The sequence below is a fragment of the Nocardia grenadensis NBRC 108939 genome (assembly GCF_001613445.1).
Lineage (GTDB): Bacteria > Actinomycetota > Actinomycetes > Mycobacteriales > Mycobacteriaceae > Nocardia > Nocardia grenadensis.
The window spans coordinates 55712-169483 of record NZ_BDCJ01000006.1; the positions used below are offsets into that span (position 1 = coordinate 55712).

General features: G+C 67.7%; 108 protein-coding genes, 5 tRNA genes and 2 pseudogenes. 68 read left to right on the forward strand and 47 right to left on the reverse strand.

The window, feature by feature from the left end:
• Positions 1–152 precede the first annotated feature (152 nt).
• Positions 153–1313, forward strand: coding sequence for an acyl-CoA dehydrogenase family protein (locus NGR01S_RS30825; RefSeq protein WP_063035669.1), 1161 nt, complete (start codon positions 153–155; stop codon positions 1311–1313).
• On the forward strand, positions 1310–2107 hold the full coding sequence (locus NGR01S_RS07175; protein ID WP_063035406.1) for an SDR family oxidoreductase: 798 nt from the start codon (positions 1310–1312) through the stop codon (positions 2105–2107). Before NGR01S_RS30825 ends, NGR01S_RS07175 begins: the two co-directional genes overlap by 4 nt.
• A gap of 238 nt (positions 2108–2345) precedes the next feature.
• On the opposite strand, the gene NGR01S_RS07180 is transcribed toward NGR01S_RS07175, so the two are convergent.
• Positions 2346–2852: a nitroreductase/quinone reductase family protein gene (locus NGR01S_RS07180; RefSeq protein ID WP_063035407.1), complete on the reverse strand. Its 507-nt coding sequence runs from the start codon at positions 2850–2852 to the stop codon at positions 2346–2348.
• Positions 2853–3202: 350 nt separating this feature from the next.
• On the opposite strand from NGR01S_RS07180, the gene NGR01S_RS07185 reads away from it, so the two are divergent.
• The 5 genes from NGR01S_RS07185 to NGR01S_RS07205 all read left to right on the forward strand — a co-directional run bounded on the left by NGR01S_RS07185 (position 3203) and on the right by NGR01S_RS07205 (position 7702).
• Positions 3203–3763 carry a TetR/AcrR family transcriptional regulator gene (locus tag NGR01S_RS07185; RefSeq protein ID WP_084480525.1) on the forward strand — a complete coding sequence of 187 codons (561 nt, stop codon included), beginning with the start codon at positions 3203–3205 and terminating at the stop codon, positions 3761–3763.
• A 43-nt stretch (positions 3764–3806) separates the two neighbouring features.
• Positions 3807–4961, forward strand: a complete 1155-nt coding sequence (locus NGR01S_RS07190; protein ID WP_063035670.1) for an acetyl-CoA C-acetyltransferase — start codon at positions 3807–3809, stop codon at positions 4959–4961.
• Between the two features lie 193 nt (positions 4962–5154).
• Positions 5155–5625: a MarR family winged helix-turn-helix transcriptional regulator gene (locus NGR01S_RS07195; RefSeq protein WP_063035409.1), complete on the forward strand. Its 471-nt coding sequence runs from the start codon at positions 5155–5157 to the stop codon at positions 5623–5625.
• Positions 5622–6863, forward strand: coding sequence for an MFS transporter (locus NGR01S_RS07200; RefSeq protein WP_063035410.1), 1242 nt, complete (start codon positions 5622–5624; stop codon positions 6861–6863). The genes NGR01S_RS07195 and NGR01S_RS07200 overlap by 4 nt, the downstream gene beginning before the upstream one ends.
• A 95-nt stretch (positions 6864–6958) precedes the next feature.
• Positions 6959–7702 (forward strand): DUF427 domain-containing protein, encoded by a 744-nt coding sequence (locus NGR01S_RS07205; RefSeq protein ID WP_063035411.1) that lies wholly within the window; start codon positions 6959–6961, stop codon positions 7700–7702.
• Between the two features lie 138 nt (positions 7703–7840).
• On the opposite strand, the gene NGR01S_RS07210 is transcribed toward NGR01S_RS07205, so the two are convergent.
• The 4 genes from NGR01S_RS07210 to NGR01S_RS07225 are packed head-to-tail and all read right to left on the reverse strand — an operon-like array spanning position 7841 to position 11334.
• Positions 7841–8923, reverse strand: a complete 1083-nt coding sequence (locus NGR01S_RS07210; RefSeq protein WP_063035412.1) for an NAD(P)H-dependent flavin oxidoreductase — start codon at positions 8921–8923, stop codon at positions 7841–7843.
• Positions 8920–9678, reverse strand: a complete 759-nt coding sequence (locus tag NGR01S_RS07215; protein WP_063035413.1) for a CoA-transferase subunit beta — start codon at positions 9676–9678, stop codon at positions 8920–8922. Before NGR01S_RS07215 ends, NGR01S_RS07210 begins: the two co-directional genes overlap by 4 nt.
• Positions 9675–10553 (reverse strand): CoA transferase subunit A, encoded by an 879-nt coding sequence (locus tag NGR01S_RS07220; RefSeq protein WP_063035671.1) that lies wholly within the window; start codon positions 10551–10553, stop codon positions 9675–9677. Before NGR01S_RS07220 ends, NGR01S_RS07215 begins: the two co-directional genes overlap by 4 nt.
• 16 nt (positions 10554–10569) lie before the next feature.
• The gene (locus tag NGR01S_RS07225) at positions 10570–11334 is read right to left on the reverse strand and encodes an enoyl-CoA hydratase family protein (protein WP_063035672.1); all 765 of its coding nucleotides are present in this window, start codon (positions 11332–11334) and stop codon (positions 10570–10572) included.
• Positions 11335–11399: 65 nt separating this feature from the next.
• On the opposite strand from NGR01S_RS07225, the gene NGR01S_RS07230 reads away from it, so the two are divergent.
• The 5 genes from NGR01S_RS07230 to NGR01S_RS07250 all read left to right on the forward strand — a co-directional run bounded on the left by NGR01S_RS07230 (position 11400) and on the right by NGR01S_RS07250 (position 16341).
• Positions 11400–12197 (forward strand): SDR family oxidoreductase, encoded by a 798-nt coding sequence (locus tag NGR01S_RS07230; protein WP_063035414.1) that lies wholly within the window; start codon positions 11400–11402, stop codon positions 12195–12197.
• A 44-nt stretch (positions 12198–12241) separates the two neighbouring features.
• Positions 12242–13153, forward strand: a complete 912-nt coding sequence (locus NGR01S_RS07235; protein WP_063035415.1) for an SDR family oxidoreductase — start codon at positions 12242–12244, stop codon at positions 13151–13153.
• A 541-nt stretch (positions 13154–13694) separates the two neighbouring features.
• Positions 13695–14804, forward strand: coding sequence for a hypothetical protein (locus NGR01S_RS07240; RefSeq protein WP_157107159.1), 1110 nt, complete (start codon positions 13695–13697; stop codon positions 14802–14804).
• Between the two features lie 5 nt (positions 14805–14809).
• Positions 14810–15322, forward strand: coding sequence for an ImmA/IrrE family metallo-endopeptidase (locus NGR01S_RS07245; RefSeq protein ID WP_063035673.1), 513 nt, complete (start codon positions 14810–14812; stop codon positions 15320–15322).
• Complete coding sequence (locus tag NGR01S_RS07250) at positions 15319–16341, forward strand: hypothetical protein (protein ID WP_063035417.1); 1023 nt, start codon at positions 15319–15321, stop codon at positions 16339–16341. Before NGR01S_RS07245 ends, NGR01S_RS07250 begins: the two co-directional genes overlap by 4 nt.
• 232 nt (positions 16342–16573) lie before the next feature.
• Here NGR01S_RS07250 and NGR01S_RS07255 read toward each other — a convergent pair whose 3' ends face one another.
• Positions 16574–16990 (reverse strand): helix-turn-helix domain-containing protein, encoded by a 417-nt coding sequence (locus tag NGR01S_RS07255; RefSeq protein WP_011207048.1) that lies wholly within the window; start codon positions 16988–16990, stop codon positions 16574–16576.
• 434 nt (positions 16991–17424) lie between these two features.
• Positions 17425–18588 carry a steroid 3-ketoacyl-CoA thiolase gene (locus NGR01S_RS07260; RefSeq protein WP_063035418.1) on the reverse strand — a complete coding sequence of 388 codons (1164 nt, stop codon included), beginning with the start codon at positions 18586–18588 and terminating at the stop codon, positions 17425–17427.
• 158 nt (positions 18589–18746) lie between these two features.
• Here NGR01S_RS07260 and NGR01S_RS07265 point away from each other — a divergent pair, with 158 nt between their 5' ends.
• Positions 18747–20003: a cytochrome P450 gene (locus NGR01S_RS07265; RefSeq protein ID WP_063035419.1), complete on the forward strand. Its 1257-nt coding sequence runs from the start codon at positions 18747–18749 to the stop codon at positions 20001–20003.
• 344 nt (positions 20004–20347) lie between these two features.
• Here the strand turns inward: NGR01S_RS07265 and NGR01S_RS07270 are convergent, their stop codons facing one another.
• The 5 genes from NGR01S_RS07270 to NGR01S_RS07290 all read right to left on the reverse strand — a co-directional run bounded on the left by NGR01S_RS07270 (position 20348) and on the right by NGR01S_RS07290 (position 25026).
• On the reverse strand, positions 20348–20764 hold the full coding sequence (locus NGR01S_RS07270; protein ID WP_063035420.1) for a nuclear transport factor 2 family protein: 417 nt from the start codon (positions 20762–20764) through the stop codon (positions 20348–20350).
• A gap of 55 nt (positions 20765–20819) precedes the next feature.
• A complete protein-coding gene (locus NGR01S_RS07275) occupies positions 20820–21695 on the reverse strand; it encodes a TIGR03619 family F420-dependent LLM class oxidoreductase (RefSeq protein ID WP_063035674.1) in 876 nt (291 codons plus the stop codon).
• A gap of 2 nt (positions 21696–21697) precedes the next feature.
• Positions 21698–22864, reverse strand: coding sequence for a thiolase family protein (locus NGR01S_RS07280; RefSeq protein WP_063035421.1), 1167 nt, complete (start codon positions 22862–22864; stop codon positions 21698–21700).
• A gap of 70 nt (positions 22865–22934) precedes the next feature.
• On the reverse strand, positions 22935–23999 hold the full coding sequence (locus NGR01S_RS07285; RefSeq protein ID WP_245664473.1) for a thiolase family protein: 1065 nt from the start codon (positions 23997–23999) through the stop codon (positions 22935–22937).
• A gap of 13 nt (positions 24000–24012) precedes the next feature.
• Entirely contained in the window at positions 24013–25026 is a 1014-nt protein-coding gene (locus NGR01S_RS07290; protein ID WP_373861399.1) for a Zn-ribbon domain-containing OB-fold protein, read from the reverse strand.
• Between the two features lie 60 nt (positions 25027–25086).
• Between NGR01S_RS07290 and NGR01S_RS07295 the strand changes: the two genes are divergently transcribed.
• On the forward strand, positions 25087–26127 hold the full coding sequence (locus NGR01S_RS07295; protein ID WP_063035423.1) for an LLM class F420-dependent oxidoreductase: 1041 nt from the start codon (positions 25087–25089) through the stop codon (positions 26125–26127).
• Positions 26128–26633: 506 nt separating this feature from the next.
• Here NGR01S_RS07295 and NGR01S_RS07300 read toward each other — a convergent pair.
• The 3 genes from NGR01S_RS07300 to NGR01S_RS07310 form a co-directional block, all read right to left on the reverse strand.
• Entirely contained in the window at positions 26634–27056 is a 423-nt protein-coding gene (locus NGR01S_RS07300; protein WP_063035424.1) for a type II toxin-antitoxin system VapC family toxin, read from the reverse strand.
• Entirely contained in the window at positions 27053–27274 is a 222-nt protein-coding gene (locus NGR01S_RS32325; RefSeq protein ID WP_063035676.1) for a FitA-like ribbon-helix-helix domain-containing protein, read from the reverse strand. Before NGR01S_RS32325 ends, NGR01S_RS07300 begins: the two co-directional genes overlap by 4 nt.
• 237 nt (positions 27275–27511) lie before the next feature.
• The gene (locus NGR01S_RS07310; RefSeq protein WP_063035677.1) at positions 27512–28504 is read right to left on the reverse strand and encodes a sigma-70 family RNA polymerase sigma factor; all 993 of its coding nucleotides are present in this window, start codon (positions 28502–28504) and stop codon (positions 27512–27514) included.
• Between the two features lie 302 nt (positions 28505–28806).
• Here NGR01S_RS07310 and NGR01S_RS07315 point away from each other — a divergent pair, with 302 nt between their 5' ends.
• Complete coding sequence (locus tag NGR01S_RS07315; RefSeq protein ID WP_084480453.1) at positions 28807–29223, forward strand: VOC family protein; 417 nt, start codon at positions 28807–28809, stop codon at positions 29221–29223.
• A 143-nt stretch (positions 29224–29366) separates the two neighbouring features.
• Here the strand turns inward: NGR01S_RS07315 and NGR01S_RS07320 are convergent, their stop codons facing one another.
• Positions 29367–30149, reverse strand: a complete 783-nt coding sequence (locus tag NGR01S_RS07320) for a crotonase/enoyl-CoA hydratase family protein (RefSeq protein WP_063035425.1) — start codon at positions 30147–30149, stop codon at positions 29367–29369.
• Between the two features lie 62 nt (positions 30150–30211).
• On the opposite strand from NGR01S_RS07320, the gene NGR01S_RS07325 reads away from it, so the two are divergent.
• Positions 30212–31858, forward strand: a complete 1647-nt coding sequence (locus NGR01S_RS07325) for an acyl-CoA synthetase (protein WP_063035426.1) — start codon at positions 30212–30214, stop codon at positions 31856–31858.
• A 77-nt stretch (positions 31859–31935) separates the two neighbouring features.
• Here NGR01S_RS07325 and NGR01S_RS07330 read toward each other — a convergent pair whose 3' ends face one another.
• From NGR01S_RS07330 to NGR01S_RS07350, 5 genes are all read right to left on the reverse strand, one after another.
• The gene (locus NGR01S_RS07330; protein WP_063035427.1) at positions 31936–32346 is read right to left on the reverse strand and encodes a type II toxin-antitoxin system death-on-curing family toxin; all 411 of its coding nucleotides are present in this window, start codon (positions 32344–32346) and stop codon (positions 31936–31938) included.
• A complete protein-coding gene (locus NGR01S_RS07335) occupies positions 32343–32579 on the reverse strand; it encodes a type II toxin-antitoxin system prevent-host-death family antitoxin (protein ID WP_169811878.1) in 237 nt (78 codons plus the stop codon). Before NGR01S_RS07335 ends, NGR01S_RS07330 begins: the two co-directional genes overlap by 4 nt.
• A 175-nt stretch (positions 32580–32754) precedes the next feature.
• Positions 32755–32955 carry an AbrB/MazE/SpoVT family DNA-binding domain-containing protein gene (locus NGR01S_RS07340; protein ID WP_063035429.1) on the reverse strand — a complete coding sequence of 67 codons (201 nt, stop codon included), beginning with the start codon at positions 32953–32955 and terminating at the stop codon, positions 32755–32757.
• A gap of 82 nt (positions 32956–33037) precedes the next feature.
• Positions 33038–34144 carry an acyl-CoA dehydrogenase family protein gene (locus NGR01S_RS07345; protein ID WP_063035430.1) on the reverse strand — a complete coding sequence of 369 codons (1107 nt, stop codon included), beginning with the start codon at positions 34142–34144 and terminating at the stop codon, positions 33038–33040.
• A 21-nt stretch (positions 34145–34165) separates the two neighbouring features.
• On the reverse strand, positions 34166–35359 hold the full coding sequence (locus NGR01S_RS07350; protein WP_063035431.1) for an acyl-CoA dehydrogenase family protein: 1194 nt from the start codon (positions 35357–35359) through the stop codon (positions 34166–34168).
• A gap of 224 nt (positions 35360–35583) precedes the next feature.
• Between NGR01S_RS07350 and NGR01S_RS07355 the strand changes: the two genes are divergently transcribed.
• From NGR01S_RS07355 to NGR01S_RS07410, 12 genes are all read left to right on the forward strand, one after another.
• On the forward strand, positions 35584–35772 hold the full coding sequence (locus NGR01S_RS07355; RefSeq protein WP_030522901.1) for a ferredoxin: 189 nt from the start codon (positions 35584–35586) through the stop codon (positions 35770–35772).
• 44 nt (positions 35773–35816) lie between these two features.
• A complete protein-coding gene (locus NGR01S_RS07360) occupies positions 35817–36722 on the forward strand; it encodes a 3-oxoacyl-ACP reductase (protein WP_084480457.1) in 906 nt (301 codons plus the stop codon).
• Between the two features lie 297 nt (positions 36723–37019).
• Complete coding sequence (locus NGR01S_RS07365; RefSeq protein ID WP_030522899.1) at positions 37020–37784, forward strand: MlaE family ABC transporter permease; 765 nt, start codon at positions 37020–37022, stop codon at positions 37782–37784.
• 1 nt (position 37785) lies between these two features.
• Positions 37786–38643, forward strand: a complete 858-nt coding sequence (locus NGR01S_RS07370) for an MlaE family ABC transporter permease (RefSeq protein WP_063035433.1) — start codon at positions 37786–37788, stop codon at positions 38641–38643.
• A 164-nt stretch (positions 38644–38807) separates the two neighbouring features.
• Positions 38808–39941, forward strand: coding sequence for an MCE family protein (locus NGR01S_RS07375; RefSeq protein WP_063035679.1), 1134 nt, complete (start codon positions 38808–38810; stop codon positions 39939–39941).
• Complete coding sequence (locus NGR01S_RS07380; protein WP_063035434.1) at positions 39938–40963, forward strand: MCE family protein; 1026 nt, start codon at positions 39938–39940, stop codon at positions 40961–40963. Before NGR01S_RS07375 ends, NGR01S_RS07380 begins: the two co-directional genes overlap by 4 nt.
• Entirely contained in the window at positions 40960–42021 is a 1062-nt protein-coding gene (locus tag NGR01S_RS07385; RefSeq protein ID WP_063035435.1) for an MCE family protein, read from the forward strand. Before NGR01S_RS07380 ends, NGR01S_RS07385 begins: the two co-directional genes overlap by 4 nt.
• A gap of 132 nt (positions 42022–42153) precedes the next feature.
• Entirely contained in the window at positions 42154–43473 is a 1320-nt protein-coding gene (locus NGR01S_RS07390; RefSeq protein WP_373861400.1) for an MCE family protein, read from the forward strand.
• Positions 43470–44744 (forward strand): MCE family protein, encoded by a 1275-nt coding sequence (locus tag NGR01S_RS07395; protein ID WP_063035437.1) that lies wholly within the window; start codon positions 43470–43472, stop codon positions 44742–44744. The genes NGR01S_RS07390 and NGR01S_RS07395 overlap by 4 nt, the downstream gene beginning before the upstream one ends.
• Positions 44741–46207 (forward strand): MCE family protein, encoded by a 1467-nt coding sequence (locus NGR01S_RS07400; RefSeq protein ID WP_063035438.1) that lies wholly within the window; start codon positions 44741–44743, stop codon positions 46205–46207. Before NGR01S_RS07395 ends, NGR01S_RS07400 begins: the two co-directional genes overlap by 4 nt.
• Entirely contained in the window at positions 46204–47184 is a 981-nt protein-coding gene (locus tag NGR01S_RS07405) for an Rv1363c family protein (protein ID WP_063035439.1), read from the forward strand. Before NGR01S_RS07400 ends, NGR01S_RS07405 begins: the two co-directional genes overlap by 4 nt.
• A gap of 37 nt (positions 47185–47221) precedes the next feature.
• Entirely contained in the window at positions 47222–47707 is a 486-nt protein-coding gene (locus NGR01S_RS07410) for an Rv1363c family protein (protein ID WP_063035440.1), read from the forward strand.
• A gap of 32 nt (positions 47708–47739) precedes the next feature.
• Here NGR01S_RS07410 and NGR01S_RS32330 read toward each other — a convergent pair.
• The 4 genes and pseudogenes from NGR01S_RS32330 to NGR01S_RS07425 form a co-directional block, all read right to left on the reverse strand.
• Positions 47740–48142 (reverse strand): annotated as a pseudogene (locus NGR01S_RS32330) (HNH endonuclease family protein); the annotation flags it as partial.
• Positions 48143–48194: 52 nt separating this feature from the next.
• Positions 48195–48267, reverse strand: a tRNA-Thr gene (locus NGR01S_RS07415).
• Positions 48268–48441: 174 nt separating this feature from the next.
• Positions 48442–48672, reverse strand: coding sequence for an MbtH family protein (locus NGR01S_RS07420; RefSeq protein ID WP_063035441.1), 231 nt, complete (start codon positions 48670–48672; stop codon positions 48442–48444).
• A 147-nt stretch (positions 48673–48819) separates the two neighbouring features.
• Positions 48820–49653, reverse strand: coding sequence for an alpha/beta fold hydrolase (locus tag NGR01S_RS07425; protein WP_063035442.1), 834 nt, complete (start codon positions 49651–49653; stop codon positions 48820–48822).
• Between the two features lie 144 nt (positions 49654–49797).
• Here NGR01S_RS07425 and NGR01S_RS31480 point away from each other — a divergent pair, with 144 nt between their 5' ends.
• The 3 genes and pseudogenes from NGR01S_RS31480 to NGR01S_RS30045 all read left to right on the forward strand — a co-directional run.
• Positions 49798–49968, forward strand: a complete 171-nt coding sequence (locus tag NGR01S_RS31480) for a hypothetical protein (protein ID WP_169811879.1) — start codon at positions 49798–49800, stop codon at positions 49966–49968.
• Between the two features lie 91 nt (positions 49969–50059).
• Positions 50060–51697, forward strand: coding sequence for an alpha,alpha-trehalose-phosphate synthase (UDP-forming) (locus NGR01S_RS07430; protein WP_245664495.1), 1638 nt, complete (start codon positions 50060–50062; stop codon positions 51695–51697).
• Between the two features lie 1437 nt (positions 51698–53134).
• Positions 53135–53474 (forward strand): annotated as a pseudogene (locus NGR01S_RS30045) (histidine kinase dimerization/phospho-acceptor domain-containing protein); the annotation flags it as partial.
• A 5-nt stretch (positions 53475–53479) separates the two neighbouring features.
• Here the strand turns inward: NGR01S_RS30045 and NGR01S_RS07445 are convergent.
• Both NGR01S_RS07445 and NGR01S_RS07450 read right to left on the reverse strand, forming a co-directional pair.
• Positions 53480–53905, reverse strand: coding sequence for an HIT family protein (locus NGR01S_RS07445; RefSeq protein WP_063035445.1), 426 nt, complete (start codon positions 53903–53905; stop codon positions 53480–53482).
• A 34-nt stretch (positions 53906–53939) separates the two neighbouring features.
• Positions 53940–54317: a PH domain-containing protein gene (locus NGR01S_RS07450; protein WP_030522883.1), complete on the reverse strand. Its 378-nt coding sequence runs from the start codon at positions 54315–54317 to the stop codon at positions 53940–53942.
• 186 nt (positions 54318–54503) lie between these two features.
• Here NGR01S_RS07450 and purD point away from each other — a divergent pair, with 186 nt between their 5' ends.
• Positions 54504–55775, forward strand: a complete 1272-nt coding sequence (gene purD, locus NGR01S_RS07455; protein ID WP_063035446.1) for a phosphoribosylamine--glycine ligase — start codon at positions 54504–54506, stop codon at positions 55773–55775.
• A gap of 69 nt (positions 55776–55844) precedes the next feature.
• Here purD and NGR01S_RS30050 read toward each other — a convergent pair whose 3' ends face one another.
• Both NGR01S_RS30050 and NGR01S_RS07465 read right to left on the reverse strand, forming a co-directional pair.
• A complete protein-coding gene (locus tag NGR01S_RS30050) occupies positions 55845–56384 on the reverse strand; it encodes a transglycosylase SLT domain-containing protein (RefSeq protein WP_084480459.1) in 540 nt (179 codons plus the stop codon).
• Between the two features lie 391 nt (positions 56385–56775).
• The gene (locus NGR01S_RS07465) at positions 56776–58275 is read right to left on the reverse strand and encodes a peptidoglycan DD-metalloendopeptidase family protein (RefSeq protein ID WP_084480461.1); all 1500 of its coding nucleotides are present in this window, start codon (positions 58273–58275) and stop codon (positions 56776–56778) included.
• A gap of 54 nt (positions 58276–58329) precedes the next feature.
• Here NGR01S_RS07465 and NGR01S_RS07470 point away from each other — a divergent pair, with 54 nt between their 5' ends.
• The 8 genes from NGR01S_RS07470 to NGR01S_RS07505 all read left to right on the forward strand — a co-directional run bounded on the left by NGR01S_RS07470 (position 58330) and on the right by NGR01S_RS07505 (position 67032).
• Positions 58330–59514 (forward strand): pyridoxal phosphate-dependent aminotransferase, encoded by a 1185-nt coding sequence (locus NGR01S_RS07470; RefSeq protein WP_157107161.1) that lies wholly within the window; start codon positions 58330–58332, stop codon positions 59512–59514.
• Between the two features lie 112 nt (positions 59515–59626).
• Positions 59627–60235: a TetR/AcrR family transcriptional regulator gene (locus NGR01S_RS07475; protein WP_063035448.1), complete on the forward strand. Its 609-nt coding sequence runs from the start codon at positions 59627–59629 to the stop codon at positions 60233–60235.
• A 36-nt stretch (positions 60236–60271) separates the two neighbouring features.
• Complete coding sequence (gene purB, locus NGR01S_RS07480) at positions 60272–61699, forward strand: adenylosuccinate lyase (protein ID WP_174551677.1); 1428 nt, start codon at positions 60272–60274, stop codon at positions 61697–61699.
• Positions 61700–61770: 71 nt separating this feature from the next.
• Positions 61771–62199: an HIT family protein gene (locus tag NGR01S_RS07485; RefSeq protein ID WP_063035449.1), complete on the forward strand. Its 429-nt coding sequence runs from the start codon at positions 61771–61773 to the stop codon at positions 62197–62199.
• A gap of 199 nt (positions 62200–62398) precedes the next feature.
• Positions 62399–63331, forward strand: a complete 933-nt coding sequence (locus tag NGR01S_RS07490) for an alpha/beta hydrolase (protein ID WP_063035450.1) — start codon at positions 62399–62401, stop codon at positions 63329–63331.
• Positions 63332–63400: 69 nt separating this feature from the next.
• Positions 63401–65575: a S9 family peptidase gene (locus tag NGR01S_RS07495; RefSeq protein WP_063035451.1), complete on the forward strand. Its 2175-nt coding sequence runs from the start codon at positions 63401–63403 to the stop codon at positions 65573–65575.
• A gap of 138 nt (positions 65576–65713) precedes the next feature.
• The gene (locus NGR01S_RS07500) at positions 65714–66415 is read left to right on the forward strand and encodes a DUF2334 domain-containing protein (protein ID WP_063035452.1); all 702 of its coding nucleotides are present in this window, start codon (positions 65714–65716) and stop codon (positions 66413–66415) included.
• Positions 66416–66513: 98 nt separating this feature from the next.
• Positions 66514–67032, forward strand: a complete 519-nt coding sequence (locus NGR01S_RS07505) for a MarR family transcriptional regulator (RefSeq protein ID WP_063035453.1) — start codon at positions 66514–66516, stop codon at positions 67030–67032.
• Between the two features lie 142 nt (positions 67033–67174).
• Here the strand turns inward: NGR01S_RS07505 and NGR01S_RS07510 are convergent, their stop codons facing one another.
• Positions 67175–67819: an MBL fold metallo-hydrolase gene (locus NGR01S_RS07510; protein ID WP_063035454.1), complete on the reverse strand. Its 645-nt coding sequence runs from the start codon at positions 67817–67819 to the stop codon at positions 67175–67177.
• Between the two features lie 141 nt (positions 67820–67960).
• Here NGR01S_RS07510 and purS point away from each other — a divergent pair, with 141 nt between their 5' ends.
• Both purS and purQ read left to right on the forward strand, forming a co-directional pair.
• The gene (gene purS / locus NGR01S_RS07515; RefSeq protein ID WP_030522869.1) at positions 67961–68197 is read left to right on the forward strand and encodes a phosphoribosylformylglycinamidine synthase subunit PurS; all 237 of its coding nucleotides are present in this window, start codon (positions 67961–67963) and stop codon (positions 68195–68197) included.
• Positions 68194–68871, forward strand: coding sequence for a phosphoribosylformylglycinamidine synthase subunit PurQ (gene purQ / locus NGR01S_RS07520; RefSeq protein ID WP_063035455.1), 678 nt, complete (start codon positions 68194–68196; stop codon positions 68869–68871). Before purS ends, purQ begins: the two co-directional genes overlap by 4 nt.
• 159 nt (positions 68872–69030) lie before the next feature.
• On the opposite strand, the gene NGR01S_RS07525 is transcribed toward purQ, so the two are convergent.
• Complete coding sequence (locus tag NGR01S_RS07525; RefSeq protein ID WP_063035456.1) at positions 69031–70002, reverse strand: helix-turn-helix transcriptional regulator; 972 nt, start codon at positions 70000–70002, stop codon at positions 69031–69033.
• A gap of 61 nt (positions 70003–70063) precedes the next feature.
• Between NGR01S_RS07525 and NGR01S_RS07530 the strand changes: the two genes are divergently transcribed.
• The 8 genes from NGR01S_RS07530 to purM all read left to right on the forward strand — a co-directional run bounded on the left by NGR01S_RS07530 (position 70064) and on the right by purM (position 81588).
• The gene (locus NGR01S_RS07530; protein WP_063035457.1) at positions 70064–71251 is read left to right on the forward strand and encodes an epoxide hydrolase family protein; all 1188 of its coding nucleotides are present in this window, start codon (positions 70064–70066) and stop codon (positions 71249–71251) included.
• Positions 71252–71577: 326 nt separating this feature from the next.
• A complete protein-coding gene (locus NGR01S_RS07535; protein ID WP_063035458.1) occupies positions 71578–72852 on the forward strand; it encodes a M18 family aminopeptidase in 1275 nt (424 codons plus the stop codon).
• A 238-nt stretch (positions 72853–73090) separates the two neighbouring features.
• Entirely contained in the window at positions 73091–75382 is a 2292-nt protein-coding gene (gene purL, locus NGR01S_RS07540) for a phosphoribosylformylglycinamidine synthase subunit PurL (RefSeq protein WP_063035459.1), read from the forward strand.
• Positions 75383–75458: 76 nt separating this feature from the next.
• On the forward strand, positions 75459–77198 hold the full coding sequence (locus NGR01S_RS07545; RefSeq protein WP_063035460.1) for an alpha/beta hydrolase: 1740 nt from the start codon (positions 75459–75461) through the stop codon (positions 77196–77198).
• Positions 77195–77821 (forward strand): CPBP family intramembrane glutamic endopeptidase, encoded by a 627-nt coding sequence (locus NGR01S_RS07550; protein WP_063035461.1) that lies wholly within the window; start codon positions 77195–77197, stop codon positions 77819–77821. The genes NGR01S_RS07545 and NGR01S_RS07550 overlap by 4 nt, the downstream gene beginning before the upstream one ends.
• Positions 77822–77854: 33 nt before the next feature.
• Positions 77855–78349 carry a WapI family immunity protein gene (locus tag NGR01S_RS07555; protein WP_063035462.1) on the forward strand — a complete coding sequence of 165 codons (495 nt, stop codon included), beginning with the start codon at positions 77855–77857 and terminating at the stop codon, positions 78347–78349.
• Positions 78350–78685: 336 nt separating this feature from the next.
• Positions 78686–80275, forward strand: a complete 1590-nt coding sequence (gene purF, locus NGR01S_RS07560; RefSeq protein WP_063035463.1) for an amidophosphoribosyltransferase — start codon at positions 78686–78688, stop codon at positions 80273–80275.
• A 233-nt stretch (positions 80276–80508) separates the two neighbouring features.
• Entirely contained in the window at positions 80509–81588 is a 1080-nt protein-coding gene (purM, locus tag NGR01S_RS07565) for a phosphoribosylformylglycinamidine cyclo-ligase (RefSeq protein ID WP_063035464.1), read from the forward strand.
• A 388-nt stretch (positions 81589–81976) separates the two neighbouring features.
• On the opposite strand, the gene NGR01S_RS07570 is transcribed toward purM, so the two are convergent.
• From NGR01S_RS07570 to NGR01S_RS07590, 5 genes are all read right to left on the reverse strand, one after another.
• Positions 81977–82186 (reverse strand): DUF3073 domain-containing protein, encoded by a 210-nt coding sequence (locus NGR01S_RS07570; RefSeq protein ID WP_039821949.1) that lies wholly within the window; start codon positions 82184–82186, stop codon positions 81977–81979.
• A 162-nt stretch (positions 82187–82348) separates the two neighbouring features.
• Positions 82349–83314 (reverse strand): asparaginase, encoded by a 966-nt coding sequence (locus NGR01S_RS07575; protein WP_063035465.1) that lies wholly within the window; start codon positions 83312–83314, stop codon positions 82349–82351.
• Positions 83311–83988, reverse strand: a complete 678-nt coding sequence (locus NGR01S_RS07580; RefSeq protein WP_063035466.1) for an MOSC domain-containing protein — start codon at positions 83986–83988, stop codon at positions 83311–83313. Before NGR01S_RS07580 ends, NGR01S_RS07575 begins: the two co-directional genes overlap by 4 nt.
• A 34-nt stretch (positions 83989–84022) precedes the next feature.
• Entirely contained in the window at positions 84023–85138 is a 1116-nt protein-coding gene (gene ygfZ, locus NGR01S_RS07585; protein ID WP_084480529.1) for a CAF17-like 4Fe-4S cluster assembly/insertion protein YgfZ, read from the reverse strand.
• A gap of 69 nt (positions 85139–85207) precedes the next feature.
• Positions 85208–85606, reverse strand: coding sequence for a sterol carrier family protein (locus NGR01S_RS07590; RefSeq protein WP_063035468.1), 399 nt, complete (start codon positions 85604–85606; stop codon positions 85208–85210).
• Positions 85607–85756: 150 nt separating this feature from the next.
• Here NGR01S_RS07590 and NGR01S_RS07595 point away from each other — a divergent pair, with 150 nt between their 5' ends.
• The 5 genes from NGR01S_RS07595 to cydC all read left to right on the forward strand — a co-directional run bounded on the left by NGR01S_RS07595 (position 85757) and on the right by cydC (position 93403).
• Entirely contained in the window at positions 85757–86677 is a 921-nt protein-coding gene (locus NGR01S_RS07595; RefSeq protein ID WP_063035469.1) for an aminodeoxychorismate lyase, read from the forward strand.
• Between the two features lie 162 nt (positions 86678–86839).
• Positions 86840–88303, forward strand: coding sequence for a cytochrome ubiquinol oxidase subunit I (locus NGR01S_RS07600; protein WP_063035470.1), 1464 nt, complete (start codon positions 86840–86842; stop codon positions 88301–88303).
• Between the two features lie 9 nt (positions 88304–88312).
• A complete protein-coding gene (gene cydB / locus NGR01S_RS07605) occupies positions 88313–89422 on the forward strand; it encodes a cytochrome d ubiquinol oxidase subunit II (protein ID WP_063035471.1) in 1110 nt (369 codons plus the stop codon).
• Between the two features lie 4 nt (positions 89423–89426).
• A complete protein-coding gene (locus NGR01S_RS07610) occupies positions 89427–91487 on the forward strand; it encodes an ABC transporter ATP-binding protein/permease (protein ID WP_063035472.1) in 2061 nt (686 codons plus the stop codon).
• Positions 91488–91582: 95 nt separating this feature from the next.
• Positions 91583–93403 (forward strand): thiol reductant ABC exporter subunit CydC, encoded by a 1821-nt coding sequence (gene cydC, locus NGR01S_RS07615; protein ID WP_063035473.1) that lies wholly within the window; start codon positions 91583–91585, stop codon positions 93401–93403.
• Between the two features lie 258 nt (positions 93404–93661).
• Here the strand turns inward: cydC and NGR01S_RS07620 are convergent, their stop codons facing one another.
• The 6 genes from NGR01S_RS07620 to NGR01S_RS07645 all read right to left on the reverse strand — a co-directional run bounded on the left by NGR01S_RS07620 (position 93662) and on the right by NGR01S_RS07645 (position 98143).
• Entirely contained in the window at positions 93662–94405 is a 744-nt protein-coding gene (locus NGR01S_RS07620) for a heme-binding beta-barrel domain-containing protein (protein ID WP_063035474.1), read from the reverse strand.
• A 407-nt stretch (positions 94406–94812) separates the two neighbouring features.
• Complete coding sequence (locus NGR01S_RS07625; protein ID WP_063035475.1) at positions 94813–95118, reverse strand: DUF1416 domain-containing protein; 306 nt, start codon at positions 95116–95118, stop codon at positions 94813–94815.
• Positions 95119–95123: 5 nt separating this feature from the next.
• Complete coding sequence (locus NGR01S_RS07630; RefSeq protein ID WP_063035476.1) at positions 95124–95957, reverse strand: sulfurtransferase; 834 nt, start codon at positions 95955–95957, stop codon at positions 95124–95126.
• A 34-nt stretch (positions 95958–95991) separates the two neighbouring features.
• The gene (locus NGR01S_RS07635; RefSeq protein WP_063035477.1) at positions 95992–96471 is read right to left on the reverse strand and encodes a DUF4395 domain-containing protein; all 480 of its coding nucleotides are present in this window, start codon (positions 96469–96471) and stop codon (positions 95992–95994) included.
• Positions 96472–96881: 410 nt separating this feature from the next.
• Positions 96882–97337, reverse strand: a complete 456-nt coding sequence (locus tag NGR01S_RS07640; RefSeq protein WP_063035478.1) for a thioredoxin family protein — start codon at positions 97335–97337, stop codon at positions 96882–96884.
• Complete coding sequence (locus NGR01S_RS07645) at positions 97334–98143, reverse strand: LmeA family phospholipid-binding protein (RefSeq protein ID WP_063035479.1); 810 nt, start codon at positions 98141–98143, stop codon at positions 97334–97336. The genes NGR01S_RS07640 and NGR01S_RS07645 overlap by 4 nt, the downstream gene beginning before the upstream one ends.
• A 206-nt stretch (positions 98144–98349) precedes the next feature.
• On the opposite strand from NGR01S_RS07645, the gene NGR01S_RS07650 reads away from it, so the two are divergent.
• The 6 genes from NGR01S_RS07650 (at position 98350) to pstB (ending at position 104217) form a co-directional block, all read left to right on the forward strand.
• Positions 98350–99117, forward strand: coding sequence for a winged helix-turn-helix transcriptional regulator (locus NGR01S_RS07650; protein WP_063035480.1), 768 nt, complete (start codon positions 98350–98352; stop codon positions 99115–99117).
• An 11-nt stretch (positions 99118–99128) separates the two neighbouring features.
• Positions 99129–100037 (forward strand): mycothiol synthase, encoded by a 909-nt coding sequence (gene mshD / locus NGR01S_RS07655; RefSeq protein WP_084480531.1) that lies wholly within the window; start codon positions 99129–99131, stop codon positions 100035–100037.
• Positions 100038–100337: 300 nt separating this feature from the next.
• A complete protein-coding gene (pstS, locus tag NGR01S_RS07660) occupies positions 100338–101447 on the forward strand; it encodes a phosphate ABC transporter substrate-binding protein PstS (RefSeq protein WP_063035481.1) in 1110 nt (369 codons plus the stop codon).
• 88 nt (positions 101448–101535) lie between these two features.
• Complete coding sequence (gene pstC, locus NGR01S_RS07665) at positions 101536–102507, forward strand: phosphate ABC transporter permease subunit PstC (protein ID WP_063035482.1); 972 nt, start codon at positions 101536–101538, stop codon at positions 102505–102507.
• Positions 102507–103421: a phosphate ABC transporter permease PstA gene (pstA, locus tag NGR01S_RS07670; RefSeq protein ID WP_063035483.1), complete on the forward strand. Its 915-nt coding sequence runs from the start codon at positions 102507–102509 to the stop codon at positions 103419–103421. The genes pstC and pstA overlap by 1 nt, the downstream gene beginning before the upstream one ends.
• Before the next feature lie 19 nt (positions 103422–103440).
• Complete coding sequence (gene pstB / locus NGR01S_RS07675) at positions 103441–104217, forward strand: phosphate ABC transporter ATP-binding protein PstB (RefSeq protein ID WP_063035484.1); 777 nt, start codon at positions 103441–103443, stop codon at positions 104215–104217.
• 53 nt (positions 104218–104270) lie between these two features.
• On the opposite strand, the gene phoU is transcribed toward pstB, so the two are convergent.
• Together phoU and NGR01S_RS32335 are read right to left on the reverse strand one after the other, a co-directional pair.
• Positions 104271–104933, reverse strand: a complete 663-nt coding sequence (gene phoU / locus NGR01S_RS07680; protein WP_063035485.1) for a phosphate signaling complex protein PhoU — start codon at positions 104931–104933, stop codon at positions 104271–104273.
• Between the two features lie 235 nt (positions 104934–105168).
• Positions 105169–106464: an LCP family protein gene (locus NGR01S_RS32335; protein ID WP_490885162.1), complete on the reverse strand. Its 1296-nt coding sequence runs from the start codon at positions 106462–106464 to the stop codon at positions 105169–105171.
• On the opposite strand from NGR01S_RS32335, the gene NGR01S_RS32340 reads away from it, so the two are divergent.
• Positions 106360–106641 carry a hypothetical protein gene (locus tag NGR01S_RS32340; protein WP_245664476.1) on the forward strand — a complete coding sequence of 94 codons (282 nt, stop codon included), beginning with the start codon at positions 106360–106362 and terminating at the stop codon, positions 106639–106641. The genes NGR01S_RS32335 and NGR01S_RS32340 overlap by 105 nt on opposite strands.
• Positions 106642–107870: 1229 nt before the next feature.
• On the opposite strand, the gene dusB is transcribed toward NGR01S_RS32340, so the two are convergent.
• On the reverse strand, positions 107871–109019 hold the full coding sequence (dusB, locus tag NGR01S_RS07690; RefSeq protein ID WP_084480468.1) for a tRNA dihydrouridine synthase DusB: 1149 nt from the start codon (positions 109017–109019) through the stop codon (positions 107871–107873).
• A gap of 248 nt (positions 109020–109267) precedes the next feature.
• Here dusB and NGR01S_RS07695 point away from each other — a divergent pair, with 248 nt between their 5' ends.
• On the forward strand, positions 109268–109897 hold the full coding sequence (locus tag NGR01S_RS07695; protein ID WP_063035487.1) for a hypothetical protein: 630 nt from the start codon (positions 109268–109270) through the stop codon (positions 109895–109897).
• A 163-nt stretch (positions 109898–110060) separates the two neighbouring features.
• On the opposite strand, the gene NGR01S_RS07700 is transcribed toward NGR01S_RS07695, so the two are convergent.
• Both NGR01S_RS07700 and NGR01S_RS07705 read right to left on the reverse strand, forming a co-directional pair.
• A complete protein-coding gene (locus tag NGR01S_RS07700) occupies positions 110061–111029 on the reverse strand; it encodes an acyl-ACP desaturase (protein WP_063035488.1) in 969 nt (322 codons plus the stop codon).
• 455 nt (positions 111030–111484) lie between these two features.
• A tRNA-Lys gene (locus tag NGR01S_RS07705) sits at positions 111485–111557 on the reverse strand.
• A gap of 878 nt (positions 111558–112435) precedes the next feature.
• Between NGR01S_RS07705 and NGR01S_RS07710 the strand changes: the two genes are divergently transcribed.
• The 5 genes from NGR01S_RS07710 to NGR01S_RS07730 all read left to right on the forward strand — a co-directional run bounded on the left by NGR01S_RS07710 (position 112436) and on the right by NGR01S_RS07730 (position 113758).
• On the forward strand, positions 112436–113098 hold the full coding sequence (locus NGR01S_RS07710) for a TetR family transcriptional regulator (protein ID WP_063035489.1): 663 nt from the start codon (positions 112436–112438) through the stop codon (positions 113096–113098).
• 94 nt (positions 113099–113192) lie between these two features.
• Positions 113193–113268, forward strand: a tRNA-Glu gene (locus NGR01S_RS07715).
• Positions 113269–113295: 27 nt separating this feature from the next.
• Positions 113296–113372: transfer RNA gene (locus tag NGR01S_RS07720), tRNA-Asp, on the forward strand.
• A gap of 55 nt (positions 113373–113427) precedes the next feature.
• A tRNA-Phe gene (locus tag NGR01S_RS07725) sits at positions 113428–113501 on the forward strand.
• Positions 113502–113575: 74 nt separating this feature from the next.
• The gene (locus NGR01S_RS07730) at positions 113576–113758 is read left to right on the forward strand and encodes a hypothetical protein (RefSeq protein ID WP_063035685.1); all 183 of its coding nucleotides are present in this window, start codon (positions 113576–113578) and stop codon (positions 113756–113758) included.
• Positions 113759–113772 lie beyond the last annotated feature (14 nt).

Consider the following 113772-nt stretch of genomic DNA (forward strand, 5'->3'; position numbering starts at 1 on the left):
CTGCGAGTTGCGGTCTACAAAGCAAGTGCTTGGTAGGTTATCCTACCGGCGTGGGTGCATTCCAGACCTCAGAATCCGGTACCGGTCGCGATGGCGGACGGCAATCGGCCGAACACGCCGCCGGGACGCGGCCGACGGCCGAACGGACCAGCGTGGCTGCCCTGAGCGACGGCGAATTCGCCGCGCAGGTGCGGAACTGGCTCGACGAGCAGCTCAGCGGTGAATTCCGGGAACTGCGCGGGCTCGGCGGACCCGGCCGCGAACACGAGGCATTCGACGAACGCCTGGACTGGGACCGCGCGCTGGCGGCCGCGGGCTGGACCTGCCTGGGTTGGCCGGTGGAGTACGGCGGTCGCGACGCGAGTGTCGCGCAGCAGATCATCTTCCACGAGGAGTACGCGAAGGCGAACGCGCCCGCGCGGGTCTCCCATGTGGGTGAGGAACTGCTCGGCCCGACCCTGCTGGCCTTCGGGACCGGCGCTCAGCGTGATCGTTTCCTGCCGGGGATCCGCACCGTCACCGAACTGTGGTGCCAGGGCTACTCGGAACCGGGCGCCGGCTCCGATCTCGCCGCCGTCTCCACCTCCGCCCGCCTGGATGGTGACCAGTGGTCGATCAACGGGCAGAAGATCTGGACCTCGCTGGCACATGTGGCCGACTGGTGCTTCGCGGTCTGCCGCACCGAACCGGGCTCGAAACGCCACAAAGGACTTTCGTACCTGCTGGTGCCGATGGATCAGCCCGGTATCGAGGTCCGGCCGATCGTGCAGCTCACCGGCACCTCCGAGTTCAACGAGGTGTTCTTCGACAACGCCCGCACCGATGCCGAGCTGGTGGTGGGCGAACCGGGCGACGGCTGGCGGGTCGCGATGGGCACGCTGAACGTCGAACGCGGTATCTCCACGCTCGGGCAGCAGATCCGTTTCGCCCGGGAACTCGCGGCGATCGAGAACCTCGCCCGCGAATCCGGCGCCCTCGACGATCCGCTGCTCGCGGACAAGATAGATCGTGCCTGGGTGGGGCTGCGGGTGCTGCGCGCCCACGCGCTGCGCACCATGGCCGAGACCGCCGACGACGGCGGCCAGGCCTCGGTGGGCAAACTGCTCTGGGCCAATTGGCATCGCGGGCTCGGCGAACTCGCCATGGCGGTGCGCGGCGCCGCCGGACTCGTCGCCGCGGACGGTGATCTCGACGAATGGCAGCGGCTGTATCTGTTCACCCGCGCCGACACGATCTACGGAGGTTCGAACGAAGTGCAGCGCAACATCATCTCCGAGCGGGTGCTCGGTCTGCCCCGCGAGGCCCGACAGTGAGCGGGCCGCTGTCGGTCGCGCCCCCGCAGACTGCGGCGCACAACCTGCTCACCGGTCGCCGGGCCGTGGTCACCGCGGCCGCCGGGACCGGGATCGGGTCCGCGACGGCGCGCCGGCTGCTCGCCGAAGGCGCCGACGTGGTGGTCTCGGACTGGCACGAACGGCGACTGGAGGCCACGCGCGCCGAGCTGTCCGCGGAATTCACCGATCGCAAGGTCGCCGCGATCGCCTGTGATGTCACCAGCACCGAACAGGTCGACGAACTGGTCCGCGGCGCGGCCGCGGCGCTGGGCGGCGTCGATATCTTCGTCAACAACGCCGGCCTCGGCGGCGAGACGCCGGTGGTCGATATGACCGACGAACAGTGGGATCGCGTCCTCGACATCACCCTCAACGGCACCTTCCGTTGCACCCGGGCCGCGCTGAACTATTTCCGCGACGCGAAACACGGCGGGGTGATCGTCAACAACGCGAGCGTGCTCGGTTGGCGGGCCCAGTACGGTCAGGCGCACTACGCCGCCGCGAAGGCCGGTGTGATGGCACTGACCAGGTGCAGCGCGGTCGAGGCGGCCGAGCTGGGGGTCCGGATCAACGCGGTGTCGCCGAGTATCGCCCGGCACGCCTTCCTGGACAAGACCAGCTCCAGTGAACTGCTCGACCGGCTCTCCGAGCGTGAGGCCTTCGGCCGGGCGGCCGAACCGTGGGAGGTCGCGGCCACCATCGCGATGCTCGCCAGCGACTACACCACCTACCTCACCGGCGAGGTCGTCTCGATCAGCAGCCAGCGCGCCTAAGCGCCCGCCCCAGCCGGTTGCCTCGGCCGGAGCCGATCCGCGGCGGCGCGGGTGGGCACCCGGCCGCCAGCGCGTTCATCGGCCGCGCGGTCATATCGGCGGACCAGGGTCGTGCCGCGACACGCACCGGTTCCTATGGGGTCGAGTCGGTTCGGCGAGTTCCGCGCGTCCGGTGCTGCCGGATGCGGTGCGCGCCGGTACGCGGACGCCGACGGCTCCGGGGTCCCGCGAGAGCGGTTCAGACGCGGGACAGCGCGAAGATGCGCAGATCGCGGTCGGTGCGCTTGCGGTAGGCGGCATAGGCGCCGGTGATTTCGACGAATCGCTCGAAGATCGATTCCGCGGCCGCGCCCTCTACCCGGGTGGCGATGACCGGTATGCGTTCACCGGCGATGGAAACGGTCGCTCTGGGCTCGGCGAGGAGGTTTGCCGTCCAGGCCGGGTGGCGGGCACCGCCGAAGTTGCTGCCGATGATGTAGAGAGTCGCGCCGTCGTGTACGCACAGCAGCGGCTGGGTGCGCGGCTGTCCCGACCGGCGACCCGTTGTGGTCAGCAGGATCACCGGTGCGCCGATCGGCCCGAGCACGGTGTAGCGGGCATCGGTGCGTTCGAGTACCCGGCGGTCCAGCGGGGTGAGGGCCCGGACCACCCGGGAGCCGAACCTCGTGCCGGCGAACCTGTCTGCCGCACGGGCCAGGGGACTCTCCGGGGAACCCCACTGTCGCTGTGGGAACGGCGTCGTCATCCGGCGAATATACCGACGGGACGGGCGTGCCCTCCGGTTTACGCCGGGCCGGCAGCCGCTCGGCTCGTCCCGAAGCGGTCGGCGGCCCGCCGATCCGATTCCGGGAATTCGGTCCGGGGCGGAACCGGTCCGGGATATCGGCCGTCCAAATTATCGGAAGCAGTGCGGAGTTCGTACCACTTCCGCGACGCGGGCCCGAGGGGTCCGGCTCCGACAGGGAGGGGGGAGCCGGAAACCTCGGGCCCGCCGGTTACGCACCATCCATAGACCAAGCAAATGCTTGGTTGTATCATGGCGGGGTGACCGCACCCGACCCCTCGAAATCGGCCCGGCGAACCGAACTACTCGATATGGCGGCAGAGCTGTTCGCCGAACGGGGCGTGCGCGCCACCACGGTGCGTGATATCGCCGACGCCGCGGGCATCCTCTCCGGCAGCCTGTACCACCACTTCTCCTCGAAAGAGGGGATGGTGGACGAGATCCTGCGCGGATTCCTCGACGAACTGTTCGGACGCTACCGCGAGATCGTCGACGCCGGGCTGGATTCGCGTGCCACACTGGAAGCCTTGGTACTCGCCTCCTACGAGGCCTTCGATCGCTCCCACGCGGCGGTCGCGATCTACCAGTCCGAGGCCAAACGCCTGCGGGCCGCCGAACGTTTCGCCTACATCGACGACTACAACCGCGAATTCCGGGAGCTCTGGCACCGCGTCCTCACCAGCGGAGTCGCCGACGGTAGCTTCCGTGCCGAACTCGATATCGACCTGGCCTATCGCTTCCTGCGCGACACGGTCTGGGTCGCGGTCCGCTGGTACCAGCCCGGCGGCGGGTCGATCACCGTCGACACGCTCGCCAAGCAGTACCTCACCATCGTGCTCGACGGGCTCACCGTGCCGGGCCACACCGATTAGGAGAAATTCCATGGCAACAGCTGCCCGCCGCCCCTACGCACCGTTGCGTGAGGCGTATGTGATCGATGCGGTGCGCACCCCGGTCGGGAAGCGCGGTGGTGCGCTGGCGGAGGTCCATCCGGCCGATCTCGGCGCGGCCGCATTGCAGGGCCTGCTCGGCCGCAATTCGATCGACCCTGCCCGGGTGGACGATGTGATCGTCGGCTGCGTGGACAATGTGGGCCCACAGGCCGGCAATATCGGTCGGACGATGTGGCTGACCGCCGGATATCCGGAAGAGGTCCCCGGCGTCACCGTGGACCGGCAGTGCGGGTCCAGTCAGCAGGCCATCAATTTCGGCGCCCAGGCGATCATGAGCGGTACCGCCGAGGTCATCGTGGCCGGCGGTGTGCAGAACATGAGCGCCATCCCGATCTCCGCGGCCATGATCGCCGGCAAGGAGTACGGCTTCGATTCGCCGTTCGTCGGCGCCAAGGGCTGGGATCACCGCTACGGCACCGGCGAGGTGTCGCAGTTCCGCGGCGCTCAGTTGATCGCCGAGAAATGGGGGATCACCCGCGAAGACATGGAGCAGTGGGCGCTGCGCAGTCACGAGCGCGCCCGTGCCGCGATCAAAGCGGGCCGGTTCGACAAAGAGATCGTGCCGGTGGGCGATTTCTGGATCGACCAGGGCCCGCGCGAGACCAGTCTGGAGAAGATGGCCTCGCTGCCCGCGCTGGAAGAGGGCAGTCCGCTGACCGCCGCGGTCGCCTCCCAGATCTCCGACGGGGCCAGCGCCACTCTGCTCGCCTCGGAGTGGGCGGTCGAGGAATACGGCCTCACCCCACGCGCCCGCATCATCCACGTCAGCGCCCGCGGCGCCGATCCGCTGTACATGCTCACCGCGCCCATCCCAGCCACCCGGTGGGCGCTGGAGAAGACCGGCCTGACCATCGACGATATCGACGTGGTCGAGATCAACGAGGCCTTCGCCCCGGTGGTGCTGGCCTGGTTGAAGGAGACCGGCGCCGACCCGGAGAAGGTGAATGTGAACGGCGGCGCCATCGCACTGGGCCACCCGCTGGGCGCGACCGGCGCGAAACTCTTCGCCACCCTGCTGAACGAACTGGAGCGGATCAACGGCCGCTACGGCCTGCTCACCATCTGTGAGGGCGGCGGCACCGCCAACGCCACCATCATCGAAAGGCTCGATCGCTGATCGAGTGGTGGCGGCAATGCCGCCACCACATCGGTTCCATCGGTGGACCCGGGCGGGCATATCGGCCCTACCCGGCGACATCGGTCACCGTCGCCCGGCGCAGACCTGCCCGGTCGACGGGTGTACTCGGCATGTGGTGGGTATCCCGCGGGCAGTCTAGAAATAGATAGTTAGCCTATGTAATAATATCTGGGTGCAGGCGACCCCGGTGACCGATGTGGACGACACCGTCGTCGATCTACTGGTCACCGCGGGCCGGCTCACGCGCGCGGCGGGAACGCTCAGCGTCGACGAACTGCCGCGCGCCACCGTGCGCGCACTGGCAGTGCTCGAGGAACACGGTTCGCTGCGGGTCAGCGAATTCGCTCATATCGATCGCACATCGCAACCCACGGCCACTGCGCTCATCGCCCGCCTGGTGGGGGAGGGATACGCCTCCCGGCACCGCGATCCGGACGATTCGCGCGCGGTCGTCGTCCAACTCACACCGGCCGGGCGCGCCCGGCTCGCCGCCACCCGCGCCTCCATGCGTGCGGCGCTGTCCGGCCCGCTACCCGGCTTCGACGCCGAACGCCTGACCGGACTCGCAGCCGACCTACGGGACCTGCTGGCGGCGATCCGGGAATCGGCCGGGCACCACACGCAATCGAGGAAAGACCGATGAGCACCACGACCGGAACGGCCACCGAGCCGACCAGCACATCGACCGGGCAGCCGAAGGCGGTGTGGGCCGTCGCCTTCGCCAGCGTTATCGCGTTCATGGGTATCGGCCTGGTCGATCCGATTCTCAAACCCATCGGTGAACAGCTCAACGCGTCGCCGTCGCAGGTATCGCTGCTGTTCACCAGCTATATGCTCGTCACCGGCGTCGCCATGCTGGTCACCGGCGTGATCTCCAGCCGGTTCGGCGCGAAGAAGACTCTGCTCGTCGGGCTCGCGCTGATCATCGTCTTCGCGGCCCTGGCCGGTATGTCGGGGACGGTCGGCCAGATCGTCGGCTTCCGCGCGGGCTGGGGGCTGGGTAATGCCCTATTCATCGCGACCGCACTGGCCACCATCGTGGGTGCCGCCAGCGGCGGGGTCGCGCGCGCGATCATCCTCTACGAGGCGGCGCTGGGTATCGGTATCGCCACCGGGCCGCTACTGGGCGGCCTGCTCGGCGGGATCAGCTGGCGCGGGCCGTTCTTCGGAGTCTCCGTGCTCATGGCCGTCGCCTTCATCGCGATCGTCGTGCTGCTCCCCGAGGGGCCGAAAGCCGCGAAGCCGACCTCGCTGGCCGCGCCGTTCAAAGCGCTACGCCACCGCGGCCTGCTCGTCGTGAGCATCACGGCCCTGCTGTACAACTTCGGTTTTTTCACCCTGCTCGCCTACACCCCCTTTCCGCTGGACATGGGCACCTACGCGATCGGCTTCATCTTCTGCGGCTGGGGCATCCTGCTGGCCGTGGCTTCGGTGTTCTTCGCACCGAAACTGCAGCACCGTTTCGGCACGCTGCCGATGATCGCCGTCGCGGTCGGGCTGTTCGCCGCGGATCTGGCGGTGATGGCGTTGTTCGCCGAGCACAAGCCGGTGCTGATCGCCGGTGTCGTTCTCGCGGGCCTGTTCCTCGGTGTGAACAACACACTGATCACCGAGGCCGTCATGATCTCCGCTCCGGTGGAACGCTCGACCGCGTCGGCGGCCTACAGCTTCGTCCGCTTCGTGGGCGGCGCCGCCGCACCGTGGCTGGCGGGCAAACTCGGTGAGACCAGTGTTTCGCTGCCGTTCTGGGTGGGCGCGGTCTGCACCGCCGCCGGTGTGGTGGTGCTGCTGGCCGGCCGCTCGGCGCTGGCCCATATCGACGACCACGACCCCGCTCCCCACAGTGTGGAGGAAGCGCAGGCGGTCACGGTCGGTGACTGACCTCCACAAGAAGTCTTCCGCGGGTCCCGCCGATAGGCGGGGCCCGCTCTTTTCGTGACCATCCGGACAACCTGCCCGGCGTAGGGTCGGGGAGTATGACCGAAGCACAGCGAGACGAGGTCCGGGTCGAGACGATCCAGAAGCGGGTGCGGGTCTACCTCGGCGGCCATCTGGTCGCCGATACCGTGCGGCCCGCGCTGGTCTGGGAGAACCCCTATTACCCGGCCTACTACATCCCGGCCGCCGATCTGCGCGCGAAACTCGAGTTCGACGGCAGCACGCGCACCTCGCCGCTCCTCGGGGAGGGGAGCGAATACACCGTCGTGGTGGACGGCACCACGGCTGCCGGCGCCGCCCTGCGCTACGCGGATGAGCCGTTGCACGACCTGGTGCGGCTGGAGTGGGACGCGATGGACGAATGGTTCGAGGAGGACGAGCCCATCTACGTCCACCCCCGCAACCCGTACTCGCGGGTGGATATCCTGGCGAGCTCCCGGCATGTACGAGTGGAACTCGACGGTGTGACCGTGGCCGATTCGCGGTCCCCACGGATCCTGTTCGAGACCGGGCTCCCGGCCCGTTTCTACCTGCCGCTCACCGATATCAGGATGGATCTGCTGCGGCCGTCGGACACTCACACCAGCTGCCCGTACAAGGGCAACGCCGACTACTGGCACATCCGCATCGGCGCGGACGAGTATCCGGATCTGGTGTGGATCTACCGGACCCCGACCCCGGAGAGCCAGAAGATCGCCGGGCTGGCCTGCTTCTACAACGAGAAGGTCGATCTTTATATCGACGGCGAGTTGCGGGATCGGCCGCGAAGTCCGTTCAGCTGAGCGCGGCCGCGGGCAGTCGTCGCCGCGGCGCGCTGCGCGAAATGCCCGCCGCGGCCGCGGTTGCCCGACCGGAGGACAGCGACTCCGCTACGACAAGGGCCCGCCCACCACAGTGGACGGGCCCGGGTGCCGCATACCTCAGCTCTTCGATTCGGTGCTCTGGGGCAGTGCGGCGAGGGCGCCGATCCGGGCGACCGCGTCCGTGACGATCCGATCGATCAACTCCTGGCAGGTGGGAAGATCCTCCAGGATGCCGCTCACCTGGCCCGCCGCCAGCACCCCGGCTTCGGTATTGCCCTCGACCAGCCCGGCGCGCAGCAGCATCGGGGTGTTGGCCGCCATGATCACCTGGGACCAGGTGAGGTCCTTGGCCTTGCGCATGGCCAGACCGTCGCGGACCAGCGTGGACCATTTCATCCCGGTCATGCTCTTGAACCGGGCCGCATTGCCGACTGCGGCCGCGAGGCCGCGGGCCCGCCCCGAGTTCTCCAGCTTCTGCACGAGTTCGGTGTTGAGCACCCGATGCGGCATACCGTCGACCTTGGTGGACACCACTGTTTCGCCCAGTTGGCGGCGCAGGTATTCCTGTTTCACCGTATCCGGGACGCTGCTCTCCTGCGTGAGCAGGAAACGGGTGCCCATCGCGACCCCGGCGGCACCGTAGGCGAGGGCGGCGGCGAGGCCGCGTCCGTCGAAGAAGCCGCCGGCCGCGACCACCGGGATATCGACCGCGTCCAGGACCGACGGCAGCAGCAGCGTCGTGGCCACCGGGCCGGTGTGCCCGCCGCCCTCGCCGCCCTGGACGACCACGGCGTCCGCGCCCCAGGAGGCGACCTTCACCGCGTGCTTGGCCGCGCCGATCGACGGAACCACCACCACACCCGCGTCTTTCAGCTTGGCGATGAGGTCCTTCTTCGGTGCCAGGGCGAAGGAGGCGACCTTGACGTTCTCGCGGATGAGCAGATCGATCCGCTCGGGTGCGTCCGAGGCGTCGGCGCGGATGTTCACGCCGAACGGTTTATCGGTCTGCGCCTTGGTTTTGGCGATGGCCGTTGCCAGCTCGTCGTAGGTCATGGTGGCCGAGGCCAGAATGCCCAGCCCACCGGCATTGGAGGTGGCCGAGACCAGGCTCGGGCCCGCCACCCAGCCCATACCGGTCTGCACGACGGGATGCTCGATCCCGACGAGTTCGGTCAGCGGGGTCCGCAGCCGGGCAGTCACTGCGGGACCTCCCGATCGCGGATCATCTTCGGATCCAGGACCTCGCGGATGATCCGCAGCTCCTCGTCACTGGGCAGCCGGGACTCCTCGGCCGTGCCCAGGTCGGCGATCTCGAAGGCGGTGTTCTCCGCGACCTCACCGGCGGTGACCCCTGGGTGCAGGCTCAGCGCGCGCATCGTGTGGTCCGGGCCGTTGAAATCGAAAACGCCCAGATTGCTGACCACCCGGTGGATGTGGTGGAAGCGGAAGGCCGGGTTGTCCGGGTCGACCTTGTCGTAACCGACGCCCGCGACGATATCCACCTTCTCGCCGAACACTCGCTTGGTGTGCCGTCCGACCCAGTAGCTGGTGGGGTGGTTGATGGTGTTGCCAGGTGCGCCGCGGACGCCGAACATCTGCCGGGTCGGTTGCTGGAGCGGGCCGAAGGCCGAGAGGTTCTGATTACCGTAGCGATCGATCTGGTTGGCGCCCATGACCACATGGCGGCGGCCCGAGGCCAGCACATCGAACACCTTGCGGAACGGGATCCAACCCTCCACCGGCGCCTTACCGCCGAGCGGTGGGGTCTCGGCGAGGAAGAACGCTTCGCCGTCGGAGATCAGCAGGTCGGGTTCGAAGGTGAGTTTGGCCAGCCGCGCGCCCAGCTGCGCCATCGGCGACATGGGACTGGCGAAGATCTCTCCGGCGCCGCGAAAGATCTCGGCGCAGGCGACCGCGCACACTTCGGCGCGGGTGATGGTTTCGGTGCTGGTCACCGCTCCTCCTCGAATCGCGCGACGGCGGCCTGGTAGTCGGCTTCGGAGCCGCTGAGATAGGTGTCGACGAAGGTCTGCCAGGTCTCCGGCGACCCGGCGGCTTCGACGTAGTGCCGCTGGAATTTCTCGTCCCGGCCGTAGCTCTCACCACCGAGGGTGAAATGCGCGCCGTTCGGGGCCTCGGCCACCGCGTCCACCATCATGCGGTTGAGCAGCAGCGCTTGCTGGGGAACGGTTTTCACCAGTTCCTCGGTCTCCACGAGACGTTCCACCGAGAGGTAGCGTTTCTCGGCGGCCAGGCAGAACAGATCGTCCATGTAGGGGTCCACGCCCTGGTAGGCGGCATTACCGTGCGCGTCACCGATGTTCAGATGCACCAGCGCGGCGTCGAGGTTCAAGGCCGGCATGGCGATCAGGGTCTCCGAACGGCCGTCCGGGCCCGGGTACGGCGAGGTCACGGTCCGCAGTTCGCCGTCCCAGAAGTTGGGCACATCCGACCCCAGGCCGGCACGGATCGGCAGGAACGGCAGGCGCGCCGCGGCCGCCTCGAGCCCGCATTTGAGCATGCCCTCATCCATTTCCCGGGCGACGAGCTGCCCGGAAATGCGGGCCTTCGCGAACCAGGGGTCGTAGAACGGCGCCGAGTCGAGGGAGACGAACCCGTAGTAGGCCTTGCGGACCTTCCCGGCCGAGAGCAGCAACCCCAGGTCCGGGCCCCCGTAGGTGACCACCGTCAGATCAGTGACATCGGACCGCAGCAGGGCCCGCACCAGGGCCATCGGCTTCCGCCGGGAACCCCAGCCGCCGATGCCGATGGTCATCCCGCTGCGCAGTTCGCCGACGATCTCGTCCAGCGTTTTCCGCTTGTCTCGCATGGTCTTCCGTTCCACGTCAGTTCTTTTCCTTCTGCGCCGCCAGGTCTTGGTCGAAGCGTTCGCGGATCTCGTCGGAGGCTCCGGAGAGGTTCAGTTCGAAGGTGAATCCCTGCTCGAAGCGGTAGCTGCGGTGCACGTCCTGCAGGTCGATGCCGTTGAGGGCGCGTTTGGCGGCCCGGATGACCCGGCCGTCCTTGGCCGCGATGTCCTTGGCGACCTCGAGCGCGGCGGCATCGAGTTCCTCCCGGGGGACCACCTTCAGTACGGAGCCGTAATGATGCAACTGCTGGGCGGTGGCGGTGCTCGCGGTGAAGAAGAGCGCGCGCATGAGGTGCTGGGGGACCAGCCGGGCCAGGTGGGTGGCGGCGCCGAGCGCACCGCGGTCGACCTCGGGCAGGCCGAAGGTCGCGTCCTCGGAGGCGATGATGATATCGGAGTTGCCGACCAGACCGATCCCGCCGCCGAGGCAGAAGCCTTGGACCGCGGTGACGACCGGGACCGGGCAGTCGTAGACCGCGCCGAATGCCTCGAAGCATCCGTGGTTGGCGTCGATGAGCGCCTGATGGCCGGGTTTGCGCTGGATTTCCTTGATATCGACGCCCGCGTTGAAGCCCCGGTTCTCGGCGCGCAGCACCACCACGCGGGTCTGCGGGTCGCGCCCGGCGGCACGGATCTCGTCGGCGAGGGCGAACCAGCCGTCCGAGGGTATGGCGTTGACCGGCGGATAGTCGACCGTGACCACGGCGATTCCGGCGGATTCCGAATGGCGCTTGATCCCCATCGCGTATCCCATCTGGCATCTCGAGCATCTTGGCTAAGCAAGCAATTGCTTGGTAGGTTAACACGGTGGCACTCGAAATCGACCTGTCCGATCGCGTCGTTCTGGTAACCGGCGGCGTCCGCGGCGTCGGCGCGGGGATCAGCCGCGTCCTGCTGGCCGCCGGGGCGACCGTGGTGGCATGCGCCCGCCGTCCCGGCGATACTCCCGTCGAGGTGGACGGGCGGCAGACCGACTTCCTGCCGTGCGATGTCCGCGACCCGGCGGCCGTGGCGGAGCTGATCGCCGAGATCGTCCGGCGGCACGGGCGGCTGGATCACGCGGTGAACAATGCCGGTGGCGCCCCCTATGCCCTGGCACGGGATGCCAGCCCCAAATTCCACACCAAGATCATCGAGCTGAACCTGCTCTCGGCCCTGCACGTCGCCCAGGCGGCACACGCGGTGATCAGCGAGCAGGAAGACGGCGGTTCGATCGTCAATATCTCCAGCCTCAGCGGTCACCGGCCCTCACCGGGCACCGCCGCCTACGGTGCGGCCAAGGCGGGAGTGGACGCCCTCACCGTGTCCCTCGCCGCGGAATGGGCGCCCAAGGTCCGGATCAACTCCCTGGTGGTCGGTGCGGTGGAAACCGAACTGAGCGCCCTGCACTACGGCGACGCCGACGGAGTGGCCGCCGTCGGGCAGACCATCCCGATGGGCCGGCTGGCCCGGCCCGAGGATATCGGCAACGGGGTGGCCTTCCTGCTCTCCCCGCTGGCCGGGTACATCTCCGGGGCGACCCTGCAGATCCACGGCGGCGGCGAACCCCCGGCCTTCTTGGCGGTCGCGACCGCCACCCATTCCGGTGACGCGGCGAAGGCCTGACCTCCAGCTCGAACAGATATCGACCATCGACGATAGGAACGGACATGGCAACCGAGGGCATCTGCGCCGGACGGATCGTGATCATCACCGGCGCCGGGCGGGGTATCGGCCGGGCACACGCCCTGGCCTTCGCCGCCGAGGGCGCGAAGGTCGTGGTGAACGATCTCGGCTCGACGCTCAGCGGTGAGTCGACTGCGGAAACTCCCGCCCAGCAGGTGGTCTCGGAGATCCGGGCGGCCGGTGGGGAAGCAGTGGCCAACGGTGACGACGTGGCGAGCTGGGAGGGCGCGCAGCGGCTCGTCCAACAGGCGGTGGACACCTTCGGCGGCTTGGACGTCCTGGTCAACAATGCCGGATTCGTCCGCGACCGGATGCTGGTCAACCTCGCCGAAGACGAATGGGATTCGGTGGTCCGCGTACACCTCAAGGGGCATTTCGCCACCATGCGCCATGCGGCCGCGTACTGGCGTGCGGAATCCAAGGCGGGTCGTGCCGTGGATGCCCGGATCATCAACACCAGTTCCGGCGCCGGCCTGCAGGGCAGCGTCGGCCAGGGGAACTACGGGGCCGCCAAGGCGGGTATCGCCGGCCTCACCCTGACGGCCGCGGCCGAATTCGGGCGGTACGGAGTCACGGTGAACGCGATCGCCCCTTCCGCCCGCACACGAATGACCGAAACCGTTTTCGCCGACATGATGGCCGCACCCGAGGACGGGTTCGACGCCATGGCGCCGGAGAACATCTCACCGATCGTGGTGTGGCTGGGCAGTACGGAATCGACCGGTGTCACCGGCCGGATGTTCGAGGTCGAGGGCGGTCGCCTCGCCCTGGCCGAGGGCTGGCGCCACGGGGTGCCGGTCGACCGCGGCGCGCGGTGGAATCCCGCCGAACTCGGCACCGTGGTGTCGGAGCTGATCGCTAAGGGCGCGACGCCGGAACCCGTATACGGCGCCTGAGGATTCGCAGTTCGAACGGGTCCGTCCCGCCGCCGGCCGGCGGCGGGACGGACCCGTTTCGGTATAGACCCGTTGCCGTCCAGCTACCGGACCTCGCACCGGGTGATTGTGATCTATCCCACCCCCTCCGCGGCATTGTTCGTGGTGCGCTGGCACTCGAGCAGCGTTTGGTCGGAGGCGGCCGCCGGATATCGTCACTTCCTCATGCAGCGGTGAGTTTGCTGGTTTACCATGGGCAACCATCTGTTCGTTCTACCCGGAAGACGTCATCGCCGGGCGAATCCGCAATATCGATCGAGGGGTTGACTGGCGCATGGCCGTGGGTCGCATCAAGCGATTGCTTGCAGTAGCCGGAGCGGCCGGATGCCTGGGGTTGGTCGGCGGACCGACACTCGCGCAAGCGAATCCGGGCCGGGCGCCGGCGACCGAACAGGGCCCCTCCGGTAGCGGAGGTGGCGGTGCCGCCCCACCACCACCGGGCGCGCACCCGTCCGAGGGCGGCCCACTCGCCATACCGGGTGGTGAACCGGAGTCGGGCGACGTGAGCGGAGAACGAGCTCCGGCCGAATCGGACGCACCCACCGGTCTCGGAACGGGTAGTAGTGCACCGGCGCCGGACTCCGATACCGGTAGCAGCGGTGTGGATTCCGGTGATATCGCGCAGTGGCAGCCCCTGGGCATTCCCGGCCGGATCCAGGAGCCGGAACCGGCCGATACGGCCGGGCCCGCACCGGTCGCGGCGCCGCTACCGGACCCGGCGCCGGTCGCCGAACCCGTCGCCCCGGTGGGGTTGGGTACCGCTCTCGGCACCATCCTGGCCACCGGCTCGGCGGCCGTCGGCTCGGCCGCCGCGGCGCCTCTCGGTGCCACCGGCTCCGCCGCGCTGGGTACCGGATCAGCAGTCCTCGGAACAGGTTCCGCCGCAGTGGGTTCGGCCGGTCTCGGGGTGGGTGCGACCGGTTCCGCCGGACTGGGCACCGGTTCGGCTGCTCTCGGAACAGGTTCCGCCGCAGTGGGTTCGGCTGGAGTGGGTGTACTGGGCACGGGATCGGCCGCGCTGGGGTCGGCCGGAGTCGGGGTGCTCGGCACCGGTTCGGCCGCGACCGGTTCGGCCGGCGCCGGGATACTCGGCACCGGTTCCGCCGGTGTGGGTTCGGCTGCCGTGGGCTCGGCGGCCACCGGATCTGCTGCCGCCGGTTCGGCGGCGACAGGTTCCGCCGCGCTGGGTTCGGCCGGGGTGGGTTCCGCGGCTCCCCTTCTGCTCCTGCTGCTGCCGGTGCCACCGGTTCCGGCGGCCCCGGTCGGGCCGCCATTGGCATTACCGTCGCCAGGCGGGGCAGGGGGCGGTGCCGGTGCCCCGGCGATCGGGGTGGCCGTGCCGTTGCCCGTGGTCGCGCCGCCCGCCGTCCCCGCCGCGCCCGCTCCCGGCGGGTCCGCGCCGTCGGTCGTCGCCGCGCCGCCGAATCATGCGGTGCGCCCGACCAATGCCGAGGGCCTGCTGCCCGAACCCAAGGTCCTGTCGGTGATCGGCGGGCTGGTCGCCCTGGCCATCGCCGGCGGCGGTTCGGCCGTGATGAGTTATCACAGCGCCGCCCAGGCGCAGGCGCGCCTCGATGCCGCGCGTGCCGAATTCTTCGGAACGGGCGCGTGACCGCGATGACGCAGAGCCGAACACAGAGCGCCCGGGCCTATCGGCGGGTCGCCGCCGCGGTCGACGCGGTGTGCGCGATCGCCGCCGATGCCGACGCCACCACCCTCGAGGAGGTGGTCGACGCGGTGGCCGCCGAACGGGGCCGCCCGATCGAAATCGCCGATGCCGACCTCGGTCCCGGCGTCTGTGGCCAGCGTCGCTACTACCCGACCAAGGACATCATCGTGCTCGCCAGTGCGCTGCCGAGCCGGGACCATACGCTGGCCCACGAGCTGGGGCATATCGTCTTCGATCACGAGGGCGCCCCGGCCCCCGAGGTGACATTGGAGGTGAGCGACGAGCTCATCGCCTACATGCTCAGTCAGCGCGCCCATCAGGACGCGATCGAGGACGGCGAGGACGACCAGGCCGAATGGGAGGCCGAAACTTTCGCCGCGATGCTGATGACGCGGCTGCGCGTGTTCAACAGCCGGGGCGCGGGCGTCTCGGTCCTTCGATTCGATGAGGCTCTGGGATGACGTTCTGGTTGACCGCCCTGATCGTCTGGGTCGCCGCGGGCGCGCGGGTGGGGCGGGTACTCGTCAAACCCGCGACCACCGCGCGGGTGGCGATAGTGGTGGCCGTCTCGGCGGTCGCGCTGGCCTGTACCGCCGCGGTGCCCGATGTGGCACTTGCCGTCGACAATCTACTGCCCGGTGGATTGCCGCCGGGCCCGCTGTCGGAGGGGCTGGTGGTCTCCGCGTGGCTGCTCTTCGCCGCCGCGACCTCGGTGGTGGCCTCGGCCGCCTGGCCGGTGGTCTCACGTCGTAACCTGCGCCAGATCGCCGGAGGTATTTACGGAACCGGTCTCTTCGCCGTCGCCGGCGCCCTCAGCGCATCGTTCACCACGGGCTGGGTGGTCACCGCGGCGGCCGGTGTCTTCATCGTGGTGACCGGGCTGCGCAACCTGAGCTGGACCGCGCTGGGCCGGGGTATCGCCGTCTACGTCGCGGGGACCGCGCTGGTGGTCGCGCTGGCCGTCGGGCAGGTGCAGCGGGGGATTACCGGAGCTACTCGATCCGGGCCGGGCGAGCCGGCCTGGGCCTGGCCGTGCTGGCAGCTGGCCGCCTTGCTCATCGCCTTCGGCGCGGTGTGGATCGTGGTCGAGATGTGGGTGCGGGCGCGGTTGCTGCTGCGCCGCATACAGACATTGCACCGAGTCCTGGTGGAACGCTTCCCGGAGGTCGTCCAGGAGGAGACCGGGACATCGACCCAGCTCAAAGCCTCGGATCGGGTCGCGCAGATCATGGACGCGCTGTATCTCCAGTCGGGCGGCGGTGTCGAGATCGCCACTGCCGGAGAACCTCCCGCCGCGGTGTCCGCCCGGGCGGAACGGGTGGCGCAGTGGGCCCGCAATCCGCTGGGCCGGGTCGTGGTGGACTCGCGCTGGATCGCACCGCCGAAGGGCATCAGCCCGCGCGGATGGGTGCAGGCGATCGCGGCTGCCTTCGAAGCGCAGCCGGAACCGACCGAACCCTCAGCAGTCATGGTTACGTAGTTGCCCGAGGTATGCGGTACACCCGTTACGTCACTGTGATTATCCTCGGCGAAGTTCGGTAATCGTGCCGAGCGGTCGGTCTGCATTCTTCCGTACGGCAGAACTTCGGACACATCGCGAGCTTTGCCGAAGGAATATTTCCCATTCACGGGAACATCGTGGGGGATTTCCAGGACGCAGGTGTCGGCGCGGTGCCACCCCGACTGGGATCGCACCGCGCCGACGGTCTCTGCTATTCGGTGCCGTCCGGCGGAATTTCGGGCAAGCCTTCGCTCGCGCGCAGTTTTTCCGCCATGGAGGTGAGCAGGTTCTGCGACTCCTCCGACAGGTCGAAGGCCCGGCTGGACAGCCGGCGCAGACCGTAACCCTGTAGCTGCGATAGGAGTTCCAGGTCGTGATCGATCTTCGCGGCGTAGATGTCGTTGAAGAAGTAGTCGGGCTTCACCTTGAAGAACTTCGCCAGCGCCGCAACCGTCTCATCGGAAGGATTCGTACGCTGGCCCGACCGTAACTGCGACAGATACGGTTTGGAGATCGGATGACCGGATGCCGTCAGGGCGGCCGCTACCTCTGCATTGGTATGCGGCTTTCGCCCCGGGGGATGCACGGTTTCGAACAGCTTGTTCAGCCGCGCCGCGAAATCAGCCATTGTGAGCCGCCCAATTCCCTTCACTGTACTAACAGACGTTATCTCGGATACCTATCATTGATATTAGCGGCTCAGTAACTGAAAACCTACGCCTGAATCAGGATTTCCTTGAAGCTTCCAGGCGCATATCAGTGGAAGTGGACCGTGGTGCCGCGTTTGCGGGTTGCCCGCACCGGACTTGTCGACCTCTGATACGACCAGGTAGCCGCCCGTCGCGGGGGTCTTCCCGGGCGGGCGGCCAGTAGCCTCTGGATAGCTGGTATCCCTTCCGTAGCTGTGCTGCGGCCATTGTGTGGCGTACGACACGTCTACCGAAAGCTGAGATGAACGTTCAACCTACCGGCTGAATTTCGTGAAGGACACTGGACCCGTACGAGGGCGACTGTGGTGCGCACGGGCCGATGTCCTGTCGCAATAGGGAATTCGAGGCGCCGCTACAGGCGTTCGATGATCGTTCCTGTCGCGAGTGCGCCACCGGCGCACATGAGAACCATTGCGACGTTCCGATCGGAACGTTCGAGTTCGTGCAGGGCCGTGGTGATCAAACGGGACCCCGTGGAGCCGACCGGATGACCGAGAGCGATCGCGCCGCCGTTCACATTCACCCGGTCGAAATCGGGCTTATGTACCTGGGCCCAGGACAATGCTACGGAAGCGAACGCCTCGTTGATCTCGAACAGGTCGATATCATCGATGCTCATCCCGGACCGCTCCAGCAACCGGCCGCACGCCTGAACCGGGCCGTCGAGGTGGAACTCCGGTTCGGAGCCGACCAGGCACTGGGTCACCACCCGGGCCCGCGGCCGCAGGCCTTCACGCTCGGCGGCCTTCTCGTCCATCAACAGGACGGCTGCCGCGCCGTCGGAGATCTGTGAAGACGTTCCGGCGGTGTGGATTCCGCCCTCCAGCACCGGCTTCAACTTGGCGAGGCTCTCCGCCGAGGTCTCCCGCAAGCCTTGGTCCCGGCTCACCTCCTGCTTCTCCCCGGTCGGATTGCCCTCCTTGTCGACCACCGGCGCGGTGACCGTGAGGACCTCGCGGTCGAAGCGGCCCTCCGCCCAGGCCTGTGCGGCCAGGCGCTGGGACCGCACGCCGAGCGCGTCCACGTCCGCGCGAGTGATGCCGCGCCGCTTGGCGATTCGTTCGGCGGCCTCGAACTGGTTGGGCATATCGATATCCCAGGAGGCCGGGCGGCGCGGGCCGGCCTGGTCGCCGACATTGGCGCCCAGGGGCACCTGGCTCATCGCCTCCACGCCGCAGGCGACCCCGATGTCGATGGCATCGGCGGCGATCAGTCCGGCGATGAGATGGTTGGCCTGCTGGGCCGAACCGCACTGCGCGTCGATGGTCGTGGCGCCCACCTGCCACGGCAGGCCGGCGGCGAGCCAGGCCGTGCGGGTGATGTTGTTCGACTGGGCGCCGGCCTGGGTGACGCAGCCGCCGATGATCTGTTCGACCTTGGCGGGGTCGAGGTGGGCGCGATCGAGCAGCCCGCGCTGGGCGAGACCGAGGATCTCGGCGGCGTGCAGCCCGGACAGCCGGCCGTTGCGCTTGCCGATGGGGGTACGAGCTGCCTCGACGATAACGGGTGTGCCCATCATGAACCTTTCGTTTCGGACATAAAACTGTAACGTGTTCCGCGCACGGCACGAGGCTTGATCAGTCCGCTTTCTTTCCTCGTTCTCTCGCCTGTGCTTCAATGATTGTAGAACGTGTTTCAGTTTGTCGAAGGAGACATCTGGTGGTGGATACGCGCATGACCCGGCCGAACCTGCCGGACGGGTTCGACGTCACGGACCCCGACATGTACGTGCAGCGGATTCCGGTCGAGGAGTTCGCCGAACTCCGGCGTACCGCCCCGATCTGGTGGCAGGAGAAATCCCCGGAGGTCGGCGGATTCCACGACGACGGATTCTGGGTCGTCACCAAGCACGCCGATATCAAGGAGGTGTCGCGGCGTAGCGATGTGTTCTCGACCTACGAGAACACGGCGCTGCCGCGCTTCAACGACGATATCGAGCGCGAGCAGATCGAACTGCAGCGTTTCATCCTGCTGAATATGGACCCGCCCGAGCACACCCGGATGCGCAAGATCATCTCGCGCGGCTTCACCCCCCGCGCGATCAACTCGCTGCGCGAAGAGCTGTCCAAGCGCACCGAGGCCATCGTCAAGGCCGCCGCCGAGGCCGGGTCCGGTGATTTCGTCACCCAGATCGCCTGCGAACTGCCCCTGCAGGCGATCGCCGAACTGATCGGCGTCCCGCAGGAGGACCGGATGAAGGTCTTCACCTGGTCCAACGAGATGACCGGCTACGACGATCCGGAGATCGATGTGGATCCGGTGCAGGCATCCACCGAACTGCTCGGATACGCCTACGCGATGGCCGAGGCCCGTAAGGCCTGTCCGGCCGACGATATCGTCACCACCCTGGTCGAGGCCGATATCGACGGTGAATCGCTCAAGTCCGAGGAATTCGGCTTCTTCGTGATGCTGCTGGCCGTCGCGGGTAACGAGACCACCCGCAACGCCATCACCCACGGCATGATCGCCTTCCTGGAGAACCCGGACCAGTGGGAGCTCTATAAGAAAGAGCGCCCCAAGACCGCAGCCGACGAGATCATCCGCTGGGCCAGTCCCATCACCACCTTCCAGCGCACCGCGCTCGAGGACACCGAACTGAGCGGCGTCCAGATCAAGAAGGGCCAGCGGATCCTGATGGTCTACCGGTCGGCGAACTTCGACGAGGATGTCTTCGAGAACCCGATGAAGTTCGACATCATGCGCGAGGACAACCAGCATGTGGCCTTCGGCGGTACCGGCGCGCACTACTGCATCGGCGCCAACCTGGCCAAACTGGAGATCGATCTGATCTTCAACGCGATCGCCGACCATATGCCCGACATCACCAAGCTGGGCGACCCGAAACGGCTGCGGTCGGGGTGGCTGAACGGCGTCAAGGAATTCCAGGTCGACTACAAGACCTGCCCGGTGACCGGTCGGACGGCGGGCTGACCACCTGCGTTTCCCGGCCCCGAACACCTGGTGTTCGGGGCCGGAAATATTTGTGGGGGTCGGTGTTCTGCGTGTCGGTCGTCGCGGCTCCGGCATCGGACGGGTTCCCGCCCGGCTCGAATCGCGGGGCGAGGCGCCGGGGTACCGTCGTGAATATTCCGACGACGCCGGCCGGTCCGTACCGACCGGCACGCGGGACCCCTAGCACACCTCGGGTATCCGGCCGTGTCCGCGGATCGGCCTCCGGACGAACCGAGCCCCGCACACCGGTGTGATGTGCGGGGCTCGGTTCATACCCCGGTGGTGAGGCGGCCGGGCCGGGAGGGAAACCGGCCGGCCGCGACTCAATCGACCGGTGTGGCTGTGGCCATGGCCCGGTCCACTTCCCAGAACGCGCGCAGGGCGGCGATCTTGCCCGCCTCGTCCACCTTGTAGGTGAAGACACCCTCGGCATCGATGCGGTGACCACCGAGGGTGGTGCGGATCGTCCCGGTGAAGGCGACCTCCGCGCCGCAGGCGAAGGAATCACCGAACAGGAACTCGATCGAATCCGTCCCCGCGATGGCCTTGTCCCAGAATGCCCCGATTGCCTCCGGCCCCCGATGTCCCTTGCCCTCCGGGTCGAAACCGGAGGGGCCGACGGGATCTTCCACGATGCTGTCCGCCGCGAACAATGCGAGCCAGGCGTCCTTGTCCCGGGCACGTACGGCGGCCTGGGAGGCCAGCCCGGCCGCGCGGGCGGGATGTTCCTCGCTGCTCATGGGTTCCTCTCGACAAGCCGGTGTGCCGCCACTTCCGCGGCGACACACGCGGAAGTCAGTTGATCGGGTTCTGGATGTACTCTTCGGCGAACTCGCGCAGCGCGTCCTGCTTCGCGGCCAGTTCGCCGTCGAATCCGATACCGGCGGCCAGCCAGGGGATCACGATCGCATCGGTGACACCGGCGTCGTACTGCTCCTGGTAGCCGTCGCGGCCGAATTTGTCGATACAGACCGCCTGGATCTCGAACGGCACCTCGGCTCGTCCGTTTTCGGCGCGGAGTTCACCGAGCCGGGCGATGGTGGTCTGCAGATCGTCGAACTTCATCATGGCCGAGGTCCAGCCGTCGCCGACCTTCGCGGCGCGGCGCAGTGCCACATCGGTATGACCGCCGATGTAGAACGGGACCGGCTCGCTCGGCGCCGGACTCATCTGCAGTTCGTCGAAATCGAAGAACTCGCCGTGGAATTCGACCATGCCGCCCGCGAGGACCTTCTTGATGACCTCGATCATCTCGTCGACCCGGGCCCCGCGGCGCGCGTAGGGCACGCCGCACCATTCGAATTCCTCCGGCGCCCAGCCGATACCCACACCGAATCCGAACCGGTTACCGGACAGATTCGCCACCGACCCGACCTGGCGGGCCAGCAGCAGCGGATTACGGGAACCGAGTTTGAGCACATTGGTGTAGAAGCGCAGCCGGGTGGTCACCGCGGCCATGGCGGTCGCGGCGATGAGCGGATCCACCCACGGTGTGTCCGGGCCCCAGAAGCGGCTGCCGTCGGGGGTGTAGGGGTACTTCGCCGCCTGGGATTTCATGTAGAACAGCGAATCCGGCAGGGCGATCGAGGTGAACCCGACCTCCTCGGCGGTCCGGGCGAGAGCGGGCAGCTGGTCCAGCGGGCTCAGCGCGACCCCGAGGCTGAACTTCAGAGTCATCGGCGATCCGATCCCACGACCCACATGGAGAAGTACTGCGAGCCGCCGCCGTAGGCGTGACCCAGCGCCTTGCGGGCATTGTCGACCTGGTAATCACCGGCCCGGCCCATGACCTGTTTGGCGGCCTCGGCGAACCGGATCATGCCGGAGGCGCCGATCGGGTTCGAGGAGAGGACTCCGCCCGACGGGTTCACCGGCAGTGCGCCACCGATCTCGGTTTCGCCTTTGTCGGTGAGTTTCCAGCCGTCACCGGGGGCGGCGAAACCGAGGTTCTCCAGCCACATCGGTTCGAACCAGGAGAACGGGACATAGATTTCGGCGGCGTCGATCTCGGCCAGCGGATCGGTGATCCCGGCCTGCGCCCACAGGGCCTTCGCGGCAACCTGCCCGGCCTGTGGGTTCACTTGGTCGCGACCGGCGTAGGCCAGCGGTTCGGTACGCATGGCGGTAGCGTGGATCCAGCCGACCTTCTTCCCGGACGCCTCCACCGCGGCCGCCGACTGCTCACCGCCGATGACCACGGCACAGGCGCCGTCGGAGGAGGGGCAGGTCTCGTCGAATCGGATGGGATCCCAGAGCATCTGCGAGGCCAGCACCTCTTCGGCGGTCTTGTCGCCCTGCTTGAGATGGGCATACGGGTTCTTGGCTCCGTTGCGCCGGTCCTTGGCCGCCACTGTCGCACCGATGTGCAGAGGCGCGTTCGAGCGGCGGATATAGGACCGCACATGCGGGGCGAAGTAGCCGCCGGCGCCCGCACCGACCGGCATGGTGAACGGAACCGGAATCGACAACGCCCACATGGCATTCGATTCCGACTGCTTCTCCCAGGCGAGGGCGAGCACCTTCTCGTGCACACCGCCCTGCACCATGCTGGCGGCCACACAGGCGGTGGAACCGCCCACCGAGCCCGCGGTGTGCACGCGCAACAGCGGTTTCCCGGGGGCGCCCAGCGCGTCGGCCAGGTACAGCTCGGGCATCATCATGCCCTCGAACATGTCCGGCGCCTTACCGATGACGATGGCGTCGATATCGGCCATGGTCAGGTCGGCGTCGGCCAGCGCCCGGTCGATCGCCTCGCGGCACATCCCGGCCATCGAGACATCGCTGCGCTTGGCAACGTGATGGGTCTGTCCGGTGCCCAGCACCGCGGCGGGGAAACTCATCGGCCGGCCTCCTGTGTCATGCGGGACACCCGCACCGGGTCGGCACAGCGAAGGGCTGCGCGATGGTGATTCACTGTGCCTCCGAGTTCAAAACGGTCACAAGGTTCTGCTGCAGGGCCGGGCCGCTGGTGGCATGTGCCAGGGTGCGGCCCGCGGTGCCCGCCATGATGGGCAGCGCGGCGTAGCCGATGCGCTCCAGCCCGGTGGCGAACATGGGATTACCGGCCAGCGCGCCGCCGGACGGGTTGACCTTCGTCTCCGGTTTCAGGCCGAGCGCGTCGGTCAGGATGAGCTGCTGATGGCTGAACGGCGCGTGCAGTTCGGCGACGTCGATTCCGCTGGTGTCGCCGGTGGTCACCGCCTGTCCGGCGGCGGCGGCCGACGGGGAGGTGGTGAGGTCACGGGCGCCCAGCACACTGGAATCGATCCGGTGCGCCATCCCGGTGATCCACGCGGGACGCTCGGTCAGCTCGCGGGCCCGGTCGCCGACCGCGAGCACGATGGCCGCGGCGCCGTCGGTGACGGGTGCGCAGTCGTGTTCACGGAGCGGGTCGGCGACATACGGGTTGGCGAGCAGTTCATCGACCGATTTCCTGTCGACGGTATGCGCGGCCGAGACCGCCGCCATATCGCGCTCGGTCCAGCGGCCGGCGTCCAGTCCCGCCCGGGCCTGCAGCCCGGCGATGGCCAGGGAATCCGGCCACAGGGGCGTGACCAGGTAGGGGTCGAGCTGGGTGGACAGCACCTGGCGCAGCGTGCTCGCGGAGGATTTCCCGAAGCCGTAGACCAGGGCGGTCTGTACCTGGCCGGTGCGCAGTTTCACCCACGCTTCGTACAGCGCCCAGGCGGCGTCCATTTCCACATGGGATTCGTTGATCGGTGGTACGGCACCGATCGAATCGATGGCGGAGATGAACGAGAAGGACCGCCCGGCCAGGTAATCCGACGATCCGGAGCACCAGAAGTCGATATCGGACTTGGTGATGCCGAGCTGGTCGTAGAGCTGCTGGAAGCAGGGCACCAGCATCTCCACCCCGTTGGTGGTGCCGTAGGTCTCCGGCACATGCGGTGCGTGCGCGAAGCCGACGACGGCGATCTCGGTGGCGTTGTCGATGGAACGCTCGGTGATGGTCACGCGGGGAGCCCTCTCACAGGTGATGCTTGTAGGTGTCGTAGTCGGCATCCGGCTCGCCGGTCGGCTCGAAGTGGCTGATATTGGCCATGGTGAAGTCCCACTCCTCGCGCGGCTTCCAGACCACCTTGACCCGCATACCCATCCGCACCTCGCTCGCGTCGCAGCCGAGCACGAGGTGCAGGAAAGGAATATCCGCGCCGTCGAGCAGGACATACGCCGCCACATACGGTGGTTTGATCCGCTGCCCGAGGAAGGGCACGTTCACGATGCAGAAAGTGGTGACCGTAGCGGTCTCGGCCAATTCGACCGTTTCCGCGGTGGACCGGCCGTCCATGGGGTCCACGCCGCGCGGCGGGAAGTACACCTTGCTGTGCGCATCGGCCCGCGCGCCGATGAGTTTTCCCTCTTTCAGACCGCGCAGGAACGTGCTCTCTTCGGGGGAGGCGGTGTGCTTGTAGTCCATCCCGATCGGAGTGGTGATGATGGTGACCGGGTCGGCATCCGAGACCGGGGCCGGCTCCGCCGTCGGGGTCTCACCGGGCTCGAAGCAGACTATGTCGTGGATGGTGCCGGTGAGTTCGGCCGCCCAGCGGGCGGTCACCCGCAGGCCGGTGCCGATCTGTTCCGGGCTCTCGACATCGACCGCGTGCAGCAGTGCGGTGTCGGCGCCGTCGAGCTGGATCAGCGCGTAGGCGAACGGCCGGTCGAAGGGCTGGCCCGGCAGCGGGTCGCGGACCCAGGTCCAGGACTTCACCGTGCCGGTGGTGGCGACCTCGACGAACTCCGACAGCGGTTCCGCGGTCACCGGGTCGAATTCGGCCGGTGGCACGAGCACCCGGCCGTCCGAACCCCGGATACCGAAGACGCGTCGTTCGCGCAGGCCGGTAAGGAACTTGCCGATGATGGGTCCCACGGAGCGCGTGTAGTCGAACTCCATCCGCAGGGGCGCACTGAGCACATCGCTCGGTTTCAGTCCCGGCGGGCGTTCCTGCGTAATTACCGTGGGTGCAGTATTCCCCTGATTCACGATATCGAGTAGAACAGGTTCTTATTCTGCTGGCAAGCAGTAGGCCGGAAGGGGTCGGATATGAAGTTCGGATTGCAACTCGGGTACTGGAGCGCGGGGCCGCCGGAACATGCCGCCGAGGTTGTCGTGGCGGCCGAGGAGGCCGGGTTCGATGCGGTGTTCGCCGCCGAGTCCTGGGGGTCGGACGCCTTCACGCCGCTGGCCTGGTGGGGTTCGGCGACCGAGCGGGTACGACTGGGCACCTCGGTGGTGCAGTTGTCCGCCCGGACCCCCACCGCCACGGCTATGCACGCGCTGACCCTCGACCATCTCAGCGGTGGGCGGGCGATTCTCGGCCTCGGCGTCTCCGGCCCGCAGGTGGTGGAGGGCTGGTACGGGCAGCCGTTCGCCAAACCGTTGCAGCGGACCCGCGAATACGTCGATATCGTGCGCAAGGTGCTGGCCCGGCAGGGCCCGGTGACCAATGAGGGGCCGAACTATCCGCTGCCCTACAACGGCGCGGGCGCGACCGGTCTGGGGAAACCCCTCAAGCCGATAACCCATCCGCTACGTGCGGATCTGCCGATCTGGCTGGGTGCGGAAGGGCCCAAGAATGTGGCGCTGACCGCGGAAATCGCCGACGGCTGGCTGGCCATCTATTACACGCCCCGCATGGCGGATGTGTACAACGAATGGCTGGACGAGGGCTTCGCCCGGCCGGGTGCCCGGCGTTCGCGGGAGGACTTCGAGATCGCCGCGACCGCGCAGGTCATCATTACCGACGATCCGGCGGCCGAGATCGAGCGGATGCGCTGGATCACCTCGCTCTACATCGGCGGGATGGGCGCACCGGAACTGAATTTCCATGCGCAGGTGTATCGCCGAATGGGCTACGAGAAGGAAGTCGACGAGATCGGTACGCTGTTCCAGGCCGGCCGCAAAGCCGAGGCCGCGGCCGCCGTACCGGACGAGCTGGTGCTGGAGACCGCGATCATCGGCAACGAGACCCAGGTGCGTGAGCAGATCGCGGTGTGGGAGGCCGCCGGGGTCACCATGCTGTTGGTTTCGGTGCCGGATGTGGCGCAGCTGAAACGTTTGGCGCCACTGATTTCCGCCGGGTGAACCTGTTGCAGAATTGGTCGGTCGGCGGGCAACGCAGTAGGCGCGGCGGTGCTCCGGCAGCCGGAGAAGCCCCGACACGGGCAGCGGCATTCGGCCGTGGTGACCGGTCGAGTCGGCCGGCACCGGGTCGGAATTCGTCCGTGTCGGGCGCGGTGTCGGTGGCTGGAGTCACACCTCCGAGATCGCTCTTCCGGCCTTTTCTCATTGCATCCCTTATGATTTCGTGAAGCTGTGCATTTCGGCACGTCGTTGTGAGGGGAAGCAGTGTCCGAGGAGACCGAGGGTTCGTTGGTGGGGCGGGTGTCGTTGTCGGCAGAGGATCGCGACGGCCCGGCTTTGTCTTTCACCCCGGCGGCCTGGGCATCCTTCACCTGGCGTATCCGCGCGGGTCGGTTCGACCGGCCGTAGCCCACTCGGAGATTCGCACCTGGCCGGCTGTACCGGGGGCGGTGGCGCAGGCCGTTCGGCGTCGGGCCGGTCCCGAACATCGAACGCTCGGCACCGGTTCAGTGCGTTCCGGTCGTTACCCAGGGATTGACAATGGTGAGGCCGAGGTCGGTGAAATCCTTGACGTTCCGGGTCGCTACGGCGCAGTCGTTCGCCAGGCAGATCGCGGCAATCTGTGCATCCGCATACCCGATCGGCCGACCTCGTCGACGGCGTTCGGCGACAACTCGACCGTAGATACGTGCCGCACGGAAATCGTAGGCTTCGACTTCGTCGCCGAATTCGTCGAACAGTTCCGCCGCCAACGTGGCCAGGCCCGCCCTGCGGGACCCCTCGGGTAAATTTTCGATGCCTGCCCAGATCTCGCCGATGGTGACTGTGCTGATCGTGACGTCGTCGGATTCCTCGAGCCAAGTGAGGACGTGGTTGTCGGGGGTGGGTTTGAACAGCTCGGACACCACGTTCGTATCGGCGATGATCACAGCTGTGCCGCTCCGGCCTCGGGCTGCTCCGGGATGTCCAGCTCGGCTGCGTAGGGCCGGCTGCGCTCATAAAGTTCGTGGAGTAACCGTTTCGGGCGCACCGCCGCGGCGAGTATGTCCCGGGCCTCGGCTTCCATGCTCCGTCCGTGCGCCGCGGCTCGCCGACGCAGGCGCTCTTTCACGTCGCTGTCCAGGTCGCGGATAGTTATCGTTGCCATGAAATCAATGCTAGCAGTGATTGCATGGCGGGCCCGGTTGTCATCTGCGAGGTGGGAGGGGCACTCCCGCACATTCCAGGAGGGCGTCCGGGAAAGCGATCGGCACCGACGATCGTCGATCCAGCACGGCGTACCACAGGTCCTTGTCGACATCGGTGCCGTCTCTACCTACGGTCGGTGATGTTCGACGACCCACGAAGTCCGGTCGACGATGGATACGACGCCGACCGGGCGGGCTCAGGCGGGGGCTTCCGTCCATTCCGGCGGCAGGCCGAACAGTGGGAACAGGCGTTCGGTATCGAGGAAGAAGTTGAGCCCGGTGATCACACCGCCGCGCATCTCCAGGACCGTGATCGACCACGGGAGCCAGCGGCCCGGCTCGCCGCTCGGCTTGTAGTGGCCGAAGGCCGGATGGCCGTTGGCTCCGGCCAGCGGCACCATGCGCGAGTCCCGGCAGGCCGCACCGGTACCGAGCATGAACGCGGCCACGTTCTCCGGGCCGGACACCCAGAGATCGAACGGCGGCATGGACAGCGCCACATCGCTTTTCAACAGGGTGGTGAGCGCGTCCATATCGTAGGACTCGAATGCCGTCACGAAGTTCTCGACGAGTTGGCGTTGATCGTCGTCGGTTTCGTCGTAGGTGTCGGTATCGGCCGGCCGGACCTTGCTCATGGTGGCGCGCGCCCGCTGCAGGGCGCTGTTCACCGAGGCGGTGCTCATGGTGAGTGCCTCGGCGGTCTCGTTGGCGGAGAAGCGCAGGACCTCGCGCATGATCAAGATGGCGCGCTGCGTGGCGGGCAGATGCTGGCAGGCGGCGACGAATGCCAGGCGCAGGCTGTCCTTGGCGGTGGCGTGCTCGGCGGGGTCGGCGCCGAAGGCGAGCGAGTTGGGGATGGGCTCGACCCAGACATAGTCCGGCTGCGGGGCAGCCAGGGGCCGGTCCGGTGTCGACGGGCCGGACAGATCCATCGGCCGGGCGCGGCGCTGTGGGCCGTCGAGCATATCCAGGCAGATATTGGTGGTGATCTTGTAGAGCCAGGACCGCAGGCTGGCCCGGCCCTCGAAGGAGTCGTAGGACTTCCAGGCCCGGGTGAACGCGTCCTGGACGGCGTCCTCGGCTTCGAAGGACGACCCCAGCATGCGGTAGGCGTAGGCACACAGTTCCCGTCTGTGCACCTCGAAAGATCTCATGACATCGGCGTCGACTGTGCCGGTCTGCTCGCTCATGCGTGCCACTGTGGCATAGGGCACCGACATGTGAACAGAGGATGAAACGCGCCGTTTTCGGTCGGTTTCCCAGGCGTATCACCAGGCCCCAGCTGCCACAGTGCGCGGCGCACCGGCCGGTTGCCCTCGCCCGTACCGCCGGGTGCGGCCGGTCGACGCCGCTCCGGGGGCGGAGGTCCCGCGACCGGGGGCGAGCGCCGTTTCGGCGGAAACGTTCCGGCACCGATGATTTTCCGGGATGGCCCGCGTCCGAACCTTTGCGGCCGGCGAAACGCAGACCACCTTCCCGAAAGGATCGACACGTGAGCAGCAAGATGATTTTCGTGAACCTACCCGTCACCGACCTGGGACGGTCCAAGAACTTCTACGAGGCGCTCGGGTGGAAGGTCAATGACGATTTCACCGACGACAATGCCGCCTGCATCGTGGTCGACGACAATATCTGCCTGATGTTGCTGACCCATGGGCATTTCGCCACCTTCAGCCGGCGGCCGATCGCCGATACCCGGGCCGCCACCGGCGCCGCCTACGCGCTGTCGCTGGGCAGCGCCGAGGAGGTCGACCGGCTGACCGCGGCCGCGGTGGCCGCAGGGGGTAGCGAGGAGATCAATACGGACAAGCAGGCCCAGGAGGCACAGGTCGGGATGCACGGCCGGACCTTCCTGGACCCCGACAGTCACCAGTGGGAGCCGTTCTACATGAATTACCCCGGCGTGTAGGCGTAGTGCGCTCATGTGGACGCCTCGGCCGACAACCGTCGAACGGGGCGTTCGGTGTTCCGGTGGCGCGACGCCGGCCGCTGGTACCGGCCGACCGTGCATGGACCGGACGCACCGAGGGGCGCTCGGTCCGCACCCGGCTTCTACTGGCCGCTGAAGTTCGGCTTGCGCTTCTCCTTGAACGCCTTGGGGCCCTCCTTGGCGTCGGCGGACTGGAAGACCGCCATACCGAGCTTGGCGTCGATCTGGAATGCCTCTTCCTCGGGGACGCATTCACTGTCACGGATGGTCTGTAGGATCGCCTGCACCGCGAGCGGACCGTTGGCCGCGATGAGGTCGGCCAGTTCCAGCGCTTTGTCCAGCGCCTGGCCGTCCGGCACCACATGGCCGATGAGGCCGATGTCCTTGGCTTCGGCGGCGCTCAGATGCCGGCCGGTGAGCAGAATATCGGCGGCAACCGTGTAGGGGACCTGACGGACCAGCCGGACCGCGGAGCCGCCCAGCGGGAACAGACCCCAGCGGGCCTCGGACACCCCGAACTTCGCGCTTTCGCCCGCGACCCGGATATCGGTGCCCTGCAGGATCTCCGTTCCGCCGGCGATGGCCGCGCCCTCGACCGCCGCGATCAGCGGTTTGGTGAGCCGGCGCCCCTTCAGTAAAGCCTCGATTTTCGACAGGTCCCAGCCCCCGCCCGCGAACGAATCGCCAGGATGCTGCTGGGTCATGCCCTTGAGGTCGGCGCCCGCGCAGAAGGCCCCGCCCGCGCCGGTCAGGATCGCGACGCGAATATCGGGATCGCTGTCGACCTGATCCCAGGCGTCCCGCATGATCGCCATCATCTCGGTCGAGAGCGCGTTGCGCGCCTCGGGGCGGTTCATGGTGACGATGAGGACATGGCCACGCTTCTCGACGAGGCATTGAGGCATCGTTGTTTCTCCTGTTACTCGGACCCTTGCCAGAAACAGTAACACGTTCTATTTTTGACCTTGTGACGTACAACATAGCCGACCTCGTCGAACACACCATCGACCTTGTGCCGGACCGGGTTGCGCTGGCTGACGACCACCGCTGCGTGACCTTCGCCCAATTGGAGGACCGGGCGAACCGGCTGGCGCACTACCTGCTGGAACACGGTGTCCAGCCGGGCGACAAGGTCGGTATCTACTCGCGCAACACCATCGAGGCCGTGGAGTCGATGCTGGCGGTGTTCAAGGCGCGGGCGGTGATGGTCAACGTCAACTTCCGCTACGTCGAGAACGAGTTGCAGTACATCTTCGAGAATTCGGACATGGTGGCGCTCGTCCACGAGCGGCGCTACACCGACAAGGTGGTGAACGTCCGGTCGCAGGTCCCGCATCTGAAAGCGGTCCTGATCGTCGACGACGACACGGACGCCGCCACGCCCGCGGACGCGGTGGAATACGAAGCGGCACTGGCGGAATCGTCGGGCGAGCGCGATTTCGGCGATCGGTCGGGCGACGACATCTTCATGATCTACACCGGTGGCACGACCGGTATGCCCAAGGGCGTCATGTGGCGGCACGAGGACTGGTGGCGGGTGCTCGGTGGCGGTATCAATTTCATGACCGGTGAGTACGTCCAGGACGAATGGCAGCAGGCCAAAACCGGCGCGGCCGGCGGCCAGATGGTGCGCTACCCGATTCCGCCGCTCATCCACGGTGGTTCCCAGACCGCGGTCTTCCACGGTCTGTTCGACGGTGGCAAGACCGTCATGATCCCGGAGTTCGACGCGCACACCGTCTGGCAGGCCGTGGACGCGCACGGGATCAACATGATCTTCATAACCGGCGACGCCATGGCCCGGCCGATGCTGGACGCGCTGAAGGCCGGTCATCCGGAAACCGGTGAGCCCTATCAGCACACGAACCTGTGGGCGATGGCCAGCAGCGCGGCACTGTTCTCGCCCGCCCTCAAGGACGAGTACATCGACCTGCTCCCGAATACGGTCATCACCGATTCGATCGGATCCTCCGAGACCGGTTTCGGTGGTATCTCCATCGCGGCCAAGGGTGCGACGCACACCGGCGGTCCGCGGGTGAAAATCGACGCCTCCACCGCGGTGATCGACGAGAACGGCAAGCCCGTCGTCCCCGGATCCGGGCAGACCGGTGTGCTGGCGCGCAAGGGTCATATCCCGATCGGGTACTACAACGACCCGGTGAAAACCGCCGCGACCTTCAAGGAATACGACGGCGTTCGCTACTCCATCCCCGGCGACTGGGCCCGGGTCGAGGAGGACGGCTCCGTCACCATGCTCGGCCGCGGGTCGGTCAGCATCAACAGTGGTGGCGAGAAGATCTACCCCGAAGAAGTCGAGGGCGCGCTGAAATGCCATCCCGAGATCTTCGACGCGCTGGTGGTCGGCGTGCCGGACGAGCGCTGGGGGCAGCGGGTGGCGGCCGTGGTGCAGTGTCGCGGCGACAAACGCCCCACCCTGGAGGAACTGCGCCCGGTGCTGACCCGGGAGATCTCCTCCTACAAGATGCCCCGCAGCCTGTGGTTCGTCGACGAGATCAAGCGGTCGCCGGCGGGTAAGCCCGACTACAAATGGGCCAAGGCGCAGACCGAGGAGCGCGACGCCGACGAGCACGGGTCGGCGGGGAGTTCGTCGTAGTCGGCCGGATCAAGTGAGGGTTGCCGGGGATGGTCCGGCAACCCTCGCGCCCTGTTCGGTAGATATCGGCGAGCTTGCTAGCCGGGCAGTTCGGAGGGCGCGGCTCCGATAACTTTTCGGAGTTGCTCGGCGATATCCGGGACCTCCTCCAGTTCGCCGGTGGCGACCGCGATCATCAGGTCGTACGCCAGCTCTTCGTTCAGGCCATCGATATTCACGCTGTTGCGGGCCAGGAAGATCGCACCCGCCGTGATGGCCAGCCGTTTGTTCCCATCGATCAGCGGGTGGTTTTTGGCAATGGAATGCAGAAGGGCCGCAGCCTTGTCCCACAGGGCGGGGTAGGCGTCGGCGCCGAAAACCGTCGCCTGTGGTCGGGCTGTCGCGGACTCGAGGAGACCTGGGTCGCGAATGATGTACCCGCCCACGACGGCGTCGGCGATGGCCCGGAGGTCTGCGGTGGTCAGGTAGTAGATCTCTCCCGGGTTCATTCGGCCAGCCTGTCGAGCAGCGCGCGATGCTTGGAAGCGAATCGCTGCGACAGTTCACGTACCTGGCTATCGGCGGTCTCCGCCATTGCTTCCGGAACGACAGCGGCTACGCGACGGCCGTGTCTTGTCAGGTGGACCACTTTACCTGCCTCGGCCGCCGCGACTACCTCGGCGAGCTTGTCACGGGCTTCGCTGACGGGTAGTTCCCAGGCGTCGAAATCCGGAGCAGTCATACGCATAATCGTACATATATATTCGATAATCGTACAAAATTATGTCGATCTCCGGCGGCCCGGCCGTCTTGTCGCCGGTCACCTCTTCCAGAAGCACACACGAGTCGACCGGCTTTCGGACCATCGACGTCCGCAGATCAGTCACCACCCAGCAGACCCCTGATCTCCTCCGTGCTCATCTCCTCGACGTCTTTGCGGCCGATGGTGCCGCCCGTTCGGTAAGTGAGTCGACAGCCACGTCCGGGGTGTCGTCCGTCTGCACGATCACAAGGGCGCCGTCGATCTCGACCACCTCTACGTTGTCTCCCTCGCGAAGGTTGAACTTCGCGCGTAATGCTGCGGGGATCGTGATCTGTCCGCTGCTCTCGAGTATCACCGCGCACTCCTGATGGGGCGGATTACAAGGGTTACGCAACACTGCGCGGTGATACTACGTCGATAATCGATAACGCGGCGGATCAGGCGGATTCGGGGACGAACTGCGCCAGGGGGAGCAGGTGGTTGGTGGCTCCGCCCAGGGCGAACTCGTTGCGGGTGGCGGCGGTGAAATAGTTGTGCGCGATGTGGTCGCGGTCGATACCGACGCCGCCGTGTACGTGGACCAGGGTGTGGGCGACCTGATGGCCCGCCTCGGCGGCCCAGAACTTCGCGGTATGTACGGCCCCGGTGGCGTCCAGGCCCTCGGCGAGCTGCCAGGCGGCCTGGGTGACGGTCAGGCGCAGGCCCTGGAGGCCGATGTAGCTGTCGGACAGGCGCTGGGCCACGGCTTGGAAGCTGCCGATAGCCCGGCCGAACTGCTCGCGTTCGCGGGCGTAGTCGGCGACCAGGTCCAGGGAGCGTTCGAGGGTGCCCAGCTGCTGGGCGGCCAGGCCGAGCCACGCGCGGTCGAGTAGCCAGCCCAGGATCCGGGCGCCGTCCTCGACGGTGCCGAGCAGTTCGGCCGGCGCGTCGGTGAACTCGACGAGCGATTCGGCGCTCCGGTCGGTCACCTGCTGGGCGGTCACAGTTACGGAATCGGCCGAGGGGTCGACCAGAAAGACCGCGGCGACCCCGGACACTGTCGCGGGGACCAGGATCCGGGCTGCGCGGTCGGCGACCGGGACCGTGGTCTTGGTGCCGGTGACGCGCCAGCCGCCGGCGGTTTCGGTGGCGGTCGTGGCGGGGCGGGCCGGTTCCCAGTTGTGCTCCTCGGCCAGTGCCGCGGTCAGGATCGCGGTGCCCGCGCCGGCGTCGGTAGCGAGCTGCTGCTGCGCGGCCGATCCGAACTCGGCCAGCGCGCCCGCGCCCAGAACGACCGACCACAGGTAGGGGACCGCGGCGACGGCTTTGCCGAGTTCGCGCAGGACCGCGGTCTGTTCGAGCGAACCGAAGCCGCTGCCGCCCACTTCCGCGGGCAGGGCGGCGGCGAGCACGCCGGTCTCCGCGAGCGATTTCCACAGCGGCTCGTCGAATTTCGCGGTCCCGCCGTCCAATTCGCGCAGGCGGTCGGCGGTGACCAATTTGTCGCAGACCTCGCCGGTGAGCCGGGCCAGATCCGACTGGGCTTCGGTGGGGGTGAAATCCATGGTGAACTCCTTATTCGGGTGTCAGCGGCCGGAGGCGGGCTGCTTCAGAGCGGTCATGGCGATGATGTCGCGCTGCACCTCGTTGGTGCCGCCGCCGAAGGTGAGGATCAGAGCGGCGCGATGCATCCGCTCGAGGCGGCCACGCAGAACCGAGCCGGGGGAGTCCTGCCGCAGCGAGGCCTGGGGCCCGAGCACCTCCATGAGCAGCCGGTAGGCCTCGGTGGACAGTTCGGTGCCGTAGACCTTGCACGCCGAGGCATCCCACGGGCGCGGCGCGGCGTCCCCGCCCGCGTCGGCCCGGCTGGCGATCTCCCAGTTCATCAACTTCAGGTATTCGACCTTGGCGTGCACCCGGGCCAGGTTGAGCTGCACCCATTCGCGGTCGAAGATGCGGGAGCCGTCCGCGGCCTTCGTCTCCTTGGCCCACGCGGTTGTCTGGGCCAGGGCCAGCTGGAGCGCGGCGGCGGAGGTCAGGGCGACCCGCTCGTGGTTGAGCTGATTGGTGACCAGCGGCCAGCCGCCGTTCTCCGGACCGACCAGTGAGGTGACCGGGACGCGCACATCCTGGTAGTAGGTCGCGCTGGTGTCGGGGCCGGCCATGGTGTGCACCGGGGTCCAGGAGAAGCCCTCGGCGTCGGTGGGCACGATCAGCATGCTGATGCCCTTGTGCTTCTTGGCGGTGGGGTCGGTACGGACGGCCAGCCAGATGTAGTCGGCGTAGGCGATGAGGCTGGTCCACATCTTCTGGCCGTTGATCACGTAGTCGTCGCCGTCGCGCACCGCGGTGGTGCGCAGGCTCGCGAGGTCGGTGCCCGCGCCCGGCTCGGAGTAGCCGATGGCGAAGTGCAGCTCCCCGGCGGCGATCTTGGGCAGGAAGAACTTCTTCTGCTCGTCGCTGCCGTAGTGCATGATCGTCGGCGCGACGGAGTTGATGGTCAGGAACGGTACCGGGGCGCCCGCGATGGCGGCCTCGTCGGTGAAGATCAACTGATCCAGCATGGGCCGGTTCTGGCCGCCGAACTCCTCGGGCCAGCCCAGGGCCAGCCAGCCGTCGCGGCCCATCTCCGCGACGACTTCGCGGTACACATTGCCCTGGCCGTACTCACCGGTCTGGGAGCTGAGCGCCGCCCGCCGTTCGGGGGTGATCAGCCGCGCGAAGTATTCGCGCAGCTCGGCGCGTAGCTGTTCATGTTCCGGGGTATACGCAATGCGCATAGCGGTACCTCGAGCCTTCGTTCTGCGGGATGGGAGATGGGCCTGGATGTGGGATCGCGCCGCGCTCACCCTCTGCGAGCACGGAATGGATCTCGATACCTTGCTCCGATCATTGCATATGCACTGAAACATGTTCCAGTATTGAAGGGTAATCAGCCCATGTAGCCTGTCTCGGCGGCCGTCGCTTGTTAGGCTTCGGCCATGGGGCGGGAAAAGGAGTTTCGATGAAGGTCAGCGTTGACTTCGATCAGTGCGAAGCGAACGGAATCTGTGCGGGAATCGCTCCCGACGTCTTTGAACTCGATGACGAGGACATGCTGCACGTCGCCGAGGGCGAGGTGGCGCCCGATCAGGAGTCGCAAGTGGCCGAAGCGGTCGCGCAATGCCCGAAAGCCGCGTTGCGTTTGCTGTGAATCGGCTCTTGCCGTGAATAAGAACACGTTCTAGAGTCGGCCCGGTGAGCGATACAGATACCAGCCTCGCCGGGCGAGTTGCCATCGTGACCGGAGCGGGTGCGGGCCTCGGTAAGGCCGAAGCGCTCGCCCTGGCCGCAGCCGGGGCCTCGGTCGTGGTCAACGATCTGGCCGAGTCCGATGCCGTGTCCGAGACGCTGGAGCAGATTCGGGCACTAGGCGCCAAGGCCGAGTTCGTCCCGGGCAGTGTCGCCGAGCGGTCCACCGCCGACGCGTTGATCACCGCGGCCACCGAGTCCTTCGGTGGTCTGGACGTTGTGGTCAACAACGCGGGCATCACCCGTGACAAGATGCTGTTCAACATGTCCGACGAGGACTGGGACGCGGTCCTCGCGGTACATCTGCGCGGGCATTTCCTGTTGACCCGCAATGCCGGCGCCTACTGGCGGGCGAAGTCGAAGGAAGCCGGTGCGCCCGTCTACGGTCGGATCGTCAATACCTCTTCCGAAGCCGGTCTGCTCGGTCCTGAGGGGCAGGCCAACTACGCGGCCGCCAAGGCCGGTATCACCGCTCTCACCCTGTCCGCCTCGCGCGCGCTCGACCGCTTCGGTGTCCGGGCCAATGCCATCTGCCCGCGGGCCCGTACCGCCATGACCGAACAGGTCTTCAGCGCGGCCCCCGAGGGTGAGGTCGATCCGCTCTCGCCCGAGCATGTGGCGCGATTGGTCGCCTATCTGGCCTCTCCCGCGGCCGCCGCGGTCAACGGGCAAGTGTTCGTCGTATACGGACCCATGGTCGCGTTGATGGCCGCGCCGGAGGTCGAGCAGCGGTTCGACGCCGCGGGTGCGCAATGGTCAGGTGACGATCTGGCCACCACGCTGACCGGTTACTTCGCCGGGCGCGAAGAAGGTCGTACGTTCTCTGCAACGGCTCTGCACAAACTGGGTTGAGCGCCGGCGTCGGCGCGCGTCGCGGGGTTTCGGCCCCGGATTCGCCCGGCGAGAGTTGAACAACCGTCCAGTCATTGGTAAACAGAGTGATCGACTGTGCCCGGCCTCACACAATGATGCTCAAGGCGTATGAATCGTGTTCCAATCCCGCTGTCTGGGGTTGAACAAGTTTCCAGTTCAGAAGCCTCAAAATGGCCCCAAATAGGAAATGAACGTGTTCTACTTAGCGGGGCGCGCGCCGGGTTGTACTCCGAGCTGCCGCCAGCGGGACCAGTAGTCGGGCAAGGAGGATCACCAGTGACCGAGGTCCTTACCGTCCCATTGCGGGCCGTCGGCGGATTCTTCGAACTCGCCGCGGCTGTGGCCCGGGCAAGTCTGCGCCGGCCGTTCCAGATGCGCGAGTTCATCGACCAGTCGTGGTTCGTCGCGCGAGTGTCCATCATCCCGACACTGCTCGTGGCCATACCTTTCACCGTGCTGGTGAGTTTCACCCTGAACATCCTGCTGCGTGAGATCGGCGCCGCCGACCTCAGCGGTGCGGGCGCCGCCTTCGGCGCGGTCACCCAGGTGGGCCCGATCGTCACCGTGCTCATCGTGGCCGGAGCCGGCGCCACCGCCATCTGCGCGGACCTCGGGGCCCGCACCATCCGTGAAGAGATCGACGCCATGAAGGTGCTCGGTATCGACCCGATCCACCGCCTGGTGGTCCCCCGGGTACTGGCGTCGATGTTCGTGGCGCTGCTGCTGAACAGCCTGGTGTGCACGATCGGCATCGTGGGCGGATTTCTCTTCTCGGTTTATCTGCAGGATGTGAACCCCGGCGCGTTCGTCAACGGCATCACCCTGCTGACCCATCTCCCCGAATTGCTCATCTCCGCGGTCAAGGCCGGTCTTTTCGGCTTGATCGCCGGGCTGGTGGCCTGCTATCTGGGTTTGAATGTCAAAGGTGGTCCCAAAAGTGTCGGTGATGCGGTGAACCAGACCGTGGTTTTCGCCTTCATGGCGCTGTTCGTGGTGAATGTCGTGGTCACCGCCGTCGGCCTGAAATTCGCGGTGCGGTGATATGTCGGCCTCGGTGATAATCCAGTCCCGCTTCCCGAAAATCACCCGTCGCGTCCGCCGCTGGTCGACCTCCCTGGACAATCTCGGTAAGCAGGCGGTGTTCTACGGCAAGGCGATCGGTTCCATGCCGCGCGCGCTGGTGCACTACCGCACCGAGACGATCCGGCTCATCGCCGAGATCAGCATGGGTAGCGGTGCCCTCGCGGTGATCGGCGGCACCGTGGTGATCGTCGGCTTCCTCACCCTCTTCTCCGGCGGCACCATCGCCGTGCAGGGCTACAGCTCGCTCGGCAATATCGGTGTCGAGGCGCTGACCGGCTTCTTCGCGGCGTTCCTCAATGTCCGCATCGCCGCCCCCGTGATCTCCGGAATCGGCTTGGCGGCCACCATCGGGGCGGGTTCCACGGCGCAATTGGGGGCCATGCGGGTGGCCGAGGAGATCGACGCCCTGGAGTCCATGGCGATCCGGCCGGTGCCGTACCTGGTGGGCACCCGGGTGCTTGCCGGAATGATCGCGATCGTGCCGCTCTACGCGCTGGCCGTGATCGCATCATTCATCGCCAGCCGATTCGCCACCGTCGTCATCTACGGTCAGTCGGCCGGTGTGTACGACCACTATTTCTCTACATTCCTTATTCCGAGCGACATTCTGTGGTCGTTCGCCCAAGCCATTTTCATGGCGCTGGCGGTGATGATGATCCATACCTATTACGGCTACAACGCGGCCGGCGGCCCGGTGGGGGTGGGCGTCGCGGTGGGTAACGCGGTGCGCAGCTCACTGGTCGCCGTGGTCACGGTGACCCTGCTGATCTCCCTCGCCGTCTACGGCACCTCCGGCAACTTCAACCTTTCCGGATAACCGCGATGACGGGACTGACGCGAGCGAACAGCAAGGGGACAGGGGCGTCGAACGCCACCGCGAGTGGGTCGTCCCGCGGTGGCGAAGATCCCTGGGCCCCCATCGGGGCGAATCGCTGGACCGCGGCCCGCGAGAAGGCCGGGCTGAAACTGGCCGGAGTGGGGATGGTGCTGGCCGCCGTGGCGGCCGTGACCGTCTCCCTGACCATGTTCTTCGGCGGGTTCACCCCGAGCGTCGAGGTGACCGTGTCCGCGCCGCGTAGCGGCCTCGTCCTCGACCCGGATGCCAAGGTGAAGGTGCGCGGGGTACAGATCGGGCGGGTCGCCGGAATCGACCGCACTGCCGACGGTACGAATCTGCGCCTGGCCCTGAACCCGGACCTGCTGCACCTGGTCCCGGCCAACTCCACCGTCGATATCCGTTCGACCACGGTCTTCGGCGCCAAGTACATCAACTTCGTGATCCCGCAGCAGCCCGCCGCGAAATCCCTGCAACCGGGCGCGCTGCTGGCCGCCGATCAGGTGACCGTCGAGTTCAACACGCTGTTCCAGCACCTCAGCGATGTCCTCGCCGACGTGCAGCCGGAGAAGCTGAGCGCCACGCTGACTGCCCTGGGTACGGCACTGCAGGGCCGCGGCGAAAGCCTGGGGCAGCTGCTCGCCGACAGCGACGCCTACCTGCGCGAGATCAACCCGATGCTGCCCACGCTGCAGCGCGACCTGAACACCACGGCCGCGGTGAGCAACCTCTACGCCGACGTCTCCGGTGATCTGCTGCGCACCGTGGACGGCGCCACGGTCAGCAGCCGCACCCTCACCGAGTCCGAATCCGATGTGGACTCCCTGCTGGCGAATATCACCGGTCTCGCCGACACCACCGGTGCGGTGTTGCGCGACAACGAGGCGCAGATCAATACCGCTCTGGAGCTGCTACGCCCGACCGGTGAGCTGCTGAACGGGTACAAGGAAGCGTTGTTCTGTCTGATCGGCGGTAGTGCCAAGGCGCTGCCCCTGGGTGAGGCGGTCTTCGGCGGCGGACAAGAAGGTGTCGCCCTGAACGCGGGATTCATGTACGGGTCTCCCCCCTACACCTATCCGAATGATCTGCCGAAGGTGAACGCCACCGGTGGGCCGCGGTGCGCGGGTCTGCTCGACCGGGTGCCGGACAGCCATTCCGACTATGTCGTCACCGATACCTCGGAGGGGCATCCCTACACGCCGTCGACGAAGCTGCAGACGGACGCGCCCAAGGTTTTCCAGGTACTGTTCGCCGGACTCCCGGGGGTGGGACAGCCATGAAAAACACCGGTACCACCATCAAACTCGCCGTGTTCACGCTGGTGATGACCCTGATCTTCGCCGGCCTGGCGGTGGTCTTCTCGCAGATGCGTTTCTCCCGGGAAACCGGCTACAACGCGGTCTTCACCAGCGCCTCGGGCATGCTGCCCGGCGACAAGGTCCGGATCGCCGGTGTCCCGGTCGGGGCGGTGTCGTCGGTGAAGGTCGACGACGAATACCACGCGCACGTGAAGTTCGATGTCGACACCAAGTACAAGCTGCTGACCAGTACCCGCGCGACCATCCGCTACGAGAACCTCGTCGGTGACCGCTATCTGGAACTACTGGAAGGTGCCGGTGAGGCGACCACCCTGCACAAGGGCGGCACCATCGGGCTGGACAAAACCGCACCCGCACTCGACCTGGACATGCTGCTCGGCGGGTTCAAACCGCTGCTGCGCGGGCTGAACCCGGCGCAGGTCAACGATCTGACCAATGCGCTGCTGCAGATCTTCCAGGGACAGGGCGGCACCCTGGTCGAACTGCTCAACAGCGGCGGATCGTTCACCAAGACCCTCGCCGACCGGGACGCGCTCATCGGCAGCGTCATCGACAACCTGAACTCGGTGCTGAAAACCATCGACGACCGCGGCGACCAGTTCGCCACCACCATCGACGAACTGCGCCGCCTGGTGAGCGGACTGGCCGCCGACCGCGACCCGATCGGTGCCGCGCTGCCGCGCATCGCCGACGCCACCGCCGCCACCACCGACCTGCTGGCGCAGGCCCGCCCCGACCTGGCGGCGACCGTCGCGCAGACCGGACGGCTGGCCACCAATCTCGACAACGGTTCCGACACCGTGCAGTGGGTGCTGGACAAACTGCCGGCCACCTACCGCAAGCTGATCCGCATCGGTTCCTACGGTTCGTTCCTGCAGCTGTACGTATGCCGGACGAACTTCCTGATCGACGGTCCGGACGGGAAACCGCTGCTGCTCGAACTACCCGGTGAGCAGACGACCGGAAGGTGTGCCAGCGAATGAAAGAGCAATCGCGCGCGGTGACCATCGGCGTCGTCGGACTGGTGCTCGCCGTGGCGGTCGCGCTGTCGGCCCTGCAATTCGAACGACTGCCCTTCATCCGCGGCGGTGCCACGTTCACCGCCTACTTCGCCGACGCCGGCGGGCTGGTGACCGGTGACGATGTGGAGGTCGCGGGGGTGCGTTCGGGCAAGGTCGAGGATGTGAGCCTGGACGGCGCGCAAGTGTTGGTGCGGTTCAGCCTCGACGAATCGATCGTGCTCGGCGACAAGACCTCGGCCGCCATCAAGACCAATACGGTGCTCGGCCGTAAATCGCTGGCCGTCGCCCCGGCCGGTGACGGGGCCCTGAAGGTCACCGACACCATTCCGCTCGGCCGCACCACATCGCCGTACTCACTGAACGAAGCCCTCAGCGATCTGGCCGGCACGGTGGGCGACCTGGACCTGGAGAAGGTGAACCAGACCCTGGACACGCTGTCGGCCGCGTTCTCCGATACGCCGGCGCCGCTGCGGTCCGCGCTGGACGGGGTCACCGCGCTCTCACGCAGTATCAACGCCCGCGACCAGGCGCTGTCGGATCTGCTGACCCGCGCCCAGGACGTCACCAAGATCCTGGCCGATCGCGCCGATTCCATCAACGCCCTGCTGGTGGACGGTAATCAGCTGCTCGGCGAACTGGACCGGCGGCGTACCGCGATCAGTCAGATGATCGTGTACGTGAACGCGCTCGCCCAGCAGCTGTCCGGGCTGGTACACGACAACGAGGCCCAGCTGCAGCCGGCGCTGGACAAACTCAACTCGGTCCTGGACCTGCTGGAACGCAACCGGGACAACATCAACGGCGCGCTCGACGGCCTGGGCCCGTTCGCCGCGGCACTCGGTGAACAGGTCGGCAGCGGGCCGTACTTCAACGCCTACGTCGTCAACGCCAGCAGCGAGACGCTGCACCCGCTGGTAGACGCGCTGGTGTGGCCGCAGCATCTGCCCGAATCGTTGCGTGCCTATCTGCTCGAACCCGGTCCCAAGATCGGCCCGTCCGTCCAGGAGCCGCCCCGATGAGGTGCGATACCTCCGCGTTCGCTTCGGCCTCCGCCGACCGCGTGAATCTGCTTCGAGAAGGAGTGATGCTGCGATGACTTCGTCTCGTTTCGGGCTTTGCGGGCCGCGTGAATCTGCTCCGAGGAGGATTCTGTGTCGACTCTGACGGACAAGGTTCGGGCCGCGCCACGTAAGTGGGTGGCGATCGTCGCCGGTGTCGTGGTGGTGGCACTGGTCGCCTTCGGCGGGTACACCGCCTACCAACGGATCACCAAGAACGAGATCACCGCCTACTTCACCTCCACCAGCGGCCTGTACGCGGGCGACGAAGTGCGGGTGCTGGGCGTGCCGATCGGCCGGATCGACAGCATCGAACCGGGCAAGGAGCAGGTGAAGGTCACGATGTCGGTGGACGGCGGCATCGACCTGCCCGCCGACGCGCGGGCGGTCATCATCGCGCCGTCGCTGGTCTCGGCCCGGTTCATCCAGATCGCACCCGCCTACACCGGCGGCGACACCCTCGGGGACGGCGCCGTGATCCCGATCGACCGCACCGCGGTCCCGGTCGAATGGGACGACATCAAAACCGAACTGAACAAACTGTCCACCGCCCTGGGCCCGGTCGGGGACGACCCGCAGGGTTCCTTCGGCCGGTTCGTCGACACCGCCGCCGACAACCTGGACGGGAACGGCGACCGGTTCCGCGCCACCCTGCGCGAACTCTCGGCCACCCTGACCACTCTGTCCGACGGCCGCACCGATCTGTTCGGCACCATCCGGAATCTGCAGAAATTCGTCGACGTGCTGTCCAAGAGCAACGATCAGATCGTGGAGTTCGGTGGCCGGCTCGCCTCGGTGTCCTCGGTGCTGGCCGGGGTCTCCCAAGATCTCGGCGCCGGCCTGGACAACTTGGACCTGGCGCTCACCGATGTGCACCGGTTCTTGGACGGCAGCGGCACCGAACTCACCGAGGGCGTGCAGCGGCTGGCCGATGTCACCCAGATCTTGGTCGACAAACGACCGCAACTGGAACAGGCACTGCATTCGGGCCCGACCGCGCTGGTGAACTTCTACCAGATCTACAAACCCGCCCAGGGCACGCTGACCGGCGCCATCTCGCTGAACAACTTCGCCGATCCGCTCAGCTTCCTGTGCGGTTCGGTACGCGCGCTCGAACAGCACGAATCCGATACCAGCGCCGACCTGTGCGCCCAGTACCTCGCCCCGGTGCTCAGTTCGCTGGCCATGAACTACCTGCCGATCATGACCAACCCCGCCACCGGTGTCACCGCGTTCCCGAACCAGTTGCAGTACACGACACCGGATCTGGCCGGGAAGGTGGATCCGCAGAAGGTGGGCCCGCCGGCCGCGCCCGAACCGGCGCCGATCACCGTGCCGGCCGGGGTCGCGGGACTGGCCATCCCCGGTGTGCAACTGCCCGGAATTCCCGGTCTGCCCGGAGGAGGACGATGATGCGCCGGCTCGAGTTGCGGGGCCCGGGCGCCCGGCGCCGGATCGCCACGGTGGCCGCGGGGCTGACGCTGGCGCTGTCGGCCACGGGCTGCCAGTACGACGGTCTCAACTCGCTGCCCATGCCCGGTACCGAGGGCACCGGCGAAGGCTCCTACGAAGTCCGGATCCAGATGCCGAATGTGACGACGCTGACCCGGAATTCACCGGTGCGCGTCGACGACGTCGCGGTCGGCACGGTGACCGATATCGAGGTCGAGGACTGGCACGCGCTGGTCACGGTATCGCTGAACCCCGGCGTGGTGCTGCCGGCCAACTCCACCGCCAAGATCGGCCAGACCAGCCTGCTCGGCAGCAACCATGTGGAACTGGCGCCGCCGACCGGGGTGCCGCCGGAGGGCCGCCTGGCCGACGGCGATGTGATCCCGCTGGACCGGGCCGGGGTCTACCCGACCACCGAACAGGTGTTGTCCTCGCTGTCGGTGGTGCTCAACGGCGGCGGTATCTCGCAACTGGAGAACATCACCACCGAACTCAACAAGGCACTCGTCGGCAACGAGGACGAGATACGCGACCTGATCCCGCAGATGAATGATCTGATCCGCAATCTCGACGCGCAGCGGGGCGACATCATCGCCGCGATGGAGGGCCTGGACCGGGTCAGCGGGCAGTTCGTCGAGCAGACCGATGTGGTGGCCGCGGCCATCGAAGAGATCCATCCGGCGCTCACCGTGCTCGCCGACCGGCGGCAGAACATCACCACCACCATCACCAAACTCGGTGAGCTCAGTGATGTGGTGAACCGCCTGATCGCCGCGAGCGGCGACAACCTGAAAGCGAACCTGGCCAACCTTGCCCCGGTCCTGCAGACACTCGCCGACACCGGTGCCGATCTCACCGAATCGCTGAAGATCATCGCCTCCTTCCCGTTCCCGCTGAAGAACCTGGACCAGGCGATCAAGGGCGACTACCTGAACCTGTTCATGACCGTCGACCTCACCGGCGCGCGACTGGATTCCAACTTCCTCACCGGCACCGGCCTGGGCGGTATGTTCGGCGGCGTCGAGGTCGCGCTCGGTCAGGTCGCCGGACCCGCCGGCGAACAGGGCAACCCGCTGACCACCCCGCTGGCACCGCCGCCGCCCGCGCCGGCCGCCGGCGAACAGCCGCAACCGACAATTCCAGGGCTGCCGCCGATTCCCGGCCTGCCCGCCATCCCCGGGCTCACGGTGCCGGCGCCCGGGCCGCAGCCGCAAGGGGGCGAGGGCCCGTGACACTCACCCGTTTCGTTCGGATCCAGCTGACGATCTTCGCGATCCTCACCGTGGTCGGGTTGGCCGTCATGGGCGGTACCTATGTGGGTGTACCCGCGCTGCTCGGGATCGGCCGCTACGAGGTCACGGTGGAACTGGCGGCCACCGGCGGGCTCTACCAGAACGCCAATGTCGCCTACCGCGGCACGAATGTCGGGGTGGTCCGCGAGGTCCGGCTCACCACCGAGGGAGTCGAGGCGAAACTGTCGGTCGACAGCGACTACAAGATTCCCGCCGACTCCTCGGCGCTGGTCCGGAGCGTCTCGGCGATCGGCGAACAGTACGTCGACCTGGTCCCGCCGCCGGATCCCGGCAGCGCCAACCTCTACAACGGCAGCGTGATCCCGGTCGACCGCACCGAACTCCCACAGGATGTGGGAGCGCTGCTGGACCAGGCCGACCGCCTGCTGGCCAGCGTCGCCGACACCCGGCTGCGGCAGGTCATCGACGAGGCGTTCCGGTCGTTCAACGGTGTCGGACCGGATCTGCAGCGCTTCATCGACTCCGCGTCGCTGCTGATACAGGAGGCCAACGACAATGTGGGCCCCACCAAACAGCTGATCGAACAGATCGGGCCGCTGCTGGACACCCAGGTGAACTCCGATGCCGCGATCCGCTCCTGGACCCGGGACCTGGCCACCGTCACCGACACCCTGCGCGCCCATGATCCGGCGCTGCGAAACATCCTCGCCGGCGGCCCGGCCGCGCTCCAGCGGGTGACCCGGCAGTTCGAAGATCTGCAGCCGACCCTCCCACTGCTGCTGAACAATCTGGTGAGTGTCGGCCAGGTGGGGGTCACCTACCACTCCGGTCTGGAACAGATCCTGGTGGTGTATCCGCCGCTGATCGCGGCACTGCTCACCGCGGTCCGCGGTCCGATGGAATACGGTGCCCTGGTCGACTTCATGACCGTGCTCAACGACCCGCCGCCCTGCACCACCGGCTTCCTTCCACCCGACCAGCGTCGCTCGCCCAGTGAACTCGACACCATCGACACGCCCGAGGGTCTCTACTGCAAGGTGCCGCAGGACGACAAGACCGCGGTCCGCGGTATCCGGAATACGCCGTGTATGGAATATCCCGGGCGCCGGGCACCGAGTCCCGAATTGTGCCGCACCGGATACGTTCCGCTCGGCACCAATCCACCCTTCGGGCCGCCGCAGCCGGTCGCTCCGACCGAACCGCCGGCGCCGGGGGCGCCCGCGGCCGCCCCCGACACGGCGCCGGGGGTTGCGGGAGTACCCCCGGCACCTGCTAGTTTCTCGGGCGCAAGCACCCCCGCCGCCGCACTCTCCTACGATCCGGCCACCGGGGTCTACACCAGCAGCGATGGACGCAGCTACCGTCAGGGCGATATCGCCCCCGGCGGTTCGGGCACCGTACCCGCGGATTGGCAGGCAATGTTCGAGGAGCAGCAACGATGAGCGAAACCAAGGGCCCGCGCCGTACCCGCCGGCGGGCCAGCCGCACCGCGGGCCCGCCCCCGGCCGAGAGCGCGGCGACCGAGAAGCTCGAAACCGGAGTTGCCGATCCCGGGGCGGCGGAAGAGACGACAGCAGCCGCGGGGACGGTCGCCACCGGGAAAGTGGCGGATTCCGCCGAGCAGACCGGAACCGTCGCCCCGAAGGCCGGAGCAGCTTCCGCGCGGACTGCGAAAACAGAGCCCGCGACCGCGACTACCGAGACCGCGGCCGAGAAGGAGACGATAGGGGACGGCGAGAAATCCACTGCCGAGCCCGTCACCGAAAAGGTCACTCTCGGTGAAGTTACCGAAGGAGCGGCGGGCTCCGGCGAGGTAGCGGAGGGTTCGGCGGAAACCGTACAGCTGGTGAAAGCCGGCGCCGCGACGGAGAAGGCCGGCGACGACTCCGAGGCGGCCGCGACCGAAACCACCGAGGTTCCGGCATCCGGCACGTCGTGGAAGCGGATCGCTGCTCTCGCCGCGGCGGTCGTATTGGTGATCGGGTTGGTCGCCGCCGCAGTGGTCTCGGTGTTCGCCGTGCAGTCCACCCAGCAGCGCGACGAACGCCGCTCCGAATACGTGGCCACCGCGCGGCAGACGGTGCTCAATCTGACGACGATTCGTGCCGATACCGCCAAAGAGGATATCGACCGCATCCTCACCATGGCCTCCGGTGAATTCAAAACCGAATTCGACGGCCGGGTGGACCCGTTCACCGAAATCGTGAAACAGGCCAACGTCGTCTCCACCGGAGAGGTGGTGGAGGCCGCGGTCGAACGCGACGACGAGAACTCGGCGGTGATCCTGGTGGCGGCGAAGCAGACGCTCACCAACGCGGGGTCGCAGGAACAGCAGCAGCGGTTCTATCGATTCCGGGTGACCGTACAGCGGGCCGACGACGGCACGCTGACCGCCTCGGACGTCAAATTCGTGGCATGAGTGACCGGGCCACCCTGCATGCCGAGAGGAACCGAGAATGAGCGTGCGTAACAAGATCCTGGTCGGCGTGACCGCGGTGGTCGTGGTGGCGGCGGCCGTGGTGGCCGGTATCGGCGGCTACCGGTACTGGGACTACCGGCAGTCGGAGCAGTCCCGCACAGATGCCGTGGCCGCGGCGACCCGCACGGTGTCGGCCATGTTCAGCTACGAATTCCAGACGGTGGACCAGGAACTCCCCAAAACCGCCGAGGACCTGGCCCCGGAGTTCAAGGCCGACTACCTCGAGCTGATCGACAAGGCCATCGTCCCCGGCGCCAAAGAGAAGGAACTGACCGTCAAGGCCACCACACAGGCCGGGGGAGTGGTCTCCGCCGACCGGGCGCACGCCGTGGTGCTGCTGTTCCTCAACCAGGTCACCACCAGCAAGGAAAGCCCGCAGGGCACTACCACCGGCAGCCGGGTGCGGGTCGCGCTCGACAAATCCGACGATCGCTGGCTGGTCGCCTCGGTCACTCCGATCTGACCGGCGCCCGCGCCACCGGGGCGACCCGGTCGATAGGACTGGCCGCGCGCGTAACGGACGCGGCGCAGATGCCGGCCCCGGCCGCGATTGCGGCTCTTGAAGGTCGGCAGCTGCGAATCACAGTTCGGGCAGATGAGGCGTAGATTTTCCCGCCGGTTGGCGGTCGGATCGCCGTCGATGTGGTCGAGGACGAATACCAGCGGCTCGCTCTGCCAAACGCTACCGATCCCGCGGATGGCGCAGCGACCATCCTGTGCCTGCGTGAGATAGTCGCGTATGTAGTGCCCCTGGTAGCTGCCCACATCGGCCTCGCCGGTCGCCAGGCCAGAACCGGGTTTTCTCCACGCGTTGCGCGGCCTGCTGACATTTCGTTGTGCAATACAGTTTCTGACTGCGCCTGATCAGCAGCGCGGGGCACCCCCGGCAGGGCCTCATGGCGCGAAAAATACTCCGGCCCACCGACATATCGGTGGGCCGGGGTGAGCGGAGCCGCCTGTGGGACTCGAACCCACAACCTACGCATTACAAGTACGTTGCGCTGCCAGTTGCGCCAAGGCGGCGGAGTGGCCGGAAATGCGGTCGCTCGGCAGCCGATCATACGGTGCGATTACCGAGTTCGCGAAATATGAGAGCCCGGCCATTGCACTCACGCATCCGCCGTGCCACACCTCGGAAGATATCGCACGAAAGGGATGTCGCCTGCGCCGGCCGGGCCCGCGAAAGCGGAGAACGGCCTATTTGCGGGCCGCCTCGTCCGCCGCCATGGCGTCACGCAGGCTCTTGGGCCGCATATCGGTCCAGTTCTGCTCCACGTACTCCACACAGGCCGCACGGCTTTCCTCGCCGAAGACCACCCGCCAGCCGGCCGGGACTTCGGCGAAGGCGGGCCACAGGGAGTGCTGTTCTTCGTCGTTGACCAGTACGAAGAAGCGGCCGTCCTCGTCGTCGAACGGGTTGGTGCTCATTTCACCTCACTGGGGTACTCATAGGTTGCGGATTCGGATCTGTGTGGGCCCGCCCCGGCGGCTCGGGTCTGATTTCCGGCTGCCGTGTCGCGAACCCAAACGATGTGTCGACCCTAGCAAGCTCGGCGTTAGCTTTGGGCCCTCCCCTCACGCCGCGAAGAATTCCAGCAGGATCTTGTTCACCGCGTCCGGGCGCTCCAGATAGCCGTAGTGACCGGCATCGGGAACCTCCTGGTAACGCCCGCCCGGAATAGCGTCGGCGACCTCTCTGGCCAGGTACGGCGGGATCATCCGGTCGTCCGCGAAGCCGACGGCCAGGCAGGGCACCCGGATATCGCGGTAGGCGTGTAGCCGGTCGAACTCGTGGTCCATCCGGCGCTGCGCCCGGATCCCGGGCGACACCGGACCGCCGGTGAACTCGAACAGATCCAGCCAGTCGCGGGCCTTGTTCGTATCGGCCATAGTGGCCGGCGAGAGATTCATCACCGCGGTGAGCGCGGCCTCGTACTTGGCCGGCAGCCGCACCTCGTTCTCGTCCAGCTCGTGCTCGCCCAGCGACAGCGTCTTCTGGAACTGGTCCAGCCGGCCGTGGCCGGCGAGGAATACCGCCTTACGCACCAGTTCGGGTCGGGCCAGCGCGAGTTCCTGCGCCACCCTGGCACCCATCGAGGTGCCGGCCACGAGCGCGGGACCCTCGTCGAGGAACTCGATCAGGGCCGCCGTATCGGCCACCATCTCGTGGATGGTCATCCCGTCGGGGGCCTCGTAGCTGGGAGCGATACCCCGGTTGTCGAACGTGCACACCCGGTAACCGGCGGCGAGCAGGGCCGGCACCTGGTGCAGCTCCCATACCCGGCCGGGGCTACCGGTGCCCATGACGAGCACCACCAGCGGACCGCCGCCCTTGATATCGGTGCCCTTGGCGCGGTCTCCCTTGACCTGATAGTTGAGCGATATTCCGTTCACCGTGGCCAACGGCATGCTGCGGGCCCCTTCCTCATCGTTTCTGCTGCCAAAGGTATAGCCCCGGGGGCTCCGCCACGTTACCCGCGCCGGAAGCAGCCCCGACCCGGGACAGATACCATTGACATTTCACATACAAGCGCACCTGCCGGGAGGACTGAGATGGCCGCGAAGAGCAGCGCCAACGGTATCGCCGACGACGATCTGGAACCCCTCGCCGACGAGACCGCTCGTCAGGCGCAGCGGGTCGTGGCCGCCTATGCCGCCGATGCCGACGAATGCCGGATGCTCCTGTCGATGCTCGGTATCGGCCCCGGAGTCCGCACCGAGTAAGCAGCCGCCGGCGCCAACGGCGACGTCGGCGGATCCCCACACACAACTACATGGCGTTCAGCGCCGCGCAAAGGATGCGTGAGTGGACCAGATGACCGATCAGCCGTCCAGCGATTCCACCCCCGAGGATGAAAACGCCGTGTCCGCGGACCGGCCCGGAGACCGTAACGGCTCCGGGCCGGCAGGCAGCCCGATCGACCCGGCGGAGGCCCTCCCCGAGGCGGTGGACGCCGAACCCCTGCGCGAACGTGGGGCCGGTTCCGGTTTCGTGGTGGTGGCCAACCGGCTACCGGTCGACCTGGAGAAGCTGCCGGACGGCAGCAGTCGCTGGAAACGCAGCCCCGGCGGTCTGGTGACCGCGCTGGAGCCGGTGCTGCGCAGCAATCGGGGCGCCTGGGTCGGGTGGGCCGGTGTGCCCGATGTGGAGGTCGATCCCATCGTCGAGGACGGGCTGGAACTGCATCCGGTACCGCTGTCCGCGCAGGAGGTCGCCGACTACTACGAGGGCTTCTCCAACGCCACCCTCTGGCCGCTGTACCACGACGTCATCGTCCGCCCCGTCTACAACCGCACCTGGTGGTCGGCCTATGTCCAGGTGAACCGGCGTTTCGCGGAGGAGACCGCGAAGGTCGCCGCCGAGGGCGCCACCGTGTGGGTGCAGGACTACCAGCTGCAACTGGTGCCCAAGATGCTGCGGATGCTGCGACCGGATCTGACCATCGGGTTCTTCCTGCACATCCCGTTCCCGCCGGTGGAACTGTTCATGCAGATGCCGTGGCGGACCGAGATCGTGGAGGGACTGCTCGGCGCCGACCTGATCGGCTTCCATCTGCCCGGCGGCGCCCAGAACTTCCTCTACCTGGCCCGGCGTCTGGCCGGCCAGCCCACCTCGCGCGGCACCGTCGGAGTGCGGTCGAAGATGGGTGTGGTCCAGGTCGGATTCCGGACTGTGCGGGTCGGAGCCTTCCCCATCTCCATCGACTCCGCGGGCCTGGACGAACACTCACGGCGGCGCTCGGTGCGCGAACGGGCCGCCCGCATCCGCGCCGAACTGGGCAGTCCCAAGAACATCCTGCTCGGTGTCGACCGCCTCGATTACACGAAAGGCATCGACATCAGGCTCAACGCCCTCGAGGAACTGCTGGCCGAAGGGCGTGTCGATCCGGCGGAGACCGTGATGGTGCAGCTGGCCACGCCCAGCCGGGAGCGGGTCCAGAGCTATATCCAGATGCGCGGCGATATCGAACGGCAGGTCGGCCGTATCAACGGCGAGTTCGCCCGGGTGGGCTACCCCGTCGTCCACTATCTGCACCGCCCGATCGCCCGCGAAGAACTCATCTCCTTCTTCGTGGCCGCCGACGTCATGCTGGTGACGCCCCTGCGCGACGGTATGAACCTGGTCGCCAAGGAGTATGTCGCCTGCCATTCCGGCCTCAACGGAACCCTGGTGCTCAGCGAGTTCACCGGAGCCGCAGCCGAACTCCGCCAGTCCTATCTGTGCAACCCGCACGATCTGGACAGCGTCAAGGACGCCATTGTCGCCGCTCTCACCGACGACCGCGAAACCCGCCGCCGCCGGATGCGCTCGCTACGCCGCCAGGTCCTGGCCCACGACGTGGACCGCTGGGCCCGGGCGTTCCTGGACGCGCTGGCCCAGGGCCAGGTCGCGGGAAAGGCCTTGATGGCCGACCTGAACAACGAATACGAAGATTCCGGCCCACACGAGTAACCGGGCGATGGTGAGCGGTCCGGTGGGGACACGGGCCGGATGGGGGGCGTGTCGCGGGGTGCCGACCTGGTTGCCGGCGCGCCGGATGTAGCCCGGCCGGCCCGGCGCCGGGCAGGCCTACCGCGGTAGGGGAATCCGATCGAGCCGGGGTCGGGTGGGCGTATTCCGGTGGTTGTGGACCGACGGCAGCAGGCGTCATCATATCGTTGCATTACGCCATGTAATGGAATCTCGGGGCCAGCGATGATCAAGGGACCGCTGGAAGTCCTCAGAGAATGGACAACAATGAAAAAGTCGACCATCTTCGCATTCAGAATCGCTGTTGTCGCAGCTTCGGTCGCGGCATTCCCCACAGTTCTCGGTTCCGCTGCGGCCCAAGCCGCACCGCAGGACTGTGTTGTCACTCGGGACCTGGTCGGCGCAACGGCGACATGCCATGACGACGCGCCCGCCGGACGGGAGTACGTACTGACCATCGAGTGTTTCGGCCTACACGGCGTGCCCAATGCGTTTCCCCTCATGGCCGTCGGCCCGTACCGGGGCTCGTGGAGCGGTTCCTTCAGCCCGTCCGGCACCGGAACGGCCTCGTGCTTGGGACCTATGAGTGTCGGGACCGCTACCAACGCTCAGGTAGTCATCTACCGGGACTGACCCTCGCGCGGTGGCAGTGAGCGGGATGCGGTAACCACCCTCCCCACGGAGCAGTTCGCGCGGGGTGGCGGCACGGCTCCTATGAAATCCGCATTCTCGCAGTAGATATCGAAATCAACCGCCCTGAAGGCGGGCTCTGGCCAGGAGACAATATGATCCGACCTGTTCTGTACGCTGCTTCAGCGATGACGATCGCACTGGCTGTCGCTGGATGCGATGGTGGGCGCGCCGCCGAGGCCGGTCCGGCCACGTCCGGCACTGCTGCCGCATCTGTTACGACAACTGCCGCTACCGAAACCGCGGCGTCCACTTCGCCGCCTTCGATGCCCGTCGGCGAGGGCGCCGGACCCGATGCCGGACGGCCGGTGGAGGGACAGCCGGCACCTCCGGTGGAAGGACAGCCCGCACCGCCGGTAGAAGGGCCGGTGGCCGATCCCTGTGCCGAGGTGACCCGCGAGTACTTGATAACGACGTTGCGAATGACAGGGATGCCGCAGTATCCACTCGCTGATCTTCAGCAGGCACGATGCAGCGGCAACTTCGCGTCGGCGATGGCATATCCGGAGGGCACCCTCCACCCGGTCATGTATCTGTTCGAGTACTCGGAGCAGGACGGGTACACACACTGGCGCGTGATCGATGTAGGCGAGGGCCTCGACTGTGTGAACAGGCACGGCGTGCCCGCTGACGTAGGGAGCGCAATCGGCTGCGCCGCATAGCCCTGTTCTTCTGTGCCGGCCGGAGTACCGCTGCTCGGTCGGGCTCCGGCCGGGCCGGCTCCTACATCGGTCCGAGGAGAAGCGGCGCCGTTTCGTCGCCGACGCCGGCCACGAGTTGCGGACGCCGCTGACCACGATCAAGGGTTTCGCCGAGTTGAACCGGCAGGGCGCCACCGGGGATACGGGTATGCTGCTCGACCGGATCGAACGCAAATCGAAACGGATGGGCCTGCTGGTCGAGGATCTGCTGATGCCGGCCCGGCTCGATGCCGAGCGTCCGGTGGAATACGCACCGGTCGACCTGCTGACCTTGACCGGCGTCGCCGTTGCACAGTGCGCGCGGCGTCGCCACCGCACGGGCCCGCCGGGACCCGGAGCATACGATCCGTTTCGAGGTGCGGCCGGGCCTGAGTCAGGCGGGCACGTTCGCGCCGTGGCCGAGGTCGCGGAGCGCCTGCTTGATCCGTGCCTGCGCGTCGTCGAGGGACTCCGGCCGCGGGTTCGGGTCGGCGCCGGAGATATCGAAATTCCCCATGGTGAACGCCGGGAACACGTGTACGTGCAGATGCGGGACCTCGAGTCCCGCGATCAGCAGACCCGCCCGCGGCGCGTCCCAGGCCGCGCGCACGGCCTGGCCGATCTTCTGCGCGACTCCGTTCAGGCGCGCGAAGACCTCGGGCTCGATGTCCTGCCACTGATCGATCTCTTTGCGGGGCACCACGAGGGTGTGTCCCGGCGTCACCGGAGCGATGGTGAGAAACCCGACGAATTCGTCGTCCTCCCAGACGAACCGGCCCGGCAGGTCACCGGCGATGATCGCACTGAAAACAGAAGCCATGGGGCGAGACTAGTGTCGCCGCGCCCGCCACACCTCATGCCCCGACGAAGTGGGACAGAATTCCCTGCACCTCGTAGATGTCGACCTGGCGGTTGAACTTCTTCTGCAGTGGCGTGTCGGTGCCCGAGATCCACAGCACCAGCTCCGCGTCGAGGTCGAAGGTGCCCGCTGTCTCCACCGCGAAATGGGTGATCGAGCGGTAGGGGATACTGTGGTAGCTCACCTTGCGGCCCGACAGGCCCTGTTTGTCGATGAGGATGAGCCGCCGGTTGGTGAACAGCATGGCGTCGCGGACGAGGATGTAGGCGGAGTAGACCTGTTCGCCGTTGCCGAGTAGCCGCTGGTATTCCTGTTGGGCCCGGGCCGGCTCCACCTGTCCGGCGTTTCCCATGATTCCGTCCATCAGACCCATTCGCACGTCCTCCCGTATGCGCGCACCGGGATCGCTGGGTCCGGCGCGCGGGTTGTCCACCTGTTCAAGGTGTTTCCTCCATCATCCACAGATGGTCGCCGTTGGGGTGAAGTCGCTGGTACCGGGCCGGCCCCGGCGGTGAACCTACCCCGCCGGGGATCGATACGGCACCTATAAGCTGTCCGGGTGCGAGTACTCGTCATCGGTTCCGGAGCCCGTGAACACGCCCTCGTCCTTGCGCTGCGCCGTGATCCGGCGGTGAGCGCGATCGTCGCCGCGCCCGGTAACGCCGGTATCGCCCAGCACGCGCAGGTGCGGCCGGTGGATCCGAGTTCCGGGGAAGCGGTGGCCGCGCTGGCCCGGGAGGTGGCCGCGGATCTGGTGGTGATCGGCCCGGAGGTGCCGCTGGTCCTGGGCGTGGCCGACGCGGTGCGCGCGGCCGGGATCGCCTGTTTCGGCCCGTCGGCCGCGGCGGCCCGGATCGAGGGATCGAAGGCATTCGCCAAGGATGTGATGGCGGCTGCCGGGGTCCGTACCGCGCACAGCGAGGTGGTGGACTCGCCCGCCGAATTGGATGCGGCGCTGGACCGTTTCGGCCCGACCTGGGTGGTCAAGGACGACGGGCTGGCCGCGGGCAAGGGTGTGGTGGTCACCCCCGACCGTTCGGTGGCCCGCGGGCATGCCGCCGAACTGCTCGAACAAGGCCATCCGGTGCTGTTGGAATCGTTCCTGGACGGCCCGGAGGTTTCGCTGTTCTGCCTGGTCGACGGGGAGACGGTGGTGCCGCTGCTGCCCGCGCAGGACCACAAGCGGGTGGGTGACGGTGATACCGGGCCCAATACCGGCGGAATGGGTGCCTACACACCGCTGCCGTGGCTGCCCGGCGGGACGGTCGAGCAGATCGTCGACGAGGTGGTGGCTCCGGTGGCCGCCGAATTGGTCCGGCGCGACGCCGCTTTCAGCGGGCTGCTGTACGCGGGGCTGGCAATGGGCGCGGCCGGGCCCGCGGTGGTGGAGTTCAACTGCCGGTTCGGTGACCCGGAGACCCAGGCGGTGCTCGCCCTGCTGGACAGCCCGGTCGGCGAACTGCTGTACGCCACCGCCACCGGCACTCTGGCCGAAACGTCCGCGCCGCGCTGGCGCGACGGCGCCGCGATCACCGTGGTGCTGGCCGCGGAGAACTATCCGGCCCGGCCGCGCTCGGGCGATGTGATCAGTGGTGCCGGGGACGCGGCGACCGACGACGCGGCGACGGTGCTGCATGCCGGGACGGCGCAGCGTGCGGATGGCGCGCTGGTCTCCGCGGGTGGGCGCGTGCTCAGTATCGTCGGCACCGGTACCGATCTGGCGGCGGCGCGGGAGGCGGCCTACGACCGTTTGGCCGGTATCAAACTGACCGGTAGCCACTACCGCTCCGATATCGGACTGGCCGCTGTCGAGGACCGTATCTCTCTCTGATACCCGGCGGTGCGGGCGGCGCTGCGGCGTGCGCTAGCCCGCACCGGGGCCGATCTTCCGACCGGCTGATCAGTAGGCTCCGAAGACGTTGTCGATGGAGCCGTAGCGGTGGGCGGCGTAGTTGCAGGCCGCGGCGATATTGGCGACCGGGTCGTAGATATCCCAGGAGGTGCCGTCCACGTGGTAGGCGGCGAACGTGGGATCGATCACCTGCATGAGCCCCTTCGATGGGGTGCCCGCCGCGGCATTGGAGTCCGAGAGGTTGATCGCGTAGGGGTCACCGCTGGACTCGCGCATGGCATTCCGGTGGATGCCGTCGTAGCTGGCCGGGATACCGTGCCGGCCGAGGACGTGCAGTGCGTTGCGGATCCAGCCGTCCAGGTTGTTGGAGTAGGACACCGGTTGGATGGTCTCCGGTAGCGACTGCTGAAGCCCGTTCTGTTGCACCGGTGGCAGCTGCTGCCACCGGTGGAGCTGCTGCTGTGCCTGCTGGGCCGGGGCCTGCAGTACTGCGGGTACACCGGTGATGGGTGCGTCGGCGTGCGCCTGGGTGGGTACCACGACGGCAGCGGCGACGGCGACGAGCGGTAACAGGTTTCGTAAACGCATGGGAACGGCTCTCCGACAGCGCGCAGGTTTCCGCCGCCGAGCGTCATGGCCGCCGGCGTAATCGTTGCGCTGCTTCTCGATTACTTGTGTTGGGAAATGGGAGATTCAGTTGTCCGCGCCGATGGCACACTGCACCCGCCGGGGCGACCGGTCGCTCGGAATTTCGGAAGAACTCGATAACCGTGCGACAAACGAACTTGCGATTCGTTATCTGGCAAATCACAGATTGATTGCGGTAGGTTAACAGAATTTAAACGGAAGTATAACGGTCGGTTTTATTCTGCTGAGAGAAATCGATGGACCAGGACTTACATCCGTGTAAGTCCTCCAGAAGGCCGTTATTCGGTGGTCTAATTTTCGTGGTCTTCGAGATTCCCCCGGAGGTTCTGGCTCAGTTGTATGAAAGCCCGTGCAGTGCGAGCCAGCGCTGCGGATCGACGTGCTGACCGTCCAAGACGATCTCGAAATGCAGATGCGGTCCGGTGGAATCGCCGCGGTTGCCCATTCGTGCGATCTGCATACCGGCGGGGACCCGTTCCCCGACCGAGACGAAGAAATCGTACATATGGCCGTAGACCGAGATCGCGCCGTCGTCGTGCCGTATCCGCACCCACAGACCGAAACCGGCGGCCGGACCCGCATCGATTACGGTGCCGCTCGCGACGGCGTAGATCGGGGTGCCGATCGGGCCGGCGATATCGATACCGCGATGGAAGGTGCCCCACCGGCTGCCGAAACCGGAGGTGAAGGTGCCCGGCGCGGGCAGGACGTAACCACCGGCGCCGGGCGGCACGGCGCCGGGCGGGATCAGCCCGCCCTCGAGCCCGCCGGGCGCCGGCGCGGTATTGATCCAGGGCTGCTCCTGGCCGGCGACCGCGGCCGCGGCTTCGGCCTTGGCGCGTTCCAGAGTGGCCCGGGCGGCCGCGGCCACCACCGCCTGTTCGCGCAGGCGTTCCCCATTGTCGATGGCATCGAGATAGCGACGCACCGACGGCACCGGCGCGGACAACTGCAGCGGATGGGCGAGAGCCACGCGGTAGGCGATCCCGGGAGCCGGGCTCCGGTCGGTGACCGAGATACCCGCGGATCCGTCGCCCGCCGCCAGCAGCAGGGCGAGCAGTAGGACGCCGATGAGGACACGGTGGCGCCGGGCCGCGACGGCGATGTCCTCGGCGGACGGCCTGCGCGCGACGAGGTCGACGAGTTCGGCGCGGGTGGGACGGCGGGACCAGAGATCCACCGCGGATCGCCGCAGCCACCGGTGGGCGGCGACCACCCGGGGTCCCGGTGTCCGGGCCTGCGCGGCGGCGCGCTCCCGCCAGCCGGGGGCGATGACCAGGCCGCCACCGGTCGCTGCCGCGCGGTCCAGGGATGTGGACCGCGCGTCGGTGCCGGGTTCGGGATCGTCGGGACCGGGAGCGGGATCGTGACCTGTGGTTTCCGGCCGGCTGTCACCACCGCGTGTCGGAGCTGTGGTTTCCGGTGCGTCGCCGGGGCCCGGACCCGTTGCCGCCGCGCCGGTGTGGGCCGCGCCGGGGTCGTGGTCGGCGGGATCATGCTCCGATCCGGTGGCAACCGCGCCGGGGTCGTGGTCGGCAGGAGCCTGCTCCGATCCGGTGTGGACCGCGCCGGAGTGATGTTCAGCGGATTCCTGCTCCGAGTCGTGCCGGGCCGGTGGTTTCCGGGCGGAGTGGGTGGCGAGTTCGTGACCGGCAGGTTCGGCCGGCGCGGTCGTCGCGCCCGGGCGCGTGTCCCGGCGAATCGCCGCGGAAAGCGGGTGCACGGCCCGGTTCCAGCGTCGGCGCAGAGCCCCGGTCCCGCGCCCGGGCGCGGTGGAATCGGGGTCCTGTGTTGGCGGGCCGTCGGCCCGCCGGCCGGCCTTGTCGAGCATCAGAGCAGACCATAGCTGTCGAACCGCTCGAAGCAGTGTTCTACCGTCGGTCGGGTGTCCACTGAATCTCGGCGCTCGACCATCCCACCTTTCTACGTGATGGATGTCTGGAAAGCCGCCGCCGAACGCGCCCGAACGCACGGCGACGTACTGAGTCTCGCGGCCGGGCAGCCCTCGACACCGGCACCGGCACCGGTGCTACGGGCCACGAAAACCGCTATTGATGCCGAACTACTCGGTTACACAGAGACTTTTGGCATCCTGCCGCTACGTCAGGCGATCGCCGGGCATCATCACCGAACCTACGGTTACCCGGTGGATCCCGACGACGTCGTGGTCACCACCGGGTCCTCCGGCGCGTTCACCCTCATCTTCCTGGCGGCGTTCGATCCCGGTGACACGGTGGTGGTCGCACGCCCCGGCTACCCGGCCTACCGCAATACGCTGGCCGCGCTCGGCTGCCGGGTGGTCGAACTGGACTGTCGCGCCGAGACCAGGTTCCAGCCGACCGTGGCCATGCTCGAAGAACTTCCGGAACCGCCGCGGGGCCTGATCGTGGCCAGCCCCGCCAATCCGACCGGCACCATGATCGACCCCGACGAACTCGCGGCACTGGCCCGCTGGTGCGATACGCACGGCACGCTGTTGATCTCCGACGAGATCTATCACGGCATCACCTACGGCGGGGAGCGGACCGCCTCGGCCTGGGAGACCTCCCGCGCGGGAGTGGTCATCGGATCGGTGTCGAAGTACTTCTCGATGACCGGCTGGCGACTGGGCTGGATGCTGGCACCGCCCGCACTGCGCCCGGCGCTCCAGCGGCTGGCATCGAATATGACCGTCTGCCCGCCCGCGATCTCGCAGTACGCGGCACTGCACGCGTTCGGTGACGAAGCGCGAACCGAACTCGACGCGCATGTGCACCGGTACGCGGTCAACCGCGCCGTCCTGTTGGAAGGGCTGGCCGGGCTCGGTATCACCGACCTCGCGCCCGCCGACGGCGCCTTCTACGCCTACGCCGATATCGGGCACCTCACCGATGATTCCATGGCCTGGTGCGCGGACGTACTGGCCAACACCGGGGTGGCGCTGGCACCGGGCCTGGATTTCGACACCGTCAACGGGCATCACACCATCCGCCTGTCCTTCGCCGGGGCTACGGCGGAGATCGAAGCGGCGCTCACCCGGCTCCGGGACTACTTGCGGCAGAGCACAGGCCGACCCCGTGCACGGCAATGATTTTCCACAGTACGACAACATCGCCGCGTGGATGCGGTAGAAACATCGATGGTTGTTTCCCCTTTCCCTGATTTCGCACGGAAGTGTTCATGAAGACTGGCACGATGGCACGGTGATAACCGCGACGACTCCGAAGGGTGAACGGCGTCGCCAGGCGCTGGTGGCTGCCGCTGCCGAGTTACTGCTCGAAGGCGGTTTCGACGCGGTGCGGCATCGCTCGGTCGCGACCCGCGCCGAACTGCCGCTGGCCTCCACGACCTATTACTTCGAATCGCTCGAGGATCTGATCGCGCGGGCGGTCGAGTTCAGCGGCAACGCCGAACTCGAGGCCATGCGGCGGCGGATCGGCGAGGTGACCCACCGCCGCCGCGGTGCGGAGGCGACCGTAGACCTGGTGCTCGACCTGCTGATCGGTCCCGAAGGCGTGGACGAGGGCGCGCGCGGGCGGTTGATCGCCCGCTACGAACGCACCGTCGCCTCGGCCCGCCACCCCGAGCTGCGCGAGGTCCAGCTCCGACTACGCGGGCAGCTGGACGAGCTGCTTTCCGATGTGCTGCGCCGATCCGACCGGATGGTGCGGCCCGAACAACTGCGCAGGCTGGTCGCGGTGGTCGACGGCGCGGTGGTCGCCGCCCTCAGCGAATCCGACCCGCAACCCCGCCGGACGGCCCGTGGCGCGCTGCTGGAGGTCATCGATATCGTCGCTCCGGCGACGCACTAGCCGATCGACCGTTACCGGTCATTAGACTGACCGGACGTGACCTCAGACCTGATCCCCAATGTCCTCGCCACCCGCTACGCCAGCCCGCAGCTGGTGCATCTGTGGTCTCCCGAGCAGAAGATCGTGCTCGAGCGGCGGCTGTGGCTGGAGGTGCTGCGCGCTCAGGCCGAACTCGGTATCGATGTACCGCCCGGGGTCGTCGAGGACTACGAACGGGTCGTCGAACAGGTCGACCTGGCCGCCATCGCCGAACGGGAACGGGTGACCCGCCACGATGTGAAGGCCCGGATCGAGGAGTTCAACGCCCTCGCCGGACACGAACATGTGCACAAGGGGATGACCAGCCGCGATCTCACCGAGAACGTGGAGCAGTTGCAGATCCGCCTGTCGCTGGAACACATCCACTCCCACGGTGTGGCGGTGGCCGCCCGGTTGGCCGAACGGGCCGCCGAATATCAGACGCTGGTGATGGCCGGTCGCTCCCACAATGTCGCCGCGCAGGCCACCACGCTGGGCAAACGATTCGCCTCGGCCGCCGACGAACTACTCATCGGGCTCACCCGGCTGCGGGAACTCGTCGACCGCTATCCGCTGCGCGGGATCAAGGGCCCGATGGGTACCGCGCAGGACATGCTGGATCTGCTCGGCGGTGACGCCGCGAAACTGACCGCGCTCGAACAGCAGGTCTCCCGGCACCTGGGCTTCACCAGCGTGCTGACCAGCGTCGGCCAGGTCTACCCGCGTTCGCTGGACCACGATGTGCTGTCCGCGCTGGTGCAGATCGGTGCCGCGCAGTCCTCGCTGGCCCACACCATCCGGCTGATGGCCGGCCACGAACTGGTGACCGAGGGTTTCCAGCCGGGCCAGGTCGGCAGCTCGGCCATGCCGCACAAGATGAACACCCGCTCCTGCGAACGGGTCAACGGCCTGCAGGTGGTGCTGCGCGGATACGGCTCGATGGCCGCCGAACTGGCCGGTGCGCAGTGGAACGAAGGCGATGTCTTCTGCTCGGTGGTCCGCCGGGTCGCGCTGCCGGACGCCTTCTTCGCGATCGACGGCATGATGGAGACCTTCCTGACCGTGCTGGCCGAATTCGGTGCCTACCCGGCGGTGATCGCCAACGAACTCGATCGCTACCTGCCGTTCCTCGCCACCACGCGCATCCTCATGGCCGCGGTCCGGGCCGGTGTCGGCCGGGAAGCCGCACACGAAGTGATCAAGGAGCACGCGGTGGCGGTCGCGCTGGCGATGCGGGAACAGGGCCGCGAACCCGATCTGCTGGACCGCCTGGCCGCCGACGACCGTCTGCCCCTGGACCGGGCCGCCTTGGATGCCGCGCTGGCGGAGAAGTCGGCGTTCATCGGAGCGGCCGACGCGCAGGTGGCGGAGGTGGTGGCACAGGTGGGCAAGCTGACTTCCGCCTACCCGGAAGCTGCCCGGTATACGCCGTCGCCGATCCTTTGAGTTTCTGGCGCCGCCTGTGGCGCCGAGGGGGCCTCGACCCCGCGCGCCGAAGGCGCGCCAATATACACAGCATGGATCCGTATTCGATCTTTTCCGACATTGTGGCCGGGCGGGCGCCGGCGAGCCGGGTGTACGAGGACGACGATGTGCTCGCGTTCATGGATATCCGGCCGATGACGCCGGGGCATCTGCTGGTGGTGCCCAAGAAACCGGCGCGGGATCTCGCCGAGCTCGACCCGGTGCTCGGCGGGAAATTGTTCCAGGTGGGGCAGCTGCTGGCGGCGGCGTTGCGGGACAGTGAGGTGGCCTGCGACGGGGTGAATTTCTTCCTGGCCGACGGTGTGACCGCGGGGCAGGAGGTGTTCCATGTCCATCTGCACGTCATTCCCCGCACCCCGGGGGACGGATTCGGTTTGCGGGGGCGGCCGCGGACGCCGCAGCGGGCGGATCTGGACTATCTGGCCGGTTCCATCCGGGGCGCGCTGCAGCGGAGACGGTGAGTTTCCCACTCGGAGAGCGATTCCGCGGATCGTATCGATATGGACACGTAAGATCGTTTTTCGTCTACTGTCGGCATGTTTGCTGTGAATATGCCGATAGTGCGCTATCGCCGAGCGAGATGGTGAGCATTGGCATGAGCTAGTTTCCGGGGTGGGCCAGGGAGGTGCGATCGTGCGTTGTTTTCGGATAGCTGTACTGATGCTGGGGGTGATCGGTTTGGCTGCCGGGCTCCCTGTGCTCCGCCCCGCATCGGCGGCAGCGGCCGAAATCGTCCGGATCGATGAACTCGGCCCGACCCGTTCGGCGGTATTCGTCTCCTCGCCCGCCATGAACCAGGTCGTACAGGTGCAGGTGCTGCATCCGGCCGGGGGCGGCAGCCGGCCCACCTACTACCTGCTCGACGGGCTCGATCCCGGCGTCGGCCAGAGCACCTGGACCAATGCCACCGAGGCCGAACGTTTCTTCCTCGGCAAGAATGTCAATGTCGTCCTCCCGGTCGGCGGTAAGGCCAGCTATTTCACCGACTGGCAGCGCGACGATCCGGCCCTGGGCCGCTATCGGTGGGAGACGTTCCTGACCCGGGAACTACCGTCGATCATCGACGGCAATTTCGCCGGTGACGGGCAGAACGCGATCGGTGGCCTGTCCATGGGCGGGCACGCCGCCTATATCCTCGCCGCCCGGCATCCGCAGCTCTACACCGCGGTCGCCGGGTACAGCGCCTGCCCGGATACCGCGATGGCGGCCGGCGCGGTGCAGTTCTCCATCATGACCAGGGGCGGCGACCCGGCCAATATGTGGGGGCCCGCCGGCGGCCCGGACTGGGCGGCCCATGATCCGGCACTGATGCTGGACCGGTTGCGCGGCAAGACGCTGTTCCTGTCGACCGGTACCGGCCTGCCCGGACCGCACGAACTGGAGTTGAAACCGCAGCTGCCGGAAAACATCGTGCTCGGCGGGCCGATCGAATTCGCGGTCGACGCCTGTGTGATCTCGTTCGAGCACAAGGCGCGGGCCGCGGGGCTGCCGCTGCGGGTCGACTACAGCCCGGTCGGCACCCATTCGTGGTCGTACTGGAACGACCATCTGAAGGCGTCCTGGCCGATCATCGGCCCCGCGATCGGCGCCTGATCGTTCGGCCGGTACCCGCCGGATGCGGTCTCCGCCGGTGGTCCGGCGCGGGCCGCTACGGTGGTGGCCATGGCTGACAGTGGTAGTCCGGTAACCGACGCGGCGGCCGCGGCGGTCGCGCCCACGGCGAAGACGGTCCCGTTCGAGCGGGTACACCACGGCGACCGGTTCGTCGACGAATACGAATGGCTGCGGGACAAGGAGGACCCCGAGGTCATCGCCCATCTCGAGGCCGAGAACGCCTATACGGAGGCCCGGACGGCGCATCTCGCACCGCTGCGCGAGAAGATCTTCGACGAGATCAAGAGTCGCACCCAGGAAACCGATCTGTCGGTGCCGGCCAGGCTCGGCGAGTACTGGTACTACTCGCGCAGCTACGAGGGCAAACAGTACGGCGTGCACTGCCGGTGTCCGATCGACGCGAACGCCGCCGGGATCGATGCCTGGACGCCGCCGCAGCTCGAGGCCGGGACCGAGATCCCCGGCGAACAGGTCCTGCTCGACAGCAATGTGCTGGCCGAAGGGCACGATTTCTTCGCCCTCGGCGCGTTCTCGGTGAGCCACGACGGGAATCTGCTGGCGTTCTCGGTGGACACCGCCGGCGACGAGCGCTACACCCTGCGTTTCATGGATCTGCGGACCGGGGAACTGCTCGGCGACGAGATCCCGCGGACGACGCCCGGGGCCACCTGGTCACTGGACGGCAGCCACGTCTTCTATCAGACCGTCGACGAATCCTGGCGGCCCGATACCGTGTGGCGGCACCGGCTCGGCGACACTTCCGCCGCGGATGTGCAGGTTTTCCACGAGCCGGACGAGCGCTACTGGGTCAGCGTCGGCGCCACCCGGTCGGAGAAGTATCTGATGATCTGGGTGGGGTCCAAGATCACCACCGAGGGCTGGGTGCTGGAATCGGATGATCCGACCGGTGAGTTCCGGGTGCTGCTGCCCCGCCGCGAAGGGGTCGAGTATGCGGCGGAACACGCGGTGGTGGCGGGCGAGGACAGGTTCCTGATTCTGCACAACGATGTCGTGGACGGGGTGAAGGCGGAGAACTTCGTGCTGGCCGAGGCTCCGGCCGACGACCCGTCCCGGCTGCGCACTCTCATCGGGCACCGTGGCGATGTGCGGCTCGAGGATGTCGACGCCTTCGCCGGGCAGTTGGTGCTCAGCTATCGCCGCGAGGCACTGCCCCGGGTGGCGGTATGGCCGCTGACCGCGGACGGCTACGGTGAACTGCGCGAGCTGGAATTCGAGCTGGAGCTCTACAGTGCCGGGCTAGGTTCCTGCCCGGAATGGGAACAGCCCACGCTGCGGCTCGGGCTCACCTCGTTCATCACGCCCACCCAGGTCTTCGACTATGTGGTGGAGACCGGTGCGCTGCTGCTGCGCAAGGAGCAACCGGTACTCGGCGGTTACGATGCGAACGATTATGTACAGCACCGTGATTGGGCGGTGGCCGCGGACGGCACCCGGATTCCGATCTCGATCGTCGCCCGCCGCGATACCGACCGTGCCACCGGCCCGAAACCGTTGCTGCTCTATGGTTACGGCTCCTACGAGGCGAGTATGGACCCGGGTTTCTCGGTCTCGCGGCTGTCGCTGCTCGATCGCGGCATGGTCTTCGCGATCGCCCATGTGCGCGGCGGCGGTGAGATGGGCCGACTCTGGTACGAGAACGGCAAAACACTCACCAAGAAGAACACCTTCACCGATTTCGTCTCCTGCGCACAGCATCTCGTCGACAACGGCACCACCGCGCCGGACCGGATGATCGCCGACGGCGGCAGCGCGGGCGGGCTGCTGGTGGGCGCGGTCGCCAATATCGCGCCGGAGCTGTTCGCCGGGGTGCTGGCCAATGTGCCGTTCGTCGACCCGCTCACCTCGATTCTCGATCCCTCGTTGCCGCTGACAGTGATCGAATGGGACGAGTGGGGAAATCCGCTGGCGGACAAAGACGTCTACGAATACATGAAGTCGTATTCGCCGTACGAGAACATCGCGGCCAAGGACTATCCCGCCATCCTGGCGATCACCAGCATCAACGACACCCGGGTGCTGTACGTGGAACCGGCGAAATGGGTCGCGAAACTGCGCGCCACCAAGACCGGTGATTCGCCGCTGCTGCTCAAAACCGAGATGAGCGCCGGGCACGGCGGGGTCAGCGGGCGATACGAGAAATGGCGCGAGGTCGCCTTCGAGTACGCCTGGGTGCTGGACACCGTCGGGCTCGGGGAGAAGTAGGCCCGCCGGGCGGCGACCGGATCGTGTCCCGATGTTCGCCGCCCGGCCATATCCGCTCCACGGGCCGGTCACCGGACCTGCATGCGCAGGTCATCGGTACTGCATGCCACGGACACCTGCGGCTGCCATTCTCGGTACATGAACGCTGAGCTGCTCGTTTCGGTATCGGGCGTCCGGGAAGCCACCCGGGACGCGGCGATCGGCTTCGCCGAGGAGATGGATCAGCGTGGGGTGCGGTTGTCCCTGCTGGTGGCGCCGCGGCTGAAAGGCGGATACCGGCTCACCGAGGACCCCACCACCCTGGCATGGTTGCACGGCCGCTGCGGCCGCGGGGACGCCGTGGTGCTGCACGGCTACGACCAGGCCGCGACCAAACGGCGCCGGGCCGAGTTCGCGACGCTGCCCAGACACGAGGCGCTGTTGCGGCTGACCGCCGCCGACCGGACGATGGAGCAGGTCGGCCTGCGCACGCGCCTGTTCGCGGCGCCGCGCTGGGATGTTTCCGCCGGGGCGACCGCGGCGCTGCCCGAGCTCGGTTTCCGGCTTTCGCTCGGGTTGACCGGAATTTACGATCTGGAACGCAATTCGGTGCAAAAGGCGCGGGTGTACGGCATGGGGGAGGGGTTCCGCGCCGAACCCTGGTGGTGCCGCGCGCTGATACTGGGCGCCGCGCGCACCGCGCGGCGGGGCGGCGTCCTCCGCCTTGCGGTTTCGGCCGCGCAGCTGGGTCGGCCCGGTCCGCGGCAGGCGTTACTGGACGCCGTGGACCTCGCGCTCTATCACGGGGCGCGCAGCGAGGTGTACCGCTGGGAGCCCGTCCGCGCGGTCCGCGCGGCCTGATACTCCGCCGCCCCATTCGGCGATAGCGGGCGGCGGTTCCTACTTTTCGAACCGGTCCGGGGTGGACGCGGTCGCGCGCAGCATGTTATGCATGAGTCATGCATCATAGCCGGACCGCGAATCTGCTGGGCGCTGCCGCGCTGGCGGTCACCGACCTGATGCTCGAGCGGGTGGCCGATGACACCGGTGTCGGAACCAGCGCCGCCGCGGCGCTGGTGGTGCTGGCCGGCTCGCCCGGACTGAGCGGCACCGAACTGGGCCGCCGGGTCGGGTCGAGCCAGTCGGCGGCGGCGCGCATGATCGACACCCTGCTGCGGCGGGAACTCGTGGAGCGCCGGCCCGGGCAGGGCCGTGAGATCGCCGTGCGCCTCACCGAGCGCGGCCGGCAGGCAGCGGCGAATATCCTGGCCGCCCGCGGCAGCGGCTTGGCGCATGTGCTCGACCCGCTCGATGCCGCCGAACGCGAGACCCTGGCACTGCTGCTCGACAAGCTGCTGACCGGTCTGTACTCCGATATCGGCAATGCCGATCTGCTGTGCCGGCTCTGCGACCGGCGCTCGTGCACCACCGGGGCCTGTTGCCCGGTGGGTCAGGCCGAACGGGCCCGGGCCGGATGACGGCGGGCGCGGCGCCGGCCCTGGCCTCCGCGGCCGCCTACGGTGTCTGCGACTTCGCCGGTGGACTGCTGGCACGCCGGATCGATCTGCGCGTGGTAGCCGTCGCCGGTCGGTTCGGCGGCCTGGCGGACGTCGGCTGCGTTCAGAGCTCGGCGTCGTTCTCCGGGCGCAGGACGGTGAATTCGGTGTCGGCTTTGCGCATTTCGTCGAGCCGGCTGAAATACACACCCCAGGCCTGCTCGGCGATGATCCCGTAGTGGATCGGGAAGGCCAGCCGGGGTGCTACCGACCGCAGGTAGTCGACCGCTTCGCTGATCTTCATCCACGGGGCCGCGGCGGGGACGGCGAGCACATCGACCGGAGTGGAGGGCACCCAGAGCGAATCGCCGGGATGGACGAACTGGGTCGGGTTCGCGGCGGTGCCCAGCTGGAAGACGGTGTTGTCGACCACCGGCAGCTCGGGGTGGATCACCGCATGCCGGCCCCCGCCGCCGGTGATCCGTAGCCCGTCCAGGTCCACCACATTGCCCGCATGCAGTGCTTCCCAGGCCCCGCCCCGGAGTTCGGCGGTCTGTGGATCCGACAGCAGCCGCGCGCCGGGATTCGCCTCGAGCAGCGGGTCGATCCGGTTCGGATCGATATGGTCGGCGTGCTGATGAGTGACGGCGATCGCATCCAGTCCGGTGAGGCCTTCGAAACCGTGGGAGAACGCGCCGGGATCGAAGAGGATCTTCTTCCCGTTCAGTTCGACGAGTACGCAGGAGTGTCCGAAGTGGGCTACATGCATGCACGCAAGGCTAGTACCGCATATGTTCGGTCACCCGCCGCGACCTTCCGGCCAGTGGGCAATTAGGCTGCTCAGGTAACCCATCCGCGTCCCGGCGTCGGCGCCGGGCGCAGCTCACCCCCTTTTTGTGAGGAGCAATCCGTGGCACGTGTCGTGGTCGAGGTGATGCCGAAGGCCGAGATCCTGGATCCGCAAGGGCAGGCCATAGCCGGCGCTCTGCCGCGTCTGGGATTCGAAGGCGTCACCGACGTCCGGCAGGGCAAACGCTTCGAACTCGAGGTCGGTGACGACGTCAGCGATGACCAACTCGCCTCGATCGCCGAATCGCTGCTGGCCAACACTGTGATCGAGGACTGGAAGGTGGTGCGCGTCCCGTGACCGCCCGCATCGGTGTCATCACCTTCCCCGGAACCCTCGACGATGTGGATGCCGCCCGCGCGGTCCGGCTGGCCGGCGCCGAAGCCGTGAGCCTCTGGCACGGCGACGCCGATCTCAAAAGCGTCGACGCGGTCGTGGTCCCCGGCGGTTTCTCCTACGGCGACTATCTGCGCGCCGGCGCCATCGCCCGGTTCGCGCCCGTGATGGGCACCGTCGTCGAAGCCGCCCGCAACGGCATGCCGGTGCTCGGTATCTGCAACGGCTTCCAGGTGCTGTGCGAGGCCGGGCTGCTGCCCGGCGCCCTCACCCGCAACGAGGGGCTGCACTTCATCTGCCGCGACCAGTGGCTGAGCGTCGAAGCCACCGACACCGCCTGGACCTCCCGCTACGAACCGGGCGCCCAGATCCTGGTCCCGCTGAAATCGGGTGAGGGGCGTTACCAGGCCTCGCAGGCGGTCCTCGACGAACTCGAAGGCGAAGGCAGGGTCGTGTTCCGCTACGCGGGCGACAACCCGAACGGCTCGCAGCGCTCGATCGCGGGAATCGCGTCGGAGAACAAGCGGGTCGTGGGGCTCATGCCGCACCCGGAGCACGCGACCGAGGCGTTGACCGGGCCGAGTGACGACGGGCTGGGTTTGTTCCTGTCCGTACTGGACGTGCTGGTCGCTTCTTGAGGGCGCGGCGTCCGGGCGCGGCTGCTCTGCCGCGGAGGGGGTGGGCGTCCGCGAAGGCGGAAGATGTCGCCCTGACTGCGGCGAGGTCGCGAGTCCCGGGCGCTGACCGGCGGGCACCGGCCGGACGGTAGCTCGCCACCTCCAGGGAACCACCGGCCGTCACGAGCCGGTATCCGGAGCGTCGGCGGCGGCCCGCTGGAAGCGCGCTGAGAGGTCTCGCAGCCTCGCCGTGAGCTCAGCGCCCTCGAGCACGTCGAAATCCACGTCGAGCAGTCCTAGATACAGAGCCAGCATCTGGGCCGTGTCCGCCCCCACCTCGGCCACACAACGATCCGGCCCGGCCGGTTCCAGGGTGCCGACGTGCGGCATGCGTTCGCGCACGTACTCCACCGACGCGTGCAACAGCACCCGGGCCGTGTAGCGCCAGGTGGCTTGGCCGACGCCCCGCTGCACATGCGTCGAAGCGTCGTTGTCCGGTAACGGCCGGGGAGTGAATCGCGGGCCGTTGGGAGTGCGCGGGGAGATTCGGTCCACCCGGAAGGTCCGCCAGTCCGCACGCTCGATATCCCAACCCACCAGGTACCAGCGGCGGCCCCAGTTCACGAGCTGATGGGGCTCGATTTCTCGCCCGCCGGGGGTGCCCCGGTGGGTCTCGTAGTCGAATCGGAGGCGCTCGCGGGCGCGGATCGTCGCCGCGATCACGCTCAATGTGTCCGCGTCCACGGTGGGTCCGGCGCTCGGAACGGCGGCGATCGCCGAGCCCATGCCGCTCACCTGGTGCCGCAGCCGCGGCGGCAATACCTGCTCGAACTTGGCCAACGCCCGTACCGAGGCCTCCGCCATTCCGGAAACGCCGCCGCCCACCGATGTCCGGAGTCCCACCACTACCGCCACCGCCTCGTCGTCGTCGAGCAGCAGCGGCGGCAGCTTCGCCCCGGCACCCAAGCGATACCCGCCTCCCACCCCCGGCGCCGCGGCCACGGGGTAGCCCAGGTCGCGCAGCTTCTCGATATCGCTGCGCACTGTCCGGCCGGTGACGCCCAATCGCGTGGCGAGCTCTTCGCCGCTCCAATCCATCCGCGACTGCAACAACGACAGCAATCGCAGCAGCCTGGCAGAAGTCTTCAACATTCGTTCAGCATCGCAGTAATTGCGGAAGCTATCCTTCCGCGATTGCTTCTACGGTGGCGGCATGACGAACACCACGGAGATCCGCCCCTTCCGCATCGCGATCCCACGAGCCGATATCGATGATCTGGTCGAACGCCTGCACCGCGCCCGCTGGCCGCAGCAGCCGGCCGTGACGGACTGGAGCCGCGGCGTCCCCGTCGACTATCTGCGGGGTTTGGCCGAATACTGGTCCAACGGGTTCGACTGGCGGGCCCGGGAGGCGGAACTGAACGAGATTCCGCAGTTCGTCACCACCATCGATGGTCAGGACATTCACTTCCTCCACATCCGATCCGCCGAGCCCGGAGCCCGGCCGCTCATCCTCACGCACGGCTGGCCCAGCTCGCCGTTCGAGTTCCAGAACCTGATCGGCCCGCTGACCGACCCGAAATCCCACGGCGCAGACCCCCTGGATGCCTTCCACCTGGTTATTCCGTCGCTTCCCGGTTACGGCTTCTCCACGCCCGTGGCGGACCCCGGATGGGGCAACCTCTTTCGCGTCGCGACCGCCTGGGCGGAGCTGATGACCAGGCTCGGCTACGAACGGTTCGCCGTGCACGGCACCGATGCGGGGGCAGGCGTTTCGCAGCTGCTGCCCATGGTGGCTCCGGGACGGGTGCTGGGCGTGCACGCCACGGGTACCGCCCCGGCGATGCCCTTCGGCCCGCCGATCGACACCGATGGCCTGTCCGAGGCGGACCGGAAGCGGGCCGAGCGCTTCAACCGGTTCCAGGCCGACGGCCTCGGGTATCTCCACGTGCAAGCCACCCGGCCGCAGACGTTGTCCTACTCGTTGACCGACTCACCGGTCGGGCAGCTCGCCTGGATCGTGGAGAAGTTCCGGGAATGGACGGACCCGGCCGCCGAACTGCCCGAGGACGCAGTCGACCGGGATCAGCTGCTCGTCGACGTCAGCATCTTCTGGTTCACCCGATCCGGCGCCTCCGCTGCGCACTCCCTGTACGAAGGGATGCAGGCATACCGGGAGATGGCCGCGTGGCAGGGTTCCGGGGAAACCCCGCCGCCGGCGGCCCCCACCGGTTATGCGGTATTCGCCGGGGACGATGCGATCCGCGATCTGGTGGATCCGGGCGGTCATGTCGAGCACTGGTCAGAGTTCGGCCGCGGTGGTCACTTCCCGGCCATGGAGGTGCCGGAATTGCTCGTACCGGATATCCGCGCCTTCTTCGCCGGCCACCGAGCGGGCTGATCCACTCGCTGTGGCGCACTCCGAACAGATTGGGCCGCAGCTGTTCCGGCATCGATGCCGCCCGCGACATTCGCGGCGGCGGGACGGCTTCGATGTCCGGGTCGGATGCCGAGTCGACCGCTCGGCCGGCCTGGCGCCTGATCGCCTTTACCAACAGCAGCCGTCTCTCGGTGCCGAGTTCAGCGAGGCCCTGAAAGGGTCGAGGCCCGTCCCGCCGTTCAGGCCTCGAAGTGCATGCGGCGTAGCCGCGAGTCTCGAGGCCTGAACGGCGGGACCTTCGGGGGCCTCGACCCCGCGCGCCGGAGGCGCGCCAATAGGGTCACAGCATGCCGAGTTCTGCTGTCGCGGCTTCGGCCGCCGGGTTGTGTGAGTTCATCGACGCGTCACCTTCACCGTTCCATGTCTGCCGGACCATCGCCGAGACGCTGGAAACCGACGGGTTCGTCCGGCTGGACGAGACCCGGGTGTGGCCGGGCACCGGTGGCCGGTACTACATCGTGCGCGGTGGCTCGCTCGTGGCGTGGGCGGATCCGGAGCAGGCGGGTCCGTTCCGGGTGGTGGGGGCGCATACCGACAGCCCGAATCTGCGGGTCAAACAGCATCCCGATCTGACGGTCGCGGGCTGGCAGCTGGTGCGGCTGGAACCGTACGGGGGTGCCTGGCTGAACTCCTGGCTGGATCGTGAGCTGGGGATCTCCGGGCGGCTGAGTGTGCGGGAAGGGGCGGGCCTGGCCGAGCGGCTGGTACGGATCGACGAACCGATTCTGCGGGTCCCGCAGCTGGCGATCCATCTGTCCGAGGATCGGCGCGGGGTGACGCTGGATCCGCAGCGGCATGTCAACGCGATCTGGGGTGTGGGCAGTGAACGGGCGGCGTTCCTGGATTACGTGGCCGAGGCCGCCGGGGTCGATCCGCGGGCGGTGCTGGGCTGGGAGTTGATGACCCACGATCTGGCACCCAGCCGGGTGATCGGTACCGGCCGGGACCTGATCAGCGCACCCCGTCTGGACAACCAGGGCACCTGCTACGCGGGGCTGGCCGCCTTCCGGGCCGCTGTCGAGAACCCGGGCGACGCCGTCCCGGTGCTCGCCGTGTTCGACCACGAGGAGGTCGGCAGCCAATCCGACCGTGGCGCGCAGTCCGAGCTGCTGCCCACGGTGCTGGAGCGAATTGTGCTGGCCCGCGGCGGTGGCCGCGCCGAATTCCTTGCGGCGGTCGCGGGGTCGGTGTGCGCGTCCGGCGATATGGCGCACGCCACCCACCCGAACTATCCGGAACGGCACGAGCCTTCGCACGGCATCGAGATCAACGGCGGACCGGTGCTGAAGGTCAATCAGAACCTGCGCTACGCCACCGACGCCGTCGGCGCGGGCGCGTTCGCGCTGGCCTGCGACCGAGCCGGAGTGCCGATGCAGCGGTATGTGCACCGCGCCGATCTGCCCTGCGGCTCCACCATCGGCCCGATGACCGCCGCGCGTACCGGTATGCCGACCGTGGACGTGGGTGCGCCCCAGCTGGCCATGCATTCGGCCCGGGAGATGATGGGCGCCGCCGATGTGACCGCCTACGCGGCGGCCCTGGCGGCCTTCCTCGCTCCATAGGCCGGTTCCGGTCCGGATACGGCCAGGGGTTTTGCGGTGACGGGGTCGGTAATCGGTCCGGCGCAGGTGGACGTAGGATTCGTGCTGGATCAACTCTGCCGGGGCCCCGCCGCCGAGGCCCGGCGTTCCGACCGAACCGTGGCACCGATGCCACCTGCCGTGAGCCGCGGCAGGCGCCCGGAGGGCCGGAGCCCGCGCGCGCCGGCGCGCCAACCTACGAAAGGATCCTGGTACCCCCGTGACTGCGCAGGTCGATACCGTCGCCACCGCCGCCGCCACCCCGGAGACGCCGCAGCCGTACGCCGAGCTCGGCCTCAAGGACGACGAATACGCCCGGATCAAGGAAATTCTGGGGCGCCGGCCCACCGATGCGGAACTCGCCATGTACTCGGTGATGTGGAGCGAGCACTGTTCCTACAAATCCTCGAAGGTGCATCTGCGCTACTTCGGTGAGACGACCACCGAGGAGATGCGCATCGCCATGCTCGCCGGTATCGGCGAGAACGCGGGCGTGGTCGATATCGGTGACGGCTGGGCGGTCACCTTCAAGGTGGAGAGCCACAACCATCCGTCCTATGTCGAGCCCTATCAGGGCGCGGCCACCGGTGTGGGCGGGATCGTCCGCGACATCATGGCCATGGGTGCGCGTCCCATCGCGGTGATGGACCAATTGCGTTTCGGTGCCGCCGACGCCGCCGATACCCGCCGGGTGTTGGATGGCGTGGTCCGTGGGATCGGCGGCTACGGCAACTCTCTCGGCCTGCCCAATATCGGCGGCGAAACCGTCTTCGATGCCTCGTACCAGGGAAATCCACTGGTCAACGCCCTGTGTGCGGGGGTCATGCGGGTGGAGGACCTGCACCTCGCCTTCGCCTCGGGCGCCGGGAACAAGATCATTCTCTTCGGTGCGCGGACCGGGCTCGACGGTATCGGCGGCGTTTCGGTGCTGGCCTCGGACACCTTCTCCGGTGACGATTCCGGTAGCGGTCGCAAGAAACTGCCGAGCGTCCAGGTGGGCGACCCATTCACCGAGAAGGTCCTGATCGAATGCTGTCTGGAGCTGTACCACGCCGGACTGGTGGTGGGTATCCAGGATCTCGGCGGCGCCGGACTGTCCTGCGCGACCTCCGAACTGGCCGCTGCCGGTGACGGCGGGATGCGCATCGAACTCGACCGGGTTCCGCTGCGCGCCGCCGATATGACCCCCGCCGAGGTGCTCTCCAGCGAATCGCAGGAGCGCATGTGCGCGGTGGTGACCCCGGAGAACGTGGACGCCTTCCTCGCCGTCTGCGCGAAATGGGATGTACTGGCCACGGTGATCGGTGAGGTGACCGACGGCGAGCGGCTGGAGGTCACCTGGCACGGCGAGACCGTGGTGGATGTGCCGCCGCGCACCGTCGCGCACGAGGGCCCGGTGTACGAGCGGCCGGTGCGGCGTCCCGCCGACCAGGACGCGCTCAATGCCGACACCCCCGACAACCTGCCCCGGCCCAAAACCGCTGAGGAACTGCGCGACACCCTGCTGAAGATGGTGGCCAGCCCGCAGCTGTGCAGCCGCCGCTGGATCACCGAACAGTACGACCGCTACGTGCGCGGTAACACCGTGCTCGCCGAACAGGCCGACGCCGGGGTGATCCGGATCGACGAGGTGAGCGGCCGCGGTATCGCGCTGGCCACCGACGCGTCGGGGCACTACACCAAGCTCGACCCGTACACCGGTGCGCGGCTGGCCCTGGCCGAGGCCTACCGGAACGTGGCCGTCACCGGCGCCACGCCGAAGGCGGTCACCAACTGCCTGAACTTCGGATCCCCGGAGGATCCCGGTGTGATGTGGCAGTTCCAGCAGGCCGTCCGCGGTCTCGCCGACGGCTGTGTGGAACTGGGTATCCCGGTCACCGGCGGCAATGTCAGCTTCTACAACCAGACCGGTGAGAACGCCATCCTGCCGACTCCGGTGGTCGGCGTCCTGGGTGTGATCGACGACGTCCATCGCCGCATTCCGACCGGTCTGGGCCTGGAACCGGGGGAGACGCTCATCCTGCTGGGCGACACCCGGGACGAGTTCGGCGGTTCGGTCTGGTCACAGGTGGCGCACGGGCATCTGGGCGGGCTGCCGCCGCAGGTCGATTTCGGCCGCGAGAAACTGCTCGCCGATGTTCTCACCGCGGGTTCGCGCGACGGCATGATCAGTGCCGCCCATGACCTGTCCGAGGGCGGTCTGGCGCAGGCCGTGATCGAGGCGGCCCTGGCCGGTGAGACCGGTTGCCGGATTCTGCTGCCCGAGGACGCCGACCCGTTCGTGATGCTGTTCTCCGAATCGGCGGGCCGGGTGCTGGTCGCGGTGCCGCGCTCGGAAGAGACCCGCTTCACCCGGATGTGCACGGCCCGGGAACTGCCCTGGGTGCGCATCGGTGTGGTCGATCAGGGTGCGGATTCGGTGGAGGTGCAAGGTCAGTTCTCCATCGGCATGGCCGAGCTGCGCGCCGCGCACGAGGGCACGCTACCTGCGCTCTTCGGCGGCCACGCCTGACCCGGACCCGCGGCTGGCGCGCCGGAGGTGACCCGGGCCACCCTCCGGTGCCGGTCCCGCCCGCCATACTGGACAGGTGCTGGAGACCGCCGATTCTGTGACCAGGTTGCGGCGGCGGTGTGTCGCCGCGGTCCGGCGGACCGAGCACATCATCGACCTGAACTACGTGGGTCTGGTGGTCGCGACGGTGTTCTTCGCGTTGTCGGTATCACCGTCGCTGCTGCCGCGCGACTGGATGTTCCAGGGTCTGATCAGCGGGATCAACGCGGCCATCGGGTACGGCGTGGGCTGTCTGCTGGAATGGTTGTTCCGGTTGTGGGTGCGGCCCCGGCTCACCCGAATTCCGGCGCCGCCCACCTGGACCCGGTACGCCCTGAAATCCGCGGTGCTGACGACGGCCGCGCTGAGCGCCGCCTACATGCTGGTGCAGTCGGCGCACTGGCAGCGCGAGATCACCGCGCTGATGGGGATGGAGGGCACCACCACGCCCGCCTACCTGCGCACCGGCGGTCTCAGCCTCACGGTCGGGGTGCTGGTGGTCGCCTGCTATCGCACTGTGCGCGAACTCATCCTGTATCTGGCCCGCCAGCTCAACCGGTGGGTCAAGATACCCCGGGAGCTGGCTCCCTCCGCGGGCTTCCTCGTTCTGGTACTGCTCGTGGTGACCCTGTTCAACGGTGTCGCCACCCGTGCCTTCTTCGCCGCCGCGAACTCGGCTTTCAGCGTGCGCAACGACCACACCTCCGAGTACGCCGTCCAACCACGCCTCGCCGAACGCTCGGGCAGTCCGGAGTCGTTCGCGCCCTGGGAAACTCTCGGATTCGAGGGCCGCTGGTTCGTCTCGCACGGACCGAGTGCCCAGCGCATCTCCTGGGTCACCGGCCGGTCCGCGAAGGAACCCATCCGCGCCTATGTCGGACTGGAATCGGTCGAGGACACCGGACTGAGCCAGGCCGAGCTGGCGGTCGCCGAACTGGAGCGCACCGGCGCCTTCGACCGGGAGGCGCTGGTCGTGGTCACCACCACCGGCACCGGGTGGGTCAACTCCATGGCCGCCAACTCCATCGAATACATGTACGGCGGCGATTCGGCCATCGTGGCCACCCAGTACTCGTATCTGCCCAGCGCGCTGTCGTTTCTGGCCGACCGCGGCAAGGCCGCCACCGCGGGCCGGGAACTGTTCGACGCGGTCTACCGCAAAACCCTCACCCGCCCGGCCGCCGAACGACCGAAACTGCTCGTCTACGGCGAAAGCCTCGGGTCGCAGGGTTCGGAGGCCGCTTTCGACGGACTCGCCGATCTGCGGGAGAAGGTGGACGGCGCGCTCTGGGTCGGACCGCCGAACTCCAATCGGCTGTGGCAGCAGTTCGTGAACCGGCGTGATCCCGGCTCCACCGAAACCGAGCCCGTCTACGCCGACGGTCTGGTGATCCGGTTCGCCGGAGACCGGGAGGACCTCGCCCGGCCCGGCCCAGAATGGCGGGCACCGCGGATCGCCTACCTGCAGCACGCCTCCGACCCGATCGTCTGGTGGTCCCCGGATCTCGCGCTGACCCGGCCGGATTGGCTGTCGGAACCGCGTGGCGTCGACGTCTCGCCCCGGGTGCGCTGGGCGCCGCTGGTCACCTTCTGGCAGATCAGCGCGGACCTCACGAACGCCCAGGGCGTGCGCGACGGGCACGGTCACCGCTACGGCACTCTGGTACTGGACGGCTGGGCCGCGGTCGCCCAGCCCCCGAACTGGAACCGCGAACTCGCCGAACGGATCCGGCTGGAGATCGCGGCGTACGAGGCATACGAGCGCGAGGTGAAATGAGAGTTCGGGTAGCGGGGGCAGTGGGTCTTCCGCTGTTGTGGAACAACGTGGTGCTGCCGCGCCTGCGTCTCGGCCACCGAGGGCGCACGGCAGCGAACGCCCTCGCCGCGACCGGGTACGCCCTGGTCTTCGACGGCACACCGCGGTGGACTTCCGCGCGGGGGCTGGGCTACGGAATCGGTTGCGCCGGTATCGTCGCCGCCGGTTTCGCCGTCGCGTCGGCCGTGCCCCCGCTACGCCGCGTATTGTCGGCGCCGCCGGACCGGGTGCCGGGGACGAGCACGGTGGAATGGGTGGCCGTGCAGATCCCCCTGGGCACTGTCTACACCGAAGAGCTGATCTTCCGGGCCACGCTGGAACCGCTGCTGGACAGTGAATTCGGCGAGCGGGCCGGTCGGCTGCTGGGCGCGGCGGTGTTCGGCCTGTGGCATATCCATCCCGCCCGGACCGCCGGTGACAGTGTGCCCGCCACCGTCGCCTTCACCGGCGCGGCCGGTCTGCTCTTCGGCGCTCTGTACCGGCACACCGGCAGCGCCACCGCACCGGCACTGCTGCACTGGGCCGTGAACGCCGGCGGTGCGCTGGTACCCAGGCTGCTGCGCGGCAATCGGACGATGAACTAGGCGTGACTGTCCCGATGGTGACACACTGCGCCGGTGAGGTTGATCGACAGCGACGGATACGGTGTGGAACTCTCTGTTGCCGGATACCAATTTCCGGACCACATCGATCCGCGAATCCGGTACAGCTGGCTGGTGATCGCCGGTACCGCGAATTGCCCCGACGGGAACTGGTCCTTCCGCTGGCAGGCGCTGAGCCTGGACGACACGGTCGAGTTGGCGGACTGGTTGGGCCGGATCGCGGCCGAGGCGGAACCGGCCGGCGCGTCGACCGACGGTCCCGCCCGGCTGGCCTTCACCGAACCCGATCTGAGTTTCACGGCCACCCGTACCGGCGGTGAGATCGAATTGCGGATCGGCCTGGATCTGGAGTTCTCCCCGCCCTGGGACCGGCGGGCCACCGCGGGCTCGCCGTACATCGTCACGGCCCGGCTCGCGGCCGCCGATATCGCCACGGCCGCCAAGGACCTGGGCGCCGAGGTCGACAGTTACCTCCCGCCCGGTGGCAGCCTGCTCGGTCGTGCCCGCTGAGCGGTGCGCACGGGTCGCGTTCCCGGCGCCGCCACGGGTGATATCGCCCACGTTGCGCCGGGCGGCGCGCGGGGCTTATGGACGAGGCGGCCCGGGCCGCACCGCAGATGTCCGTGGCGAGGCCCGCAGTAGTCCGGCTCTCCCCCGTTTCAGCAGGTGAAAGGGGGGTTAACTGGGCGTGAAGGTTTGCTGGGCCGCTCGACGGCGGGCTGCGGGCCCCGGTAAGGGACGTTCCGGGCCCGCTTGCTACCCGAGTGCTGATCCGGTGACGCGCGAGCGTGACACACCCGTAGAATGTCGAGTGCCCCCCACACCCGCCCGACCAGGGAGCGCACGGTGACCCACGCCGACCAACCGGCAGTCAGCAATCCCACCGCAACCGATGAGACCGAGAATCCGCCCCGCGAGGAATGCGGAGTCTTCGGAGTCTGGGCCCCGGGTGAGGACGTGGCCAAACTCACCTATTACGGCCTCTATGCCCTGCAGCACCGCGGCCAGGAAGCCGCGGGTATCGCGGTCTCCGACGGCTCCCAGGTGCTGGTCTTCAAGGATCTCGGCCTGGTCAGCCAGGTGTTCGACGAGCAGACCCTGGCCGCCATGCCGGGCCACGTCGCCGTCGGCCACTGCCGCTACTCCACCACCGGAGCCACCACTTGGGAGAACGCCCAGCCGATCTTCCGCACCACCGCCGTCGGTTCCGGGCTCGCGCTCGGCCACAACGGCAATCTCGTCAATACCGCCGAATTGGCCGACCGGGCACGTGAACTGGGTCTGGTCGCCGGCCCCGGCCGCCCCGGCGCCGTCTCGGCGACCTCCGACTCCGATGTGATGACCGCGCTGCTCGCGCATGCCTCCGCGGATTCGAGTATCGAGCAGGCCGCCATGGAGTTGCTGCCCACGGTGCGCGGCGCCTTCTGCCTGACCTTCATGGACGAACACACCCTCTACGCCGCTCGCGATCCACACGGGGTCCGCCCGCTGGTGCTCGGCCGCCTCGAACGTGGCTGGGTGGTCGCCAGCGAAACCGCAGCCCTCGATATCGTCGGCGCCTCCTTCGTCCGCGAGATCGAACCGGGCGAATTGCTCGCCATCGACGCCGACGGCGTCCGCTCCTCCCGATTCGCCAATCCCGAACCCAAGGGCTGCGTTTTCGAGTACGTGTACCTGGCCCGCCCTGACAGCACCATCTCCGGGCGCTCGGTGCACGCCACCCGCGTCGAGATCGGCCGCCGCCTCGCCGCCGAACACCCGATCGACGCGGACCTGGTGATCCCGGTCCCGGAATCCGGTACCCCCGCCGCGGTCGGCTACGCACAGGGATCCGGCGTGCCCTACGGGCAGGGCCTGATGAAGAACGCCTACGTCGGCCGCACCTTCATCCAGCCCAGCCAGACCATCCGCCAGCTCGGTATCCGGTTGAAACTCAACCCACTGCGCGAAGTGATCCGCGGCAAACGTCTCATCGTCGTCGACGATTCGATCGTCCGCGGCAACACCCAGCGCGCCCTCATCCGGATGCTGCGCGAAGCCGGCGCCCTGGAGATCCACGTCCGGATCGCCTCCCCGCCGGTGAAATGGCCGTGCTTCTACGGGATCGATTTCGCCTCCCGCGCCGAACTGGTCGCCAACAATGCCGGCACCGACCCCGACGGAATGCCCGCCGATCCGGAGGCGATGCACGACATGGTCGAAGGCGTCCGCCGCTCCATCGGCGCCGACACCCTCGGCTACATCTCGATCGACGGCATGGTCGCCGCCACCGAACAGCCCCGCACTCGCCTGTGCTGCGCCTGTTTCGACGGGGACTACCCGATCCCGCTGCCCACCGAAGCCGCGATCGGTAAGAACCTGCTGGAATTCGGGGGTCGCTCCCAATCCCACGTCCTCACCGAGAACGTCAACGCGAGCGCCCTCAGCCGGCCGTAGGGGTTCGGGTCCGCACCCGTTTCGACGGCGGGACTCGATGGTGAAGTCACTCGGTCGCGCGCCCGGTCGTGAGGGTTAGGAGACGGCCTCGCGCGCGAAGCCGGACACGCACGCCCGCTTGCGCCGTCGGAGGCGCGCCAGAAAACACAGCCCGGCCCCCCACGCTTCGGGGCGACGCCATAAACTCTGAGCAGGCAATTATCCGCGAATTCGGTTTGGAGCTTTCCCCGACAATGACTGAGCAGAACCCCACCGGTGCCGGTGCGTCCTATGCCGCAGCTGGAGTGGATATCGAGGCCGGTGACAGGGCTGTCGAGTTGTTCGCCCCGCTGGCGCGTAAGGCGAGCCGGCCCGAGGTGCAGGGCGGGATCGGTGGCTTCGCCGGGTTGTTCGCGCTGAAGAAGAGCTACCGGGAGCCGCTGCTGGCTTCGTCGACCGACGGGGTCGGTACGAAGATCGCGGTGGCCCAGGCGCTGGACAAGCATGACACGGTGGGTCTGGACCTGGTGGCCATGGTGGTCGACGATCTGGTGGTGTGTGGGGCGGAGCCACTGTTCCTGCAGGATTACATCGCGGTCGGCAAGGTGGTTCCGGAGCGGGTGGCCGAGCTGGTGTCCGGTATCGCCGAGGGGTGCGTGCGGGCCGGTTGCGCGTTGTTGGGCGGTGAGACGGCCGAGCATCCGGGGATGATGGGTGCCCAGGATTACGATCTGTCGGCGACCGGTGTCGGTGTGGTCGAGGCCGATGATCTGCTGGGGCCCGACCGGGTGCGTCCGGGGGATGTGGTGATCGCGATGGGTTCGTCGGGTCTGCATTCCAACGGTTACAGTCTGGCGCGCAAGGTGCTGCTGGAGATCGACCGGATGGCGTTGACCGGGCATGTGGAGGAGTTCGGCCGCACCCTCGGTGAGGAGTTGCTGGAGCCGACGCTGATCTATGCCAAGGATTGTCTGGCGTTGATCGCCGAGACCGATGTGCGGACGTTCGCGCATATCACCGGTGGTGGTCTGGCCGCGAACCTGGCTCGGGTGCTGCCGGCGGGGCTGGTGGCCGAGCTGGATCGCGGGACCTGGAATCCGGCGCCGGTGTTCAAGATGATCGCGCAGCGTGGCCGGGTGGAGCGCGTGGAGATGGAGAAGACGTTCAATATGGGCGTCGGGATGGTCGCCGTGGTCGCGCCCGAGGATGTCGATCGCGCGCTGGCAGTGCTCACCGCGCGCCATATCGAGTGCTGGACGCTGGGCAGTGTGAAGAAGGCCAAGGATGTGGATGCGCCGCGAGCGGTTCTGCTCGGGGATCATCCGCGTTTCTGATCCGCGGTCCGGCCGTCGTGATCCGGCGGCCGGATCTTCCGGATTCCATTGATGTTCTACGCGTCTGAAAGTCCGCGCGTCCTGACATTGCGATAGCGCGGTCCAGATGGTCCGCGGGTCACCGCGTAGCTATCGGCGTTCCGCAGTGGTGCACTCGGAGCGCGAGCTCCAGCGCGGTGACCGGACTTCTCGGACTCGACTTCCGCCCGGTGGGTGACGGATCACCCACCGACTATCGGTCGGAACCGACGCGAGGATTCAGATGCGGCTCGGGTCGTACCGCCGGTTCACGTCGTCCACCGCCGGGCGAACCGGCGGGAAACGGCGCGAACCGGCGTAAACGACCGAAAGGGAGGCCTATGGCCTCCCCCGAGCGTATGCACCCTGATCAGCGGCGCCAGCTGTCGTAGTCGTCGTCCTCGTCCCACTTGGACAAGGAATTATCCGCGTCGTGCTCATCCGACAGGACGCCACCGCGTGGGGCGTTGTCGCTACCGGAAAGCTCGCGCTGAAGGCTCGCGAAGTCGGTCGACGGCGAGCTGTACTTGAGCTCGCGTGCAACCTTGGTCTGCTTTGCCTTAGCCCGGCCACGGCCCATGGCTGACCCCCTCGCGTCACAGCGGGGCGGCCTGGGGATTGGTGGCGGCCCCGTTCGAATTAATATCTTCCTGACAGACACTTTAGCGCGTGTCCGGCCGTCGCGCTTCCACGAGTCGGCTATCCGCTGGATCAACCGACCGGTTTGCCGATGTTTCGCCGCTCAGTCGCCAGGCGGGACCGATCCGGGTATGACCCGGATCACACCAACCCGGGTCCCGCCGCCGAGCACCGGAGGGGCCGCCAGCGCCGCCAGTTCATCGGACCACCTGACGCCCATACGCCGCAGAACCGCCATGGTCAGCGGGATTCTGGCGCGGTCGGCGCCGTCGTCGATCTTGTACGCGAAGGCGCTGCCGTCGGGTAACGCTCCGGCGTGTACGCCGTCGGCGCCGACCTTGCAGATGAGTCCGGGGACGGCGTTCATGGTCAGCAGGTCGGGACCGTTGGTGCCCGAAATCACCCGCGGGTGCGCGCGGAGCGCCGTGGCGATCCGGCGTTCGGGGGTGCCGTCGGCGGCCGTGGCCAGGGCCGCGAAGGCACGCGCCAGATTCGTCAGCGAGACCGGGACGATGGGCAGGCCGCAGCCGTCGATGCCGAGATCGGTTTCCGGCTCACCGGTCGTCTCGATGATCTGGGCCAGTACGGCTTGTTGCAGCGGGTGCCCGACATCGGTGTATCCGGCGACCGGCCAGCCATTCACCGCGCAGGTCGCCAGCATGGCCGCGTGTTTGCCCGAGCAGTTCATATACCGCTTGGCGGGTTTCTCACCGCGATACAGCACCCCGGCCCGGGTCTGCTCGTCGCCGGGCAGGTCCGGGGGACATGCCAGATCGTCCTCCCCGAATCCGAACCGCCGCAGCAATCGCTCGACCAGTTCGATGTGCTCGGGTTCGCCGGTGTGCGACGCGGTCGCGATGGCCAGTTCCGCGTCGTCGAGCGGGGTGAAACCTTGTTTGAGCAGGGTGAGTGCCTGCAGCGGTTTATTGGTGGAGCGTGGGTAGATCGGTACGTGCACCGAACCGGCCGCGAAGGTCGGTTCGCCGTCGGGTCCGATGAGCACCACCGAGCCCCGGTGCACGCATTCCCGGAATCCCGAGCGCACCACCTCGACCAGGTCCACGCTCATCCGATGGTCTCCTGTTCCGGCGCCGGCTCGGCCGTGCGACGTCGCGTGTGCCGGGCGATCTGCGCGCGGATCTCGTCGGAGACGGTGGGCTCGGCGGTGAGCAATCGTTCGAGGCGCGCGGGGTCTGCGCCGGTGAAGACATCGCGGACGGTGATGCCGTGCTCGGGTACGTGGACGAATTCGACCGGGTCGCCGGCGCCCACCTCGCCCTCGGTGAGGACCCGGAAATAGCATCCGGTGTTCGCCCGCAGGGCGAACCGGCGCACCCACTGCTGTTCCCCCGACCAGTGCCCGAAGGTGGCGCACGGCACTCGGGGCGCGCTGACCTCCAGTAGTGCGTCGCCGACGCGGCAGCGCGCGCCGAGTACAGCGTCGCTGAGTGGCAGCCCGGAGATCCGCAGGTTCTCCCCGAACCAGCCCGGTCCGAGGGTGCGGCCGAGTTCGGCAGACCAGGTCCGGGCGTCTTCTTCGGCGTAGCCGTACACCGCCTGGTGGACGCCGCCGTGGTCGCGGGTGTCGCACACGTGATCACCGTCGAGCCCGAGTCGTCCGGCCCGCACCCGGCCGGGGACCGGGCGCTTGTCGATCGCGCTGCGCCCTACCCGGCCGGGTACCTCCAGGTCGGCATGGACCACACAGGCGGCCAGTACCCGACCGATGGCACCGACGTGCACAGCTGTCTCCTCTCGGCTCGTCGTCCGGGGCCGATCAGCGGCCACGGAGCCGTTCGACGGCGCGACGCCCGGCCTGCGGGGTGTCGTCGGCGATCACCGAATCGGGGTCGATGGCCGCGGCGATGCCACCCACGGTCAACTGGGTGTCGGCGGGGACGGATCGCTTGATCAGGGCGAGCGCGACCGGGCCCAGCTCGTAGTGGTCGATCGTGGTGCCGAGGACGCCCACCGCGCGGTTGCCGGCGGTGACCGGTTCACCCGGGGCCGGCCGTTCATCGGCGGAGCCGTCCAGATGCAGCAGGACCAGTCGGCGCGGCGGTTTGCCGAGGTTGTGGACCCGGGCCACGGTTTCCTGGCCGCGGTAGCAACCCTTGTCCAGGTGGACGGCACCGTATTCGGCGGGTCCGCCGATCCAGTTCACCTCGTGCGGGATGGTGCGGTCGTCGGTGTCGACGCCCATCCGGGGCCGCACGGCGGCCACCCGCAAGGCCTCATAGGCCCAGGAACCGGCCGGTTCGGCACCCGCGCCGGTCAGCTCGTTCCACCGTGACATGAGCTGTTCGCGGGGCAGGATGAGATCGAAGGAGTCCGCGGTCGGCCAGGGCATCCGGCGCAGGAAACCGCCGGCCGGGACGGCGATCGCCTCGTAGGTATCGGGCAGTCGATCGATCCCGAGTACGCCGGTCAGGGTCGCGACACCCGGGCCGAGCAGGCTCACGACGGCGTGATCGGCCGCCTCCCGCGGCTGCGCATCGGCCCAGAACACCATTTTGGTGAGGAAATCCAGCAGGCCGGGACCCCGGTCGCCCTCGGTGTCGATCCACACCGTCGCGCCCAGTTCGGTGAGCACGAAATGGTGCAGTACCCGGCCGTTGAGATCGAGGTCCAGGTTCTCCGCGGAGTGGCCTTCGCCCAGGTCGGCGATGTGCTGGCTGGTAATGGTGTGCAGCCAGCTCAGCCGTTCGGCGCCGGCGACGGTGAGTACGAAACGATGCGAACGGTCCACGATGGCCACGCGTTCGATCGCGGCGCGTTGTTCGCCGAGCGGGTCGCCGTAATGCCAGGGGACGGACTCGTCCGGGGAGCCGGTCGGGGCCGCGACGGCTCCCGGTACTGCGAGGACAGGGCTGGGTGCGGCGAGCACGGACACGGCTTCCACTCTAGGAGCAGATCACCCTCTCGTGCATCAGTGGGGGTTGACCAGGCGATTCGCCGCAGGTCAGGTTTCGGGGCGTACCGGGACCAGCGGCAACCAGCGGCCGATCTCGGCGGCCCGGCTACCGGAGGCGTCCACCGCGCCCGTGGCGACGGCCGCCGCGAACTCCCGCAGGCCGGTCGCCAACAGCAGCCATGTCCGCGGGTCGGTCTCCACCACGTTGGGGGGAGTGCCACGGGTGTGCCGGGGGCCTTCGACGCACTGCACGGCGACGAAGGGCGGGACCCGCACCTCCACCGAATGTCCGGGAGCGGCCGCGGCCAGGGCCTGCGCGGTCCCGCGCACCGCTGCCGCCAGATCGGCCCGGGACGGGGCCGGATGGTTCTCGTCGAGCAGCCATTCCCGGACCGCGGTCACTGCGGCTCGCACCGCGCCGGGGTCGATTTCCGTCCGTCGCGCCATTGCCCGACCTTAGCCGGCGCGGCCGGCGTGATCGAAATGGTGGGCCCTGGGCGGATGCTGCGGTATGAGGGCCGGGAAATCGGCCGACATTATCCGGGCCGCCCGGATTTATGTCCGTCATAGTGAGCGGTGTTGGCCTACGCTCGTGCCATGGTGGATCGAGTTCTTGTAACACTCGACGGCGAGGTCCGCGATGCGGATCAGCCGTTGCTGTATGCCGACGATATCGGCGTCCTGCGGGGCGACGGAATTTTCGAAACGGCTCTGGTCCGCGGTGGCACGGTCTGCGCGCTCGATTTCCATCTGGCCCGGCTACGCCGTTCCGCCCAGGCGCTCGATCTACCCGAGCCCGACCTGGCCCGGTGGCGCAGCGCGATCGAGACCGCGGCCAAGGAATGGGGCAGCGAGCAGGAAGGGGTTATGCGCCTGGTGCTGACCCGCGGCCGGGAGAGCGCGCTCGGCAGCCCCAAGGCGGGGCTGCGCTCCGGCGAGCTGTCCGAGGCGGTTCCGGTCCCGACGACCTTCGTGATGGTCACGGAGCTGGCCGACCGGGTGGCGGCGGCGAGAACCGAGGGCGTCGCCGTGGTCACCTTGACCCGGGGTATCTCGATCGACCTCGCGCAGGCGGCGCCCTGGCAATTGCTCGGCGCGAAAACGCTCTCCTACGCGACCAATATGGCCGCGCTGCGGTTCGCCGCCCGGATGGGCGCCGACGACGTCATCTTCACCAGTACCGAGCACCGGGTACTGGAGGGTCCCCGTTCCACGGTGGTGATCGCCCGGGACAAACAGCTGATCACTCCGCCGGCGAAGAACGGTGTGCTGCCGGGAATCACCCAGCGGGCGTTGTACGCCGAGGCCGAACGCCGTGGTTACGACTGCCGTTACGAACCGCTGTTCACCGCCGACCTGTTCGACTGTGACAGCATCTGGATGCTCAGCAGTGTGACGCTCGCCGCACGGGTCAATTCCCTTGACGGCGTAAGGATGTCGGCGACGGAGTCGGTTTCGGAGATCATCGAGATGGTCGATCGCGGGATCGAACGGGCCGGGACCATCGCCGATTGGTGATCGCGGGCACCGCCGGGTGACCGGACCGTTTCCGGTGTGACCGGGACCCGTTGCCGAGTCGTTGGTGAATCGCCGCGCATGTCGTGTCCGCCGACACATTGATCGGGCCGCGGCGGCGCGTAGTCTGGGTCTACGACACGTCGTAGTAACAGGAGGCTCGGTGTGGACGCCCTGGATGTCTCGCGATGGCAATTCGGCATCACGACCGTCTACCACTTCTTGTTCGTCCCCCTGACGATCGGCCTCGCGCCGCTCGTCGCGGGAATGCAGACGGCCTGGGTCGTCACCGGCAAGGAGCACTGGTACCGGCTCACCAAATTCTTCGGGAAATTATTCCTGATCAATTTCGCGCTGGGCGTTGCCACCGGAATCGTGCAGGAATTCCAGTTCGGAATGAACTGGAGCGAATACTCCCGATTCGTCGGTGATGTTTTCGGCGCACCGCTGGCGCTGGAAGGCCTCGTGGCCTTCTTCCTGGAGTCCACTTTCATCGGACTCTGGATATTCGGCTGGTCGCGGCTACCCAAGCTCGTCCATCTCGGCACCATCTGGATGGTGGCAATCGGCGTCAACGCCTCCGCGTACTTCATCATCGCGGCCAATTCCTTCATGCAGCACCCGGTGGGTGCCCGGTACAACCCGGAGACCGGACGGGCCGAACTGTCCAGCATCACCGAACTGCTCACCAACAACACCGCGCTGGCTGCCTTCCCCCACGTGGTCGCGGGGTCGTTCCTGACCGCGGGCACCTTCGTCGCCGGAATCGCGGGCTGGTGGATGGTCCGCAAGGCGCGCAGCGGGGATACCGGAGAACTCGCCGAGGCGCGCACCGTATGGCGTCCGGCGGCCCGGGTGTCGTTGCTGGTGGTGGTCGTCGCCGGTCTCGCGCTGGTATACACCGGCGATGTCCAGGGCAAGCTGATGTTCGAGCAGCAGCCCATGAAGATGGCCTCGGCGGAATCGCTGTGCCACACCGAGACCGACCCGGACTTCTCGATCCTCACGGTCGGGACGCACAACAACTGCGACAGCGTCATCCATGTGCTCGAGGTGCCGTTCGTGCTGCCCTGGCTGGCGGAGGGCAAGTTCACCGGGGTGGAACTGGAGGGCGTCGTCGATCTGCAGCAGGCCTACAACGAGAAGTTCGGGCCCGGCGACTACCGGCCCAACCTCTTCGTCACCTACTGGTCGTTCCGCGCCATGATCGGCCTCGCCGCCGGGTCCGCGCTGCTGGTCTTCGCCGGATTGTGGATGACCAGGCGCGGCCGGATCCCGCATCAGCGCTGGTTCTCGTGGCTGAGCCTGCTCGCCATTCCGACCCCGTTCCTGGCCAACGCGGCCGGCTGGGTGTTCACCGAGATGGGCCGCCAGCCCTGGGTCGTGGTGCCCAACCCGACCGGTGACCAGGATCTGCGGTTGACGGTGCAGCAGGGTGTGTCCGATCACGCGGCCGCGACGGTTTGGATCTCGCTCATCACCTTCACGGTGGTCTACGGATTGCTCGCCGTCGTGTGGTTCTACCTCATGCGGCGCTATGTGCTCGAGGGGCCGGAGCGGCCGGCGGGCGAACCCGCGGCCGGGTCCGCGGAGAAACCTGTCGCCGAACAGCTTTCGTTCGCCTACTAGGAGCCGGGTATGGGACTGCAGGAATTCTGGTTCGTACTGATCGGGGTGCTCTTCACCGGGTACTTCGTGCTCGAGGGTTTCGACTTCGGGGTCGGCATGCTCATGCCGATCCTCGGCCGGGGCTTTGCAGCCACGCGCGGTGCGCGCGGGCCCTCCGTGGTTACGCAGGCGGCCTCCTCCGGGCCTGATGCGCTCACCGCGGACACCCGTCGCCGGGTCGTACTGAACACCATCGGCCCGGTGTGGGACGGAAACGAGGTCTGGCTGATCACCGCCGGTGGCGCGCTGTTCGCCGCGTTCCCGGAGTGGTACGCGAGCATGTTTTCCGGTTTCTACTTCGCGTTGCTGCTGCTCCTGGTGGCCTTGATCCTGCGCATCTGCGCGATCGAATACCGGGGCAAGATCGACGATCCGCGCTGGCGGGCGCGCTGCGACCTCGGTATCGGGATCGGATCCTGGGTGCCCGCGCTGGCCTGGGGCTGGGTATTCGCCAATATCGTGCGCGGCGTGCCCCTGGATGCCGACAAACAGTTCACCGGTGCCTTCGGCGAACTGTTCGGCCCGTACGCGCTGTTGGGCGCGCTCACCACCGGACTGCTGTTCGCATTGCACGGGGCGGTATTCCTGGCGCTCAAGACCGCCGGCGAGGTCCGCGACGACGCGCACCGCATCGCCCGGCTGCTGCTCGCGCCGACGGCCCTGGTCGTGGCCGGCTTCGGTCTGTGGACCCAGTTCGCCTACGGATCGGGCTGGACCTGGATCCCGCTGGGGCTGGCGGTATTCGGATTGCTCGCGGGCGCCGCGGCGCTGCTGGCCGGGCGTGACGGATGGTCCTTCACCGGGACCGCGCTCACCGTGCTGGCCGCCACCGCGCTGCTGTTCGGCGCGCTGTTCCCGGATGTGCTGCCCTCCACGATCGACCCGGCGTTCAGCCTGACCGTGGACAACGCCTCCTCGACCCCGTACACGCTGAAGGTGATGAGCTGGGCCGCGGTGATCGTGACCCCGGTGGTGCTGGGTTACCAGGCCTGGACCTACTGGGTGTTCCGGAAACGCATTAGTGTCGAACACATCCCACCCGGAATCGGACTTCCACCCCGCGTTGTCACCGAGGAGTGAGCCAATGGCCCGCCCGCCCGTGGACCCTCGCCTGTGGCGGTACGCGCGTTCGGCGCGACGCTATCTCGCACTGAGCGTCGCCCTTTCGCTGGTGACCACGGTCGGCATCGCCGGCGCGGCCGTGCTGCTGGGACGGGTGCTGGCCGGGGTCATCACCGACCCGGCCCGCCGCTCCCTCGGCTCGTGGACCGCGGAACTGGTGCTGCTCGCCCTGGCTCTCGGCGCGCGGGTGCTGGCGGTGTGGTGGCAGTCGCGGATCGCGCACCGGGCCGGCGCCCGGGTCGTCACCGAACTCGAACAGGCGGTCCTCGCCGCGGGCGCCGGACTGCCGCCCCGCGAACTCGAAACGCGGCGGACCGAACTCGCGGTCGTGGTGGGCAGCGGCCTCAACGGTTTGCGCGCCTACCTGACCGGCTATGTGCCCGCACTGCTGCTCGCGGTCCTCGTACCCCCGGTGATACTGACGGTGATCGCCGTCCACGACCTCACCTCGGCGGTCATCGTGGTGATCACCCTGCCGCTGATCCCGATATTCATGGTCCTCATCGGCCTGCTCACCGAAGGCCGGGCCCGGGAGACACTCGCGGCCACCACGCGCCTCTCGGATCAACTCCTGGACCTGTTCGCCGGTATGCCCACCCTGCGCGCCCTCGGCCGGGAGACAGGCGGGGTGACCGATATCCCCGGCCGCACGATGAGCGGGCGCGTCCGGGAACTCGGCGAAACGCTGCACCGGCGCACCATGAGTGCCCTGCGGATCGCGTTCCTGTCCTCGATGGTGCTCGAACTACTGGCCACCCTGTCGGTCGCGCTGGTAGCGGTGGCGATCGGGATGCGCCTGGTGCACGGCGATATGAGCCTCTACGCCGGAATCGTCGCCCTGATCCTCGCCCCGGAGGTCTATCTGCCGTTGCGGACGGTGGGGGAACGTTTCCATGCCGCGCAGGACGGAATGGCCGCCGCGGACCGGGCTTTCGCCGTGCTGGACCCCGCCGCCGGAGACGCCGCGGACGCGATCTCGCCGCCGGACACCCGGGGCGCGGGAGCCTGCCCCCGGGACGGGGCGAAGCCGGCCTCCGATACGGCGGTGACCCCGGCTACCCGCGCAGTGGCGAGCCCGGACCCCGGCATGGTGACGACCTCGGCCGCCGGTGCCGCGGCGACCGCGGATATCGGCACGGTGGTGACCGCGGACCCCGGCGGGACCGCGGCGAGCCAGGACCCCGGCATGGCGACGAGCCCGGTCCCCGGTGCCGCGGTGTCCGGCACGGTGACACCCCCGGCGTCCATCGTGACCTCGGTATCCGGCGCCCCCGCGCCCAATGCGGCGAGCGTCGGCGGTATGCGGCACGATCGGCAGGATGCCCCGGGCGCAGGTGTTGTCGAACTCGTCGATCTGACGGTCGATTCCCGAGACGGTGCCGCACCGGACGGTCTGCACGCCGTTTTCCGCCCCGGCGCCGTCACCGCGCTGACCGGGCCCAACGGTTCCGGGAAATCGACCGCGCTGCAGGCCGTGCTGGGATTGATCGAACCCACCCGCGGCGCGGTGTTCGCCGACGGTGTCGATATCCGGGAGATCCCGGCCGAGCAGTGGTGGGCACGGCTGGCCTGGCTTCCGCAGCGGCCGGTACTGGTGCCGGGCACGCTCCGGGAGAACCTCGAACTGCTCGGTGCCACCGTGGCGGGGCCGGCGCGCCGGGGCCCGGCCCGGGTGCTCAGCGAATTGGACGCCGCCTGTGCCGTAACCGGTTTCGATGCCGTGCTCGAGGCGCTGCCCGCCGGGTGGGATACCGTGGTCGGGTCCGGGGGGATCGGACTGTCCCTCGGCCAACGGCAGCGGCTCGCGCTGACCCGAGTGCTGGCCGCGGATCGCCCGATCCTGTTGCTGGACGAACCGACCGCCCATCTGGATCCCGACAGCGAAGTCGCGGTGGCGGCGGCCCTCACCACACTGGCGCGTACCGGCGCGACCGTGGTCGTGGTCGCCCACCGACCGGCCCTACTGTCCGCAGCCGACGAGATCGTCGCGGTACCGACGACCTGCCCCCGAATATCGCGATGAGCTCTCGAACCGAAACCCCTCGTCCCCCACGCCGCCGGTCCCGCGCTGCCCGCCGCTGGGCCCGCCTGCGGCTGCTGCTGCGTGATACCCGCCAGATGTGGGATCTGCTGGAGGTACCCCGCCGGCGGCTGGCGTTCGCGACCGGGTGGGGCGTGCTGGCCCTGGGCAGTGGACTGGGTCTCGCCGCGCTGGCCGCCTGGCTGATCGCCCGGGCCTGGCAGATGCCGCCGGTGCTGGATCTCACCGTCGCGGTGGTCGCGGTGCGGGCACTGGGTATCTCGCGCGGGGTCTGCCGGTATCTGGAGCGGCTCGCCACCCACGATGTCGCCCTGCGCTCGATGACCGCCGCCCGCGCATCGGTGTACCGCGCCCTGGCCCGGGCACCACTGTGGCTGACCCGCCGCGCCGATATTCCGGCGATCACGGCGGGCGGGTCCACCGTCCCCACCGCGCCGGGTGGACCCGGGGTGCCCGGCCGACTGCGGCGCGGGGACGTGCTGGTGCGGGTCGGCACCGATATCGACGATCTGGGCGCGGTCGTGGTCCGGACCTTCGTCCCGATCGCGGTAGCGCTGGTGCTGGCAGTGGCCGCAGTGGGGTTGCTGGCCTGCATTTCACCCCCCGCCGCCGGGGTGCTGGCGGCCGCCCTGGCCTTCTCCGGAATCGTCGCGCCCTGGCTCTCGGCTCGCGCCGCGGCGGCCGCCGAACGGTCGGCACGCGCGGACCGCGCCGAATTCGCCGCATACGCCCTCACCGTGCTCGACCATGCCGCGGAACTTCGGGTCGCCGGGAAATTGGATTCGGCGCTGCACACCGCGGCGGCGGCGAACCGGCGGGCACTGGCCGCCGAGGACCGGGCCGCCGGCCGCAATGCGTGGGCGGCGGCCGCGATCCCGCTGGCCACCGGGGTGACGGTGCTCGCCGCCCTGCTGATCGGGATCATCGGCTACGGTCCCGGCGGGGGCACACCGGGCGCGATGACTCCGATGGCGCTGGCCGTTCTGGTACTGCTACCGCTGTCCGCCTTCGAGGCGACCGGCCCGCTGCCGGCTGCCGCCCAGACCCTCACCGTCGCACGTGCCGCCCTGCACCGGTTGCGGGCGGTATCGCCCGACCACCGCCCGGAGCCCCTCGAACGGGACGACGAGCCCACCGTGGAGGCCGCCGGCGGCATACCGCGGGCCATCGATACCCGCAAACGGTTCGGCACCGGCGGCTATCCGCATCCGTTCCCCTACGCCGACAGCCGCGCCGATGGTGTCGTCATCGGCTGGGTGGGCGATGGGCAGTGGCAGATCCCGGTACGTCCGCAGGCATCCCGGGTCGTGATGGTCGGCCCCAGCGGCGCCGGGAAAACCACCCTGCTGATGGCCTGGGCCGGTCTTTTCGATGATCCGGACGACCAGGTGCGGTTCTTCGCCGAGGACGCCCATCTGTTCGGCACCAGCGTGCTGGAGAACCTGCGGGTGGCCCGCGGTGATCTCGATGCCGAGACCGCCGAGCGGGCGCTTCGGACGGTCGGCCTGGGGGACTGGCTGGACGGACTGCCCGACGGCGTGCACACCGATCTTCCCGGCGGCGCCGCCGCGGTCTCCGGCGGTCAGCGTCGCCGGATTCTGCTCGCCCGCGCCCTGGTGTCACCCGCCCGCGCGCTCCTGCTGGACGAACCCACCGAACACCTCGACGCGGTGGCCGGCGCCCGGCTGATGCGAGATCTGCTCGATATCGACAGCGGTTTGGTCGCGGCCGACCGCGATGTGGTGGTGGTCACACATCAGTTACCGGCCGGGCATCGCGCCGGCCTGGTGATCACCGTCGATGAATCGGGCCAGGTCCGGGCCGCTTTCGCGGACGGGAAAGCGACCAGTTACGCCCTCGATGAAATTCCGTTGCCGACTGCCATCGGTGGTGGCTAAGTTCGGAGTTACACAAGGAAGGAGGTGATCCCAAGAATGGAAATTCTCAGGACGCGTGAGGTGGCTGCCAGCTGAGGCTGTAGCCGGCTGTCCTTTCGGATTCCGATCGCTATAGAGCTGAGCGAATCCACGGCAGCCACCCGGCCCCCGAGTCCCCGATCTGTCCGATCGGGATCGGCCGCGAGACCCATCGGTATTCACACCACGGGCCCGCGCCGATACGGCTCGGGGGTCGTTCTGTATCCGGGCCCCGCGGCGTCAGCCGATATAGCGCTGCAGTCGTGCGGACAGGCGCGGCTGCAGCGGCCCGTCGGCCACCACACGCTCCTCCACATAAGCGAGATCGCCGCCCTCGACTATCCCGTACAGCCGTTTGGCGCCGCCCACCACCGCGCCGCTCTGGCTGCGGATCACCACATCGGTGGCCAGTTCCCAGGATGCCTGGGTGAGTGCGGTGCCGTAGAAGAGTTCGACAATGCCGGTGCTGTGGGTGAGCAGCAGTTCCAGCACCTCGTCGCTGCCGTCGACCCCGACCCGCCAGAATCCGGTCTCACGCAGGTCCGGCCCGCCGTAGCTGCCGTCGGATTCGACGAACCAGGACCGCGAATCCCAGCTCAGATAGTCGCCGCCGTCGTGGGAGACCACGATCTGCTGCCCGAAGCGATAGTCCCCGCGCTCGGGATTGTTGCCCTCGCCCTCACCCCGCCAGACGCCGACCATCGGCAGCAGCGCCAGCATGGCCGGATGCAGGTCCGGGCCGAGGCGCAGATTCGCCGTATCGTCGGGGAGCGGGAGGTCCGGGAGCACCGGGATATTGCGGCCGCCGGTCGCCTTGGCGCGTTCGGCCGCGTCGGCCACCGCCCGATCGCCGCTCAGCGACGACGGGGCATCGGCCGAACGGCCGTTACCGTTCTGGCCGTGGGTATCGGCCGGAGGCCTTCCGTTGCTGTTGTCGCTCGCTCGCTCGGCCGGATCGGAACCTTCGCTCGCGAGACCGCTCATGATTCGGTGAACAGCCGGTAGAAGACGTACAGGCCGAACCATCCGATGAGGATCGAAACGGCGATCAGCAGAATCTCGAAGAAGAGGACCACACACCGATTCTATTGCCCCGCCTCCGGCAAGCCGGGCCGGGGCCCTCGTGACCCCGGCCACGAATGCCCATCATTCGCGGTAGACGGAATGATCGCGCGGCTGCCCGACGTGATCGGTACGCACCGCACGGGAGATGCTCGCGGGTCGCTCCATGGCCGGATGGGCTGCACGCGCCGGGGAGCCGGGCGGGCCCGGCCTGGGATCCGACCCCCGCATCGCGGGGAGTGACGTGTTCGGCGACGTAGCCGGGTGGAAATGGAACGGCCCGGGATACGTCCTGTCAGAGGGCGTATCCCGGGCCGTGCGGTCCCGTCCTACTTCGAGACGGCGACGTCCAGGTTGTGGATGCCCGGGCCGTCGGGGCTGAGCTCGGCCGTGCCGTTGCCCGCCGAGGAGAGGGCGCGCAGCGTCCAGGTGCCCGGCGCCGCGAAGAAACGGAAGTCACCGGTGCCCGAGGCGACGACCTCGGCGGTGAAATCCCCGTTGCCGTCCAGCAGTCGCACGAAGGCGCCCGCCACCGGCTCACCGTCCGTGGCGAGAACCCGGCCGGTGATGACCGTTTCCTTCTCCACATCGACCCCGGCCGGGATGGCCTGGCCCTGGGTAGGTGCTGCACACATGCTGGTTATTCTCCCAACTCGATAGGGGCGCCGATGAGCGAGCCGTATTCGGTCCAGCTGCCATCGTAGTTCTTGACGTTCTGGTGTCCGAGCAGCTCCTGCAGCACAAACCAGGTGTGCGAGGAGCGCTCGCCGATACGGCAGTAGGCGATGGTTTCCTTGTTACCGTCCAGGCCGGCCGAATTGTAGAGCTCGGCGAGTTCGGCGTCGGAACGGAAGGTGCCGTCCTCGTTGGCGGCCTTGCTCCACGGTACGTTGATCGCGCCGGGGATATGGCCGGGGCGCTGGCTCTGTTCCTGCGGCAGGTGCGCGGGGGCCAGGATCTTGCCCGAGAACTCGTCGGGGGAGCGCACATCGACCAGGTTCTTGGTGCCGATGGCCGCGATGACCTCGTCGCGGAAGGCGCGGATGGAGTTGTCCGGCTGCGCGGCCTTGTACTGGGTGGCCGGGCGGCTCACCGGGTCGCTGGACAGCGGACGCCCGTCGAGCTCCCACTTCTTACGGCCGCCGTCGATCAGCTTGACATTGTTGTGGCCGTACAGCTTGAAGTACCAGTAGGCGTAGGCGGCGAACCAGTTGTTGTTGCCGCCGTACAGGACCACCTCGTCGTCGCCTGCGATACCGCGCTCCGAGAGCAGTGCGGAGAACTGCTCCTGGTTCACGAAATCACGACGGACCGGATCCTGCAGGTCCTTCTTCCAGTCGAGCCGTACGGCGCCCTCGATGTGTCCGCCTTCGTAGGCGGTGGTGTCCTCGTCGACCTCGACGAAGACCACGCCGGGGGTCTCGAGGTTCTCTTCGGCCCAGTCGACGGAGACCAGGACATCGGAGCGAGCCATGTTTTCCCTTTCAGTGGTGACAGCGGATCGGTGTTCAGTTCGATGCGGGGAGTTCGGACGTGGTGTTCGGACGCAGCCGCGCGACCAGCGGGTACAGCTTGCAGCCGAGGCAGATACCGAACGCGGCATTGAGAAACGCCGCGAACAGGGCGAACCCGGCGAAGAGCGCGCCCACGGCAGTGCTGCCGAGGAGGAAGCCCAGCAGGCTCACCGCGGCGAACACGAACCCGAGCAACTGCGCGAATCGTAACGGGGCGGTCGGTTCGGTCTCGGTGGCCGGGCCCAGGCGCGGCGCGACGAAACGCGCGTAGATCGCGCCGTACGGGTGCCGGCGCGGCCCGAGCCCGGCGCCGAGCGCGAACACCAGCGTCTGGCCGGCGACCAGCACGGTGGCGGCGATCGGGGCGAACGCGGCGAGTACCAGGATCAAGACCAGAACGCCGGTGGTCACCCAGGCCACGAAGCGCGGACCGCGGATATCGACCCGATTCGCGAGGGTGGTGATAGTGGACATGAACAAAGCTCCTGCGCTCGAACTTCTCGGCGGAATTCGGCCGGTTCGCCGGGGGATGGAATCGCTCGCGCGGACGAACCGTGGTCGGCGTCAGGAAAGTAGACCCGACCGCTCAGCGGCACAGGCAGCAACAACCACCGAGGCGGCACAGGTCGACTGTGCGGCGACGGGTGAGCATCAGCTCGCGGTGGTTTTGCACAGAAGAAGTCTACCCAATTACTCCGCTGTGCCAACGGGGAGGGTGTCCCCTCCAGGACAGGGGCCTTACCGGACGGTATCGGCCGTTCTGGGAGCGGCGGCCACCGAGCACCTGCAGTACCGCGGACCTACTGGGCCGTTCGGGGCAGCGCGTCCGGAAACTCCCTCCCTCTGCCCCGACCCGCGCGCCGAAGGGCGCGAATAGACACAGCTCAGCCGGCGGCCGAACCGGCGGTCAATGGGCTGAGCGCGCTGCGCAGGTCGCTGGTCTTGGGGACGCCGGAGATCCGGAACCGTTCCCGGCCCTCGGCGTCGAAAACGAAGGTGGTCGGAAGCGACAGCACATTGAGGGCCCTGGCCAGCGCCGGATCGGCGTCGATATCGATCTCGATATCGCGTGGCGGTCGCGGGGAGTCGGCCAGATCGCCGGTGGCATCGGCCACGACCCGGCGGACCGCCGCGCAGGGGCCGCACCAGTCGGCGGAGAAATGCAGTACCGCGGGCCCCGACCCGGTCACACCGGCGGCGACGAGCAGATCGTCGCGCGCGGCGGTGTCGCGGTCCAGGGTGACCGGGGCGGAGCGCACCGCGCCCTCGCGTCGGCGCAGGTACAGGCCGACGGCCAGCCCGGCCAGCAGCATTACCGCCAGAATGGTGATCTCGATCATGGGCGCCGCAATCTGTTCAAATCGATCGTCACATCTCTACCCCGGCCCTCGACCACGATATGGCCGCCCAGGGCGGTCACCTCGGTGGGCCGGATACCGAACGGCAGTTCCTTCGTATCGATCGTACGGGTGAACATCGCCAGCACCGCCGGGATGTCGGCGTCGTCGACGACCGGTTCGGAGGGGACCGGCGAGATCTCCTCCGAGTACAGGCCGGTGGCCACGATCCGTACCTGATCGCCGTCGAGCAGCAGATCGGCCGCGACGCTCACCCGTTCCCCGGCGAAACTCGCGCTCTGCTGCCCGCTCGGCGCCGACGGCAGCGTTCCGGTCAGTACCAGCGCGCCCGCTGTGGTCATTCCCGACCCGCCCGAACCGCCGGTGCCGTCCGATTTGTCCGCCGGACGGGAATGGACCTCCAGATCCGGGATGCCGAACAGCCGGCCCAGTTCGGTGGGTGCGACCCGCATCCGGACGTCGACCTGCTCCACCGGCACATTCCGCACCCGGCCGTCGACCAGATCGCCGAGCGGGAGGTTCATCCCCAGCAGCGTGGCCTCCAGGCCGATCTCGCCGGGAATATCGGGCCGGACGCTGTCGGCCTTGATCTCGATATTGTCGTAGCGGCCGTCTAGCGCCTGCCGCAGGAACGGGAAACCGTGGAAAGTGACCTCGGGATCGGCACTGAGGTCGGCACCGACCTTCAGCGAACGCGATACGCGGTATTCCGAGTATGCGGCCGCACCGAAATCGACGACCACTGCCAGCCCCGCCAGGCACAGCAGTCCGATGATCAGCTTCCGCATGGCATGCACCCTAGTGGACGCGCCCGGGACGGGCTTCGCGCCCGTGGACGAGAGTGGCGGGTACGGGCCCCCGACCCGCGGCGCTGCAGGCGACGCGAATAAACACAGTTCGACGCGCTAATCTTGCAACGATTACAGATGGATGAGCAACGTGGCGACGGCGACGAAGCTGGCTTTCGCGTAGCTACGAGATGGGAGGAGTGCTTGTGGAGCTGCTCCTGCTGACCTCCGACGCCGACCCCGAATCGGTTCTGCCCTCGTTGTCGCTGCTCCCGCACAATGTGCGGCCCGCGCCCACCGAGGTGGCGTCGCTACTGGAGGCGGGTACCGCCGATATCGCGCTGGTGGACGCGCGCTCGGATCTGGCGGCCGCTCGCGGACTGTGCCGGCTGCTCGGCAGCACAGGTTCGTCGGTCCCCGTGGTCGCCGTGCTCACCGAGGGCGGGCTGGTCGCGGTGAATGCCGACTGGGGTCTCGACGATATTCTCCTGCCCAGTACCGGGCCCGCGGAACTGGATGCCCGGCTCCGGCTGCTCGTCGGCCGGACCGGCGGTTCGACCGGCCCGGAGAACTCCGGGAAGATCACCCTCGGCGAGCTGGTGATCGATGAGGGCACCTATACCGCGCGGCTGCGCGGGCGCCCGCTCGATCTGACCTACAAGGAATTCGAACTGCTGAAGTACCTCGCCCAGCACGCCGGCCGGGTCTTCACCCGGGCCCAGCTGCTGCAGGAGGTGTGGGGTTACGACTTCTTCGGCGGTACCCGGACCGTCGACGTGCACGTTCGGCGGTTGCGCGCGAAGCTGGGCAGTGAGTACGAGTCGTTGATCGGTACCGTGCGCAATGTCGGGTACAAGGCGGTGCGGCCCGCTCGTTCGAACAACAAGAACGACCCCGATGCCCGGTCGGCGGGCGGCGATAAGGACGGGACCGAAGAGGATTCGATGGCACCGGTCAACGGCACGGTCCAGTGAGTCCGGCCGATATGGGTGAGTACGCACTGCAGTGGTGCGAGCTTCCCTCCGCCGCCCGGACCGGTCGGCTGAGCGCGCTGTTCGACGCCGCGGCGACCGCCGACGGCGTCGAGCCGGTTTCCGAACAGGTCCGGCTGGGCCTGCGCCGGGAATCGCCGGCCCGCCACCTGCTGGCCGTGGCGGGCGACGAGGTGGCCGGATACGCGAGTCTGACTCCGGCGCACGGCGAGCACCCTGCCATGGCCGAGGCGGCGGTGGCCCCGGAATGGCGGGGGCGCGGAATCGGCGGGGATCTGGTGGCGGCCGTGCTGGCCGCCGGCGGGCCGGGAGCCCGGATCTGGGCGCACGGGAAACTGCCGGCCGCGGAGGCGGTGGCGCGGCGGCTGGGGCTGTCGGCGGCGCGGGAGCTCTGGCAGATGCGGCGCCCGCTGGCGATCCCCGAGCTACCGGCGGTCGAGGTGCCCGACGAGCTGGTGGTCCGCACCTATCGCGGCCCGGCCGACGACGCGGAGCTGCTGCGGGTCAACAATGCGGCGTTCGATTGGCATCCTGAGCAGGGCGGCTGGTCCGCCCGCGAGCTGGAGGAGCGCCGCGCCGAACCGTGGTTCGATCCGGCGGGGCTCTTCCTGGCCTTCGATGCGCAGCGGCCGCAACGGTTGCTCGGGTTCCACTGGACCAAGGTCCACCGTGACGAGGAGCCGCCGGCCGGTGAGGTGTACGTGGTCGGTATCGATCCGGCCGCCCAGGGGCGTGGGCTGGGCCGGCTGCTCACCCTGATCGGCCTGCACCATTTGCGCGACGCGGGCTTGGGCGAGGTGCTGCTGTACACCGAGGCGGACAATGCGCCGGCGGTCCGCACCTATCGCGGACTGGACTTCGCCCCGGCGCATATCGATATCGCCTACTCGATACCGGGCTGAGACGCGGGAACCGGACGGTTACGGCGCGGTGTGCGCCCCTTACCTCCAGGGGTGGGAATGTCGCATTCCGGTATGTGTGGAGTAACGGCGCGGCAAACATCACACATAACGGACGTGTTCGCGCCGCCCTGTTCACCTTCCGTTCACTTGCCCTGGTCCAGCTGTCCACCGACGCGCCCTAGTTTGATTCTGGGCGGCAGTGGGTCGCCCGGTGTGCAAGTTCCCCGCGAACGGCCGCACCACGACACGCGCCCGGGCCGGTGAGGGACCGGGCGAGTAGGACGTATCCGGAGGACTGGAGTGAAGTTCAAGCGCAGCAGCGCCCTCGTCGGTGTGATCGCGGCCGTGACCCTGCCGCTGGCCGCCTGCGGTAGTGACGACAATGCGTCCTCGACCGGAGTCGAGGCCAACTCCGACGTCACCTGCGGCGGCAAGGAGGCCCTCAAGGCCAGCGGCTCCTCGGCGCAGAAGAACGCCGTCGAGCGTTTCACCGCCGCCTTCGAGACCAACTGTGACGGCCAGACCCTCAACTACACCTCGAGCGGTTCCGGCGCGGGCGTCAAGGAATTCCTCGGCGGCCAGACAGATTTCGCCGGTAGCGACTCCCCGCTCAGTGAGAAGAAGGGCGAGCCCGCCGCGGCCGCCGAGCGCTGCGCTTCCCCCGCGTGGAACCTGCCGACCGTGTTCGGCCCGATCGCCATCACCTACAACATCGACGGCGTCACCGATCTGGCGCTCGACGGCCCGACCGTGGCCAAGATCTTCAACGGCACTGTCAAGACCTGGGACGCCCCGGAGATCAAGGCGCTCAACGAGGGCAAGCAGCTGCCCGCCGAGCCGATCAAGGTCGTCTACCGGTCCGATGAGTCCGGCACCACCGACAACCTGCAGCTCTACTTGGACTCCGCGTCCGAGGGCGCGTGGGGCAAGGGCGCCGGCAAGGTCTTCAACGGCGGTGTCGGGGAGGGCACCCAGGGCAACGAGGGCACCTCGGCCGCGGTGAAGAACACCGAGAACTCGATCTCGTACAACGAGTGGTCGTTCGCCAAGTCGCAGAACCTGTCCGTGGCCCGGATCATCACCTCCGCGGGTCCCGAACCGGTCGAGCTGACCTCCGAGACCGCCGGTAAGGCGATCAACGGCGTGAAGATCAAGGGCGAGGGCAACGACCTGGTGCTCGACACCTCGTCGTTCTACAAGCCCACCGAGGCCGGTTCCTACCCGATCATCCTGCCGACCTATGAGATCGTGTGCTCCAAGTACACCGACGGGGCGACCGCGACCGCTGTCAAGGCTTTCCTGACCTCCGCCGTCACCAACGGCCAGGCCGGTCTGGCGGACAACGGTTACGTGCCGATCCCGGAGGAGTTCAAGACCAAGCTGACCACGGCGATCAACGCCATCTCCTGATAGCGCGAATATGACAGTCAACCCAGAGGTAGCCTCCGCGGGCTCGTCCAGCGCGACGGGCCTGCCGAAGGCAGGAGTCCCCGCATCGATGTCGAGCCATCCGAGCAAGCCACCACTAGGCGGTGAAAGTCGCGGTCACGGCAGGCGGGCCGAGTTGGTGTTCAAATCGCTGGCGACCACCGCCGCGGCGATCATCGTGGCCTCCATCGCGCTGATCGCATTGTTCCTACTGATTCGTGCGGTGCCTTCGCTCCGGGCTGACGAGGTGAACTTCTTCACCAGTGCGGAGTTCAATACCGGTGACGCGGACAATCTCCGCTTCGGCATCCGTGACCTGTTCATGGTGACGGTGTTGAGCTCCGCATTCGCGCTGGTTATCGCAGTGCCGATCGGTGTCGGGATCGCGCTGTTCCTGACCCGGTACGCACCCAAGCGGCTCGCCCGCCCGTTCTCCATGCTGACCGATCTGCTGGCCGCGGTGCCTTCGATCGTGTACGGCCTGTGGGGCCTGCTGGTACTGGCGGAGTATCTGAAACCGGTCCAGGAGTTCCTGAACAACAACCTCGGCTGGTTCTTCCTGTTCTCCGACGGCAACGTCTCGATCGGCGGCGGCGGGACCATCTTCACCGCAGGCGTGGTGTTGGCGGTGATGATCCTGCCGATCATCACCTCGGTCTCGCGCGAGGTCTTCGCGCTGACTCCGCGGGCGCATATCGAGGCGGCCCAGGCGCTCGGCGCCACCAAATGGGAGGTCGTGCGGATGACCGTCCTGCCCTACGGCCGCAGCGGTGTGATCGCCGGTTCCATGCTCGGCCTGGGGCGGGCGCTCGGTGAGACCATCGCGGTCCTGCTCATCCTGAAGATCTCGGCGACCCCGGGTACCTGGTCGCTGTTGGACGGCGGCTTCACCTTCGCGTCCAAGATCGCCTCGGCCGCCGCCGAATTCAGCGCACCACTGCCGACCGGCGCCTATATCGCGGCGGGCTTCGTGCTCTTCGCGCTGACCTTCGTCGTCAACGCGCTGGCCCGGCTCGCGGCGGGCGGAAAGGTGAACGGCTGATGACCACCACCACCACGACGATCGGCCTGGACAAGCCGATCAAGGCGCCGGCATTCCGGGACGTGAGTACCGCTCGCAAGATCAAGAACAACCTGGCGACCGGGATCTTCACGCTGTGCTTCCTCATCGCGCTCATCCCGCTGGGCTGGGTGCTGTGGATGGTGGTCAGCAACGGTATCGGTGTCGTCCTGTCGCTCGAATGGTGGCAGAACTCGCAGAAGGGCGTGCTACCGGATCAGACCGGTGGCGGTGTGTACCACGCCATCTACGGCACCATCGTGCAGTCGGCGGTGGCCGCGGTCATCGCCGTACCGCTCGGCATCATGGCAGCGGTCTATCTGATCGAATACGGCACCGGCCGGTTCGCCAAGGTGACCACCTTCATGGTCGATATCCTCGCCGGTGTCCCCTCCATCGTCGCGGCGCTGTTCATCTTCGCGCTGTGGATCGCGACCCTGGGCTTCCCGCAGAGCTCCTTCGCCGTGGCGCTGGCCCTGGTACTGCTGATGCTCCCGGTGGTCGTTCGCAATACCGAGGAGATGCTCAAACTCGTCCCGGACGAGCTGCGGGAAGCCTCCTACGCGCTCGGCATCCCGAAGTGGAAGACGATCGTGCGGATCGTCATCCCGACCGCCCTGCCCGGCATGATCTCCGGGATCCTGCTCGCACTGGCACGCGTGATGGGCGAAACGGCGCCCGTGCTGGTGCTGGTCGGCTACAGCAAGGCGATCAATATGAACATCTTCGACGGCAATATGGCCTCGCTGCCGCTGCTGATCTTCCAGGAATTGAAGAGCGCCGAAGACGCGGGCCGGCAGCGGGTGTGGGGTGCCGCGCTGACGCTGATCCTCATGATCGCGGTGCTCTACCTGGCGGCCGCGGCTGTCAACAAGCTCCTCACGCGGAACCGATAAGGGCGGAAACGGAAAACAGATGGCCAAGCGGATCGACATCAAAGACCTGAACATCTTCTACGGCAAATTCCACGCCGTCGCCGATGTCTCGCTCAACGTCTTGCCGCGCAGTGTGACCGCCTTCATCGGACCGTCGGGTTGTGGGAAATCCACGGTGTTGCGGTCGCTGAACCGGATGCATGAGGTGACCCCGAACGCCAGGGTCGAGGGCGCGGTGATGCTCGACGGCGAGGACATCTACGCCTCGCAGGTGGACCCGGTCGGCGTGCGCCGCACCATCGGCATGGTGTTCCAGCGGCCGAACCCGTTCCCCACCATGTCCATTCGCGACAATGTGGTGGCCGGCCTCAAACTGCAGGGTGTGCGCAACAAGGGCGAACTCGACGAGGTCGCCGAGCGTTCGCTGCGCGGCGCGAACCTGTGGACCGAGGTGAAGGATCGCCTGGACAAGCCCGGTGGCGGACTCTCCGGCGGTCAGCAGCAGCGTCTGTGCATCGCGCGCGCCATCGCGGTGTCCCCGGATGTGCTGCTGATGGACGAGCCCTGCTCGGCTCTGGACCCGATTTCCACGCTGGCGATCGAGGACCTGATCACCGAGCTGAAGAAGGAATACACGATCGTTATCGTCACCCACAATATGCAGCAGGCGGCGCGGGTGAGCGATAAGACCGGGTTCTTCAATCTCGAGGCCCAGGGTAAACCGGGCCGGCTCGTCGAAATCGACGATACCGAGAAGATCTTCTCGAACCCGGGCGAAAAGGCCACCGAGGATTACATCTCCGGCCGCTTCGGTTGAGCTCCGAATACAGAGAAGGCCCGCACCATCCGGTGCGGGCCTTCTGGTTCGGGTCAGGACTCCGTGTCCTCGTCCGTCGGGAGCACACCGGTCACGAGGAAGATCACCCGGCGGCCGATCTCGACCGCGTGGTCGGCGAAACGCTCGTAGTAGCGGCCCAGCAGCGTCACATCGACCGCCGCGGCCACCCCGTACTTCCATTCGCGGTCCATCAGCAGGGTGAACAGGTGACGGTGCAGATCGTCCATCGCCTCGTCGTCCTGGTTCAGCTGGGCCGCGCGCTCGGGATCCCGGGTGTCGAGCACTTCCTGGGCGCCGTTACCCATACTGACCGCGATCCGGCCCATTTCGGCGAAGTAGCCGTTGACCGCTTCGGGCAAGGCGTGGTTCGGATGCCGCCGACGGGCCACCTTGGCCACATGCAGCGCCAGGGTACTCATCCGGTTGACATCGTTGACGATCTGGATCGCGCTGACCACCTGCCGGAGGTCGCCCGCGACCGGGGCCTGCAGGGCCAGCAGGGCGAACGATTTCTCCTCGGCGTCGGCGATCATCTCGGCGATCCGGTCGCCCTCGCCGATGACCTGTTCGGCCAGCGACAGATCGGCCTGGAGCAGAGCCTGCGTGGCGCGATCCATGGCCGAACCGGCGATACCGGCCATCTCGCCCAACAGGTGGGCGAGGTCGGCCATTTGCTCGTTGTAGATGACACGCATAAAACAGACAGTAGTTGGCGGTGCTGACCAAGTCACCAACAGGCGGTGAATCAGTGGTGCTCATATCTGGCGCCGTTACCGCGGTTCTGACGACGATGATTTCCTGCCTGATGTAGGGATGCCGGAGGACGACGGAGTCCGGGTACGTTCGCAAAGAACTCCGGGTGGTCCCTGTGCGGGACCACCCGGAGTTCAGCTATGAGTCGACGGCGGTCGGTCGATCCGTGTCCGCGGGTCAGGCGGCGCAGGGGTCGTCGGCGGCGTTCACATGTTCGAGATCGCTGGGCAACTCCACCGGGGCAGCGCTCGCGGCGGGCACATCGGTGATCGGGCTGCCGACCGGCGTGGGTTCGTTCACCACCTGCTGGAAGTTCTCACCCAGGACCAGTTCGACGATACTGTCCAGCGTCTCGTCGAGTTCCATGGTGGCCCCGGGAACAGCGCTGGCAACCGTCGCCGCCTCGGCCTCGTGGCCGGGGGAGTAACGAACTTTGGTCTCGGTGGAATTGCCCTCGGTGTAATTACCGGCGTTGTAGATATTGAAACCGACATTTGCCAGTTGGCTGGCTGTCTGATTGGCGAGACCCGAGATGCCCGAACCGTTGGATACCAACAGCGACAGGATGCTCGGGTCCACCGCGGTCAGCGACGGTGGGACCGGCGCCTCCGAGGTCGGCGGCGGTGCGGGCGCGGTTTTCTCGCCCGGAAGCGGCTGGTCGTCGCGGATCGCGCGGAAGATCGCCTGGATATCCGCGGTTCTGGGGATCTCGTTGCCGTAGGAGGTCGTGCCCGCCGTGGGAACGGTCAGGAAAGTGACGGCACCGGACTCGAGGTCCTGTAGCGAACGTCCCAACATGAGCAGATCGTTCGGCTGTACATTGTCGACGAAGGTCGCATCCTTGAATGCTCCGATGATGCCGTTCAATTTGCCCGGATCCAGCAGGACTCTGCCGGAGAGGGTCCCGCGCAACAGTGAGGCGAGGAACTTCTGCTGCCGGTTGATCCGGTCGTAATCGCTGCGCTCTTCCCCGTATACGTGCCGTGCTCGGACATAGTTGAGGGCGGTTTTCCCATCGATGCGATGGCGGCCCGTTTCCGGGAGGATGGGGCCGAGCGTGTCGTCGATGAGAGGTTTGCTCACACACACCTCGACCCCGTTGACCTTGTCCACCATCTGCTCGAAACCGGCGAAGTCGATACCGATGAAGTGGTTGATCGTGCTGCCCGTCAATCGCTGGATGGTGGACAGCAGGCAGCGGGGACCGCCCAGCGCGTACACGGCATTGAGTTTGTCACCCATCGCCGAGTCGTACATCTCTTCGGTGTAGCTGTTGTTCTCGTTGTCGAAACCGTGGCATTCGGGCCGGGTGACATCGAGGTCGCGCGGGAAGGACACTACGACCACTCGCGACCGATCCTTCGGGATGTGCACCAGCATCGTTGTGTCGGCGCGAGCGCCCTCCGCGTCCTCCACACTGCCGGCGCCGATATCGCCGTTCGCGCCCGCCCTGGTGTCGGTACCGACGATCAGATAGTTCTCGTCGCCGAGCTGGGCTTGGGCGTCGATGACATCGTCCTCGTTCTCGGAGAGAGCGGATACCTGCGTGAAGCTGTTGCCCGCGGCACGAAGGTAGCTCCAGCCACCCCCGGTGATCAGGAGCGCGAGAACAGAGAAGAAGGCGACCGCGGCCCGGCCCGCGATCCGTAGCCGCCTGGCGCGCCGGCTTTCGGGGGCGCGCCGCCTCCTCGGTTTGCCGACCGTATCCGGTGCCGCCGGTCCGGAGGTGGGCCAACCGGCAGTGTCGGTCCGGCCGCCGATCCGAGGGTCGCTCTCGTCGAGCGGGTCGAGAATGTCGGTGACCGTTTCGGGTGGCTCGGCGGTCGCCTTCGCGCTTTTGCCGCGACGTGGTGTGCCGGAAGGTTGCCGAGGGTGTTTGGGAGGCGGTTCGCTACCCGGTCGCGAACCACCTCGAACGGGGTCGGATTGCCGCGGAACCGCCGTGGTCGGATCGGCGGACTCGACCGGTGCCGCGGCGGGTCGCTGTCCGGTCGGCGGGCGCTTCGACGGGTCTGGTGCGGGCTTGGCGGGCGGCGGTACCGCCGCCCGGTTGCCGGTCGCCGGACGGGAGGCATTCGGGCCCGGGGGCTTCTCCGCGGGCGCCCGGCCGGGGGGCCGAACCGGCCCGGGCTGATCCTGACCGGGCCGCTGCGGTGGTGCGGGCGGCTGGCTCCGGGCAGCGGGGGGTGGCGGAGGACCAGGCCGTCGTGGTCCGGCAGTAGAGGGCTGGGCCGCGGGGGACGAGCCGGTGGGCGGGCGGCCCGGGGTGGCGACGCCGCCTCGTACCGGTGGTGCGGGCGGGCGGTTCGGGCGGCCGACGGGCGGACCTTCGGGACCGGGTTGGTCGGTGCGGGGCCGTTCTTCGGCATTCGGTCGTGGCCCGTGACCCGCTGGACGCGCGGGGCGGTCCGCGGGCGCGCCGTGGCGCGGCGCATCGCCCTCACGTCGCCGGACCGTACGCTCACTGTCCACCCGGTCGACCAGATCCTGGACCGTCAGCGGCCCGGGGTTGGCGGGCGGCTCCGGCTGCCGTGGCCGACGGGACCCCCTCGCGCCGTCCATTTCGGGGGACTCTCCCGCGGGATACCGCTCCCACGGGGCGCGACCTCCGGGCCCTGATGATCGCCCGTGCCGATCGTCACCCACCAATGAACCTCGCTTTTCCGCAACTCGCTGCCGCCGCAACCATCCTCGAAAGGCTGCGCGGGATTCCGCAATGATAACGATTTCGCCACTGAGAGCCACTCGGACATTACGAGAGGGTCGGAAAAGCGGTTAATGCTGGGAAGTTGCCCGCAGTTATGTTTGCACGCGCATACGATATTCTTCCGGCGTGTCGAATCGGCGTGTCGAATCGGTCGGCGGCCGGCTGTCGGTATTCAGCCGCCGCTGTGCATGACATCGGCGGCGGTCGGGACGGTCCCGTCCTCGGGGTCGTCCAGCCAGCCGTGCGGAAGCGCGACCTTACCCGGTGAACCCTGCCGCCCCCGGGGGCCTTCGGCGTCCTGAGGGAACGCAACGGTCGGATCCAACTGGTCGACGAGCGCACCGAGTTCGGCCAGCGAGGACACCGTCGCGAAACTGCGCCGCAGCTCGGCGCCCAGCGGGAAGCCCATGAAATACCAGGCCATATGTTTGCGCAGATCACGCATGCCTTTGTCTTCACCGTGGTGTTCGGCGAGTAGACCGGCATGGCGGGTCAGGATCGCGCCGACCTCCCCGAGGGTCGGCGGCACCGGCGCGGGTTCGCCTCGGAGGGCGGCACCGAGCTCGCCGAACAGCCAGGGCCGGCCCAGGCAGCCACGCCCCACCACGACCCCGTCGCAGCCGGTCTGTGCCATCATCGCCACCGCGTCGGCCGCACCGAAGATATCGCCGTTACCGAGTACCGGGATGGTGGTGACCGCCTCTTTCAGGCGCGCGATGGCCGACCAGTCGGCGGTTCCGGAGTAGCGCTGCGCCGCGGTGCGCGCGTGCAGGGCGACCGCCGCGGCGCCTTCGCTCTCGGCGATGCGACCGGTATCGAGGTAGGTCTGATGCTCGTCGTCGATTCCGATACGGAATTTCATGGTCACCGGCACTCCGGCCGGTTCGGCAGCCCGGACCATCTCCCGGACGATCCGGGCGAACAGATTGCGCTTGTAGGGCAGGGCGGCACCGCCGCCGAGCCGGGTCACCTTGGGGACCGGGCAGCCGAGGTTCATATCGATGTGATCGGCCCAGCCCTCGCCGACGATAATCCGGACGGCTTCCCCGAGGGTGGCCGGGTCCACACCGTAGAGCTGCATCGACCGCGGCGATTCGCCCTCGTCGAACGACATCATGTGCAGCGTTTTCTCATTGCGTTCCACCACCGCGCGGGCGGTGATCATCTCGCAGACGTAGATCGCGGTCGGGCTACCGAACTCCCGGCAGAGCTTGCGGAAGGCCAGGTTGGTGATGCCGGCCATCGGCGCGAGGACGACCGGCGGGTCGACCGGGTAGGGGCCGATTCGCAGACGTGTCTCCTGCTCCAGCTGTGTTCGCACAATGTTCTATTTTCCCTCGAGCGTCCGGACCCGGTCACTGTCGGGTGCCTCACCGCGTGACCACGCACCGCCGGAGCCCCTTTCGGCGGTGGCGGTGAGCGGCGCGGCGCCCCCGCGGGGTAGCTGCCGGTCCGGCCCGGCCGGGCGTTAGCCTCGTGAACGCCGGACCCGCCGGCCGCCCGATTTCCGCTGGATATACCGCCGGGGCCGCTGCCCCGATCGGGAGCAATCGAAAGAGGACGACATCCATGGCCGAGAACACCGACGACGCCGGCCGTGAGCCGGAGGAGAGCGCCGGTAGCACGGGCGCAGCCGCCGCCACCTCCGCGAAACCGGCCCCGGCCGAATCCCGCCCGGGCACGGTGTCCATCCAGGTTTCCAGCCTGATCCGCGGCGCGGTCGTCGCGGTGCTCGCTGTGGCGGCGACCATCTTCGCCGTGTTGTATTTCACCGCGCGAGGCGAAGTGGCCGATCGCGACGAGCGTGCCGCGGCCGACAGTCGTGCCGAGCAACTGGCCACCGAGTACGCGGTGGGCGCGGCCACCGTGAACTTCAAGGATCTCGATGTGTGGATCGCCGCACTGAAGAAGAACACCAGCCCCCGGCTGGCGGGCAAGTTCGACGACACCGCGCCGAAACTGGAACAGATCCTGGTACCGCTGCAGTGGACCTCGACCGCCACCCCCATCACCGCGAAGGTCATGTCCGAACAGGACGGGGTCTACAAGGTGAATGTCTTCGTGAACGTGACCTCGACCAATGCCCAGAATCCGGACGGCACGCAGTCCACGGTCACCTATACGGTCACGATCGACGAGGACTCCGGTTGGCAGATCACGGACGTGGGCGGTGTGGACGGCGCCCTACCGGTGAAGTGAGGTGTTCTGGAGCGACAGAGTGAAGGAGCGCAGCGACTGGGCAGCGGAGTGAAGAATCGGTGTCACAGGGCCCCGACCCGCCCCACCGAAGGCGGGCATATAGACACCGAGACCGCCGGTGCCACCGGCGGTCTCGGTCGTTGTGTTCCCGGTTGCGGACGGCTCAGCCGTTCACCGTGGCGAAGGCCTTCTCCCGTTTGGCGGCCTCGCGGGCGAGCATCCGGTCGCGCTGTTCCTCGAACTTCACGACATCCTTGGACAGCTTGTCCAGGAAATCGGCGAGCTGCTCCCGCTTCTGCTCGCCGCGCGCGGTGAAGTCGGTACGGCCGAAGATGTTCCATTTCTTCAGCACCGGCTGCACGACCTCTTCGAGGTGCTGGCGCAGATCGTAGATGCCATGCTTGGCCATCAGCACACCGTTGCGCCGGAAATTCGGCATACCGGCGCCGGGCATCTGGAAATTCTCCAGAATCAGGGTGATGGCGTCCAGCGCCTGATCCGGGCACAGGTCCAGGGCGGCTCCGCACATGTTGCGGTAGAAGATCATGTGCAGGTTCTCGTCGGCCGCGATGCGCTGCAGCATGCGGTCGGCAATGGCGTCGTCGCACACCTTGCCGGTATTACGGTGCGAGACGCGGGTGGCCAGTTCCTGGAAGGTCACATAGGCCACCGAATGCAGAAAGCCGGCATCGGCCTCGGCAGGGGAGGCGAAACCGTTGGTCATATGAACCATGCGGGCCTGCTCCAGGGCGACCGGGTCGACGCCGCGGGTCACCACCAGGTAGTCGCGCATGACGATCCCGTGCCGGTTCTCCTCGGCGGTCCAGCGGCCGACCCAGGTGCCCCACGCGCCGTCCTGGGAAAAGTTCTCGGCGATTTCCCGGTGGTAGGAAGGCAGGTTGTCCTCGGTGAGCAGGTTGGTGATCATGGCCGCCTTGGCGACCTCGCCGAGCTTGGATTGCTCGGGGTCCCAGTCCTGTCCGCCGAGTGCGGCGAAGTTGCGACCCTCGTCCCAGGGGACGTAGTCGTGCGGATGCCACTCTTTTGCCAAGGAGAGGTGCCGGTTGACGTTCTGCTCGGCAACCGGCTCCAACTCTGTGAGCAGCTCGAGTTGAGTCAGATCCCTTGCCATGTAATCAAGCCCTTCATATGTGCGTTGGTGGGGGTCACCTGATGTAGACCGTTGCCGATGCGGCCATACCTTACGGCACCGTAGGTGTGATGCGAAACGCATCCGACCGCAAAAGAGTGCACGTTGGCGCAGGTGCCCCTGCCCGGGGTCACACCCGAGTGTATGGCCGGATCCGCAGTCATGGGCGTATCGCCGGGTGTCCCGATTGCGTTAGCGGCCGTGGGAAATAGCACAGCGGCCGGCGCGGGACCGGTGTCCGGCCGGTGGTTACGAGGCTGATCAGGCTGTTCGTCGCCATTGTGGAACCGCCCGAGCGGTGGGCTGAGGGAAGGCGGCGCGGGTCGGCTCCGGTCACAGTTCGGCCGGGTCGAGGCTGGTCCAACTCACAGGTGGGAGCTGCCGGGGTGGGAAGAAGGGCCGGGCGCCCGACCGGTGGGCCGGGCGCGCCCGGGGGGTGCCCCCACCAGGGCTCGAACCTGGGACCTGCGGATTAAAAGTCCGTAGCTCTACCAACTGAGCTATAGGGGCGCGGCCGCAAGTGTACTGGTCGAGTCCGCGTTTCTCGTAATCGGGTGGCTATGCTGGTGCTTTCCGTCACTCGGGTCGCGGTGGCCCGGTCCGGCGTGGCTCGGGCGGAGGACGCCCCGGCGGGGTCGTAGGGGAGGTCGGGCCCGTTCGGTCGGCGGCCCGGTGAGCGGGAAACCATACCCATGAGTTCGGTATCACGGTACCTGCGGCATTGTTGATACAACGGGTAGCACGATACGATCCAAATATGTTGGATACCAATGCCTTTGGATGGGTAAAGGCAGATTTCTCGCAGATGTGGGGTCCGGGAACCGGCTTTCCGGAGTGTTGCGCTCCGAACGGGGCGTATGAGCGGGGCGGTATCAATCCAGGGGCCGGAGTGGCCTGCTGAGTACCGGTCCCGAACCTGCCCGAGCGGTCGAACATCCTGCGTTACCGGAGGATTCGCTCGGCCATTCGTTCGGTCTCGTCGGTGTCCGGTTCGTGAAATCCGGACGGCGAAATGGTAGCCCGCTGTATCGGTTTACCGCATGCCGGTACGAGATTCCGAGTACCGTGACGAATCAGCGAATTCGGGGTGTCACTCGGGACGGCGCTGCGGGAGGCGTATGGGGGACCAGGAACGGCGCAACGGAATGCCCGGATGCGCACCCCCTGCGGCGCACCCGGGCCATCGAATTATACCAGCCGGTGTGTTTCCTCTGCGGGCTGGGTTTCGTACCAAAGGTTCGGTACAGGTCAATAAACCGACCGCAGGTCTACATACAACAGGATAAGTTCGCGGCCCGGGCCCGCTCCTCGAAGGCGGATGAACGGTCGCGAGCATTCCGCGGGTGTAAATCCCGCGGATTGCACAAGGCTTCGGAGGCGTTTCGAGCATGGCACGGCAGCAAGAGCGGGCCCGTCGGACACGGGCAGCAATTATCCGGTCCGCCGCCGTTGAGTTCGGGAAGAGCGGCTATGCCGCGGCTTCACTCAACCGCATTTTGGAGGGATCGCGGGCGACCAAGGGCGCCATGTACTTCCATTTCGATTCGAAGGAAGATCTGGCGCGGGCCGTCCTCGATTCGGCGATCGAGCGATACCGCAGCACCATCGATCGCTGGCTCGTGCGCACGGACCTGGGCCCGCTCGACATTCTGCACGGCGTCTTCGACGAGATCGCGCTGCGACTCGAGCACGACATAATCGTGCAGGCCGAATTCCGGCTCGTCATCGATCCCGGCTTCCATCGGCAGGGCCACGGCGGCTGTCCGATGCTCTCCGCGGCCATCCGTGATCTGACGGTCGCGGCGATCGAACAGGGGCAGCTGCGCCCGGACACCGATCCCGACCGCTTCACCCGGACCCTCGCCGGCGTGCTGATCGGTCAGCGCTATATGACCGACGCCCACGGCGGTGAGCCGGATCTGCGCACTCGGTTCCGGGAGTCACTGGAGGTCTTGGTCCAGGCCGCTTGTACCCCGGCGTGGGTGGCGGAGTTCGACCGGTCGGGGTGGCAGGCGAGCGCGCGTCTGGAAGAGCTGGGTTCGTCCGCTTGACCAGCAGATTTGGGAATTGTGTGCACCCTGTCATAAGCTATGCGAGCTCCCAACGGACAGCCGTTGAAAGCCGGTCCGGAGAGATCCGGGACGAGCCCCCTTCGTCTAGCGGCCTAGGACGCCGCCCTTTCAAGGCGGTAGCGCGGGTTCGAATCCCGTAGGGGGTACCACCTATGCGAATAGGTGGCACACAGCAAGGCCCTGTGGCGCAGTTGGTTAGCGCGCCGCCCTGTCACGGCGGAGGTCGCGGGTTCGAGTCCCGTCAGGGTCGCCAATGGATGCCGGAGCAATCCGGCTTCCATCGGATGGCATTCGTTCCGGGTGCCTGCGGCCAGGTAGCTCAGTTGGTACGAGCGTTCGCCTGAAAAGCGAAAGGTCGCCGGTTCGATCCCGGCCCTGGCCACAATCAACCCCCTGATCACCACGATCGGGGGGTTTTTGCTGTTTCGGATCCCGGCCGGGTGGAATGCTGTGACCATGGCCGAACGGTGGTATTACTGCTTGAAGCATCAGCGCGCCGAGCGTGGGCGTCAGTGCTGGTTCCGGGACCGCATGGGGCCGTATCCGGACCAGGCCACGGCCGAACGCGCGCTAGAGATCGTGCAGCAGCGCAATGCCACCCAGGACGCGGCGGACCGGGCGTATCGCGAGGGCGACTGATTCGCCCCGAGAAC

Coding starts and splice junctions, on each gene's coding strand:
- NGR01S_RS07180 (WP_063035407.1), bottom strand. CDS start 2,852: ATGACGACGCCGTTCCCACAGCGACAGTGGGGTTCCCCGGAGAGTCCC.
- NGR01S_RS07185 (WP_084480525.1), top strand. CDS start 3,203: ATGGCGGCAGAGCTGTTCGCCGAACGGGGCGTGCGCGCCACCACGGTG.
- NGR01S_RS07200 (WP_063035410.1), top strand. CDS start 5,622: ATGAGCACCACGACCGGAACGGCCACCGAGCCGACCAGCACATCGACC.
- NGR01S_RS07205 (WP_063035411.1), top strand. CDS start 6,959: ATGACCGAAGCACAGCGAGACGAGGTCCGGGTCGAGACGATCCAGAAG.
- NGR01S_RS07220 (WP_063035671.1), bottom strand. CDS start 10,553: ATGCGAGACAAGCGGAAAACGCTGGACGAGATCGTCGGCGAACTGCGC.
- NGR01S_RS07225 (WP_063035672.1), bottom strand. CDS start 11,334: ATGGGGATCAAGCGCCATTCGGAATCCGCCGGAATCGCCGTGGTCACG.
- NGR01S_RS07235 (WP_063035415.1), top strand. CDS start 12,242: ATGGCAACCGAGGGCATCTGCGCCGGACGGATCGTGATCATCACCGGC.
- NGR01S_RS07245 (WP_063035673.1), top strand. CDS start 14,810: ATGACGCAGAGCCGAACACAGAGCGCCCGGGCCTATCGGCGGGTCGCC.
- NGR01S_RS07250 (WP_063035417.1), top strand. CDS start 15,319: ATGACGTTCTGGTTGACCGCCCTGATCGTCTGGGTCGCCGCGGGCGCG.
- NGR01S_RS07255 (WP_011207048.1), bottom strand. CDS start 16,990: ATGGCTGATTTCGCGGCGCGGCTGAACAAGCTGTTCGAAACCGTGCAT.
- NGR01S_RS07260 (WP_063035418.1), bottom strand. CDS start 18,588: ATGGGCACACCCGTTATCGTCGAGGCAGCTCGTACCCCCATCGGCAAG.
- NGR01S_RS07265 (WP_063035419.1), top strand. CDS start 18,747: ATGACCCGGCCGAACCTGCCGGACGGGTTCGACGTCACGGACCCCGAC.
- NGR01S_RS07270 (WP_063035420.1), bottom strand. CDS start 20,764: ATGAGCAGCGAGGAACATCCCGCCCGCGCGGCCGGGCTGGCCTCCCAG.
- NGR01S_RS07280 (WP_063035421.1), bottom strand. CDS start 22,864: ATGAGTTTCCCCGCCGCGGTGCTGGGCACCGGACAGACCCATCACGTT.
- NGR01S_RS07295 (WP_063035423.1), top strand. CDS start 25,087: ATGAAGTTCGGATTGCAACTCGGGTACTGGAGCGCGGGGCCGCCGGAA.
- NGR01S_RS32325 (WP_063035676.1), bottom strand. CDS start 27,274: ATGGCAACGATAACTATCCGCGACCTGGACAGCGACGTGAAAGAGCGC.
- NGR01S_RS07310 (WP_063035677.1), bottom strand. CDS start 28,504: ATGAGCGAGCAGACCGGCACAGTCGACGCCGATGTCATGAGATCTTTC.
- NGR01S_RS07320 (WP_063035425.1), bottom strand. CDS start 30,149: ATGCCTCAATGCCTCGTCGAGAAGCGTGGCCATGTCCTCATCGTCACC.
- NGR01S_RS07330 (WP_063035427.1), bottom strand. CDS start 32,346: ATGAACCCGGGAGAGATCTACTACCTGACCACCGCAGACCTCCGGGCC.
- NGR01S_RS07335 (WP_169811878.1), bottom strand. CDS start 32,579: ATGACTGCTCCGGATTTCGACGCCTGGGAACTACCCGTCAGCGAAGCC.
- NGR01S_RS07345 (WP_063035430.1), bottom strand. CDS start 34,144: ATGGATTTCACCCCCACCGAAGCCCAGTCGGATCTGGCCCGGCTCACC.
- NGR01S_RS07350 (WP_063035431.1), bottom strand. CDS start 35,359: ATGCGCATTGCGTATACCCCGGAACATGAACAGCTACGCGCCGAGCTG.
- NGR01S_RS07355 (WP_030522901.1), top strand. CDS start 35,584: ATGAAGGTCAGCGTTGACTTCGATCAGTGCGAAGCGAACGGAATCTGT.
- NGR01S_RS07370 (WP_063035433.1), top strand. CDS start 37,786: ATGTCGGCCTCGGTGATAATCCAGTCCCGCTTCCCGAAAATCACCCGT.
- NGR01S_RS07375 (WP_063035679.1), top strand. CDS start 38,808: ATGGTGCTGGCCGCCGTGGCGGCCGTGACCGTCTCCCTGACCATGTTC.
- NGR01S_RS07380 (WP_063035434.1), top strand. CDS start 39,938: ATGAAAAACACCGGTACCACCATCAAACTCGCCGTGTTCACGCTGGTG.
- NGR01S_RS07385 (WP_063035435.1), top strand. CDS start 40,960: ATGAAAGAGCAATCGCGCGCGGTGACCATCGGCGTCGTCGGACTGGTG.
- NGR01S_RS07395 (WP_063035437.1), top strand. CDS start 43,470: ATGATGCGCCGGCTCGAGTTGCGGGGCCCGGGCGCCCGGCGCCGGATC.
- NGR01S_RS07405 (WP_063035439.1), top strand. CDS start 46,204: ATGAGCGAAACCAAGGGCCCGCGCCGTACCCGCCGGCGGGCCAGCCGC.
- NGR01S_RS07410 (WP_063035440.1), top strand. CDS start 47,222: ATGAGCGTGCGTAACAAGATCCTGGTCGGCGTGACCGCGGTGGTCGTG.
- NGR01S_RS07420 (WP_063035441.1), bottom strand. CDS start 48,672: ATGAGCACCAACCCGTTCGACGACGAGGACGGCCGCTTCTTCGTACTG.
- NGR01S_RS07425 (WP_063035442.1), bottom strand. CDS start 49,653: ATGCCGTTGGCCACGGTGAACGGAATATCGCTCAACTATCAGGTCAAG.
- NGR01S_RS31480 (WP_169811879.1), top strand. CDS start 49,798: ATGGCCGCGAAGAGCAGCGCCAACGGTATCGCCGACGACGATCTGGAA.
- NGR01S_RS07430 (WP_245664495.1), top strand. CDS start 50,060: ATGACCGATCAGCCGTCCAGCGATTCCACCCCCGAGGATGAAAACGCC.
- NGR01S_RS07445 (WP_063035445.1), bottom strand. CDS start 53,905: ATGGCTTCTGTTTTCAGTGCGATCATCGCCGGTGACCTGCCGGGCCGG.
- NGR01S_RS07450 (WP_030522883.1), bottom strand. CDS start 54,317: ATGGGTCTGATGGACGGAATCATGGGAAACGCCGGACAGGTGGAGCCG.
- NGR01S_RS30050 (WP_084480459.1), bottom strand. CDS start 56,384: ATGCGTTTACGAAACCTGTTACCGCTCGTCGCCGTCGCCGCTGCCGTC.
- NGR01S_RS07465 (WP_084480461.1), bottom strand. CDS start 58,275: ATGCTCGACAAGGCCGGCCGGCGGGCCGACGGCCCGCCAACACAGGAC.
- NGR01S_RS07485 (WP_063035449.1), top strand. CDS start 61,771: ATGGATCCGTATTCGATCTTTTCCGACATTGTGGCCGGGCGGGCGCCG.
- NGR01S_RS07490 (WP_063035450.1), top strand. CDS start 62,399: ATGCTGGGGGTGATCGGTTTGGCTGCCGGGCTCCCTGTGCTCCGCCCC.
- NGR01S_RS07495 (WP_063035451.1), top strand. CDS start 63,401: ATGGCTGACAGTGGTAGTCCGGTAACCGACGCGGCGGCCGCGGCGGTC.
- NGR01S_RS07500 (WP_063035452.1), top strand. CDS start 65,714: ATGAACGCTGAGCTGCTCGTTTCGGTATCGGGCGTCCGGGAAGCCACC.
- NGR01S_RS07505 (WP_063035453.1), top strand. CDS start 66,514: ATGCATCATAGCCGGACCGCGAATCTGCTGGGCGCTGCCGCGCTGGCG.
- NGR01S_RS07510 (WP_063035454.1), bottom strand. CDS start 67,819: ATGCATGTAGCCCACTTCGGACACTCCTGCGTACTCGTCGAACTGAAC.
- NGR01S_RS07525 (WP_063035456.1), bottom strand. CDS start 70,002: ATGTTGAAGACTTCTGCCAGGCTGCTGCGATTGCTGTCGTTGTTGCAG.
- NGR01S_RS07530 (WP_063035457.1), top strand. CDS start 70,064: ATGACGAACACCACGGAGATCCGCCCCTTCCGCATCGCGATCCCACGA.
- NGR01S_RS07535 (WP_063035458.1), top strand. CDS start 71,578: ATGCCGAGTTCTGCTGTCGCGGCTTCGGCCGCCGGGTTGTGTGAGTTC.
- NGR01S_RS07550 (WP_063035461.1), top strand. CDS start 77,195: ATGAGAGTTCGGGTAGCGGGGGCAGTGGGTCTTCCGCTGTTGTGGAAC.
- purM (WP_063035464.1), top strand. CDS start 80,509: ATGACTGAGCAGAACCCCACCGGTGCCGGTGCGTCCTATGCCGCAGCT.
- NGR01S_RS07570 (WP_039821949.1), bottom strand. CDS start 82,186: ATGGGCCGTGGCCGGGCTAAGGCAAAGCAGACCAAGGTTGCACGCGAG.
- NGR01S_RS07575 (WP_063035465.1), bottom strand. CDS start 83,314: ATGAGCGTGGACCTGGTCGAGGTGGTGCGCTCGGGATTCCGGGAATGC.
- NGR01S_RS07590 (WP_063035468.1), bottom strand. CDS start 85,606: ATGGCGCGACGGACGGAAATCGACCCCGGCGCGGTGCGAGCCGCAGTG.
- NGR01S_RS07595 (WP_063035469.1), top strand. CDS start 85,757: ATGGTGGATCGAGTTCTTGTAACACTCGACGGCGAGGTCCGCGATGCG.
- cydB (WP_063035471.1), top strand. CDS start 88,313: ATGGGACTGCAGGAATTCTGGTTCGTACTGATCGGGGTGCTCTTCACC.
- NGR01S_RS07610 (WP_063035472.1), top strand. CDS start 89,427: ATGGCCCGCCCGCCCGTGGACCCTCGCCTGTGGCGGTACGCGCGTTCG.
- cydC (WP_063035473.1), top strand. CDS start 91,583: ATGTGGGATCTGCTGGAGGTACCCCGCCGGCGGCTGGCGTTCGCGACC.
- NGR01S_RS07620 (WP_063035474.1), bottom strand. CDS start 94,405: ATGAGCGGTCTCGCGAGCGAAGGTTCCGATCCGGCCGAGCGAGCGAGC.
- NGR01S_RS07625 (WP_063035475.1), bottom strand. CDS start 95,118: ATGTGTGCAGCACCTACCCAGGGCCAGGCCATCCCGGCCGGGGTCGAT.
- NGR01S_RS07630 (WP_063035476.1), bottom strand. CDS start 95,957: ATGGCTCGCTCCGATGTCCTGGTCTCCGTCGACTGGGCCGAAGAGAAC.
- NGR01S_RS07635 (WP_063035477.1), bottom strand. CDS start 96,471: ATGTCCACTATCACCACCCTCGCGAATCGGGTCGATATCCGCGGTCCG.
- NGR01S_RS07640 (WP_063035478.1), bottom strand. CDS start 97,337: ATGATCGAGATCACCATTCTGGCGGTAATGCTGCTGGCCGGGCTGGCC.
- NGR01S_RS07645 (WP_063035479.1), bottom strand. CDS start 98,143: ATGCGGAAGCTGATCATCGGACTGCTGTGCCTGGCGGGGCTGGCAGTG.
- mshD (WP_084480531.1), top strand. CDS start 99,129: ATGGGTGAGTACGCACTGCAGTGGTGCGAGCTTCCCTCCGCCGCCCGG.
- pstC (WP_063035482.1), top strand. CDS start 101,536: ATGTCGAGCCATCCGAGCAAGCCACCACTAGGCGGTGAAAGTCGCGGT.
- pstA (WP_063035483.1), top strand. CDS start 102,507: ATGACCACCACCACCACGACGATCGGCCTGGACAAGCCGATCAAGGCG.
- pstB (WP_063035484.1), top strand. CDS start 103,441: ATGGCCAAGCGGATCGACATCAAAGACCTGAACATCTTCTACGGCAAA.
- phoU (WP_063035485.1), bottom strand. CDS start 104,933: ATGCGTGTCATCTACAACGAGCAAATGGCCGACCTCGCCCACCTGTTG.
- NGR01S_RS07695 (WP_063035487.1), top strand. CDS start 109,268: ATGGCCGAGAACACCGACGACGCCGGCCGTGAGCCGGAGGAGAGCGCC.
- NGR01S_RS07700 (WP_063035488.1), bottom strand. CDS start 111,029: ATGGCAAGGGATCTGACTCAACTCGAGCTGCTCACAGAGTTGGAGCCG.
- NGR01S_RS07710 (WP_063035489.1), top strand. CDS start 112,436: ATGGCACGGCAGCAAGAGCGGGCCCGTCGGACACGGGCAGCAATTATC.
- NGR01S_RS07730 (WP_063035685.1), top strand. CDS start 113,576: ATGGCCGAACGGTGGTATTACTGCTTGAAGCATCAGCGCGCCGAGCGT.